Source organism: Pseudonocardia sp. Ae331_Ps2 (genome assembly GCF_001932405.1).
GTDB lineage: Bacteria > Actinomycetota > Actinomycetes > Mycobacteriales > Pseudonocardiaceae > Pseudonocardia.
This window is the reverse complement of record NZ_MCIM01000001.1, coordinates 1,570,249-1,683,199: the sequence shown is the minus strand read 5'-3', so window position 1 is coordinate 1,683,199 and position 112,951 is coordinate 1,570,249. Positions and strand designations below refer to the sequence as shown.

103 protein-coding genes and 3 riboswitches (2 of these 106 running past the window's edge) are annotated in these 112,951 nt (G+C 74.8%); of the genes, 53 read left to right on the top strand and 50 right to left on the bottom strand.

Annotated features, from left to right (window positions below; all coding sequences use genetic code 11):
• The 3 genes in view from Ae331Ps2_RS07940 to Ae331Ps2_RS07930 are tightly spaced (at most 5 nt apart) and all read left to right on the top strand, a layout consistent with a single transcriptional unit that may run on beyond the window.
• Window positions 1-150, top strand: the final stretch of a protein-coding gene (locus Ae331Ps2_RS07940; protein WP_020622882.1) for an LLM class flavin-dependent oxidoreductase. It extends 975 nt beyond the left edge of the window; only the last 150 of its 1,125 coding nucleotides appear in the window; the start codon falls outside the window, past its left edge; it ends in the stop codon at window positions 148-150.
• Window positions 150-761, top strand: a complete 612-nt coding sequence (locus Ae331Ps2_RS07935) for a CE1759 family FMN reductase (RefSeq protein ID WP_075309768.1) — start codon at window positions 150-152, stop codon at window positions 759-761. The genes Ae331Ps2_RS07940 and Ae331Ps2_RS07935 overlap by 1 nt, the downstream gene beginning before the upstream one ends.
• Window positions 762-766: 5 nt before the next feature.
• Complete coding sequence (locus Ae331Ps2_RS07930) at window positions 767-1,312, top strand: VOC family protein (RefSeq protein WP_020622880.1); 546 nt, start codon at window positions 767-769, stop codon at window positions 1,310-1,312.
• A gap of 45 nt (window positions 1,313-1,357) precedes the next feature.
• Here Ae331Ps2_RS07930 and Ae331Ps2_RS07925 read toward each other — a convergent pair whose 3' ends face one another.
• Window positions 1,358-1,942, bottom strand: a complete 585-nt coding sequence (locus tag Ae331Ps2_RS07925) for a hypothetical protein (protein ID WP_051050082.1) — start codon at window positions 1,940-1,942, stop codon at window positions 1,358-1,360.
• A gap of 108 nt (window positions 1,943-2,050) precedes the next feature.
• Here Ae331Ps2_RS07925 and Ae331Ps2_RS07920 point away from each other — a divergent pair, with 108 nt between their 5' ends.
• Entirely contained in the window at window positions 2,051-2,884 is an 834-nt protein-coding gene (locus tag Ae331Ps2_RS07920) for an alpha/beta fold hydrolase (protein ID WP_075309770.1), read from the top strand.
• Window positions 2,885-2,949: 65 nt separating this feature from the next.
• Here Ae331Ps2_RS07920 and Ae331Ps2_RS07915 read toward each other — a convergent pair whose 3' ends face one another.
• The 4 genes from Ae331Ps2_RS07915 to Ae331Ps2_RS07900 form a co-directional block, all read right to left on the bottom strand.
• A complete protein-coding gene (locus tag Ae331Ps2_RS07915) occupies window positions 2,950-4,116 on the bottom strand; it encodes a hypothetical protein (RefSeq protein ID WP_075309772.1) in 1,167 nt (388 codons plus the stop codon).
• Window positions 4,117-4,236: 120 nt separating this feature from the next.
• Window positions 4,237-5,211: an NAD(P)-dependent oxidoreductase gene (locus tag Ae331Ps2_RS07910; RefSeq protein ID WP_075309774.1), complete on the bottom strand. Its 975-nt coding sequence runs from the start codon at window positions 5,209-5,211 to the stop codon at window positions 4,237-4,239.
• Between the two features lie 17 nt (window positions 5,212-5,228).
• On the bottom strand, window positions 5,229-7,019 hold the full coding sequence (locus tag Ae331Ps2_RS07905; RefSeq protein WP_075309776.1) for a choline/carnitine O-acyltransferase: 1,791 nt from the start codon (window positions 7,017-7,019) through the stop codon (window positions 5,229-5,231).
• On the bottom strand, window positions 7,019-7,888 hold the full coding sequence (locus tag Ae331Ps2_RS07900) for an arpA protein (protein WP_075309778.1): 870 nt from the start codon (window positions 7,886-7,888) through the stop codon (window positions 7,019-7,021). Before Ae331Ps2_RS07900 ends, Ae331Ps2_RS07905 begins: the two co-directional genes overlap by 1 nt.
• A 204-nt stretch (window positions 7,889-8,092) precedes the next feature.
• Between Ae331Ps2_RS07900 and tatA the strand changes: the two genes are divergently transcribed.
• Window positions 8,093-8,368, top strand: coding sequence for a Sec-independent protein translocase subunit TatA (gene tatA / locus Ae331Ps2_RS07895; protein WP_233147675.1), 276 nt, complete (start codon window positions 8,093-8,095; stop codon window positions 8,366-8,368).
• 20 nt (window positions 8,369-8,388) lie between these two features.
• A complete protein-coding gene (locus tag Ae331Ps2_RS07890) occupies window positions 8,389-9,129 on the top strand; it encodes an SDR family oxidoreductase (RefSeq protein WP_075309782.1) in 741 nt (246 codons plus the stop codon).
• Between the two features lie 115 nt (window positions 9,130-9,244).
• Here Ae331Ps2_RS07890 and Ae331Ps2_RS07885 read toward each other — a convergent pair whose 3' ends face one another.
• Window positions 9,245-9,553 (bottom strand): hypothetical protein, encoded by a 309-nt coding sequence (locus Ae331Ps2_RS07885; RefSeq protein ID WP_139318902.1) that lies wholly within the window; start codon window positions 9,551-9,553, stop codon window positions 9,245-9,247.
• Between the two features lie 325 nt (window positions 9,554-9,878).
• On the opposite strand from Ae331Ps2_RS07885, the gene ectA reads away from it, so the two are divergent.
• From ectA to thpD, 4 genes are all read left to right on the top strand, one after another.
• Window positions 9,879-10,481, top strand: coding sequence for a diaminobutyrate acetyltransferase (gene ectA, locus Ae331Ps2_RS07880; RefSeq protein ID WP_083695334.1), 603 nt, complete (start codon window positions 9,879-9,881; stop codon window positions 10,479-10,481).
• The gene (ectB, locus tag Ae331Ps2_RS07875) at window positions 10,478-11,731 is read left to right on the top strand and encodes a diaminobutyrate--2-oxoglutarate transaminase (protein ID WP_020625167.1); all 1,254 of its coding nucleotides are present in this window, start codon (window positions 10,478-10,480) and stop codon (window positions 11,729-11,731) included. Before ectA ends, ectB begins: the two co-directional genes overlap by 4 nt.
• Before the next feature lie 7 nt (window positions 11,732-11,738).
• A complete protein-coding gene (locus tag Ae331Ps2_RS07870) occupies window positions 11,739-12,134 on the top strand; it encodes an ectoine synthase (protein WP_020625166.1) in 396 nt (131 codons plus the stop codon).
• A gap of 126 nt (window positions 12,135-12,260) precedes the next feature.
• The gene (gene thpD / locus Ae331Ps2_RS07865; protein ID WP_075309784.1) at window positions 12,261-13,184 is read left to right on the top strand and encodes an ectoine hydroxylase; all 924 of its coding nucleotides are present in this window, start codon (window positions 12,261-12,263) and stop codon (window positions 13,182-13,184) included.
• A 64-nt stretch (window positions 13,185-13,248) separates the two neighbouring features.
• On the opposite strand, the gene Ae331Ps2_RS07860 is transcribed toward thpD, so the two are convergent.
• Entirely contained in the window at window positions 13,249-14,049 is an 801-nt protein-coding gene (locus Ae331Ps2_RS07860) for an SGNH/GDSL hydrolase family protein (RefSeq protein WP_075329821.1), read from the bottom strand.
• A gap of 155 nt (window positions 14,050-14,204) precedes the next feature.
• Here Ae331Ps2_RS07860 and Ae331Ps2_RS07855 point away from each other — a divergent pair, with 155 nt between their 5' ends.
• Together Ae331Ps2_RS07855 and Ae331Ps2_RS07850 are read left to right on the top strand one after the other, a co-directional pair.
• The gene (locus tag Ae331Ps2_RS07855; protein ID WP_020625163.1) at window positions 14,205-14,873 is read left to right on the top strand and encodes a DUF3159 domain-containing protein; all 669 of its coding nucleotides are present in this window, start codon (window positions 14,205-14,207) and stop codon (window positions 14,871-14,873) included.
• Between the two features lie 440 nt (window positions 14,874-15,313).
• Complete coding sequence (locus Ae331Ps2_RS07850) at window positions 15,314-16,378, top strand: hypothetical protein (RefSeq protein ID WP_175582024.1); 1,065 nt, start codon at window positions 15,314-15,316, stop codon at window positions 16,376-16,378.
• A gap of 53 nt (window positions 16,379-16,431) precedes the next feature.
• Here Ae331Ps2_RS07850 and thiE read toward each other — a convergent pair whose 3' ends face one another.
• Window positions 16,432-17,124, bottom strand: coding sequence for a thiamine phosphate synthase (thiE, locus tag Ae331Ps2_RS07845; RefSeq protein WP_075309790.1), 693 nt, complete (start codon window positions 17,122-17,124; stop codon window positions 16,432-16,434).
• A gap of 39 nt (window positions 17,125-17,163) precedes the next feature.
• A riboswitch (TPP riboswitch) is annotated at window positions 17,164-17,273 on the top strand.
• Here thiE and thiO point away from each other — a divergent pair.
• The 3 genes from thiO to Ae331Ps2_RS07830 all read left to right on the top strand — a co-directional run bounded on the left by thiO (window position 17,270) and on the right by Ae331Ps2_RS07830 (window position 19,415).
• On the top strand, window positions 17,270-18,442 hold the full coding sequence (thiO, locus tag Ae331Ps2_RS07840; RefSeq protein ID WP_075309792.1) for a glycine oxidase ThiO: 1,173 nt from the start codon (window positions 17,270-17,272) through the stop codon (window positions 18,440-18,442). (Overlaps the previous riboswitch by 4 nt.)
• Window positions 18,442-18,642: a sulfur carrier protein ThiS gene (thiS, locus tag Ae331Ps2_RS07835; protein WP_075309794.1), complete on the top strand. Its 201-nt coding sequence runs from the start codon at window positions 18,442-18,444 to the stop codon at window positions 18,640-18,642. The genes thiO and thiS overlap by 1 nt, the downstream gene beginning before the upstream one ends.
• A gap of 2 nt (window positions 18,643-18,644) precedes the next feature.
• Window positions 18,645-19,415 carry a thiazole synthase gene (locus tag Ae331Ps2_RS07830; protein WP_043277356.1) on the top strand — a complete coding sequence of 257 codons (771 nt, stop codon included), beginning with the start codon at window positions 18,645-18,647 and terminating at the stop codon, window positions 19,413-19,415.
• 36 nt (window positions 19,416-19,451) lie between these two features.
• Here Ae331Ps2_RS07830 and Ae331Ps2_RS07825 read toward each other — a convergent pair whose 3' ends face one another.
• From Ae331Ps2_RS07825 to Ae331Ps2_RS07780, 10 genes are all read right to left on the bottom strand, one after another.
• Window positions 19,452-19,973: a gamma carbonic anhydrase family protein gene (locus Ae331Ps2_RS07825; RefSeq protein ID WP_075309798.1), complete on the bottom strand. Its 522-nt coding sequence runs from the start codon at window positions 19,971-19,973 to the stop codon at window positions 19,452-19,454.
• 194 nt (window positions 19,974-20,167) lie between these two features.
• Window positions 20,168-20,791, bottom strand: a complete 624-nt coding sequence (locus tag Ae331Ps2_RS07820; RefSeq protein ID WP_075309800.1) for a hypothetical protein — start codon at window positions 20,789-20,791, stop codon at window positions 20,168-20,170.
• Between the two features lie 453 nt (window positions 20,792-21,244).
• The gene (locus Ae331Ps2_RS33100) at window positions 21,245-22,180 is read right to left on the bottom strand and encodes an HNH endonuclease signature motif containing protein (protein ID WP_075309802.1); all 936 of its coding nucleotides are present in this window, start codon (window positions 22,178-22,180) and stop codon (window positions 21,245-21,247) included.
• Window positions 22,177-22,929 (bottom strand): DUF222 domain-containing protein, encoded by a 753-nt coding sequence (locus Ae331Ps2_RS07810; protein ID WP_075309804.1) that lies wholly within the window; start codon window positions 22,927-22,929, stop codon window positions 22,177-22,179. The genes Ae331Ps2_RS33100 and Ae331Ps2_RS07810 overlap by 4 nt, the downstream gene beginning before the upstream one ends.
• A 451-nt stretch (window positions 22,930-23,380) precedes the next feature.
• Window positions 23,381-24,010, bottom strand: a complete 630-nt coding sequence (locus tag Ae331Ps2_RS07805) for a response regulator transcription factor (protein WP_060715030.1) — start codon at window positions 24,008-24,010, stop codon at window positions 23,381-23,383.
• Between the two features lie 368 nt (window positions 24,011-24,378).
• Complete coding sequence (locus Ae331Ps2_RS07800; RefSeq protein WP_083695331.1) at window positions 24,379-25,797, bottom strand: GAF domain-containing sensor histidine kinase; 1,419 nt, start codon at window positions 25,795-25,797, stop codon at window positions 24,379-24,381.
• Between the two features lie 22 nt (window positions 25,798-25,819).
• Window positions 25,820-27,202, bottom strand: coding sequence for an iron-containing alcohol dehydrogenase (locus Ae331Ps2_RS07795; RefSeq protein WP_233147674.1), 1,383 nt, complete (start codon window positions 27,200-27,202; stop codon window positions 25,820-25,822).
• 125 nt (window positions 27,203-27,327) lie between these two features.
• Entirely contained in the window at window positions 27,328-28,443 is a 1,116-nt protein-coding gene (locus Ae331Ps2_RS07790) for an XdhC/CoxI family protein (RefSeq protein ID WP_020623613.1), read from the bottom strand.
• Entirely contained in the window at window positions 28,436-29,617 is a 1,182-nt protein-coding gene (locus tag Ae331Ps2_RS07785; protein ID WP_083695329.1) for a VWA domain-containing protein, read from the bottom strand. Before Ae331Ps2_RS07785 ends, Ae331Ps2_RS07790 begins: the two co-directional genes overlap by 8 nt.
• A 10-nt stretch (window positions 29,618-29,627) precedes the next feature.
• Window positions 29,628-30,521, bottom strand: a complete 894-nt coding sequence (locus tag Ae331Ps2_RS07780; protein WP_075309806.1) for a MoxR family ATPase — start codon at window positions 30,519-30,521, stop codon at window positions 29,628-29,630.
• A gap of 575 nt (window positions 30,522-31,096) precedes the next feature.
• Here Ae331Ps2_RS07780 and Ae331Ps2_RS07775 point away from each other — a divergent pair.
• Window positions 31,097-31,624 carry a transglycosylase family protein gene (locus Ae331Ps2_RS07775; protein WP_249265217.1) on the top strand — a complete coding sequence of 176 codons (528 nt, stop codon included), beginning with the start codon at window positions 31,097-31,099 and terminating at the stop codon, window positions 31,622-31,624.
• 175 nt (window positions 31,625-31,799) lie between these two features.
• Here the strand turns inward: Ae331Ps2_RS07775 and Ae331Ps2_RS07770 are convergent, their stop codons facing one another.
• Genes Ae331Ps2_RS07770 through moaC form a run of 3 tightly spaced genes read right to left on the bottom strand, consistent with a single transcriptional unit; the run spans window position 31,800 to window position 33,234 of the window.
• Window positions 31,800-32,249, bottom strand: coding sequence for a molybdenum cofactor biosynthesis protein MoaE (locus tag Ae331Ps2_RS07770; protein ID WP_020623617.1), 450 nt, complete (start codon window positions 32,247-32,249; stop codon window positions 31,800-31,802).
• Window positions 32,246-32,728 (bottom strand): molybdenum cofactor biosynthesis protein B, encoded by a 483-nt coding sequence (locus Ae331Ps2_RS07765; RefSeq protein WP_075309810.1) that lies wholly within the window; start codon window positions 32,726-32,728, stop codon window positions 32,246-32,248. Before Ae331Ps2_RS07765 ends, Ae331Ps2_RS07770 begins: the two co-directional genes overlap by 4 nt.
• Window positions 32,725-33,234, bottom strand: coding sequence for a cyclic pyranopterin monophosphate synthase MoaC (moaC, locus tag Ae331Ps2_RS07760; RefSeq protein ID WP_075309812.1), 510 nt, complete (start codon window positions 33,232-33,234; stop codon window positions 32,725-32,727). Before moaC ends, Ae331Ps2_RS07765 begins: the two co-directional genes overlap by 4 nt.
• Window positions 33,235-33,688: 454 nt before the next feature.
• Between moaC and Ae331Ps2_RS07755 the strand changes: the two genes are divergently transcribed.
• Window positions 33,689-34,294, top strand: a complete 606-nt coding sequence (locus Ae331Ps2_RS07755; protein ID WP_020623620.1) for a transglycosylase family protein — start codon at window positions 33,689-33,691, stop codon at window positions 34,292-34,294.
• A gap of 72 nt (window positions 34,295-34,366) precedes the next feature.
• Here Ae331Ps2_RS07755 and Ae331Ps2_RS07750 read toward each other — a convergent pair whose 3' ends face one another.
• Window positions 34,367-34,969 carry an NTP transferase domain-containing protein gene (locus Ae331Ps2_RS07750; protein WP_020623621.1) on the bottom strand — a complete coding sequence of 201 codons (603 nt, stop codon included), beginning with the start codon at window positions 34,967-34,969 and terminating at the stop codon, window positions 34,367-34,369.
• A 2-nt stretch (window positions 34,970-34,971) separates the two neighbouring features.
• The gene (locus tag Ae331Ps2_RS07745) at window positions 34,972-35,154 is read right to left on the bottom strand and encodes a hypothetical protein (protein WP_020623622.1); all 183 of its coding nucleotides are present in this window, start codon (window positions 35,152-35,154) and stop codon (window positions 34,972-34,974) included.
• Window positions 35,155-35,280: 126 nt separating this feature from the next.
• Between Ae331Ps2_RS07745 and Ae331Ps2_RS07740 the strand changes: the two genes are divergently transcribed.
• Window positions 35,281-37,611, top strand: coding sequence for a helicase-associated domain-containing protein (locus tag Ae331Ps2_RS07740; RefSeq protein ID WP_075309814.1), 2,331 nt, complete (start codon window positions 35,281-35,283; stop codon window positions 37,609-37,611).
• Between the two features lie 78 nt (window positions 37,612-37,689).
• Here Ae331Ps2_RS07740 and Ae331Ps2_RS07735 read toward each other — a convergent pair whose 3' ends face one another.
• The 4 genes from Ae331Ps2_RS07735 to Ae331Ps2_RS07720 all read right to left on the bottom strand — a co-directional run bounded on the left by Ae331Ps2_RS07735 (window position 37,690) and on the right by Ae331Ps2_RS07720 (window position 43,987).
• A complete protein-coding gene (locus tag Ae331Ps2_RS07735; protein ID WP_086002304.1) occupies window positions 37,690-38,259 on the bottom strand; it encodes an ATP/GTP-binding protein in 570 nt (189 codons plus the stop codon).
• 28 nt (window positions 38,260-38,287) lie between these two features.
• Window positions 38,288-38,992 carry a DUF742 domain-containing protein gene (locus Ae331Ps2_RS07730; RefSeq protein ID WP_198932229.1) on the bottom strand — a complete coding sequence of 235 codons (705 nt, stop codon included), beginning with the start codon at window positions 38,990-38,992 and terminating at the stop codon, window positions 38,288-38,290.
• A gap of 76 nt (window positions 38,993-39,068) precedes the next feature.
• Window positions 39,069-39,497, bottom strand: coding sequence for a roadblock/LC7 domain-containing protein (locus tag Ae331Ps2_RS07725; protein WP_020623626.1), 429 nt, complete (start codon window positions 39,495-39,497; stop codon window positions 39,069-39,071).
• A complete protein-coding gene (locus tag Ae331Ps2_RS07720) occupies window positions 39,494-43,987 on the bottom strand; it encodes a nitrate- and nitrite sensing domain-containing protein (protein WP_075309816.1) in 4,494 nt (1,497 codons plus the stop codon). Before Ae331Ps2_RS07720 ends, Ae331Ps2_RS07725 begins: the two co-directional genes overlap by 4 nt.
• A 404-nt stretch (window positions 43,988-44,391) precedes the next feature.
• Between Ae331Ps2_RS07720 and Ae331Ps2_RS07715 the strand changes: the two genes are divergently transcribed.
• The 3 genes from Ae331Ps2_RS07715 (at window position 44,392) to Ae331Ps2_RS33095 (ending at window position 47,113) form a co-directional block, all read left to right on the top strand.
• Window positions 44,392-46,053, top strand: coding sequence for a DNA repair helicase XPB (locus Ae331Ps2_RS07715; protein WP_075309818.1), 1,662 nt, complete (start codon window positions 44,392-44,394; stop codon window positions 46,051-46,053).
• An 83-nt stretch (window positions 46,054-46,136) separates the two neighbouring features.
• Window positions 46,137-46,355: a hypothetical protein gene (locus Ae331Ps2_RS07710; protein ID WP_075309820.1), complete on the top strand. Its 219-nt coding sequence runs from the start codon at window positions 46,137-46,139 to the stop codon at window positions 46,353-46,355.
• Between the two features lie 140 nt (window positions 46,356-46,495).
• Window positions 46,496-47,113: a PspC domain-containing protein gene (locus Ae331Ps2_RS33095; RefSeq protein ID WP_233147673.1), complete on the top strand. Its 618-nt coding sequence runs from the start codon at window positions 46,496-46,498 to the stop codon at window positions 47,111-47,113.
• A 47-nt stretch (window positions 47,114-47,160) separates the two neighbouring features.
• Here the strand turns inward: Ae331Ps2_RS33095 and Ae331Ps2_RS07700 are convergent, their stop codons facing one another.
• Window positions 47,161-47,778 (bottom strand): TIGR03086 family metal-binding protein, encoded by a 618-nt coding sequence (locus tag Ae331Ps2_RS07700; protein ID WP_075309822.1) that lies wholly within the window; start codon window positions 47,776-47,778, stop codon window positions 47,161-47,163.
• A gap of 63 nt (window positions 47,779-47,841) precedes the next feature.
• Here Ae331Ps2_RS07700 and Ae331Ps2_RS07695 point away from each other — a divergent pair, with 63 nt between their 5' ends.
• On the top strand, window positions 47,842-48,807 hold the full coding sequence (locus Ae331Ps2_RS07695; RefSeq protein ID WP_075309824.1) for a YafY family protein: 966 nt from the start codon (window positions 47,842-47,844) through the stop codon (window positions 48,805-48,807).
• A gap of 116 nt (window positions 48,808-48,923) precedes the next feature.
• Here the strand turns inward: Ae331Ps2_RS07695 and groL are convergent, their stop codons facing one another.
• Window positions 48,924-50,552 (bottom strand): chaperonin GroEL, encoded by a 1,629-nt coding sequence (groL, locus tag Ae331Ps2_RS07690; protein WP_075309826.1) that lies wholly within the window; start codon window positions 50,550-50,552, stop codon window positions 48,924-48,926.
• 217 nt (window positions 50,553-50,769) lie between these two features.
• On the opposite strand from groL, the gene glp reads away from it, so the two are divergent.
• From glp to Ae331Ps2_RS07670, 4 genes are all read left to right on the top strand, one after another.
• A complete protein-coding gene (gene glp / locus Ae331Ps2_RS07685; RefSeq protein ID WP_020622656.1) occupies window positions 50,770-52,011 on the top strand; it encodes a gephyrin-like molybdotransferase Glp in 1,242 nt (413 codons plus the stop codon).
• Window positions 52,012-52,614: 603 nt separating this feature from the next.
• Window positions 52,615-53,325, top strand: coding sequence for a phosphatidylserine decarboxylase (locus Ae331Ps2_RS07680; RefSeq protein ID WP_020622655.1), 711 nt, complete (start codon window positions 52,615-52,617; stop codon window positions 53,323-53,325).
• Between the two features lie 10 nt (window positions 53,326-53,335).
• Window positions 53,336-54,343, top strand: coding sequence for a CDP-diacylglycerol--serine O-phosphatidyltransferase (gene pssA / locus Ae331Ps2_RS07675; RefSeq protein WP_075309828.1), 1,008 nt, complete (start codon window positions 53,336-53,338; stop codon window positions 54,341-54,343).
• Window positions 54,344-54,367: 24 nt separating this feature from the next.
• Window positions 54,368-56,710 (top strand): AAA family ATPase, encoded by a 2,343-nt coding sequence (locus Ae331Ps2_RS07670; protein WP_075309830.1) that lies wholly within the window; start codon window positions 54,368-54,370, stop codon window positions 56,708-56,710.
• A gap of 162 nt (window positions 56,711-56,872) precedes the next feature.
• Here Ae331Ps2_RS07670 and Ae331Ps2_RS07665 read toward each other — a convergent pair whose 3' ends face one another.
• Entirely contained in the window at window positions 56,873-57,571 is a 699-nt protein-coding gene (locus Ae331Ps2_RS07665) for a LytR C-terminal domain-containing protein (RefSeq protein ID WP_075309832.1), read from the bottom strand.
• A gap of 16 nt (window positions 57,572-57,587) precedes the next feature.
• On the bottom strand, window positions 57,588-57,905 hold the full coding sequence (locus Ae331Ps2_RS07660; RefSeq protein WP_020622870.1) for a DUF3263 domain-containing protein: 318 nt from the start codon (window positions 57,903-57,905) through the stop codon (window positions 57,588-57,590).
• A 204-nt stretch (window positions 57,906-58,109) separates the two neighbouring features.
• On the opposite strand from Ae331Ps2_RS07660, the gene Ae331Ps2_RS07655 reads away from it, so the two are divergent.
• Together Ae331Ps2_RS07655 and Ae331Ps2_RS07650 are read left to right on the top strand one after the other, a co-directional pair.
• Window positions 58,110-58,691: a peptide deformylase gene (locus tag Ae331Ps2_RS07655; protein WP_075309834.1), complete on the top strand. Its 582-nt coding sequence runs from the start codon at window positions 58,110-58,112 to the stop codon at window positions 58,689-58,691.
• Window positions 58,692-58,798: 107 nt separating this feature from the next.
• On the top strand, window positions 58,799-59,074 hold the full coding sequence (locus Ae331Ps2_RS07650; protein WP_139318904.1) for a hypothetical protein: 276 nt from the start codon (window positions 58,799-58,801) through the stop codon (window positions 59,072-59,074).
• Window positions 59,075-59,080: 6 nt separating this feature from the next.
• On the opposite strand, the gene Ae331Ps2_RS07645 is transcribed toward Ae331Ps2_RS07650, so the two are convergent.
• Window positions 59,081-59,725, bottom strand: coding sequence for a response regulator transcription factor (locus tag Ae331Ps2_RS07645; protein ID WP_226361709.1), 645 nt, complete (start codon window positions 59,723-59,725; stop codon window positions 59,081-59,083).
• A complete protein-coding gene (locus tag Ae331Ps2_RS07640; RefSeq protein ID WP_158071542.1) occupies window positions 59,722-60,885 on the bottom strand; it encodes a sensor histidine kinase in 1,164 nt (387 codons plus the stop codon). The genes Ae331Ps2_RS07645 and Ae331Ps2_RS07640 overlap by 4 nt, the downstream gene beginning before the upstream one ends.
• A gap of 84 nt (window positions 60,886-60,969) precedes the next feature.
• On the opposite strand from Ae331Ps2_RS07640, the gene Ae331Ps2_RS07635 reads away from it, so the two are divergent.
• Together Ae331Ps2_RS07635 and Ae331Ps2_RS07630 are read left to right on the top strand one after the other, a co-directional pair.
• A complete protein-coding gene (locus Ae331Ps2_RS07635; protein WP_083695324.1) occupies window positions 60,970-61,818 on the top strand; it encodes an ABC transporter ATP-binding protein in 849 nt (282 codons plus the stop codon).
• The gene (locus Ae331Ps2_RS07630) at window positions 61,815-63,926 is read left to right on the top strand and encodes an FtsX-like permease family protein (RefSeq protein ID WP_075309839.1); all 2,112 of its coding nucleotides are present in this window, start codon (window positions 61,815-61,817) and stop codon (window positions 63,924-63,926) included. Before Ae331Ps2_RS07635 ends, Ae331Ps2_RS07630 begins: the two co-directional genes overlap by 4 nt.
• A 55-nt stretch (window positions 63,927-63,981) precedes the next feature.
• Here the strand turns inward: Ae331Ps2_RS07630 and Ae331Ps2_RS07625 are convergent, their stop codons facing one another.
• Entirely contained in the window at window positions 63,982-64,413 is a 432-nt protein-coding gene (locus tag Ae331Ps2_RS07625; protein ID WP_075309841.1) for a nitroreductase family deazaflavin-dependent oxidoreductase, read from the bottom strand.
• Between the two features lie 199 nt (window positions 64,414-64,612).
• Between Ae331Ps2_RS07625 and thiC the strand changes: the two genes are divergently transcribed.
• The 5 genes from thiC to Ae331Ps2_RS07600 all read left to right on the top strand — a co-directional run bounded on the left by thiC (window position 64,613) and on the right by Ae331Ps2_RS07600 (window position 71,111).
• Entirely contained in the window at window positions 64,613-66,250 is a 1,638-nt protein-coding gene (gene thiC / locus Ae331Ps2_RS07620; RefSeq protein ID WP_075309843.1) for a phosphomethylpyrimidine synthase ThiC, read from the top strand.
• Window positions 66,251-66,446: 196 nt separating this feature from the next.
• Window positions 66,447-67,298 carry a bifunctional hydroxymethylpyrimidine kinase/phosphomethylpyrimidine kinase gene (thiD, locus tag Ae331Ps2_RS07615; protein ID WP_139318905.1) on the top strand — a complete coding sequence of 284 codons (852 nt, stop codon included), beginning with the start codon at window positions 66,447-66,449 and terminating at the stop codon, window positions 67,296-67,298.
• A gap of 191 nt (window positions 67,299-67,489) precedes the next feature.
• A complete protein-coding gene (locus tag Ae331Ps2_RS07610; protein ID WP_075309847.1) occupies window positions 67,490-69,751 on the top strand; it encodes a xanthine dehydrogenase family protein molybdopterin-binding subunit in 2,262 nt (753 codons plus the stop codon).
• A complete protein-coding gene (locus Ae331Ps2_RS07605; protein WP_075309849.1) occupies window positions 69,748-70,296 on the top strand; it encodes a (2Fe-2S)-binding protein in 549 nt (182 codons plus the stop codon). Before Ae331Ps2_RS07610 ends, Ae331Ps2_RS07605 begins: the two co-directional genes overlap by 4 nt.
• Entirely contained in the window at window positions 70,293-71,111 is an 819-nt protein-coding gene (locus Ae331Ps2_RS07600; protein ID WP_075309851.1) for a xanthine dehydrogenase family protein subunit M, read from the top strand. Before Ae331Ps2_RS07605 ends, Ae331Ps2_RS07600 begins: the two co-directional genes overlap by 4 nt.
• A gap of 33 nt (window positions 71,112-71,144) precedes the next feature.
• Here Ae331Ps2_RS07600 and Ae331Ps2_RS07595 read toward each other — a convergent pair whose 3' ends face one another.
• Together Ae331Ps2_RS07595 and Ae331Ps2_RS07590 are read right to left on the bottom strand one after the other, a co-directional pair.
• Complete coding sequence (locus tag Ae331Ps2_RS07595; protein WP_075309853.1) at window positions 71,145-71,786, bottom strand: response regulator transcription factor; 642 nt, start codon at window positions 71,784-71,786, stop codon at window positions 71,145-71,147.
• The gene (locus Ae331Ps2_RS07590; protein ID WP_083695323.1) at window positions 71,783-73,018 is read right to left on the bottom strand and encodes a sensor histidine kinase; all 1,236 of its coding nucleotides are present in this window, start codon (window positions 73,016-73,018) and stop codon (window positions 71,783-71,785) included. The genes Ae331Ps2_RS07595 and Ae331Ps2_RS07590 overlap by 4 nt, the downstream gene beginning before the upstream one ends.
• A 110-nt stretch (window positions 73,019-73,128) precedes the next feature.
• Here Ae331Ps2_RS07590 and Ae331Ps2_RS07585 point away from each other — a divergent pair, with 110 nt between their 5' ends.
• The gene (locus Ae331Ps2_RS07585) at window positions 73,129-73,728 is read left to right on the top strand and encodes a hypothetical protein (protein WP_075309855.1); all 600 of its coding nucleotides are present in this window, start codon (window positions 73,129-73,131) and stop codon (window positions 73,726-73,728) included.
• Window positions 73,718-74,854: a DUF418 domain-containing protein gene (locus tag Ae331Ps2_RS07580; RefSeq protein ID WP_075309857.1), complete on the top strand. Its 1,137-nt coding sequence runs from the start codon at window positions 73,718-73,720 to the stop codon at window positions 74,852-74,854. Before Ae331Ps2_RS07585 ends, Ae331Ps2_RS07580 begins: the two co-directional genes overlap by 11 nt.
• On the opposite strand, the gene mftM is transcribed toward Ae331Ps2_RS07580, so the two are convergent.
• A complete protein-coding gene (gene mftM / locus Ae331Ps2_RS07575; protein ID WP_075309859.1) occupies window positions 74,808-75,518 on the bottom strand; it encodes a mycofactocin oligosaccharide methyltransferase MftM in 711 nt (236 codons plus the stop codon). The genes Ae331Ps2_RS07580 and mftM overlap by 47 nt on opposite strands.
• A 125-nt stretch (window positions 75,519-75,643) precedes the next feature.
• Window positions 75,644-76,246 (bottom strand): hypothetical protein, encoded by a 603-nt coding sequence (locus Ae331Ps2_RS07570; RefSeq protein ID WP_139318906.1) that lies wholly within the window; start codon window positions 76,244-76,246, stop codon window positions 75,644-75,646.
• 131 nt (window positions 76,247-76,377) lie between these two features.
• Here Ae331Ps2_RS07570 and Ae331Ps2_RS07565 point away from each other — a divergent pair, with 131 nt between their 5' ends.
• A complete protein-coding gene (locus Ae331Ps2_RS07565; protein WP_075309863.1) occupies window positions 76,378-77,373 on the top strand; it encodes a zinc-binding alcohol dehydrogenase family protein in 996 nt (331 codons plus the stop codon).
• 39 nt (window positions 77,374-77,412) lie between these two features.
• On the opposite strand, the gene Ae331Ps2_RS07560 is transcribed toward Ae331Ps2_RS07565, so the two are convergent.
• From Ae331Ps2_RS07560 to mdo, 3 genes are all read right to left on the bottom strand, one after another.
• A complete protein-coding gene (locus tag Ae331Ps2_RS07560) occupies window positions 77,413-78,954 on the bottom strand; it encodes a VWA domain-containing protein (protein WP_075309865.1) in 1,542 nt (513 codons plus the stop codon).
• Window positions 78,955-78,966: 12 nt separating this feature from the next.
• Window positions 78,967-80,244 (bottom strand): MoxR family ATPase, encoded by a 1,278-nt coding sequence (locus Ae331Ps2_RS07555; RefSeq protein WP_075309867.1) that lies wholly within the window; start codon window positions 80,242-80,244, stop codon window positions 78,967-78,969.
• A 136-nt stretch (window positions 80,245-80,380) separates the two neighbouring features.
• A complete protein-coding gene (mdo, locus tag Ae331Ps2_RS07550) occupies window positions 80,381-81,673 on the bottom strand; it encodes an NDMA-dependent methanol dehydrogenase (RefSeq protein ID WP_020626210.1) in 1,293 nt (430 codons plus the stop codon).
• 231 nt (window positions 81,674-81,904) lie between these two features.
• A riboswitch (cobalamin riboswitch) is annotated at window positions 81,905-82,114 on the top strand.
• Between the two features lie 126 nt (window positions 82,115-82,240).
• Here mdo and metE point away from each other — a divergent pair.
• From metE to Ae331Ps2_RS07530, 4 genes are all read left to right on the top strand, one after another.
• Complete coding sequence (metE, locus tag Ae331Ps2_RS07545; RefSeq protein WP_083695321.1) at window positions 82,241-84,541, top strand: 5-methyltetrahydropteroyltriglutamate--homocysteine S-methyltransferase; 2,301 nt, start codon at window positions 82,241-82,243, stop codon at window positions 84,539-84,541.
• A 166-nt stretch (window positions 84,542-84,707) separates the two neighbouring features.
• Complete coding sequence (locus Ae331Ps2_RS07540; protein ID WP_075309869.1) at window positions 84,708-86,234, top strand: ABC transporter substrate-binding protein; 1,527 nt, start codon at window positions 84,708-84,710, stop codon at window positions 86,232-86,234.
• Window positions 86,231-87,175, top strand: coding sequence for an ABC transporter permease (locus tag Ae331Ps2_RS07535; RefSeq protein ID WP_075309871.1), 945 nt, complete (start codon window positions 86,231-86,233; stop codon window positions 87,173-87,175). Before Ae331Ps2_RS07540 ends, Ae331Ps2_RS07535 begins: the two co-directional genes overlap by 4 nt.
• Window positions 87,172-87,990 (top strand): ABC transporter permease, encoded by an 819-nt coding sequence (locus Ae331Ps2_RS07530; RefSeq protein ID WP_075309873.1) that lies wholly within the window; start codon window positions 87,172-87,174, stop codon window positions 87,988-87,990. The genes Ae331Ps2_RS07535 and Ae331Ps2_RS07530 overlap by 4 nt, the downstream gene beginning before the upstream one ends.
• Before the next feature lie 2 nt (window positions 87,991-87,992).
• Here the strand turns inward: Ae331Ps2_RS07530 and Ae331Ps2_RS31850 are convergent, their stop codons facing one another.
• Window positions 87,993-88,130: a hypothetical protein gene (locus tag Ae331Ps2_RS31850; protein WP_020627609.1), complete on the bottom strand. Its 138-nt coding sequence runs from the start codon at window positions 88,128-88,130 to the stop codon at window positions 87,993-87,995.
• An 86-nt stretch (window positions 88,131-88,216) separates the two neighbouring features.
• Between Ae331Ps2_RS31850 and Ae331Ps2_RS07525 the strand changes: the two genes are divergently transcribed.
• A complete protein-coding gene (locus tag Ae331Ps2_RS07525) occupies window positions 88,217-89,236 on the top strand; it encodes a hypothetical protein (protein WP_075309875.1) in 1,020 nt (339 codons plus the stop codon).
• Window positions 89,237-89,242: 6 nt separating this feature from the next.
• On the opposite strand, the gene Ae331Ps2_RS07520 is transcribed toward Ae331Ps2_RS07525, so the two are convergent.
• Window positions 89,243-89,920, bottom strand: coding sequence for a TetR/AcrR family transcriptional regulator (locus tag Ae331Ps2_RS07520; RefSeq protein ID WP_020626904.1), 678 nt, complete (start codon window positions 89,918-89,920; stop codon window positions 89,243-89,245).
• Window positions 89,921-90,001: 81 nt separating this feature from the next.
• Between Ae331Ps2_RS07520 and Ae331Ps2_RS07515 the strand changes: the two genes are divergently transcribed.
• From Ae331Ps2_RS07515 to Ae331Ps2_RS07500, 4 genes are read left to right on the top strand one after another with little or no spacing between them, the layout of a single operon-like run.
• On the top strand, window positions 90,002-90,967 hold the full coding sequence (locus Ae331Ps2_RS07515) for an ABC transporter substrate-binding protein (RefSeq protein WP_075309876.1): 966 nt from the start codon (window positions 90,002-90,004) through the stop codon (window positions 90,965-90,967).
• Entirely contained in the window at window positions 90,964-92,763 is a 1,800-nt protein-coding gene (locus Ae331Ps2_RS07510) for an ABC transporter ATP-binding protein (RefSeq protein ID WP_075309877.1), read from the top strand. Before Ae331Ps2_RS07515 ends, Ae331Ps2_RS07510 begins: the two co-directional genes overlap by 4 nt.
• Complete coding sequence (locus Ae331Ps2_RS07505) at window positions 92,760-94,505, top strand: ABC transporter ATP-binding protein (protein WP_075309878.1); 1,746 nt, start codon at window positions 92,760-92,762, stop codon at window positions 94,503-94,505. Before Ae331Ps2_RS07510 ends, Ae331Ps2_RS07505 begins: the two co-directional genes overlap by 4 nt.
• A complete protein-coding gene (locus Ae331Ps2_RS07500; RefSeq protein WP_075309879.1) occupies window positions 94,502-95,359 on the top strand; it encodes a siderophore-interacting protein in 858 nt (285 codons plus the stop codon). Before Ae331Ps2_RS07505 ends, Ae331Ps2_RS07500 begins: the two co-directional genes overlap by 4 nt.
• Here the strand turns inward: Ae331Ps2_RS07500 and Ae331Ps2_RS07495 are convergent.
• The 4 genes from Ae331Ps2_RS07495 to Ae331Ps2_RS07480 form a co-directional block, all read right to left on the bottom strand.
• Complete coding sequence (locus Ae331Ps2_RS07495; protein ID WP_075312727.1) at window positions 95,349-96,497, bottom strand: HoxN/HupN/NixA family nickel/cobalt transporter; 1,149 nt, start codon at window positions 96,495-96,497, stop codon at window positions 95,349-95,351. The genes Ae331Ps2_RS07500 and Ae331Ps2_RS07495 overlap by 11 nt on opposite strands.
• 205 nt (window positions 96,498-96,702) lie before the next feature.
• Entirely contained in the window at window positions 96,703-97,791 is a 1,089-nt protein-coding gene (locus Ae331Ps2_RS07490; RefSeq protein ID WP_020624607.1) for a ribonucleotide-diphosphate reductase subunit beta, read from the bottom strand.
• Window positions 97,788-100,673, bottom strand: a complete 2,886-nt coding sequence (locus tag Ae331Ps2_RS07485) for a ribonucleoside-diphosphate reductase subunit alpha (protein WP_075309880.1) — start codon at window positions 100,671-100,673, stop codon at window positions 97,788-97,790. The genes Ae331Ps2_RS07490 and Ae331Ps2_RS07485 overlap by 4 nt, the downstream gene beginning before the upstream one ends.
• 130 nt (window positions 100,674-100,803) lie before the next feature.
• Window positions 100,804-101,007: riboswitch (cobalamin riboswitch) on the bottom strand.
• A gap of 75 nt (window positions 101,008-101,082) precedes the next feature.
• Complete coding sequence (locus Ae331Ps2_RS07480; protein ID WP_075309881.1) at window positions 101,083-101,469, bottom strand: hypothetical protein; 387 nt, start codon at window positions 101,467-101,469, stop codon at window positions 101,083-101,085.
• A gap of 170 nt (window positions 101,470-101,639) precedes the next feature.
• On the opposite strand from Ae331Ps2_RS07480, the gene Ae331Ps2_RS07475 reads away from it, so the two are divergent.
• Window positions 101,640-102,002, top strand: a complete 363-nt coding sequence (locus tag Ae331Ps2_RS07475; protein ID WP_075309882.1) for a hypothetical protein — start codon at window positions 101,640-101,642, stop codon at window positions 102,000-102,002.
• Window positions 102,003-102,094: 92 nt separating this feature from the next.
• On the opposite strand, the gene Ae331Ps2_RS07470 is transcribed toward Ae331Ps2_RS07475, so the two are convergent.
• Both Ae331Ps2_RS07470 and Ae331Ps2_RS07465 read right to left on the bottom strand, forming a co-directional pair.
• On the bottom strand, window positions 102,095-103,681 hold the full coding sequence (locus Ae331Ps2_RS07470) for an ABC transporter substrate-binding protein (protein ID WP_158071540.1): 1,587 nt from the start codon (window positions 103,679-103,681) through the stop codon (window positions 102,095-102,097).
• A gap of 99 nt (window positions 103,682-103,780) precedes the next feature.
• The gene (locus Ae331Ps2_RS07465; protein WP_075309884.1) at window positions 103,781-104,911 is read right to left on the bottom strand and encodes a GNAT family N-acetyltransferase; all 1,131 of its coding nucleotides are present in this window, start codon (window positions 104,909-104,911) and stop codon (window positions 103,781-103,783) included.
• Between the two features lie 158 nt (window positions 104,912-105,069).
• On the opposite strand from Ae331Ps2_RS07465, the gene mftA reads away from it, so the two are divergent.
• From mftA to mftE, 5 genes are all read left to right on the top strand, one after another.
• Window positions 105,070-105,156 carry a mycofactocin precursor MftA gene (gene mftA, locus Ae331Ps2_RS07460; RefSeq protein WP_060710386.1) on the top strand — a complete coding sequence of 29 codons (87 nt, stop codon included), beginning with the start codon at window positions 105,070-105,072 and terminating at the stop codon, window positions 105,154-105,156.
• Window positions 105,146-105,457: a mycofactocin biosynthesis chaperone MftB gene (mftB, locus tag Ae331Ps2_RS07455; protein WP_043280690.1), complete on the top strand. Its 312-nt coding sequence runs from the start codon at window positions 105,146-105,148 to the stop codon at window positions 105,455-105,457. Before mftA ends, mftB begins: the two co-directional genes overlap by 11 nt.
• Before the next feature lie 37 nt (window positions 105,458-105,494).
• Window positions 105,495-106,730 (top strand): mycofactocin radical SAM maturase, encoded by a 1,236-nt coding sequence (gene mftC / locus Ae331Ps2_RS07450; RefSeq protein ID WP_020626287.1) that lies wholly within the window; start codon window positions 105,495-105,497, stop codon window positions 106,728-106,730.
• An 8-nt stretch (window positions 106,731-106,738) separates the two neighbouring features.
• Entirely contained in the window at window positions 106,739-111,349 is a 4,611-nt protein-coding gene (locus Ae331Ps2_RS33090) for a mycofactocin system FadH/OYE family oxidoreductase 2 (protein ID WP_371335788.1), read from the top strand.
• 130 nt (window positions 111,350-111,479) lie between these two features.
• The gene (gene mftE, locus Ae331Ps2_RS07430; protein WP_075309885.1) at window positions 111,480-112,202 is read left to right on the top strand and encodes a mycofactocin biosynthesis peptidyl-dipeptidase MftE; all 723 of its coding nucleotides are present in this window, start codon (window positions 111,480-111,482) and stop codon (window positions 112,200-112,202) included.
• Window positions 112,203-112,265: 63 nt separating this feature from the next.
• On the opposite strand, the gene Ae331Ps2_RS07425 is transcribed toward mftE, so the two are convergent.
• Window positions 112,266-112,951, bottom strand: partial view of a LacI family DNA-binding transcriptional regulator gene (locus Ae331Ps2_RS07425; protein ID WP_075309887.1) — the 3' portion only. It continues 292 nt past the right edge of the window; the window shows 686 of its 978 coding nt (coding positions 293-978); the start codon falls outside the window, past its right edge; its stop codon occupies window positions 112,266-112,268.

Genomic DNA, 112,951 nt, shown 5'->3' with positions numbered 1-112,951 from the left:
GAGGTCGTGCCGGTGCTGCGCAAGGAGTTCGCCGCGCTGCGTGCGCCCGGGGTCCCGGACGCGCCGACCCACGCCTCGCTGGTCGCCGCCCGCGACGCCGCCGCCCGCACGCAGGAGAAGAGCACGCAGGAGAAGCAGGAGGTCGCGTGATGACCACACGCAGGATCGTCGTGCTCAGCGCCGGGTTGTCGACGCCGTCGTCGACCCGGCTGCTGGCCGACCGGCTCGCCGCCGCGGTCACGACCGCCCTGGCCGACCGGGGCGAGCAGACCGAGGTGCAGGTCGTGGAGCTGCGCGAGCACGCCCGCGACCTCGCCGACCACCTGGTCGCCGGCTTCCCGAACACCGCGCTGGCGCCGGTGCTGGAGTCCGTGGCCGCCGCGGACGCGGTCGTCGCCGTGACGCCGATCTTCTCGGCGTCCTACAGCGGCCTGTTCAAGACCTTCGTCGACGTGCTGGACCGCGACGCGCTCACCGGCACCCCGGTGCTGCTCGCCGCGACCGGCGGCACGGCGCGGCACTCGCTGGCACTCGAGCACGCGATGCGCCCGCTGTTCGCGTACCTGCGGGCGGCGACCGTGCCGACCGCGGTGTTCGCCGCGCCCGAGGACTGGGGTGCGACCGAGGTGGGCACCACACTGGAGAGCCGCGTCGAGCGGGCCGCCGGTGAGCTGGCGGCCGCCGTCGCGGCCCGGCCCGCCGCCACCCGCACCGACGTCTTCGACGACGTCCCCGACTTCACCGCACTGCTGAAGGGTTGACCACGATGACCGAGACCAGCACCTCCACCGACACCTCGACCCCGACCGGCACCCCGACCGGCACCGACACCGCGGCCCTCGACGCCGCACGCGACCGGATCCGCGCCGCCCACCTGAAGCCGGCGGGACAGCGGCCGACCTCGACCGCCCGCGGACTGCACCACACCGCCCTGGTCAGCTCGGACGTCGAGCGGACCGTGCGCTTCTACCAGGACGTGCTGGGCTTCCCGCTCACCGAGCTGATCGAGAACCGGGACTACCCCGGCTCCTCGCACTTCTTCTTCGACATCGGCAACGGGAACCTGCTCGCGTTCTTCGACTTCCCGGGCCTCGACGTCGGCCCCTACGCCGAGGTCCTCGGCGGGCTGCACCACATGGCGATCAGCGTCGAGCCGCAGCGCTGGGACGAGCTGGTCGCCCGGCTCACCGAGGCCGGGGTGGAGCACGAGGTGCACTCGGGCGTCTCGGTCTACTTCCGCGACCCCGACGGCGCCCGCATCGAACTCATCGCCGACCCGCTGGGGGAGATGTACGGCCAGCACGTGCTCTGACACCTGCTCCGACACCTGCTCAGTCGCGTGCGCGGGCGGGTCGCGTCACCGGCGCACGCTGACGTGGACGTGGTCGAAGTGCCCGCCGGTGGCGTCGGCGGGGTCGTAGACCCCGCCGCCGTCGTAGGGCCTGCCCCAGTTCTCCCGGCCCTCGCCGGAGTCCCCGGTGCCGCGGTACCAGATCCGGCCCTGCCAGATCACGTACCGGACCCGCAGCTCGGAGGCGTTCTCGCGCAGCCAGGTCGCGACCGCCCAGCCGTCCTCCAGGTCCTGCCCGGCGGGGAAGTCGCCGTAGCCGGCCGGGAACGCGTCGCACGCCCGTCCGGCGGGGTGGTCGCTCGACGGGTTCCACGCATGCTCCGACCAGCAGGTGATCGCCCGTACCGGTGCCGACGGGCCGGGCTCGCCGAACCGCTCGACGAGGGCGTCGTGCAGGCGCAGCGCGGACGGGGTGAGGCAGCCCGACGTCGTCGGGTCGGGTTGGTCGCACTGCTCCGGCGGGGGCGGGTCGACCAGGTCGCGCAGGTCGTCGGCGGTGAACCCGCGGCTCCCGGCGAACCACACGAGCCCGCCGACGAGCAGGGCCAGCACGAGGAGCACACCCAGAGCGGGGGCGATGCGGGTCTTCACAGGGGGTTTCGTCCGTTCCGTCGGAGTCGGTTCCAGCCTACGGCGGTGACACCGGCCCGTGCGGCGGCCAGGATCGGCGGGGCACGTCCACCGAGCAGGGGAGCCGCCATGTCGACCGCCGTCAGCACCGACCTGCTCGACCGGCCGGGTGCCCGCATCACCTTCGACGTGCGCGGCTCCGGCCCGCTGCTCGTCCTGGCCGGGTCGCCGATGGGCGCCGGACCGTTCGGGCCGCTGGCGTCGCTGTTCGCCGACGACCACACCGTCGTCACGTTCGATCCGCGCGGTACCGGTCGCAGCGTCGTCGAGGACCCGGACGCCGACTCCCCGGTGGCGGTGCGCGCCGCCGACCTCGCCGCGCTCGTCGAGCACCTCGGCGGAGGCCCGGCGACGGTGTTCGGGTCCAGCGGAGGGGCGGTCGTGGCACTCGCGCTCGCCCAGGAGCGCCCGGATCTCGTCGGGACCGTCGTCGCGCACGAACCGCCGCTGGAGGAGCTGCTGCCCGACGCCGACGAGCGCCGGACCGCCACCGACGAGATCGTCCGCACCTACCGGGAACACGGCCCTGCCGCGGCCTGGGGGCTCTTCCTGGCCTCCGCCGGACTGCCGGCCGTGGCACCCGAGGAGGTGCCCGAACGCACCGCCCTGCCCGCGGCGGGCGACGACGCGACCGCCCGGCAGACCGCCGACGAGCGGCACTTCTTCCTGCACGAGATGCGCGAGACCGTGCGGTGGGCCCCCGACCTGGACCGGCTGCGCCACGCCCGGATCGCCGTCGGGATCGGCGACGCCTCGGCCGGGCAGCTGTGCGACCTGACCTCGCGGGCCCTCGCGGCCGGGCTGGGCCGCCCACCGGAGACGTTCCCGGGCGGACACGTCGGGTTCGTCGAGGACGCGTCGGCGTTCGCGCGACGGCTGTGGGAGGTCCTGTCCCGCGCCTGACAGCGGCTACGTCGCTTGCACCGACCCCACCGCCGTCGACCCACGGTCGGGCACGACGGACGACCTCAGTTCCCGAACGGGGTGCCGCCCCCGAACAGCGGCGAGGTGCCCAGCGCCCCGCGGAGCTCCAGGAACGCCACGAGCCCGTAGACCGCACCGGCCAGGAACACCAGACAGGACAGCGACACCAGCACGTAGGTGACGACCCGCAGCACGGTGAGCGCGGTCCCGTCCCGGGCCACGGTCACCGGGGCCGGCACGGCCGCCGCGGTCGCCGGGCGGCGCGTCGTGGTGACCGGACCGGTCGCCTCGACGCCCGGTCCCGCCGGTGCGGCCGCCCGGGCCGGGGGACCGGTCCGCTCGGCGAGCCCGGCCCGGGCCGGGTCGGCGGTCCGGGCGGACGCGCCGAAGCGGGCCGCGGCGGCCTCGGCCACCGTCGCCGGACGACGCCCGCCGGACTCCGACGGGGACCGCGGCACCGGAACGGCCCCGGCCCCCGTCCCTGCCCCGGTCCCGACGGCGGTGCGCTCGGCGACCGCGGTGCCGCCCGTCTCCCCGTGGACGGGGCGCTCGTCCCCGCCGTACGCGGCGGCCGAGGCAGCGGTTGGCGCCGCGGTCGGCGCGGCGTCGTCCCAGTTCGTGTCGTCCCAGTTCGTGTCGTGCGGGCCCGCATCGTGGCGGTCCGCATCGTGCCGGGCGGTGTCGTCCTGCTCCGAGGCGGCCGGGTAGGGCGGGCCGCCGTCGATCGAGGTCCCGCCGCGGGACTCGGGGTCGCCGTACTCGCCGTAGGCGGCCCGGGCCGGGGTGGCCGGCTCCTCGGGCATGCGGTGCGCGGCCCGGGCGTACGCGTCGTACCCGCCGTCGTACCCGCCGTCATCGGGGCCGTCACCGCTCGTCTGCGACCCGCCGGCCTGCACGGGGGCGCCGTAGCCCTCGTAACGCATCGGTGCGGCGTACCCGCCGCGCCCGACGGTCGGCTGCGGCCCGGTCCCGCCGTACAGCTCGCCGAAGCCCTCCGGGTCGGTGGGTGTCGCCCGTTCCACCGGCCGCGAGGACCGCAGGTCCGGGTAGCCGCCGCCCTGGTAGGAGTCCTCCCGGTAGGAGTCCCCCTGGTAGGAGTCCTCGGGGAACTCGTGGTCGTCGAACCCGTGCCGCGGCCGCGGCGACGGCCGTGCGCGGTCGGCGTCGGCACCGCGTGGGCCGGGGCTGGGTCGGTGCTGCGGGCCGGTCATGGCAGGACCTCCGGGGTACGGCGTCACGGTCGGCGACACGTGCTGTGTCACGTCTACCGCCGGATGTACCCACGGCGTTAGCCCTGTCGACCTACAGTCACCCGGTCCGGCGAGGTGAAATCACCGGGTGTACACCCCGGTCGGGGAATCGTGGTATCCCTTCGCCCCGACGACGTCGGCCAGCGGACTGCGGGGCGGCCCGCCCTCTCGCACCCGCGCGACGACAGCGTCGACGTCCCAGATCGGGGTCCAGCCGAGCTCGGCGACCGCCCGGTCCGGGCAGTACACGCGGTCCACCGGCGGGACCGGCCGGCCGCGTTCGGCCAGCAGCGCGGCGAGCGCCGGGGCCCGCCGCTCCAGCACCGCGGCCGGGTCGTTGCCCAGCTCGGCGAGGTCGGACCGGCGGAACGGCGACGGCGCGCTGACCACGTAGCGGGCGAACCCGAGCTCGGGCGCCCGCCGGGCCGCGGCCAGGTGCGCGGACACGACGTCGGCGACGTCGACCCGCCGGTGGCAGAACTCCACCAGCTTGAGCGTGGTGTCGTCGTGGGCGGCGCGGACGTCGTCGCGGTCGTCGGCCTCGGGGAAGAACCGCGAGGTCCGCAGCACCACCACCGGCAGCCCCGGGTCCAGCGCGGCCAGCTCGCACAGGTCCTCGGCGGCGGTCTTGGTGGCTCCGTAGACGTTGCGGACCCGCGGCACCACGGTCTCGTCGATCCAGGTCGCGGGCCCGCCCGGTGCCGGGGCCAGCGCACGGCCGAACGCGCTGGTCGAGGACGTGAACACCACGCCCCGCACCCCCGCGGCGGCGGACTCCTCCAGCACCGCGAGGGTGCCCGACACGTTCGTGTCGACGAAGTCCTGCCTGCTGTGCGAGCCGACGTGCGGCTTGTGCAGCGTCGCGGTGTGCAGGACGTGGGTGACCCCCCGCAACGCCGACCGCAGGGCGTCGCGGTCGGTCAGCGACGCGACGACCGCGGTCCACGGCGAGGGCCGCCGGTCCAGGCCGACGACGGGCACCCCGTCACCGGTCAGGGTGCGGACCAGCGCCTCACCGAGGTGGCCGGAACTGCCGGTGACGAGAACACGTTCCACCCCACCAGTGAACCCGCTCAGGCAAGCAGGTTCCGCAGCTCGGTCACCGCCGCCCGCAGCTCCCTGGCGAACGCGTGCATCCCCTCGGCCTGGTCGGCCGGGGTGGACAGGTGCACGTGGAAGCGGTCGGGCAGCAGCACGTAGGCGACCCCGATGCAGCGCGAGCTGGTCGAGCCGAACCCGAAGTACCGGATGTTGTCCGACGGCGCCGAGCTGGTCGACAGCCAGTCGTCGCGCATGATCGTCCAGCCGGGGGAGTCGAACACCGCGAGCTGCTCGGTGACGCCCAGCTCCGCCCCGCGGCGACGCCGGATCCAGTCCAGCTCCCACAGGTGCTGCTCGGGTGCGTCGCCCTGCTGGCACTGCTTCGCGCGGGCCCCGTGGGCCGCGGCGGCGGCCCGGAAGGTCTCGACCTTGTCGGCGTCGGACGCCTGCGGGTCGCCCATCGTGTCGACGAACGCGACCATCTCGGGGGTGACGACCCGCATCGCCTCGGTGCGGCCGCGCCGGAACTGCCGGGTCGCGATCGACTCGTAGGTGGCGCCGGTGACGCCCTTGGCCCGCCGGTGCGCGACCTGGTAGCAGGCCTGCACGAAGGCGTCCGGGGAGCACTTGAGGGCCTTCGCGTCGTCCGCGCCGAAGTCGTCGAAGGCGACGAGCTCGGTGGCGGTGGCGTCGAGGAACGCGGCGAACTCGTCGTGCGCGCGGGAGACGGTGGCGCGCAGGTCGTCGTCGAGGACGAACCGCAGCTCGCCGTGCGGCGCAGTGCCCTGCGGGCGGGTCCCGATCCGCTCGGCGTGCACCTCGACCGGGTCGGCGAACATGGCGTCGACCAGGGTGAGCACGGTCGTGCCGTCGAGCTCGCAGTGCTCGATGTTGACCCCGGCGGTGCCGTCGGCGAGCACGACGATCGACAGCGCCTTGTCGAACCAGCGGTCGCCGGAGTCCCCCGCCAGCAGGGTCCGCGCGGCGGACTCCTCGTCGGCGGGGTCGGTCTCGTCCAGGCAGACCGCGAGCAGCGCCCGCTCCACCAGGTCGACGGCCTCGGCGTTGGCCGGGTCCAGCCCGGTCAGCCGGTCCCGCACCGCGGCCCACTCGGCCCGGGCCAGGGTGGTCAGCGCGCCGACCGCGTCGCCGGTGGCGGCCCGCTCGGGGTGGGCCTCGCGGATCTCCCGCAGCGCGTCCGCGATCTCCCCGGCGGTGTGCGCCGCCCCGTTCTCGCCGATCACGTCGAGGCGGTGGATCCGGCCGCGGTGCAGCACCACGACGTGCCGCTCGGTGGACGGACCCGGCCAGTCGTCGCTGTAGGGGGTGCGGACGGTGTCCTGCGGGTCGCCCGGGATGCGGGTGGTGGAGAAGATGTGGCGGCTCTGGTCCATCGACTGCGCCACGCCCCGGTTGACCAGCGGTGGGAACGTCCCGGCATCGAGGTCGGCCTTGTGTCCGAGGGCGGCCACGGTGAGCTGCGCGGCCCGCTCGCAGGGGTCGGTGGTGGTGCCCGGCCCGAACAGGAAGAAGAAGTTCGCGTTGAGCGCGATCCGGTCACGCCGGCCCAGGTAGCGCGACGGCCAGAACGCGTCCAGCCAGCTGTGGGCGCCGGCGTCGAAGCGTTCGAGGTCGGCCTGCAGCACCGACGCCGGGCCGCCCTCGACGAGCAGCTCGTGGGCGGCGGTCTCGGTGCGGGCGTACTCGTCCGGGGTGAGCAGCGGGGCGCACCACTCGAGGAAGCGTTCGGCCGAGGCGGACAGCGTCGGGAGCGGCACCTTCGGCAGGTCGTCGTCGGCCGCGAACGTGGTGGTCACGCCCATCAGTCCAGCAGCCCGTCGACGCGCACGGCGCGCGACCCCCCGTGTTCGGACAGTGTCCTCCCGAACAGCTGGCGGGTGCGGGCCGCGCTGCCGACCACCCCCGGGCGGGTGCTGTAGGAGAAGATCGCCGTGTGCCGGGCGGTCTCGCCGCGCACCTCGGTCACCCGGTGCAGTGAGTACCGGCCGCGGAACAGTTGCAGGTCACCGGGGCGCAGCACCAGCCGTCGGACCCGGGCGCCGCCCCTCCCGTGAAGGACTTCGGCGACGTCGGCGGTGTTCTCCGAGGTGGTGTCGCGGATGTCGGGGCAGTACTCGAAGACCCCGCCGGCCTCCGGCGCGCGGGTGAGCAGGCTGATCGCGATCTCGTTGGTGTCGAAGTGCCACGGGTGCGACCGGCCGTCGCCGACGACGTTGAGGCACAGCCCGGCCAGCGGGTCCGCCAGCTCGTGCAGCTCGGGCACGCCGGTGCAGGCGGCGAGGAACGCGCGGAACGCGGGCTGCGGGTAGAGGCGGTGGATCAGGGCGGCGGCCGGGATCCGGTCCCGCGCGACGAAGGCGTTGCCCCGCTCCATCCGCACCCGCGCCGGGTGGTCGGCGGGCAGTGTGGGGTCCGGGTCGGTGTTGTAGACGTTCACCACGGCGGTCTCGTGGTGCGCCAGCGGGGCGACCGCCTCGCCCTCGGTCCGCAGCCGGTCCCGCCACGACGCCCGGACGAACCCGGGGAGCACCGCGCAGCCGTCGGCGGCGAGCTGGGCACGGGCACGGCGGACCGCGTCCTCCCAGCCGGACGAGCCCGGTTCGTGCACCGGGTAGCGCGTCAGGTCGACCGGGTCGAGCTCCTGCGGGGCCGCGAGTGCGGACGGCTGCACGGATCAGCTCCTTCGTGCCCGGGCAGCACCGGTGCCGCCCGCGGTGTCACCGTCATCCAAACCCGATCGGTGTCGACGGATCAACGGTGAGTGACCGAATGATCAGATTCCGTGTGCCGTGGGAGGCTGTCCTTGCGAGAGGGAACCCCGGCGGAGGATGGTTCGTTGATTCCGTCGGCGAGCGAGGAGGCTGTCATGGGAGCTATGAGCCCCACCCACTGGTTGATCGTGCTGGTCGTGCTGGTCCTGCTGTTCGGCGCGAAGAAGCTCCCGGAGATGGCGCGGTCGGTCGGTCGGTCCAGCCGGATCCTGAAGAGCGAGATGCGCGGCCTGCGCGACGACGACGAGCGCCCGGGGGAGATCGGCCCCGGCGGCGCGACCCGGGCCGACACCGAGGTCCGTGACCCCGGCAACCGGCAGCCGGGGGCGGCGGAGGCCACCGCCCGTCCCGAGCCCGGCCCCGAGACCCACCGGGCCTGACGCCGCAGGACGGACGACGCATGACGGTGCTCGTGACGGGGGCCAGCCGGGGGGTCGGCGCGGCCACCGCCCGGCTGCTGGCCGCACGCGGCCAGGACGTCCTGGTCGGGCACCGGGCCTCGCCGGAGGACGCCGCGGCCGTCGTCGCGGAGTGCCGGGCGGCCGGGGTGAACGCTGCCGCGGTCGCCGCGGACGTCACCCGCACCGAGGGCGTCGAGCAGCTGTTCGACGCGGCGGCGGCCCTGCCGTCGCCGCTGACCGGGGTGGTCGCGAACGCCGGCGGTGCCCCCTCGCGGCAGCGCCTGGAGGACATGAGCGACGCCCGGATCGACGAGGTCGTCGCGCTGAACCTGCGCGCGGCACTGCTCTGCTCGCGCGAGGCGGTGCACCGCATGTCCACCCGCTACGGCGGGGCCGGCGGGGTGCTCGTGCACGTCACCTCCCGCGCGGCGGTGCTCGGCTCGCCCGGCGAGTGGAACGACTACGCGGCCGCGAAGGCCGGGGTCGAGGCGCTCGTCGTCGGGCTCGCGAAGGAGGTCGCCGCGGACGGGATCCGGGTGGCGGCCGTCCGGCCGGGCCTGCTCGACACCGACTTCCAGGCCAGGGCCGGCGAGCCGGGGCGGATCGAGCGCATGGCGCCGTCGATCCCGATGGGCCGGGCCGGTCACCCCGACGAGGTGGCGACGGCGATCGCCTGGCTCCTGTCCGACGAGGCCAGCTACGTCACCGGCGCGGTGCTGGACGTGTCCGGCGGGCGCTGACCGGCGGGCCGGGAACCCCGCGTCGGCCCGGCGTCGGCGGGTCCACCGGCGCGGGTCGGGGCCCGGCCGGCGGTAGGGGAACGGACCGGCTGTGGACGGCGGTCGGCGGCGGCGCTCAGGAGGCGGCGCGGGCCGAGCGCCCGAAGCCGATCCGTCCGCGGCGGCGGGCACGACGCCCGGCCCCGGAGGTCTCGGCGCACAGCAGGCATCCGTCCCCGGGCGGTGAGGCCAGCGACGCCGGCAGCACCACGTGCCCGCAGAGCGCGGTGCAGTGGCCGGTCCCGGCGGCGAGCGAGTCGGCCAGGACCGCCTGCGCCACGACGTGGCTGCGGCTGTCCCGGGCGCAGGTGACCGTGACGGTCTGCCTCTCGTCCGGTGCGGTCACCACGGCCACGGGGCGCGTACTGGCGGGTGTCACCGACACGACAGCTCCTCCGGGCACGGTTCGACGGAGTAGCCATCGTCACCCCACAGCGGTGCAGATGCAAGTGCATCCGCACGATTGGCCGAACGCGCGGCCGGGTGGTGGCGCAGCGTGGTGAGCGCCACGTCCGAGACCTCCGGCCGCCCCGGGCCGGGTCCCGAAACCGATCGGACGGACCGGTGATCACGGTGTCTTCCAGGGCGGACACCGGGTGTCGCGGCGTCAGCGCCCATTGTGGCACCGATCACGTGGATCACGGCTCCGGGGGTCGCCGCCCGTCGTCAGCGGCTGCATCGAGCGCCCGACGGCACTAACCTCGCCAGTCATGACCGCTCCCGAACAGGCTCCTCCTCGGGCGTCCACGGTTCCGGACGGAGACGCCGCGACCGGCGCATCCGGCCCGGCGGCCGACGCCGACGGTGACCATACGTACGAGATCGGCTCCCCGGTCCCGGCGGACGGGGTGGACATGTGGCGGCTGGCGGTGGAGTCGCGGACGCTGGACGTGAACTCCCGCTACGCCTACATCCTGTGGTGTCGCGACTTCGCGCGCACCTCGGTCATCGCCCGGCGCGACGACGGCCGTGCCGTCGGATACGTGACCGGCTACCTGCGCCCGGAGAACGGCGCCCTGTTCATCTGGCAGGTGTGCGTCGACCCGGTGGCACGCGGGGCGGGCCTCGCCGGTCGGATGCTGGACGCCGTCTGGGAGCAGGCGGTCGCCGTGGGCGGCACCGAGCGGATGGAGACCACCATCACGCCGGACAACGCCTCGTCGATCCGGCTGTTCACCAAGTTCGCCGAGCGCCACGACACCACCATCGAGCGGGAGGACCTGTTCGGTCCCGATCTGCTCGGTGACTCCCACGAGCCGGAGAACCTCTATCTCATCGGCCCGATCGCAGCAGACAAGGGTGAGAACACATGACCGTTTTCGAGGATCTCGAGTCCCAGGTCCGCAGCTACTGCCGCAACTGGCCCGTCGTCTTCGACACGGCGAAGGGGAGCCGTCTGACCGACGTCGACGGCAACTCCTACCTCGACTTCTTCGGCGGCGCGGGCGCGCTGAACTACGGGCACAACCCCGAGGTGCTGAAGAAGCCGCTCATCGAGTACCTGACGCGCGACGGCATCACCCACGGCCTGGACATGTACACCTCGGCCAAGGGCGAGTTCCTCACCACCTTCGAGGAGATCATCCTCAAGCCGCGGAACCTGCAGTACAAGGTGCAGTTCCCCGGCCCGACCGGCGCCAACGCCGTCGAGTCCGCGCTGAAGCTCGCCCGCAAGATCAGCGGTCGCGAGGCACTGATCAACTTCACCAACGCGTTCCACGGCATGACGCTGGGCGCGCTGTCGGTGACCGGCAACTCGATGAAGCGCGGTGGCGCGGGCATCCCGCTGGTCCACTCGACGCCGATGCCGTTCGACAACTACTTCGACGGCAAGATGCCCGACTTCCTGTGGTTCGAGAAGGTCCTCGACGACACGGGATCCAGCCTCAACGAGCCGGCCGCGGTCATCGTCGAGACCGTGCAGGGCGAGGGCGGGCTCAACCCGGCCCGTATCGAGTGGCTGCAGGGGCTGCGCGACCTGTGCACCCGCAAGGGCATCCTGATGATCGTCGACGACGTGCAGATGGGCTGCGGCCGGACCGGTCCGTTCTTCTCGTTCGAGATCGCCGGCATCCAGCCCGACATCGTCACGATCTCCAAGTCCATCTCCGGCTACGGCCTGCCGATGGCACTCGTGCTGATCAAGCCGGAGTACGACCAGTGGGGCCCCGGCGAGCACAACGGCACCTTCCGCGGCAACAACCCCGCGTTCGTCACCGCCACGCACACGCTGCGCAACTGGTGGACCGACGACACGCTGGAGAAGGAGACGCTGCGCAAGGGCGAGAAGGTCGAGGAGGCCTTCAACAAGATCATCGGTGACAACCAGGGCACCGAGATGTTCACCAAGGGCCGTGGGATGGCGCGGGGCATCCAGTTCGAGGGGGAGGGGCTCGCCGAGAAGGTGGCCTCGAAGGCCTTCGAGCACCGCCTGCTGCTGGAGACCGCCGGTCCGAACGACGAGGTCCTCAAGCTGCTGGCGCCGCTCACGACCACCGACGACGAGCTCGACGAGGGTCTTGCGATCATCGGCGAGTCCGTCCGCACCGTCATCGGGAGCTGATACCCACATGATCGTCCGCACCATCGACGAGATCACCGGAACCGATCGGGACGTCGAGTCCGAGAACGGCCAGTGGCGCAGCAAGCGGATCGTGCTGGCCAACGACAAGGTCGGTTTCTCGGTCCACGAGACCACCCTGCAGGCCGGGACGATCAACGACTTCTGGTACGCGAACCACATCGAGGCCGTCTTCATCACCGAGGGCGAGGGCGAGCTGTACGACAAGGACAACGACGTCACGTACCAGCTCAAGCCGGGCTCGATCTACGTGCTGAGCGGCCACGAGAAGCACCAGCTCCGTCCGAAGACCACCATCAAGTGCGTGTGCGTCTTCAACCCGCCGGTCACCGGCCGGGAGGTGCACGACGAGAACGGCGTGTACCCGCTGGTCACGGAGGACTGAACCTCCGTTCCGAGATCACACCGCGAGGGGTGTTTCCGCTGTGTTACAGCGGGAACGCCCCTCGCGGTCGTTCATACGACACCCGTTCGAAGGGAACCGAACCGACAGCGACTCACAGGAGGGTCCATGACCGCACTGGTCGGCAACGAACCGCGTCTCGTGCGCGCCGCGGGTGACCGCTACCCGACGCGCGTCTCGAACACACCGGTCTTCATCGACCGCGCCGAGCCCACCGTCTGGAGCGACCGGGCGAGCGCGGGCATGTTCGGCGCCCAGGAGCTGGAGGCGCACGAGCGCGACGGTTTCGTGCAGGTGCCGGGCCTGCTGACGGCCGAGGAGGTCGCGGAGTACCAGGCCGAGCTGGACCGGCTCGCCGCCGACCCACAGGTGCGCGCCGACGAGCGCTGCATCGTCGAGAAGTCCTCCGACGAGGTCCGCTCGATCTTCGAGGTCCACCGGATCTCGGAGGCGATCGGCCGGCTGGTGCGCGACGAGCGGGTGCTCTCGCGGGCCCGCCAGATCCTCGGCTCCGACGTCTACGTCCACCAGAGCCGGATCAACTACAAGCCCGGCTTCGGCGGCGGTGGGTTCTACTGGCACTCGGACTTCGAGACCTGGCACGCCGAGGACGGCATGCCGGGCCCGCGTGCGGTCAGCTGCTCGATCTCGCTGACCGACAATCACCCGTTCAACGGCTGCCTCATGATCATGCCCGGATCGCACCGGACCTTCGTGTCCTGCGTGGGCGAGACGCCGGAGGACTACTACCGGACGTCGCTGAAGGAGCAGAAGATCGGCACGCCCGACGCACGGTCGATCGCCAAGCTCGCCGAGCGGCACGGCATCACGATGATGACCGGCGACGCGGGCGGGGCGACGTTCTTCGACTCCAACTGCATGCACGGCTCCGGCGACAACATCACGCCGTACCCGCGGTCGAACATCTTCCTGGTGTTCAACAGCGTCGAGAACGCGTGCGTCGCGCCGTTCTCGGCACCGCGGCCGCGGCCGTCCTACATCGCGGCCCGGGACCACACCCCGGTCCGCTGAGCGGCCCACCGCGCACCGCGACGTCGTCGTCCCGCGGGAGCACCGCGGGACGACGACGTACGGCTCAGGCGTCCTGCAGCGGAGCCAGCTGAGGACGCTTGGCGTGGTAGTCGTCCCAGGTGCTGGTGCCGCGCAGGCGCCGGCGCAGGAACGGCATCACGTGCTGGGTGACCCACCGCAGGTCCTCGGCCTGCCGGGCGGTCCACGGCGCGGGCTCGACGGCCGGCTCCGGCCACGGGCCGCGCCAGTCCGGCGCGTCCTCGCCGAGCGTCTCCAGCACCCGCCAGGCGACCCGCTCGTGCGCGTGCGGCACCAGGTGCAGCCGGTCCGGGCCCCAGGCCCGCGGGTCGGCGAGGCAGTCCATGGCCCACAGGTCGACGACGCGGCAGCCGTGCCGCTCGGCGGCGGCCCGCATGTCCTCGTTGTAGCAGGCGATCCGGCCCCGCAGCCTGCGGATGAGCGGGTGCATCCGGCGTAGGTCGAAGCCGGTGAAGATGAGCACCTCGGCCCCGGTGGCGACCAGCCTGCCGAGCGCGGCGTCGAAGCGGGCGGCGAGGTCGTCGACGTCGCAGCTCCAGCCGATGATGTCGTTGCCGCCGGCGCAGAAGGTGATCAGGTCGGGGCGCATCGCCGCGGCGCCCGGGATCTGCTCGTCGACGATCTGGTCCAGCACCTTCCCGCGCACCGCCAGGTTGGCGTAGCCGAAGCCGGGGCGGCGCTCGGCGAGGATCTCGGCGACGCGGTCGGCCCAGCCGCGTGCCCTGCCGTCCGGGGTCAGGTCGTCGAGGCCCTCGGTGAAGCTGTCCCCGATCGCGACGAAGCTCCGGTGCCGTGCGCGCCCCTGATCGTGTCGCTGCGTGGCCATCGACACCGCCCCCTCCCGGTTCCGTGATCCTGATCCGTGCCCATCTGTTGTTCACCGCAACGACGTGCGGCGTTACAGCGATGATCACCCTCTCCGGGCCCGTACGCCAATCGGATCCGTCGACCTGCGGCCCGAGATAGGGCACCCTTAGTCAGGTGACACCCGATCCCGCTTCCCGCACCGCGCCCCGGGAGGACCCGCGGCTGGCCGAGCTGCTCGGCGGCCGGGCCGGTGCCGTCGACGCCTCGGTCCCGGTCGTCGCGTTCGTGCTCGCCTGGGTGGCGGCGAACGCCGCGGGGTCGCTGTTCCCGATCAACTGGGGCGCCGGCGCGGCGATCGTCGCCGGGGCCGGGGTGGCCGCATGGCGGCTGTACCGGGGGCGGCGGCCGCGCGCGGTGCTGTTCGGGCTGGCCGGGGTCGTCGTCGCGGCCGCGATCGCGCTGATCACCGGGCGCGCGTCGGACTTCTTCCTGGTCCAGATCGTGTCCAACGTCGGCAGCGCCCTGGCCTGGGCGATCTCGATCGTGGTGCGCTGGCCGCTGCTGGGGGTGGTGGTCGGCGGACTGCTGGGGCAGCGGACCCGGTGGCGGCGCGACCCGGACCTGCTGCGCGGGTACCAGCGGGCGTCCTGGGCGTGGGTGGCGCAGTACGTCGTGCGGCTGTCGGTGTTCCTCCCGTTGTGGGCGGCCGACCAGGTGGTGCTGCTGGGCGTCGCGCGGACGGTGCTGAGCCCGCTGCTGGTCGGGCTGAGCGTGCTCGTGTCGTGGCCGTTGCTGCGTACGGCGCTGCCGGCCGATCACCCGGGCATTCGTCACCCCCGGTGACGCTGTCCGACAACCGGTGACGGTAGAATCGTGATCTTCCCGTGATCTTTGCGCGATCGTGTGAAGGTCACCACATCGGGTGATCGTCCGGCGCAGTCGCTGCGTCCCCGGACGTTCCCCCGGCGGCGATCCGCCTGCACCGACGATCACTGCAAGGAGCCATGCCACACCAGCGCCCCCCGGAGCCCGGCTCCGGCGACGCCCCCCGTGGCGTCCCCGGCCCGGCCCGTCCCCCCGCCCAGTCGTCCGCTCCCCGACCCGGCACCGGTCGTCCGGTGGCCTCTCCCGACGCCCCGCGGCTGCCCCGGCAGCGCACGGCGCACCCGTCCCGTACGCACGGTGGACGGGGCCCGCAGCCGCCGTCGGACATCACCCGCGGCCGGACCACGCAGACCCCGCCCGGCGCCCGTCCGGTGAGCCCGGTCGTGCCAGGGCCGGGCGTGCCTGTCGGGACGCCGCCCGGCGGGCGTCCGCGCACCCGGGTGCTGCCGCCCGCGTCGGACACGACCCGCGCGGCCGGTCCCGGCGGTCCGGTGGGGCCGGTCGGGGGCGGACCGAACGGTCCCGGTGGGTCCGGGGGCTCCGGCGGGTCCGGTGACGGCTCCGGGGACGCTTCGTCGGACACCACGAAGGCGAGCGGGCTCAAGGCCGACCTCAGCCCGACGAAGATCGCGGCCGGCGCCGGGGCTGCGATCGTCACGGCAGTGCTCGGCTCGTTCCTCGGCGCGGTCGGCACGGTGATCGGCGCGGCGCTCGGCTCGATCATCTCGACGCTGGCCACCACGCTGTTCACGCGCTCGCTCGAGGTCAGCAAGGACAAGGCCCTCGAGCTGAAGGAGAAGGCGACCCGGCGGGGCAAGGGCGTCGCCGAGGGCACCGCGGCCGCCGCGCAGGACGGCGCCGGCCGCAGCATCGCCGGGCCCACCGGCGAGGAGACGGTGCTCCTGGACCCGTGGCAGACGCCCGGCGGCACCACCCGCGCCGCCGGAACGGGCCACGGCCGGTTCCGCCGGGTGCGGGTCACCCGCAAGACGGTCGTCGTGTCCGCGGTGCTCGGCGTCGTCACCTTCGCCGTGTCGATGTTCCTGATCTCCGGCATCGAGTTCGTGAAGGGCTCGTCGCTGTCCGGCTCCTCCGGCACCTCGGTGAGCAACGTCGTCCGCGGCGGTGCGCCTCCGGCCCAGCAGGAGAACGACCGGGGCGAGGGCTCCGGGGGCGACTCGTCGACGTCGTCGTCGAGCTCGACCTCCACCGAGGAGTCGGGGACCAGCACGTCGGAGTCGACGACCAGCACCCGCGACCGGGACTCCGGTCAGGACGGCTCGGGCTCGTCGAACCCGCTGCAGGACGGGCTGAACCGGGTCCTGCCGACCCAGCAGCCGGGCTCCGGGCAGGATTCCGGCGGCCAGAACTCCGGCGGCCAGAACTCCGGCGGCCAGAACTCCGGCGGCCAGAACTCCGGCGGCCAGAACTCGGGCGACCAGGGCTCGGGCACGCAGAACTGACCGGCGTCCCGCGGCGCCGTCAGCCGGCGTCGCGGGATCGACGCGGTCGGGCCTCAGACCAGCCGGGCCCGCAGCGCCGCCGCGGCCGCACGCGGGTCCTCGGCCTCGGTGATCGCCCGGACCACGACGATCCGGTCGGCGCCGGCGTCGAGGACCTCGTCCAGTCGGTCGCCGTCGATGCCCCCGATCGCGAACCACGGCCGCGCCGGGGCGCGCCCGGCGACCGTGCGGACCAGGTCCAGGCCGGGCGCCGGGCGTCCCGGCTTGGTCGGGGTGGGCCAGCAGGGACCGACGCAGAAGTAGTCCACGCCGTCCTCGTCGGCGGCGGTCAGGGTCTCCTCGGGGCTGTGCGAGGACCGGCCGACGAGCACGTCGTCGCCGACGACCCGGCGTGCCCACGGCACCGGCAGGTCGTCCTGGCCGAGGTGGAGCACGTCGGCGCCCGCGGCGAGCGCGACGTCGGCGCGGTCGTTCACCGCGAGCAGCGCGCCGTGCCGGCGGCAGGCGTCGGCGAGCACCTCCAGGGCGGCGAGCTCGGCGCGTGCCTCCAGCGGTCCGTCGGGCCCGCCCTTGTCCCGCAGCTGGACGATGTCGACCCCGCCGGCGAGCGCGGCGTCGGCGAACTCCGCCAGGTCACCACGCGCAGTGCGGGCGTCGGTGCACAGGTAGAGGCGGGCGTCGGTGAGGGCGTCGAGCCGGGCGCGACGGGTGTCGCGGGTGCCGGGGCGGGTATCAGTGTCGGACACGGCTCGCAGGCTACGGCGTAGCCTGTGCCCCGGACGACGACGAACCACGGGAGCCCGGGCAGCGGGCTGAGAGGGGACCCGCGACGCGGTCCCGACCGTCGAACCTGATCCGGGTCATGCCGGCGCAGGGAGTGAGGTGGATCCGATGAGCGCGAGTGCCGGACGGCTGGTCGTCGCGGGGGCGGGCGCGGTCGGCCTGTCCCTCGCCCGCGCGGCGGCCCGCGACGGCTGGTCGGTGACCGTGTTCGACCCGGCCCCCGGTCGCGGCGCGTCCTGGGTGGCCGGCGGGATGCTCGCCCCGGTCACCGAGGCCTGGCCCGGTGAGGAGGACCTGCTCGCCCTCGGGCTGGACTCGGTCGCCCGCTGGCCGGAGTTCGCCGCGGCCCTGTCCGCCGACGCCGGCACCGACGCCGGGCTGCACCCGGAGGGCACCGTCGTCGCCGCGACCGGGTCGGGCGACCGCGCCGAGCTGACCGCGCTCGCGGACTACCTGGAGTCCCTCGGCCGCGACGTGCGCCGGCTGACCGGCCGCGAGCTGCGCCGGCTCGAACCCGCGCTGGGCCCCGAGGTCCGCGGCGGCCTGTCGGTGCCCGACGACCCCTCGGTGGACAACCGGCGGTTGCTCGCCGCACTGGCGACCGCGGCGGAGCGGGCCGGGGTCGTGGTCTCCGACCGGGGGGTCGCGCGCGTGCTCGACGACGGCGCCCGCGTCACCGGCGTGCGCCTCGCGGACGGGGCCACGGTCGCGGCGGACGCGGTCGTCGTCGCCGCGGGGGCGCACTCGTCGTCGCTGCACCCGGTGCTCGACGGGCTGGTGCGCCCGGTGAAGGGCGAGATCCTGCGGCTGACCCGGCGCGCCGGGGCGCTGCCGCCGCCGTCGCGGACGGTGCGGGCGCTCGTCGACGGGCGGGCGGTCTACGCCGTGCCGCGGACGCTGCCCGGGTACGGCGACCTCGTCGTCGGCGCGACGACGGCGGAGAACGGCTTCGACACCGACGTCACCGTCGGCGGGGTGCGCGACCTGCTGCGCGACGCCGAGCGGATCCTGCCCGGGATCGCCGAGTACGCGCTCACCGAGACCGCCGCCGGGCTGCGGCCCGGCAGCCGGGACAACCTGCCGCTGATCGGGCGGACCGGGCCCGACGGGCTGATCGTCGCCACCGGGCACGGCCGCAACGGGATGCTGCTGGTGCCGGTGACCGCGGTGGCCGTGGCGGCGCTGCTGCGCGGCGACGACGTGCCCGAAGCGGTCCGCGCCGCGGACCCGCGACGGTTCGTCCCGGCCGCCGCCGGGGTGCGCGAGGAGGGGAACCACTGATGTTGATCGTGCTGAACGGCGAGCACCGCGAGGTCGACGCCGACGCCGACCTCGCCCGGATCCTGGCCGAGGCCGGGCTGCCGGAGCGGGGGATCGCCGTCGCCGTCGACGGGGAGGTCGTGCCGCGCACGTCGTGGGCCGGGCACCGTCCCGGCGTCGGCGCGCGCGTGGAGGTCCTGACCGCGGTGCAAGGAGGATGAGCATGGCTGTGCAGACCGACAAGCTCGCCTTCGGCGACCACCTCTTCGACTCGCGGCTGGTGATGGGCACCGGCGGGGCGGCGAACCTGGAGATCCTGGAGCGGGCGCTGGTCGCGTCCGGCACCGAGCTGACCACGGTGGCGCTGCGCCGGGTCGACGTCGCGGGCGGGACCGGGCTGCTGGACCTGCTGCGCCGCCTCGGGATCGCGGTGCTGCCGAACACCGCGGGCTGCCGCACCGCGGCCGAGGCGGTGCTCACGGCGCGGATGGCCCGCGAGGCGCTGGAGACCGACCTGGTGAAGCTGGAGGTCGTCGCGGACGACACGACCCTGCTGCCCGACCCGGTCGAGCTCCTCGACGCCGCCGAGCAGCTCGTCGACGACGGCTTCACCGTGCTGCCCTACACCAACGACGACCCGATCCTCGCCCGTCGCCTGGAGCAGGTCGGGTGCGCCGCGGTGATGCCGCTCGGCTCCCCGATCGGCACCGGGCTCGGCATCCGCAACCCGCACAACATCGAGATGATCGTGGCCGCCGCGGGCGTGCCGGTCGTGCTCGACGCCGGGATCGGCACCGCCTCGGAGGCCGCGCTGGCGATGGAGCTGGGCTGCGACGCCGTCCTGCTCGCCACCGCCGTCACCCGCGCCGCCGACCCGGAGCGGATGGCGCGCGCGATGCGACGGGGCGTGGAGGCGGGGTGGGACGCCCGGCACGCCGGCCGGATCCCGCGCCGCTACCGGGCCCAGGCGAGCTCGCCCGACGTCGAGGGCTGAGGGCCCGGAGCGTTCCGCGGAACGCGCGGGGGCGGCTCAGGCGGGGGTGACGCCGTCGGCGTGCCGCCGGGCCAGGGCGCGGTAGAAGTCCGGGTTGGTCCGCACCCACCAGCGGGCCTGCTCGGTCAGCTCGCCGCGCTCCTTCGCCGCGGAGCCGAGCATCAGCCGGTCGGCGGGCAGCTCGGAGTTCGGCGTGACCGTCGACCCGGCGGCGACCATCGCACCCTCGCCGATCCGGGCACCGTCCTGCACGGTGCTGCCGTTCCCGACGACCGCCCGCGCCCCGATCACGGCACCGTGCACCACGCACAGGTGCCCGATCGTGGCGCCCTCGCCGATCTCGGTGACCGGGTCGTCGCCGCCGTGGAGCACCGACCCGTCCTGCACGTTGGCGCCGGCACGCACGACGATGGGCCCCAGGTCGGCGCGCAGCACGGCGTTGTACCAGATCGAGGCACCCTCCTCGACGCGCACGTCCCCGACGAGCGTCGCGGTCGGGGCGACGAAGGCGTCCGGGTGCACGGTGGGGGAGAGGCCCTCCAGGGCGAACAGCGGCATGGTCGACAGCGTCGCACCCCGCTCCGTGGTTCTCCCGGCGCCGCGGCCGGCACCGCAGCCGTGTCGCCGCCCTGCCGTGTCGCCCGCCGTCCTGCCGCCTCGACACGGCCGGTCTCGCCACGCCGCCGTCTCGTCACGCTGCCGTCGATCTGCCGGCGTGTCGCCAGCTCTGTCCCCGCTTCTTCAGCCGCCGGTCATCGCCCTGTCGTCGGCCGGTCGTGGACGCGGGTGTGCAGGCCGAGGTCGGACAGTTCCAGCGCGGCCAACGCCGCCACGACGGCGGGGTCCCCGGACCGCCACGCAGCCGCCGGGTCCGGCGCGACCCGGACCAGCCGCGACACCGGCACCCGCGACAGCGCCCGCAGGGCCAGTAGATCCGGGGCGGCGGCGCGCGCGGCGACGGCGGCGCCGGCCCGCCGGGCGTAGCGCAGTCGCAGCGGGAGCCAGCCGAGCAGCACCGGCAGCAGCATCACCAGCGGGACGACGACCAGCGCCCCGGTCGCGAGAGCGTCGACGGCGCCCCCGAACTGCCGCCCCGCGGCGACGAGCTCTGTGCCCGCCCCCGCGGCCGGATCCAGCGCGCGGGCCAGGTCGGACCCGATGAACGGGACCGCACCGACCGCTCCGGCGACCCCGGTGAAGGCGTCGGAGACCCGACCGCCCGCGACGACCAGCGAGTCACCGGGCCCACGCAGCGCGGACAACCCGTCGTGCACGGCCACGCCGGCGGTGACGGCGAGGACCGTCCACAGCACGGCGACGAGGTCGGCGACGACCTGTCGGGCGATCCGGTCGGGGCGTTCGGCGTACCAGCGCATCGGTCCTGTCTACCGGTCCTGCCCGCCGGCCCTGTCCCCCGAGGCCGGAAACCGGTCGTCGTCGCGGCCTGCCCGTGCGCCGCCGGGCCGGTGGACCGCTCGCTCGCCCTCGGCCGCGCCTCCTGGGACGACGTGCCCCGCTGCACGCCCGGAGCCCCGACGCCCCCGACCGCGACCGTGACCGTGACCCCCGAGTGGAACCACGGCCTCGGCGAGATCGTCACCGCGCTCCTCGACCGGGCGTGGCTTCCGGCGCCGCGTTCCGCGGAACGCGGTCCGGCGACAACTTTGTGCGGCCGCCGTCCAGCCCCTCGCACATGCGGCTTCCGCGCCCTCGCGCGCCGGTGTCTGCACCGGGCTCCCGCAGGCTCGGTGCGCCGCGGTCCGGGTCGGCTCCCCGGCCGTACCTGTGTCTGTATTCCTCTCCGGTTGTCCGGCGGAGTGCCTGCGGGTTCAGGCCACGGCGGTGGCCGTCGTGCCGGGCGGGAGCAGGGCGTCGAGGATCGGCTCGGGGTCGAGGCGATCGCCGTACCAGTCAGGGGTGAGGGTGCTGCGATCGATCCGCAGTCGGGCCCGCGTGTTCCGTTCGACGAGGGACTCGGCGCTGCCGTCCAGCGGTCTGCCCGTCGCCTCGACAGGGCTGCCGTCGGGCCGGTGGAACAACCAGCCCTCACCGGGCGGGCGCAGGACCAGGTACCCGTCGTCGTGCACGAGACGGTGGTGGAACGAGCAGAGCAGGACCAGGTTGTCGACGTCCGTCGGCCCGCCCCGCAGCCAGTGACGGACGTGGTGAGCATGGAGGTGACGGGTGTGGTGGCACCCCGGGAACCGGCAGGAGCCGCCACCGTCGGCGGTCAGGGCGGCGATCTGTGCCGGGCTCGCCAGTCGCCTGCTCCGACCGAGGTACATCCGGTTCCCGGTGCGATCGCTCAGCAGCACCTGGGCCCGGGCGTCGCAGGCAAGGCGCTCGGCGGTGCTCGCGGCGATCTCAGGCCCACCGGCGAGGCGTGCGGTGCCGGTCCCTGCGTCGACGACGACCGTCACCCGCGCCGAGCCCCGCTCCACCACCGCGGCGCCGGCCGCGCCGGGCCCGCGGACGACCAGGTCCACCAGAGCGTCGGCCCGCCGGGCCGCCAGCGAGTCGACGACCGCGCCCGGTGCCTGCTCTTCCGTGCGGCGGGCCTGTTCGTGGGGATCGACCCCGCCCCATCCCGCCCGCCGCCCCTCGCGTGCGGCCGGATCGTCGCTGTCGCTGTCGGTCGGGCCGGCGGGAGTCGGGAGCGCTGCGGCGACCCCGGCCTCGATCGCGGCGATCAGGAGGGCGCCGTTCTCGGGAGTGAGCCGGGCTCGTACGACCAGGGATCCGTCGACGTCGTGGTGCCAGCTCACCCGCGCCGGGCGGCGACGTCGCTCGGCGGCGCGCAGCGTCGACGCACCGCGCGGACGACGGTCTCGACATGGCTCGCGGTCCCGCCCAGGGCGAGGTCCAGGAGCACCTGCTCGGCGTCGGGCCCGGCCGCGGCACCGAGAAGGGCGACAGCCCCGGCGTCACCCTGCGGCTCCGGAGCGACAACGACGACCGCCGCTTCGCTCGCCGTGTCGTCGTGCGTAACCGTGTCGCCGCTGTCGGCGGGCGGCGTGGTGGTCTCCTCCGCCCTCTCGGCGTCCGGCACGCCGGAGCCGGCATGCACTCCCGGGTCGGCGTCGGCGTCGGGGTCGCTGCCGGGGTCCCGGAGCGGCTCTGTGGCGGGACCCATCGGGGACGGGGCGGTGACGCGGTCGAGGACCGCGTCCTCCGCGCCGACGAGGCGGGTGACGGCCCGGACCTTGGAGTAGGAGATCCGGCCGGCCGCGAACGCCTCGGTGATCCGGGGCAGCCGGGTCAGCGCGTGCGCGACGCGCAGGTGCTCGGTCGCGGTGCGCAGGCTCATCCCTGCCCGCCAGGTCAGCCAGTGGGCGCAGGACCGGACGCCGACCCCGCACCAGCCGCCGCGGTCGTCGAACTCGGCGAGCAGTCGCAGGAAGCGGCACTCGGCGGCGGCGATGTGGCCGGCGAGACCGAGGAGCTCGGACTCGAGGTCCGGCAGGCTCAGCTCACCGGCCGGCGTGGTCGTGGTCGTCGAGGCGGGCAGGGGCACGACACTCTCCTTCGTCGAACGTGTGTTCGAGACGAGTGTGCCGGGTGGGTCCGACAGTTTCGAGCCCGGCGGAGGACGGGGCCTGGGACGATCGCGTTCCGCGGAACGCGGCTGCTGGTCGGGATGCCGAGAGGTCGACGAAGCGGAACGGGACCCGTCGGCCCTGCCGACCCAACGGTCGACCAGGGCCAGGGCCAGGGCCAGGGCCAGGACCAGGACCGCGTTCCGCGGAACGCGATCGGGGCGGTGGTCGACCGGTCCGACCGGCGCTCCGATCTTGACCGATCGCGCTGCCGACCGCCCCGTGACGGCCGTCGAAAAGTCAGACCGCGTTCCGCGGAACGCACATCCTCGCGCCGTGCCGCCGTGCCGCCGTGCCGCCGTGCCGCCGTGCCGCCGTGCCGCCGTGCCGCGGTGTCGGGCGAGGGGCGGCGGCGGGGGGTGGGTGGTGTCAGAGGAGGCCGAGCTTGGTGGCTGCGTAGACCGCCTCGGCGCGGCGCGACACCATCAGCTTGCGCATCAGGTTGCCGACGTGGAACTTGACCGTCGTCTCGGAGATGAACAGCTCGGCGCCGATCGCGCGGTTGGACAGCCCCCGAGCCAGCAGGCGCAGCACGTCGAGCTCGCGGTCGGTCAGTCGTTCCCGGTCGGGCATCCCGCCGGAGAGCGACCGCACCATCGCCGATGCCGACCGGGCGTCGAACGCGCTCTCCCCGCGGGACACCGCGCGGATGGCGCGGACGAGTTCGGTGGTGTCGACGTCCTTCACCACGTAGCCGCGGGCACCCGCCTGCACCGACTCGACGACGAGACGGTCCTCGGCGAAGGTCGTCAGCACCAGCACCCCGATGCCGGGGTGGTCGGCGCACAGCCTGCGGCAGACCTCGAGACCGTCGGTCTGCGGGCCGGACGCCAGCTTGAGGTCGAGCAGCACCACCTGAGGCCGGCCGGCCGCGACGGCGGCGAACGCCTCCGGAGCGCTGCCGGCTTCGCCGACGATGCGCAGGTCGTCCTCGCGCTCCAGAACCGCGCGCAGCCCCTGCCGCATGATCGAGTGGTCATCGACCAGCACGATCCGGATCGGCGGTGCCGCGACGCTCGTGGAGCCGGAGCCGGAGCCGGAGCCGGGACCAGGGCCGGTGCGGGTCGCGGCGGTCCCGCCGGCCCCGTGCACCCCACCACCCGGCGGATTCCCAGCGCCCTGTCCGGATCCGCCCTGCCCGGGCGCGACAGCGCTGCCGACGGAGCCGCCCTGCCCGGGCACGACAGCGCTACCCGCGGAGCCGCCCTGCCCGGAGCGGCCGAGTCCGGAACCGCCTTGCCCGGGGCCAGGAGGCACACCGTCGTGGCCGGGGCCGCGACGGGTGCCGAGTCCCGCCCTGCCGTCGGCGGGCGCGGTGGGTGCCGGTGCGGCCCCGGGGCCTCCCGGGGCGGTCCGTGTGCCGCTGCTCATCCGAGCTCCTCCTGCCCCGGCGTCCCGATCGGGACGTCCACCTGCACCTGCAGCCCACCGATCCGCGAGCGGCGGAACCGCAGGGTCCCACCCATCTCGCGGGCGCGGGCGTCCATGTTCACGAGGCCGCGGTGCTCCCCGGAGGGGCCGCGGACCGACGCCGCACGCAGCGTGCGGCGGATCTGCTCGGGGGAGGCGCCGCCGTCGTCGGAGATCAACAGGCGGACGCGACCGCCGGCGTAGGCCAGCCGCACCACCGCCCGCGACGCCGAGGCGTGCATCGCCGTGTTGAACAGCGCCTCGCCGGCGATCCGGAACAGCGACTGCTCGTGCTCGTGCGGCAGCGGCACCGGGGCCCCGCCGATCGTCACCTCCACCCGCAGCTCGTCGGGCATGTGCACGGTGGACAGCTGGCGCAGCATCGACGGCAGGTCCTTGTCGGCGTGGTCGTCGTCGTTGAGCGCGTAGATCGCCGACCGCAGCTGCTCGACGGCCCGCCGGGTCAGGTCCTTGGCGGTGTCGAGGTGCTGGAGCAGGTCCGGATCGGTGATCTCCGACCGGCACAGCTCGATGTGCATCCCGGCCGACAGCGCGTACTGGGTGACGCTGTCGTGCAGCTCGCGGGCGATGCGGTGCCGCTCGTTGTCGAGGACCTCCCGCTGGCGTGCCGCGCCGAGCGCCTGCTGGGTGAGCATCAGCTCGTCGTTGCGGACACGCAGGTCCTCGGCCTGGGCCGCGGTGCGCGCGTGCAGTCGCTCGGCCCGCTCCAGCAGCGCGCAGTTCTGCAGCGCCGACGCCGTCTGACCGGCCAGGATGCGCAGCACCGAATGGTCGGTGTCGTCGATGTGGCGTTCCGGCGGCGTCCACGCGACGAACCCGCCCACGGTGCGGCCGTCGAGCCGGATCGGGACGTGCAGGTGCCGGGGGCGCTGGTCGTCGTGATGCCGGTCGTCGTGGTGCTGGTGCTGGTGGTCGTCGTGGTCGTGGTGGCCGTCGCCGGCGTGCAGCCGTTCCACGTGCCGGCGCACGCGCTCGGGCACCGACGCCAGGTCGGCCCACTCGACGCCGTCCGGCCCGAGGACGACGTGCCGCGGCGCGGCGTCGGGCAGCTCGCCGTCGACGAGCCCGAGCACCACCCAGTCCGCGGACAGGTGGTCGGCCGCCGCGTCGGCGACCGCGCGGACCAGCGCCTCGGAGCCCTCCATAGTGCGGACCAGCGCGGCGGAGATCCGGTCCAGCGCGACGATGACCCGGCGCAGCCGTTCGGCCCCCTCGCGGTACTCCGAGTAGAACGACGGCTTGCCCGTCCGCAGGCCGGTGAGCTGGTCGAGGTCGGGCCGGGCCCGACCCGCGGCGGCCGGCGACGAGGACGGGGCGGGTGTGCGGCGGCGCGGGAAGCGGGCGGCGGCGGTCACCGCGTGGGCCTCCGCGACGGCGTCACAGCGCCTCCCGGAACAGGTCCTCGATCTGCTCCACGCTCGCCGTGCGCGGGTTGGTGGTCAGACAGGCGTCGCCGAGGGTGAGCCGGGACAGTCGCGGGACGTCGGCCTCGCGCACCCCGATGGCGGCGAGCCCGGTCGGGACGCCGACCTCGTCGGCCAGCTTGCGGACCTCGGTCGCGACCATGTCCACGGCCTCGTCGCCGGGCATCCCGGGCCGGGCGGGCAGCCCCATGGCCTGGGCGATCGGGACGAAGCGCGCCGCGTCGGCGTCGGAGGCCGAGCCGTTGAACCGGATCACGTGCGGCAGCAGCACGCCGTTGATCAGGCCGTGCGGCAGGTCGAGCATGCCGCCGACCTGATGGCTCATGGCGTGCGTGGCGCCGAGGATCGCGTTCGTGAACGCCAGGCCCGCCTCGAGCGCGGCCTGCGCCATCGCGGAGCGGGGGCCGTCGTCGTGGCGGCGGATCATCGTGGTCGGCAGGTTGGCGTGGACGAGTGCGACGGCGTGCAGCGCGTGGGTGTCGGTCAGCGGGCCGTGGGCCAGCGACACGAACGCCTCGATGCCGTGGGTCAGCGCGTCCAGGCCGGTCGCGGCGTTGAGCCAGTCCGGCATGGTGACGAGCAGCCGCGGGTCGATCACCGAGACGTCCGGGACCAGGGCGCGGCCCATGATCGTGATCTTGGTGAGGCGCTCGGTGTCGGTGATGATGCAGAACTGGGAGACGTCGGCGCCGGTGCCCGAGGTCGACGGCACCATCACCAGTGGAGGGATCGGGTTGGCGATGCGGTCGATGCCCTCGTAGTCGAGGATCGTGCCGCCGTTGGCCGCGAGCAGGGCGACGCCCTTCGCGGCGTCGATCACCGAGCCCCCGCCGATGCCGATCACCACGTCACAGCCGGAACTCTCGTAGCGCTCGAACCCGGCCTGGATCTCGTGGTCCTTCGGGTTCGGGGTGATCTCGTTCCACAGCTGGGGCCGCAGACCGGCGGCGCGCAGGTGGCGCAGGAGCTCGGCGGGCCACCCGGCCTCGGTCACCCCCGGGTCGGTGACGACGAACGGGCGCCGCGCCCCGAGACGCAGCGCGGCGTGGGCGGTCTCGGGCAGCGAGTCGGGCCCGAACACGATCTCCGGCGCGTGGAACTTCGACAGCCGCGGTCGCGGCTCCCGCGGGCACTGCGCCGCGCGGACCGTGTACCCCTCCTCGGCACCGGCGCCGCCGGTCTCGCCGTCGAGCACCAGCACCGTCTCCCGCGGCACGGCGCGGTCCGCCCCGTGCCCGGGGACGACGGTGCCTGCCTGACCGGTGAGGACCACGCTGCCCTCCTCCTGCTCCGTGATGGTCGACGGCCCGCCCCGGACGGCGGGCGGCTCGGTCACGAGCGTGTGTCCCACGGTACAGGGACACCCCTCTTTCCCGGCCTCTCGATCGGCGGGCGGCGCGCGGAGCCGCAGGTCGGCGGCGAGCACGTCACGCCGCGGACCTGGCCGAAAGCGGGGGGATGTCAGGAGGCGTGGATGGGCCCCTCGCGCTCGGCCAGCCGGATGCCCTCGCCGCCCCAGTGCTGGGCGATCATCTCCGCGGCGATCGACACCGCGGTCTCCTCCGGGGTGCGGGCGCCCAGATCCAGCCCGATCGGCGACGACATCTTCGCGATCTCGGCCTCGGTCACGCCCCGCTCGCGCAGGCGCTCGAGCCGGTCGTCGTGGGTGCGTCGCGAGCCCATCGCCCCGATGTAGCCGACCTCGGGCAGCCGCAGCGCCACCTCCAGCAGCGGCACGTCGAACTTCGGGTCGTGGGTGAGCACGCACAGTGCGGTGCGCTGGTCGATCCGGCCCGCGTCCGCCTCGGTCTGCAGGTAGCGGTGCGGCCACTCGACGACGACCTCGTTGGCCCCCGGGAAGCGGCTCGCGGTCGCGAACACCGGCCGGGCGTCGCAGACGGTCACCCGGAAGCCGAGGAAGCTGCCCATCCGCGCCACCGCGGCGGCGAAGTCGATCGCCCCGAACACGATCATGCGGGGCGGCGGCGCGAACGACTCGACGAAGATCTGCAGCCCCTCCCCACGACGCTCGCCGTGGACGCCGTAGGTCAGCGTCGCGTTGCGGCCGGAGTCGAGCAGGCCGCGGACGTCGTCGCGCACCGCGTCGTCGATCCGGTCCGATCCGGTGCCGCCCTCGGTCTTGTCCGGCCAGACGATCAGCCGCTTGCCGAGCAGCTCCGAGGGGCCCGCGACGACCGTGGCCACCGCGACCGGGTCCTCGTCGCGGATCGCCTCGGCGATGCGGCCGAGCTGCTCGTAGGTCTCCGGGGTCACCTTCTCAACGAAGATGTCGAGGATGCCGCCGCAGGTCAGGCCGACGGCGAACGCGTCGTCGTCCGAGACGCCGTAGCGCTGCAGGACCGGTCGTTCCTCGGACAGCACCTGCTGCCCGAGCTCGTAGACCGCGCCCTCGACGCAGCCGCCCGAGACCGAGCCGACGGCCTCGCCCGCCGGGCCGACGAGCATCGAGGCCCCCGGCTGGCGCGGTGCGGACCGGAAGGTCCCGACCACCGTCGCGAGCGCGGCCGGCTCACCCTTGCGCCACCAGCCTTCGAGCTGGTCGATCACGTCACGCATTGCGCACCACCTCGAGCAGTTTCTCCAGCGTGTCCAGGCTGTGCCCGGCCAGCAGGTCGTCCAAGTGCGGAAGGGCCGCGACTATTCCCCCCTGGACCGGGGCGTAGCCGTCCTTGCCCGCGTGCGGGTTGACCCAGACGAGCCGATGGGCCAGCCGGGACAGCTGCTCGGCCTGGGTGCCGAGCAGCTCGGTGCCACCGCGCTCCCAGCCGTCGGAGAACACGACCACGACCGCCCGGCGGGCCGCCCCGCGGCGTCCCCAGCGGTCGACGAAGGCCTGCAGCACCTCGCCCAGCCGGGTGCCGCCCGACCAGTCCGGGATGGCTCTTCCCGCGGCGCGCAGTGCGTGCTCGGGGTCGCGCAGCCGCAGCTCACGGGTGATCCGGGTGAGCCGGGTGCCCAGGGTGAACGCCTCGACCGAGCGCGGCGAACGACGGACGACGACGTGGGCGAAGCGCACGAGCGCGTCCGCGTAGGGCTCCATCGAGCCGGACACGTCGATCAGCAGCACGACCTTGCGCGGCCGGCGCGAGGTGTCGCGCCGGGCGAGCCGGAAGATCTCGCCCTGGTTGCGCAGCGCCGCGCGCAACGTGCGCTGCGGGTCGGCCTCACCGTGCCGGTTCCGTCTGCGCCGCCGCGACGCCCGGGTCGGCGGCTCCGGTCTGAGCAGGGTCATCAGCCGGCGCAGGTGCTCGCGTTCGGCGGGGGAGAGCTCCCCGACGTCGCGGTTGCGCAGGATCTCCGCACCGGTCGCGGCGGCCTTGATCTGCGGGCCGTCGGCGTCGTCGGAGTCGTCCTCCCCGCCCTCGCGGCCCGGCAGCAGTGCGGCCAGCTTCGGCGGTGCGGGCGGGCGGTCGTCGCGGTTGCTCGACGGACGGTTGCTGGTCGGCTCGAACCAGGACGGGAACGCCAGGTCGTACCGGACGATGTCGTCGGGGTCGGCGCACAGCGTCAGCCGGCCGGCCCAGTACGCCTGGTCCCGGTCGGTCACGTCCAGGGTGTCGAGCGCCTCCAGGTAGGCGGTCACCCGGTCCTGGGTGACCGGCACCCCGGCCGCGCGCAGGACCTCGGTGAACCCGACGAATCCGGTCAGCAGCTCGTCGGTGGTGCCGGTGGGCTCCGCCGCGGGCGGCCGGGGCGGGGCCGCCGGGGACGGGCTCGGGGGAACGGTCATCGCGGCCGGGTCAGGACGCCAGCAGGGTGTCGAGCTGCTTGTGGACCTGGTCGGCGTCCTCCCGGTACTTGAGGACGGCGCCGAGGGTGCGCGCCGCCGACTCCGGGTCCAGGTGCCGGGCGCCGATCAGCTGCAGCGCCCGCGCCCAGTCCAGGGTCTCCGCGACGCCCGGCGGCTTGATCAGGTCGGTGTGGCGCAGCTTCTGCACCGCCCGCGCGACCGACGCGGCGAGCCGCTCGGGCACCTCGGGCAGCCTGCTGTGCAGGATCTCGATCTCGCGTTCGATGTTCGGGTGCTCCAGCCAGAGGTAGAGGCAGCGGCGCTTGAGCGCGTCGTGCACCTCCCGGGTCCGGTTCGAGGTGAGGACGACGACCGGCGGTGTCGCGGCGCGCACCTCCCCGAGCTCCGGGATGGTCACCGCGTGCTCGGTGAGGACCTCCAGCAGGAAGGCCTCGAACTCGTCGTCGGCGCGGTCGATCTCGTCGATGAGCAGCACCGACGGGCTGGTGCGCAGCGCCTGCAGGATCGGGCGGGCCAGCAGGAAGCGCTCGTCGTAGAGACCTGCCTCCACCGTGTCGGGGTCGAACCCGTCGCGGCCGCTCGCGGCCTCCAGGGTGCGCAGGTGCAGCAGCTGACGGGGGAAGTCCCAGTCGTAGAGGGCCTGACCGGAGTCGATGCCGTCGTGGCACTGCAGACGGATGAGCGGTGCGTTCAGCGTGGCGGCCAGTGCCTGGGCCAGCGCGGTCTTACCGGTCCCCGGCTCGCCCTCGCAGAAGAGCGGACGGTTCATGCGCAGGGCGAGGAAGGCCGCCGTCGCGAGACCGTCGTCGGCGAGATAGCCGGTCGCGCGCAACGCGTCGGCGAGCTCGGCCGGGCTCCCGGGGCCGGGTGCGGTGTCGTTCACCGAACCAGCATGCAGGACGAGCGGTGAACGAGGCCACAGCAGGAGGGCCCTCCTCCCCGCGCGGGCGGGTCGAGCACCTCGCCCTGAGGACGAACGAGCGGCCCGGAAGGTTCGAGTTGCTTCCGAATCAGAAATGTTCATGACCGCGTGATAGGTCCGTGATGTGACGTCGTTGACCAGTGCGTTTAGGGAGAATCTGATAATTACACGCTTGTTGCAGTGATTCCGCTCACGGGCCCCTTCGTTGACGAATTCTTTCCGCCCATTCACCTTTCTGTCGGTCGGTCCACCGGATCGGCCACCTGAACGAGCAACACATCCGGACCCGCCGCGCCGAACCACCCCCGTCCCGCGGCTGTCCGGTCCGTCGAGGAACGGAACGGGACGGGGACGAGAGAGACCACCTCCGCGGACGTCATGGACGTCGCTCCCCGGTCCCGATCGACGCACCCGCGACGACACGGCGGGCACACCTGTGCCCAGGGGACCTCCTGTGCGGAGTGTGTGTGTCCTCGGGCCGGCGCGGTGGGAGCGAAACGATGACCAAGGGACCCAAGGGCCGAAGTCTCCTGCGCATGGCTGCGGCGGGTGTCGTCGCGGTCGGTGCGACGGCTGCGATCGCCGGCACCGCCAACGCTGCCCCGGACAGCGTCTGGGACCAGCTCGCCCAGTGCGAGAGCGGCGGCAACTGGTCGATCAACACGGGCAACGGGTACCACGGCGGGCTGCAGTTCTCCCCGTCCACCTGGGCCGCCTTCGGTGGTTCGGGTTCGGCGGCCAACGCCAGCCGCGCCGAGCAGATCGCGGTCGCCGAGCGGGTGCTGGCCGCGCAGGGCTGGGGCGCCTGGCCGTCCTGCTCGAAGAAGCTGGGCATCACCGGCTACTCGGCCGACACGAGCAAGCGCGTGAAGGCGTCGGCCCCCGCCGCGTCCGCGCCGAAGAAGGCCGCCGCCCCGGCCGCCGGTGGGTACACTGTCAAGGCTGGCGACACGCTGAGCCGGATCGCGGCCGCGCACGGCACCTCGGTGGCGAAGCTGGCCGCCGCGAACGGCATCGGCAACGTGAACGTGATCAGCGTCGGTCAGGTCCTGAACCTCGGCTGATCCCGCCGACCGTCCCCGGACCGCCATCCGGGACGGACGGCACGGGGCGCGCGGTGTCCCCAGCACCCGCCCCGGCGGACGACGGCCCGGGGTCCCCTTCCCCTCGTGGGGAGGCGGACCCGGGCCGTTCCGTCGTTCCGGGGGTGCGCCGTTGTTCCGGGGCGCGCAGCCGGGCTCAGGTGGAGTTGACCCACTCGTCGGAACCGTCGGCGAACCGCTGGTGCTTCCAGACCGGCAGCAGGCGCTTCACCTCGTCGACGAGCTCGGCGCAGGCGGTGAACGCCTCCCGGCGGTGCTCGGCGGCGACGGCGCAGGCGAGGGCCACCTCGCCGATGTCGAGCGGGCCGACGCGATGGCTCACCGCGAGCGCCCGGACGCCGGGGGAGTGCGCGGCCACCTGCTCGGCGACCTCGGCGACGATCCGGGCGGCCGTCGGGTGCGCGCTGTACTCCAGCCCGTGCACCGACTTCCCGCCGTCGTGGTCGCGGACGACACCGGCGAAGGTGACGACCGCGCCGGCGGCGGCGTGCTCGACCAGGCGGGCGTGCTCCTCGACGTCGAGCGGCTCCTCGCCGACGGCCGCACGCAGGACCGTCGCGGTCCGCGTGGTCGCGGGATCGGTCATCGGTGGTCTCCTCCGTGCAGCTGGTCGACCGCGTGGTCGAGGACCCCGGCGAGCACGCCGAGGCCGTCCTTCACCCCGCCCGGGGAGCCGGGCAGGTTGACGATCAGGGTGCGGCCCGCGACCCCGGCCAGGCCACGGGAGAGCACGGCGGTGGGGACCTTCTCCTCCCCGGCGCGGCGGATCGCGTCGGCCAGGCCCGGGATCTCGTGGTCGAGCACGGCCCGGGTGACCTCGGGGGTGGCGTCGGTGGGGGAGATGCCGGTGCCCCCGGTCGTGACGACGACCGCGACGCCGTCGGCGACGGCGGCCCGCAGCGCCTGCCCGACCGGCTCCCCGTCCGGTACGACGACCGGGTCCGGGGTGTCGTAGCCGCGTTCGCGCAGCCAGGCGACGATCGGTGGCCCGCCGCGGTCGGTGTAGACGCCCGCCGCGGCGCGGTTGGAGGCGGTGACCACCCGGGCGGCGCGTGCGGCGGTCATGCCCCGCGCTCCCACGGGCCGGTCTTGCCGCCCTCCTTGCGTTCGACGCGCACGGCGTCGAGCACGGCGCCCGGGTCCACGGCCTTGATCATGTCGTGCAGGGTGAGCCCGGCGACGGCGACCGCGGTCAGGGCCTCCATCTCCACCCCGGTGCGGTCGGTGGTGCGGACCTCGGCGCGGATGGCGACCCGGCCGGCGTCGCCGTCGGTGGCCGGCGCCAGGTCCAGTGTCACCCCGCTGATCGCGATGGGGTGGCAGAGCGGCACGAGGTCCGGGGTGCGCTTGGCTCCCATGATCCCGGCGATGCGGGCGGTGGCGAGTGCGTCGCCCTTGGGGAGGCCGTCGGTCTCCAGCAGGCGCACGACCTCGGCCGTGGTGTGCACCGTCCCGGTGGCGACGGCGGCGCGGCGGCCGGGCTGCTTGTCCGACACGTCGACCATCCGGGCCGCCCCGGCGTCGTCGACGTGGCTGAGCGCGGGGTCGGGCCGGCGGTGCTCGGTGGTCACGCCCCGACAGTACGGGGGTCTCGGCGGGGTGGCCCTCGCCACTCCGCGTGCCCGAGGAGGGGCCTCCGGATGGAGCAATGGATGTGATCTGTATCACGTTTGTGGAACTGATCGAACCGTTTGTGCGAACGTTTCCGGTTCGTGATCGGGGCTTGTCACCTGCGCAAACGCGAGACCTGGCCATCGGGTGTCCGGTACGTCCGACGCCACGCCGTGTCGCCGTCGACTTTCGCGTCGCTCTGACGTGACCTACCTTCGGTCCCGGCTCGGCCGACTCCCCCATGCGGCCGGGCTCCGGTGCCGCAACGCTCCCTGTCCGGCGGTCACCGGCCCCCGAGGTATCGGTGTGGGACAGGGCCGATCGTCAGACGGATCGGTGGCCGCTCCCCCGGCTGCCGGTACGGGCACCCACTCCCCGGGTGCGGTTCGGGTGGCGTCACGCGGGAGACCTGCCATGCCTCGTTACCGTGGGAAACACCGTAAACCGAGCACCGCCGGCCGCACGATCGTCCGGACCGCCGTCGCCGGTGCCGTCCTCGGCGCCCCGATGCTGACCGTCGTGGGCACCGCGAACGCCGCCTCCGACTCCACCTGGGACTCGCTCGCGCACTGCGAGAGCACCGGGAACTGGGCCGCGAACACCGGCAACGGCTACTACGGCGGCCTGCAGTTCAGCCCGAGCACCTGGAAGGCCTACGGCGGTGGCGAGTACGCCGCGTCGGCGCACCAGGCCACCCGGGCCGAGCAGATCGCCGTCGCCGAGAAGGTCCTGGCCGCCCAGGGCTGGAACGCCTGGCCGTCCTGCTCGTCCAAGACCGGCGCATCCGGGTCCGCCACGCCGCGGACCCTGGAGACCGACGCCGGCACCCGGGCCCCGGAGCGGGTGAAGGCCAGCGCCCCCGCGGCGTCGTCCGGCGGCACCTACACGGTGAAGTCCGGCGACACCCTGGGCAAGATCGCGGCCGCGCACGGCATCGCGAACTGGAAGAACCTGCTGTCCAAGAACCCGGGCCTCGGTGCCGGGCACCTGATCACCCCCGGCCAGGTCATCAACATCTGACCCCGGCACGACGATGCCCCGGCCCCTCGCGGAGGGACCGGGGCACGGGTGTGTCGGGGCCGGTGCGGCGGCTCAGGTCCCGGCGAGGCGGCGCAGCTGCCCCGGGGTGTCGACGTCGTCGGGGACGGCGACGTCGCCGCACTCGACCAGCTCCACATCGGAGCGGCCGGCCAGGTAGTCGCGGGCGCCGGAGTCCCCGGAGGACAGTGCGACGACGCCCGACCAGTGGTCCCGGCCGATCAGGACGGGATGTCCGGGGACGCCGTCGAACGCGGCCCGCCGCAGCGACGACGGTCCCGCACCCTCGGCGACCCGGCGGATCGCCTCCGGCCCGATGCCCGGCAGGTCGACCAGGTGCACCAGCGCCGCGCCGGTGCCGGGCAGGTGGGTCAGCGACCCCAGCCCGCGCCGCAGCGACGCGCCCATGCCCTCGTCCCAGTCCTCGGCGACCACGACACCGACGTCACTGCCGTCGGTGCCCAGGCCCGCGCTGCGCAGCACGTCGGTGACGTCGTCGGCTCGGGCGCCGAGCACGACGGTGACCGGGCCGCACCCACCCGCCTGCAGCGCCTTGACCGCCCGCACCGCGAGCGGCTCGCCGTGCAGACGGACCAGCGCCTTCGGGGTGCCCATGCGGCGTCCGGCGCCGCCCGCGAGCAACAGACCGGCGACCACGGTCAGCGGTTGATCTCGGTGACCGGGTGCTCGTAGGGCACGCTGGCGACCGGGAACTCGATGTCACCGAACGGCGACATGTTTCCCTGGACGCTGCCCAGGAGCTCGGTGACCGGGTGGTCGCCGTCCTCGGAGTGCGGCCACTCCGGGTGGATCCGGTCCTGCTTCGCGGGCTTGGCGGCCATCGCGTCCTCCAGCGTCGTCGTCCGGTCCCGAGCGGGACCGCGGCAGTGTCCTGTGTCCAGTATCGCGGACGCGGGCGCGGCTGTCCGCCCCGGTGCGCCCGCGATCGTCCGACTACCCTGGCGACGATGCAGACGTCCCTGGTCGAGTGGTTGCGCGGGCAGGACGACGGGTTCCTCGCCGCGCTGCTGCGCGCACGTCCGGACCTCGCCGTCCCACCTCCCGGCGACCTCACCGTGCTCGCGACCCGCGCCTCGATCCGGGCGTCGGTGCAGCGCGCCTGCGAGGACCTCGGCACCGTGGCGCTGACCGTGCTGGACGCGCTGGTGCTGGCGACGGCGTGGCGGACCCCGGTCGACGCGACGACCCCCGGCGCCGGCCTGCGCGGCTGGCTCGGCCCCGACGTGGACGAGGCCACCGTCGCCGAGGGACTCACCGCGCTGCGCGACCGCGCGCTGGCCTGGGGCCCGGACGACGCGGTGTCGCTGGTCCCCGCGGCCGCCGACGTCGTCGGGCCGTGGCCCGCCGGGCTCGGCGCCCCCGCCACCGGTCCGGCCGCGAGCTCGGAGCTCGACACCCTGCTCGCCGGGGTGGGCGAGGACGAACGCAAGGTCCTCGACGTCCTCGCCCAGGGCCCGCCGGTCGGCCGCTCCCGCAACGCGAACGGCTCCACCGGACCGGTCGGGTCGCTCCTCGACAAGGGGCTGCTCGTGCGCCGCGACGCCGACACCGTCGAGCTGCCCCGCCAGGTCGCGCTGGCCCTGCGCGGCGACCGTCCGATGGGGCCGCTGGACCTGTCCCGGCCGGACGTCCCGCTGCGCGCCAGGGAGACCTCGGTGGTCGACGGCACCGGCGCCGGGGCCGCACTGGAGTTCCTGCGCCGCACCGACCTGCTCCTGGAGTGGCTGGCGCGGGAGTCGGTGCCGGTGCTGCGGTCGGGCGGGTTCGGCGTCCGCGAGCTCAAGCGGGCGGCGAAGGCGGCCGACACCGACGAGCCGACCGCGGCGCTGATTCTGGAGGTCCTGTACGCCGCGGACCTCGTCGGGGCGACCGAGTCGGTGACCCCGGAGTGGCTGCCGACCACCACCTGGGACGTCTGGGGCACCGGCCCGGAGGAGTCCCGCTGGGCGGTGCTGGCCCAGGCCTGGCTGGAGCTGCCGCGGCTGCCCGGGCTGGTGGGGCGCCGCGACGAGACCGGCAAGCCGATCACCGCCCTGTCCGACGGGCCGCGCCGTCCCCCCGCCGCGCGGGACCGCCGTCGCGTCCTGGACGCGCTCGCCGATCTCGCACCCGGCACCTCGGTCGGGTCACCGGAGGACCTGGCGCGGCTGCTGGCCTGGCACGCCCCGCGCCGCGGCGGCCGGCTGCGCGACGAGACGGTCGGCTGGACCGTCGCCGAGGCCACCGCGATCGGCGTGGTCGCCCTCGACGCGCTCACCACGGCCGGACGGGTGCTGCTCGACCCGGCCCTGCGCCCGGACCCGGCGCACCCCACCCGGCACCCCACCGAGCTGGCCGCCGCACTGCACGCGGCGCTGCCCGCCCCGGTGGAGGAGATCCTGCTGCAGGCCGACCTGACCGCCGTCGCACCCGGGCGGCTGTCGGCGAACCTCGCGCACGAGCTCGCGATCCTGGCCGAGGTCGAGTCCGCGGGCGGCGCCACGGTGTACCGCTTCACCGAGCGCAGCCTGCGCCGGGCACTGGACACCGGCCGTACCGCCGACGACGTCCGCGCGATCCTCGAGGCCCGCTCCCGCACCCCGGTCCCGCAGACCCTGACCTATCTGGTGGACGACGTCGCCCGCCGGCACGGCAGGCTGCGCGGCGGGGCGGTCAGCTGCTTCCTGCGCTCGGACGACGAGGTGCTCCTGTCCGAGGTGCTCGCGCACTCCGCGGCCGAGGAGTTGGGGCTGCGCCGGATCGCCCCGACCGTCATGGTCAGCTCGCTGCCGCTGGCCGAGGTGCTCGACGGGCTGCGGGCCGCCGGGTTCAGCCCGGCCGCCGAGGACGCGGGCGGTGCCGTCGTCGACCTCGGGCCGAAGGGGCGGCGCACCGAGCCGCGGCTGCGGCGCGGCACCCGCGACGCCGGCCGGGTCGTCGACCGGTCCCCGACGAACCGGGCCGAGGAGCTGGTCGAGCGACTGCGGGCGGGGGACCGCCTGGCCGGGGTGCGCGACAGCGTCGCCGGGCGGCGTGAGCTCACCGGCGCGACCGGGAACCTGGCGTCGTTGCAGGAGGCCGTGCGCGAGGGCCGGACCGTGTGGATCGGCTACGTCGACGCCCACGGGGTCGCCGGGGACCGGGTGCTCGCGCCGGTCTCGGTCGGCGGCGGCTACGTCGAGGGCCGCGACGCGCTCGACGGCGAGCTGCGCCGGATCCAGCTGCACCGCATCACCTCGATCGCCCCGGTCGACGCCGGGGCGGAGCAGCCGGCCGGGCGCGACCAGGCCCGGGGCTGAACGGGTCCCCTCGCGGGAGGGACGCGCTACCGCGACGGCGCCGGCACGGGATGTGCCGGCGCCGCCGTCGGGTACGGGTCAGCGGGCGCCGGCGGCCATCCGCTGGTGCATCGCGTGCTGCACCAGCGCGATCAGGGTCTCCTTGGTCGACTGCCGGTGCCGGGCGTCGCACACGACCATCGGGACGGCCGGGTCGATCGACATCGCCTCGCGCACGTCGTCGAGGCTGTGCTGCAGCTGCCCGTCGAAGGCGTTGACACCCACGACGTAGGGCAGTCCGCGGTCCTCGAAGAAGTCGATCGCGGCGAAGGAGTCGGCCAGGCGCCGGGTGTCGACGAGGACGACGGCGCCGATCGCGCCGCGGACCAGGTCGTCCCACATGAACCAGAACCGCTGCTGGCCGGGCGTGCCGAACAGGTAGAGCACCAGGTCGGCGTCCAGCGAGACACGACCGAAGTCCATCGCGACGGTCGTCGACCGCTTGTTGGGGGTGGCGGAGAGGTCGTCGTGCGACGCACTCGCCTCGGTCATCACCGCCTCGGTGGTCAGCGGCATGATCTCCGAGACCGACCCGACGAAGGTGGTCTTCCCGACGCCGAACCCACCGGCCACCACGATCTTGGCCGACATCGTCGCGGCACGGGCCATCCCGGCCGCGGGCTGGGGCGGCTGTGGCCTAGAGCCGACGGAGTCCACTCAACACCCTTTCCATCAGCGCGAGGTCCGGCGCGTTGCCGGGGGTGCTCGCGGTCTGGTGAACGGTCACCGTGCCGTTCGAGGCCATGTCCCCGAGCAGCACCCGGGCCACGCCCAGGGGGAGCGACAACAGCGCCGCGACCTCGGCCACCGAGCGGGTCTGCTCGAGCAGCAGGTCGGCGACGGAGCGGTGCTCCATCGGCAGCCGTTCCAGCTGGCTGCGGGCCCGGTTGCTGACCGAGACCAGGGTCTCGATGGCCAGCTCGTAGCCCGACTTGGTCCGTCCCCGCGTCCAGGCGTAGGGCCGGACGAAGGCGGCACCACCCGCGGACGGGGGCACCGGCGGCGGCGCTGCCACTGGGTCGTACGTGGGGTTCTGCCCCGTGTTCTGGGCCGGTTGCGGCGCCGGCCGGTCCGGCCGGTCACCGCCCCGCTGGGCCTCCAGCTCGGCCGGGGTGGGCGGCAGCCCGTAGGCCGCCGACCCGCCGATGGGGCCGGTCACCTCGCCCGGGTTCGGCGGCGGGACCCGGCGCGCGGGGGCGGCACCCTCCGGCTCGACGTCGTCCTCCGGACGGTTGCGCCCCCATCGGCGCTTCTTGGGCGTGCGCTTGGAGTCCAGGCTGAACCCGTTCATGACGTCGGCGAACGTCGGCTCGGGGCCGTGTCCGCCCGGGTCCTGGGTCATCGGATCTCACCCGCTCTGGTCGATCCTCGGATGGGGTGCATGACGGTAACGCGTCCTCGGGTCCGGAGTCGTGGCCTCAGGGCCCGAACGAGCCCTGCAGCTCGGCGCGCAGCTCCGGGGTGAGCAGCTGGCCGACCCGGTCGACCAGCAGCGTCATCTCGTAGCCGACGAGGCCGATGTCGCAGCTCGGCGAGGCGAGCACGGCCAGGCAGGACCCGTCGCTGATCGACATCAGCAGCACGATCCCGCGGTCCATCTCGACGACGGTCTGCACGACGCCACCGGCGTCGAAGCAGCGCGCGGCGCCCTGGGTCAGGCTGACCAGACCGGATGCGACGGCGGCGAGCTGGTCGGCCCGGTCGCGCGGCAGCCGGTCGGAGGCGGTCAGCAGCAGTCCGTCGGTCGACACCACGATGGCGTGCGCGACACCCGGGACGCGCTCCGCGAAGTTGGTGACCAGCCAGCCGAAACGGCTCTGGCTCGGCTGTGCCTGCGGTGCCCTCACTGGTTCTCCTCGGGGTCGGACGAGTTCGGTCGGTCCGCGGCGGGCTCGGGGGTGCCGGTCGCGGTGGTGTCCTGCGGGGCCCGGGGGCCCTGCCGGTCGTGCTGGTCCTGCGGGTCGTGCTGGTCCTGCGGATCGGAGTCGCCGTCGACCGTCTCGGTCGTGCCGGTGAGTGCGTTGCGACGGACACCGGAAGCGCTCTCCCGGCCCTGACGCACGCCCTGCTGGTAGCTGGCGAGACGGCCACGGACGCTCTCGGCGTCCCTCGGCTCCGCCGGAGCGGGGCTGAGCACGGTCGATCCTGCCGCACTGCCCGGGAGCAGTCGCGCCCGCGGGCGTCGCTTGGGCAGTCCGGCGGTCGTCAGCTCGTCACCGGCGGTCTCCGACTCGTCGCCGTCGGTGGCCTCGCGGGCCTGCCGCCAGACGTCGTCGTCGGGGGAGGCGAAGGCCGCCGGGGGCGCCGGGGCGTCGGCCGTGGCAGGGGCCGGGGCACCGGCCGGGGCGCCACCGTTCGGGCCGGCGGCGTCCTGCCAGCGGACCGGCACCGACCGGTTCGAGCGGAACCAGGCCGAGGCGATGTCGTCGAAGATCGGGGTGGTCTGACCCATGTCGAACCCGGTCTGGGCCCGGGCCGACTCGACCGCCCCGGGGCGCCGGAGCTGACCCCGATCGCCCTCGACGGCCACCTTCGGCGCGAACAGCTCGTCCTGCGAGGAGCCGGCGGAGGCCGCGGCGAGGCTCGCCGGACCGCCGGCCCGGCCACCCTCGCGCTTCGGCAGCGGTGCGGGCTCCTGCCGGCCCGTCGCCGGCTGGACCTGCTGACCCGGACGCGCCTGCTGCTGGACCGGCTGAGCCTGCTGGGGTGCGGGCTGCTGCGGGCCGCGGGCCGGTGCCGGGGGCGGGCCCTGGCGGCCCGGACCGCGGGTGGGCAGCGCCGGCCCGGCGCCGCGGACCGGCATGACCGGGCGGCGCGACGGCGAGGGGCGGGTCCCGTTGGTGCGGGCCGGGAGCGGTCCGCCCATCGGCGTGCGGCCGGACGTGCGGACCGTCGGGAATCCCGCGGTCTCGGGGTCGCTGCGCGTCGGGCCGGTGTCCCCGGTCCTGCCATCGCCGGTGCTGCTGTCCCCGGTGCCGCTGTCTCCGGGCCCGGTGCTCCGGGCGGCGCCGTCCTCGGCTGCGGTGTCCGCGGGGCGGGCGCCGTCGGCACCGGTTCCGGGAGTGTCCGTCGAGCCGGCGGCACCGGCGGCACCGGTGGCGTCGTCCTCGGCGAGGTCGGGCCCGGTGTGGCCCGCCTCGACCTCGGCGACCCCGGAGGTGTCGGCGTGGTCGGTGTCGCCGGACGGGGCGCTCACCTCGGTGTCGGCAGTGTCCGCGGCGCCGGCCTTGTCCTGGGCGTCACCGTCGGTGCCGGGGACGTCCGCGCGGTCGGCGGGGGCCGGGGGGAACGGCGCGATGCCGTTCGTGCGGGCCGCGACCGGGGTCTCCTGCGGGGTGGTCCCGTCGGTGGAGTCCTCGGCGGCGCCGTCGGTGTCCCGGTCGGCGACCGTGCCGGTGATCCGGTGGTCCGGGGTCCCGTCGGTGCCCGGGGCGGCACGGTCCTGATCGGCACTGTCCTGACCGGCCCCGTCCCGGTCGTCGGATCCGGCGTCGGTCGCCTCGGAGCGCTCGTCGTCGGCCGGGGCCTGCCGGTGGTCCTCGGGACCGTCGCCGATCGCCCGGTCCAGGACGACGGTGTCGTCCATGTCGCGGTCACCGCGTGCCCGGGCCGCGGTGGCCGCCGCAGCGGCGCCCACCAGCCCGAGTGCGGCCGCCGCCGACGGGGCAGCGGTGCCGCCGGAGCGGTCCGCCTCGGTGCCGGCGCGTTCGGTGCTGTCGGCCTTGTCGGTGCCGTCGGTGCTGTCGGTGCCGTCGGCCAGGGCCGCGGTCGACTCGGTGCCCTCGGTGCCGTCCTCTGTGTCGGCGAGGGCCTCGGCGCCGGGGCCGGCGTCGCCGGACGGGCGGTCGTCGGCGCCGTGCGGCGCGGGGCCGGTGCCCCGGAACGCCTCGGCGCCGCGCGGGGAGTCGCCGTCGGCGGGACCAGGGCCTGCCTCGTCGGCCGGGGTGAAGACGTCGGCCGGGGTACGCGCGTCGCGCCCCCCGTCCTGCGACGGCGCGAAGGCCGACAGACCCTGCGGGGCGGACCCGTTCAGGGTCGGGGCCGGTCCGTCGGCGGTCTGCCCACCGGCGTCGCCGGGGGCCGCGTTCTTCGTCAGCGACGACCCCGGACGGCGCGTCGGCAGGCTCGAGCCCGAGCCGTTGCGCGGCGTCGTGGACGAGGACGCACCGGCCTCGAAGGTCGGGGTCATCGGGCCGTCGGAGCCCGCGACCATCGATGGCAGCGGACCACCGCGACCGTTCCCGTTCACCGCGGTCGGGGCGGCCGACGGGGGCCCGTCGGGTGCTCCGCCACCGGTCAGCGCCGGGGCGGGCACCTGCGGGGCGTGCTGGTCGCCACCCTGGGGCGGCACGCCGCCCCAGCCGCCCGGATCGCCGTCGCGGCGCTGCTCGGGCAGCTGCGCCGAGGGCACCAGCTGCGGCGGCACGGTCACCGAGGCGCTCAGCCCACCGGAGCCGCCGCCGACGGCGGCCGAGGCGAGCCGGACGCCGACGCGGTGCCGGGCGGCCAGCCGACCGACCACGAACAGACCCATCCGCCGCGCCGCCGACACGTCGACCTCGGCCGGGCCGGACAGACGCTGGTTGGCGTCGACCAGCTCGGAGTCGGTCATGCCGACGCCGCGGTCGGAGATCTCGATCAGCAGCGACTCGTCGGCGGTGCGGGTCGTCGTCATGACGACCTGCGAGTCCGGCGGCGAGAAGTTCGTCGCGTTGTCCAGCAGCTCGGCCAGCAGGTGCACGAGGTCGTTCGCGGCACGACCGGCGATCGTCGCGTTCGGCGGGGTCTGCACGACGACCCGCTGGTACTGCTCGACCTCCGACACCGCGGCCCGCAGGACGTCCACGACCTGCACCGGCGCCACGTTCCGCTTCGCCAGGTCGGTGCCCGCGAGGACCAGCAGGTTCTCGCTGTTGCGGCGCATACGGGTCGCGAGGTGGTCCAGCTGGAACAGGTTCGACAGCTGGTCCGGGTCCTGCTCGTTGCTCTCCAGCTGCTCGATCAGCTGCAGCTGGCGCTCGACCAGTGCCTGCGACCGGCGGGAGAGGTTGACGAACATCGAGTTGACGTTCTGCTGCAGCGCGGCCTGGTCGGCGGCGAGGCGGATGGCCTGGCCGTGCACGGCGTCGAAGGCCCGCGCCACCTGGCCGATCTCGTCGCGGCTGTCCAGCGGGACCGGCTCGACGAGCGCGTTCGGTGCCTGACCGGAGCGCATGCCCTGAACCGCCGCGGGCAGCTTCTGCTCCGCGACCTCGAGCGCCGAGCTGCGCAGCAGGCGCAGCGAACGGACCATCTGCCGGCCCAGCAGCAGGATGATCCCCGCGGTCAGCAGGATCGTGAGCATCAGCAGCACGGAGTTGAGGCCCGCGGTGTTGCCCGCCTGTTCGGCGGCCCTGGCCCGGCCGTCGACGAACGCCTGCTGGGCGGCCGCCGTGGACTGGTCGACCGCGGCGACCGACCGGTCGACGGCGGTGTTCCACGCGTTCGGGTCGACCGGCGGTGCGACGCCCGGCGGGACCGACAGCGCCTGGTCGCGCAGGGCGTTGCGCTCGGCGTTCGCCTGGCCCGCGGCGAAGTTCCCGAAGGACTGGGCCTGCTCCGGCGTCAGCGACGACTGGAAGTCACCGGCCGCGGCCTGGAACGAGGCCTCGGCGCCGGTGGCCTGTGCGCGCTGCTGCTCCTCCAGCGTCCCCGCGGCGAGCGCGCCACCGATCACGGTGCGCTCGAGCTGCAGGGCCTCGCGGGCGCTCGCCCCGGCGGTGATCGCCGTGGTCAGACCCGCGGTGTCGGCGGTCTGCAGCCGCCCCACCAGGGCCCGGTCGAGTCCCAGCGTGCGCTGGACGACCGCGGTGTAGCGGCCGGTGAGGTCGGCGGCCGGGGTCGGGCCCTCGGCGACCTGCGACCGGATGACCGGCAGCTGGCCCAGTGTGGTGTCCGCCTGCCGGCGGGCCGTGGCCAGGTCGGGGGCCTGCTGCTCGGCGGTGTCGAGCCCTGCCGTCGTGGCCTGCAGCGCCTGGTCGGTCGTGGCCTGCGCCCGTTCGACGACGGCCCGGTCACCGAGCCGGTTGCCCGCCACGAAGCGGACCGCGGCGTCGCGCTCGTTCTGCAGCGCGCCGGTCAGCGTCTCGATCTGGCGGTGCACGTCGACCAGTCCGCTGCCGCGGCTGAGCTCCTCGGCCACGTTGGCCTGGTCGACGACGCGGATGGCGCCGATGGACAGGGCGAGGACCGTGGGGACCAGGCCGACGACCGCCAGCTTGGCGACCAGGCTCCAGTTCCGCGGGTCGAGTCGCTCCGACCACGTGCTCGGGCGTTCCGTGCTGGTCACGGTGGTCACGGCGAGATCTCCCTGTCGGTCTCCGGTCCGGGGACGGGCGGCGCGGCGGGCACGAGGTCGGGGAGCATCAGCTGGTCCGGTGCGCCTTTCGGGGTCACGACGGGACCGCTCGACCGCATCGCGACCGACACGGGGCGGCGGTTGCCGCGTCCCGGGGGAGTCGGACGGATAGGATCGTGTCGGGTCCCGTCTGTGCGTGACGGACGGCTGCCGAGTCTAGCCCCCGGAACCCTCGTCTCCCGAGTGGCGTATGGCCGGTTGCTTCGTCGTCACGTGACGTGACACACGCCGACCGTTCGTCTCCGCTCGGCGTCCGGCGGACCCGCCACGCCGACCGTTCGTCTCCGCTCGGCGTCCGGCGGACCCGCCACGCCCCGTTCTCCGGCCTCGAGAGGATTCGTTCCGTGACCGACGGCCCCCTGATCGTGCAGTCCGACAAGACGCTGTTGCTCGAGGTCGACCACCCCGACTCCGCGGCGGCCCGTGCGGCCATCGCGCCCTTCGCCGAGCTGGAGCGGGCACCCGAGCACGTCCACACCTACCGCGTCACCCCGTTGGCCCTGTGGAACGCGCGTGCCGCCGGGCACGACGCCGAGCAGGTCGTCGACGCGCTGGTCCGCTGGGCCCGCTACCCGGTCCCCCAGCCGCTGCTGGTCGACGTCGTCGACACGATGGGGCGCTACGGGCGGCTGCAGCTGTCCAACCACCCCGCGCACGGCCTCGTCCTCACCGCGCTGGACCGTGCCGTGCTGGAGGAGATCCTCCGGCAGAAGAAGATCAGCCCGATGCTGGGCGCCCGGGTGGACGACGACACCGTCGTGGTCCACCCGTCCGAGCGGGGGCACCTGAAGCAGGCGCTGCTCAAGGTCGGCTGGCCCGCCGAGGACCTCGCGGGCTACGTCGACGGCGAGGCCCACCCGATCGCCCTGGAGCAGGACGGCTGGACGCTGCGCGACTACCAGCGCCACGCCGTCGACGGGTTCTGGGAGGGCGGCTCGGGCGTGGTCGTGCTGCCCTGCGGCGCGGGCAAGACCCTGGTCGGTGCGGCCGCGATGGCCAAGGCCGGCGCGACCACCCTGATCCTGGTCACCAACACCGTGTCCGGGCGGCAGTGGAAGCGCGAACTCGTCGCGCGGACGTCGCTGACCGAGGAGGAGATCGGCGAGTACTCGGGCGAGAAGAAGGAGATCCGCCCGGTCACCATCGCCACCTACCAGGTCGTCACCCGCAAGACCAAGGGCGAGTACAAGCACCTGGAGCTGTTCGACTCCCGCGACTGGGGCCTGGTCGTCTACGACGAGGTGCACCTCCTGCCGGCCCCGGTCTTCCGGATGACGGCGGACCTGCAGTCCCGTCGCAGGCTCGGCCTCACCGCGACCCTGGTCCGCGAGGACGGCCGTGAGGGCGACGTGTTCTCCCTGATCGGCCCCAAGCGCTACGGCGCCCCGTGGCGCGACATCGAGGCCCAGGGCTGGATCGCGCCGGCCGAGTGCATCGAGGTGCGGGTCACGCTGACCGAGGCCGAGCGCATGTCGTACGCGACGGCCGACGCCGAGGAGCGCTACCGGACGGCGTCGACGGCGGACACCAAGCTCAACGTCGTGCAGGCGATCCTGGACCGGCACAAGGGGGAGCAGACGCTGGTCATCGGGGCCTACCTGGAGCAGCTCGACGCGCTGGGGGAGAAGCTCGGCGCCCCGGTCATCCAGGGCTCCACCCGCAACCGGGAGCGCGAGAAGCTGTTCGACGCCTTCCGCCGCGGCGAGATCACGACCCTGGTCGTCTCCAAGGTCGCGAACTTCTCCATCGACCTGCCGGAGGCGACGATCGCGGTGCAGGTCAGCGGGACGTTCGGGTCCCGGCAGGAGGAGGCCCAGCGGCTCGGCCGGCTGCTGCGCCCGAAGAACGACGGTCGCCAGGCGCACTTCTACTCGGTGGTGTCCCGCGACACCGTGGACACCGACTACGCCGCGCACCGGCAGCGGTTCCTCGCCGAGCAGGGCTACGCCTACCGGATCGTCGACGCCGACGACCTCCTCGGGCCCGCCCTGCCCGACGCCGGCTGAGCACGCTCACCCGGACGCGCGACCTCCGCGCGTCGCTGATCAGGGGCACACTGAGTCGAGTCCACGACGCCGGAGGAGGGCGCATGCCGACCGCCCTCTGGGTCCTCGTCGGTGTCGCGGCGTGGCTGGTCGTGTCGGTCGTCGTCGCGCTGGTGCTCGGGCGCGTGCTGCGCATGCGGGACCGGCAGGTGCCCGAGCCGCCGCCCCGGCCGGGTCCGCCGTCCGCGGTGCCGCCGGTGCGGCGTCGTCCGGTCGAGCCGCCGCCGTGCGGCCGTCCGCAGAGGCCCCGCCCGCCCGGCTGAGCGCCGCCGTGACCCCGGGCCGGGCGGTGCCGGGCCCTGAGACAGGCGGTGCCGGGCCCTGAGACGGGGCGGTGCGGTTCCGGGTCGGTCTCCGGGCTCGTCCCGAGTCCCGGCGGGCGCCCGGGCGACACCGTGGAGCCATGGAGAACAACACGAGCACGACCGGTACCGCGTCGACCGGGACCGACGCCTTCGAGAGCGCCGAGCGCGGCACCGGGATCATCGAGAACGGCACCGAGATCAGCACCGAGAGCAACACCGAGATCACGGGGATCACCGGGTTCGACGAGCAGCCGACCGCCCGGATCGCCGCGGATCCCGACGCCGGAGGTACCGGACGCACCGAGACCGATCCGGTCACCGACCGGGTGCCGATGGTCGAGGAGAGCGCGACCCCTGCCCCCGCTCCCACCGCCGCTCCCGCCGCCTCCGGCCCCGACGCGGCCGGGCCCGGCCCGTTCGGGGACCTCGGGGCCGGCGCTCCCGGGCCGTCCGCGCACCCCGGCACGCCTGCCGGAGGCCCCTCCGGCGCCGGGCCCCGGCCCGCGACGCCCGGGATCGGCGACCGCGTCGCCGCGTTCCGGCTCCGGCGCAGCAGCACCGACCGGATGCTCGGCGGTGTCTGCGGTGGTCTCGCCGCCGACCTGGGTGTGGATCCCGCGCTGCTGCGCATCGCGGTCCTCGTCCTCACCCTGTTCACCGGCGGCGCGGCAGCGCTGGTGTACCTCGCCGTCTGGCTGATCGCGCCCGCCGCCTGAGCCAGTGCCGGGAGCTCAGTCCCTCCGTCGGCCCGCCCGGCCCGTCGTCACCCGGCCGTCGTCACCCAGCCCGTCGACACCCGGCCCGACCAGTTGGCCAGCCGTTCGGTCGGTCCCGCCTCCGGACGGTGCTCCACGACCGGCCCGAACGGCACCGGGCCGCCACGCGGCTCGGCGGGCAGGAACGCGCGGGCGGTGGCGAGCGCCGTCGTCGCCAGGTCCGGGTCGGCCTCCGGGTCCTGCCCGGTCGCGACGGCCAGGTCCCAGCCGTGCACGAGCGTCTCGTTCAGGAACACGGTCAGCGCGGTCCGCGCCGGGACCTCGCCGAACGCCAGCCGCGCGACCCGATCGAGCAGCGCCTCGCCCTCGGGGCCTGCCCAGACGGCCTTCAGCGCCGCCGCCTCGGCGACGTAGGCGGTCGCCGGGTCGTCGAGCACGTCCTCGCTGACCACCGGATGGGCCAGCGGGTCGGTCCCGGCGGCGATCGACGCCGGTCGGCGCAGCGTCGTGACCAGGTGCGCGAGCAGGGTGCGGACGTCGAAGCCGTCGCAGGGGGTGGGGTCGGCCATCCGGTCCGCGGGGACGGCCCTCGCGAGGTCGGCGACCCAGTCGAGGGCGGCCAGGTAGGCGGGACGGGGGTCGGTGGTGAGCGTCGCGTTCGTCATGGGCGTCAGCGTGCCCGCGATACCTGACATCTCCTGTCATGATTCCGTGGCACTCTCCGGGACGTGCGCGCCGACCGGCTCCTGTCCCTCGTGCTCCTGCTGCGTCACCGCGGCCGGGCGACCGCCGCCGTGCTCGCCCGCGAGCTGGAGGTCTCCGAGCGCACCGTGCTGCGCGACGTCGAGGCCCTGTCCGCCGCGGGCATCCCCGTCTACGCCGAACGCGGCAGGCACGGCGGCTTCGCGCTGCTGCCGGGCTTTACCACCGACCTCACCGGCCTGACCCCGGCGGAGGCGGTCGCGCTGCTCGGCTCCGGCGCGACGTCGACGCCCGGCGCGCTCGGGCTGGGCACGGAGTTCGCCTCGGCCATGCGCAAGATCGTCGCCGCGCTGCCGGACGCGGCCCGGGAGCAGGCCACCGACGCCGCCGGACGGGTACTCGTCCGGCGCGGTGGCTGGCTGCGCGACACCGACGACGGCGCGACCACCGACGTGCTCACCGCCGTCCAGCGCGCGGTGTTCGGCGGGGTCCGGCTCCGCATCCGCTACCGGGCCGGGACCCGGCCGGGGGCGGAGCCCGGGCCCGCCGCCGAGCGCGTCGTCGACCCGGTCGGGCTCGTCCAGGCGGCGGGGCGCTGGTACCTGCTGGCGCTGCGCGACGGGGAGGACCGCACCTACCGGGTGTCGCGGATCGAGGAGGCCGAGCCGCTGGCCGAGGCCGCGCACCGGCCCGAGGGCGTCGACCTGGAGGAGCTGTGGCTGCGCCGTCGCGAAAACTTCCGGGCGCGGCGGCCCGGGCTCCGGGTCCGGCTCGCGCTGCCCGCCGACCGCCGGGAGGCGCTGTCCGCCGTCACGGTCGAGGAGGAGCGGACCCGGGACGGGACGACCGAGGTGGTCGCCGCGTTCGGGGACCTCGCCCACGCCGGACGGGCGCTGTGGCCGCTCCTGCCGGACGTGCGGGTGCTGGACCCGCCGGAGCTGCTGACGGCGTTGCGGGAGCGGGCCCGCGCGGCCGTCGCCGCGCTGGGGTGACCGCGACCCCCGACCGCGACCCCCGACGGGCGCCCCCCGGACGCGTCGCGGGGCGGCACCGGCGAACCGGTACCGCCCCGCGGGGTGGTGCTGTGTGCCTGGTGAGGCAGGACCGATCAGAAGTCCATGCCGCCCATGCCACCGGTCGGGTCGGCGGGGGCGCCGCCGCCCTTCTCCGGCTTGTCGGCGATGACCGCCTCGGTGGTGAGGAACAGGGCCGCGATGGAGGCCGCGTTCTGCAGCGCCGAGCGGGTCACCTTGGCGGGGTCGATGATCCCGGCCTTGATGAGGTCCTTGTACTCGCCGGTGGCGGCGTCGAGGCCCTCACCGGTGGGCAGGTTGCGGACCTTCTCCGCGACGACGCCGCCCTCGAGGCCGGCGTTGACCGCGATCTGCTTGAGCGGGGCCTCCAGCGCGACCTTGACGATGTTCGCGCCGGTGGCCTCGTCACCGTCCAGGCCGAGGCCCTCGAACAGGCCGGCACCGGCCTGGATGAGCGCCACGCCGCCGCCGGCGACGATGCCCTCCTCGACGGCCGCCTTCGCGTTGCGGACGGCGTCCTCGATGCGGTGCTTGCGCTCCTTGAGCTCGACCTCGGTCGCCGCGCCGGCCTTGATGACGGCGACGCCGCCGGCCAGCTTGGCGAGGCGCTCCTGGAGCTTCTCGCGGTCGTAGTCGGAGTCGGTGCGGTCGATCTCGGCGCGGATCTGGTTGACCCGGCCGGCGATCTGGTCGGCGTCACCGGCGCCGTCGACGATGGTCGTCTCGTCCTTGGTCACGACGACCTTGCGGGCGGTGCCCAGCAGGGACAGGTCGGCGGTGTCGAGCTTGAGACCGACCTTCTCCGAGATGACCTCGCCACCGGTCAGGATGGCCATGTCGGCGAGCATCGCCTCGCGGCGGTCACCGAAGCCCGGGGCCTTGACGGCGACGGACTTGAAGGTGCCACGGATCTTGTTGACGACCAGGGTGGCCAGGGCCTCGCCCTCGACGTCCTCGGCGATGATGGCCAGCGGCTTGCCCGACTGCATGACCTTCTCCAGCAGCGGGAGCAGGTCCTTGACGGTCGAGATCTTGGAGGAGACGAGGAGGACGTACGGGTCCTCGAGCTCGACCTCCATGCGCTCGGCGTCGGTCACGAAGTAGGGCGAGATGTAGCCCTTGTCGAAGCGCATGCCCTCGGTGAGCTCGAGCCCGAGCCCGAAGGTCTGCGACTCCTCGACCGTGATGACGCCTTCCTTGCCGACCTTGTCCATCGCCTCGGCGATGAGCTCGCCGATCTGCGGGTCGGCGGCCGAGATGGAGGCCGTGGCAGCGATCTGCTCCTTGGTCTCGATCTCCTTGGCCGACTTCAGCAGCGCCTGGGAGACGGCCTCGGTGGCCTTCTCGATCCCGCGCTTGAGCGACATCGGGTTCGCGCCGGCGGCCACGTTGCGCAGGCCCTCACGGACCAGCGCCTGGGCCAGCACGGTGGCGGTGGTGGTGCCGTCACCGGCGATGTCGTCGGTCTTCTTGGCGACCTCCTTCACCAGCTCGGCGCCGATCTTCTCCCAGGAGTCCTCGAGCTCGATCTCCTTGGCGATCGACACACCATCGTTGGTGATGGTCGGCGCGCCCCACTTCTTCTCGAGCACGACGTTGCGGCCCTTCGGGCCCAGCGTCACCTTGACGGCGTCGGCGAGGGTGTTCATGCCCCGCTCGAGGCCGCGACGGGCCTCCTCGTCGAACGCGATCTGCTTCGCCATGGGGGTGTTGCCCTCCGATAGAGGTGAGTCGAGTGATCGGATGCGGTGCCCGCGACGGACGCCCGGCAACCCTGCGCCGGACTCACCGACCCGACCTTGGCACTCCACGGACACGAGTGCCAGTGGATGCTGAGCCCGTTTCTAGCACTCGCCCGTGGAGAGTGCAAGCGGGCCCGCCCGGCTGCGGGCCTCGCGCGGGGGCGGGCAGGATGGGGTCATGAGCACCTGGTCGCAGGCCGGTCCGCGCACCGTCTCCGAGCATGCCGCGGCGGTCGCGGCCCTGCTCCCGCCGACCGGGACCGAGCAGGTCGCGCTGGCCGAGGCGAGCGGCCGGGTGCTGGCCGAGGACCTGACGGCGGGCGTCGCGCTGCCGCCCTTCGACAACTCCGCGATGGACGGCTACGCGGTGCGCGCCGCCGAGCTGGCCGGCGCGTCCCCCGGGGCGCCGCTGGAGTTCGCGGTGTCGACCGACATCCCGGCCGGGCGCACCGACGTCCCCGCGCTGGCGCCGGGCACGGTCGCCCGGATCATGACGGGCGCCCCGGTGCCCGCGGGTGCCGACGCGATCGTGCCGGTGGAGCGGACCGACGCCGGCGTCGAGCGGGTCCGGATCACCGAGGCCCCCGAGGTGGGCGCGTTCGTGCGCCGGGCGGGGGAGGACGCGGCGGCCGGCGCCGTCGTGCTGCGGGCCGGGACCGTGCTGGCCGCCCCCCAGATCGGGCTCGCCGCCGCCGTCGGCCGGGCTGAGCTGCCGGTGCGCCGCCGCCCGCACGTGCTGGTGCTGTCCACCGGCTCGGAGCTCGTCGCCCCGGGCGGCGCGCTGGAGCCGGGGCAGATCTACGAGTCCAACGGCACGATGCTCGCCGTCGCGGTCCGGGAGGCCGGCGGGACCGCCGAGCAGCTGTCCTTCGTCCCCGACGACGTCGAGCGGTTCCGGGCGGTGCTCGCGGAGCGGGTCGGCGAGGGCGTGGACCTGGTCCTCACCTCCGGCGGGGTGAGCGCGGGCGCCTACGAGGTCGTCAAGGACGCCATGACCGGCCACGGCGTGGAGTTCGGCAAGGTCGCGATGCAGCCCGGCGGCCCGCAGGGCTGCGGACGGCTGGAGCTGGGCGGGGTCGAGGTCGCCACGGTCACCCTGCCCGGGAACCCGGTGAGCTCGCAGGTGTCGTTCGAGGTGTTCGTCCGGCCCGCGCTCCGGGCGGCGGTCGGCCATCCCGCGCCGGCGCGGCCGGTGGTGACCGCGCGGCTGTCCGGGGCGCTCTCCTCGCCCGCCGGGCGCCGCCAGTTCCGGCGCGGCCTGCTCGACGCCGCAGCCGGGACCGTGTCGGAGGTGGGATCCACCGGGTCGCACCTGATCGCGGCGCTCGCCAGGGCCGACTGCCTGATCGACCTGCCCGCCGACACGACCGCCGTCGCCGACGGCGAGCAGGTCGCGGTCTGGCTGCTCGACGCCCCGTGACCCGACGTCGGTGGTCGTGCGTGTGCCGCGCCGAACGGTGACCTGCGGAGCCGAGCGGGCCGGCATGGCGTCCGGGTGTCGCCAGCAGGACTGCGCTGTGCAACGGGCCTGCCACTCACGCGGATGTGCGGCTGCGCCGAAAGTGTGAGCTGTTTCATGGGCAGCCGGGGCAACGATCTCACCGCGCGCGACGTCGTGGAGGGTGTCCGTTCGGCCGAAAGAGGTAGATCACGGCGGACATCCGTCGTGATCTGGACTGCCGGTCGTCGGAGAGGAATACTTTCCGCTGTGGAGGGGTAGACCCTTTACAGCACAAGACCCACCGCCCGTCGCTGGGGAGCGGACGAGCGGTTCCACGGCCGGGGTCGTCGTCTCGGGGGACGACGGCCCCGGCCCTTTTTGTGCCGTCGACCGGGCCCGCGGGATCGCGCACCGCATGCGGACGGCGTCGGGCACGAACGGCCGATCGTTCCACCGGTCGCACCCCGGCACGGGGACCCCCGGATCCTCGGCGTGTCCCGGTCGTCCCGCCGGACGGGCGTCCGTGGTGCCCGCGTAGCGTTGGTGATCCCCTACCGGAGCATCAGGAGCCGACGACCCACCATGGCCGAAGGAACCGGGACCTCCCCGACCCACATCGCCCGGCTGGTCCGGGACGCGATCCCCCCGATGCACCCGGGTGGCCGTCCGATCGTCGCCGGTGTGGCGCTCGCCGCGGCGGGAGTGCGCGCCCTCACCGGCCGCGGCACCCTGCCGGGCCTGCTCGCCACCGCGGCCACCGCGCTGTTCTTCCGCGACCCCGTCCGCACCCCGCCGCTGCGCACCGACGCCGTGCTGGCCCCCGCCGACGGCACGGTCGCCACCGTGACCGAGACGGTCCCGCCCGCCGAGCTCGACCTGCCGCGCGTCCCGCACACCCGGGTCTCGATCTTCCTGACCGTGCTGGACGTGCACGTCCAGTGGGTGCCGGTGCACGGCCGCGTCGCGCGGGTCCAGTACACGCCCGGCACGTTCCTGTCGGCGGACCTGGACAAGGCCAGCGAGGACAACGAGCGCAACGCGATCACCGTGGTCCGCGCCGACGGTGTCGGGGTCGGGGTCGTGCAGATCGCCGGCCTGCTGGCCCGCCGGATCGTCTGCGCCCTGCGCGACGGCGACGAGGTCGCCGCGGGCGAGCGGTTCGGTCTCATCCGGTTCGGGTCGCGGGTGGACACCTACCTCCCGCCAGGGACGACCGCGCTGGTCCGCCCCGGCCAGCGGACCGTGGGCGGGGAGACCGTGCTCGGCCTGGTGGCCGAGGCGGCGGAGCGCTGAGGTCGTGGGGATGTCCCGCCCCGCCGGCGGATACCCGGCCGGCGTGCGGCTGCTGCCCAACGCGGTCACCGTCCTCAACCTCTGCGCGGGCCTGACCGCGGTCTACTTCGCGCTCCAGTCGCGCTTCGACTTCGCGATCGTCGCCATCCTCGTGGCCGCGCTCTGCGACGCCCTCGACGGTGGCCTGGCCCGGCTGCTCGACGCGTCCAGCCGGATCGGCGCCGAGCTCGACTCGCTGGCCGACCTGGTGTCCTTCGGCGTCGCCCCCGCCCTGGTCATCTACATCTGGGCGTTCGAGGGGACCCGGGCCGGCTGGATCGTGGCCCTGGTGTTCGCGGTGTGCATGGCGCTGCGCCTGGCACGTTTCAACACCCTGATCGACGACGACAGCGCCCCGCCGTTCGCCCGCGAGTTCTTCGTCGGCGTCCCGGCCCCCGCGGCCGCGCTGACCGCGGGCATCCCGCTCTACCTCTGGCTGCACTTCGGCCAGGGCTGGTGGTCGGAGCGGCCGCTGGTCGGGGTCTGGGCGCTGGTCACGGCCGGGCTCATGGTCAGCCGCATCCCGACGCTGTCGCTCAAGACGGTCCGGGTCTCGCCCCGCGCCACCCGCTGGCTGCTGGTCGGCGTGGCCGCGGTCGTCGCGATCCTGATCACGATCCCGTTCCTCGGCATCGCCGTCGCCGGGGTCGCCTATCTGCTGCTCCTGCCCTGGACGGCCTACCGCTACCGCTGGCTCTCGCGCCACCCCGAGGCGTGGGACGTGCCGACCCGCCAGCGCCGCGCCGTCGCCCGCGCGGCCCGGTCCGCCCGTCGGCTCGGTCTGCGACCGCCGCTGCGCCGCCGGGTCGCCGGCCGGGCCGGGGCGGTGGCCAGGGGTGTCCGGCGACGGCTCGACCCGGAGGGCGAGGCCCGCCGCGACGGCCTGCGCGACACCCGCGCCGTCCGGGACCCGCGCGGTCCGGGCGTCGCCGCCGCGCCCCGCGGTTCCGGCCGCCGCCTCGGCCTGCGCCGTCGCTGACCCCGACCCTCCGGAGGACCGCCCGTGCTGGAGCTCGTCGCCCGACTGGCCCCCGCGGCCGCCGACGCCCGCCGTGGTGTCGTCCGGCTGCACCCCGAGGTGCTCGCCGCGCTCGGCCTGCGCTCCTGGGACGCGGTGACCCTCACCGGGGCCCGGGTCACCGCGGCGCTCGCCGTCGCCGGTGCGCCGGGCGACCCGCACGGGCAGGCCCGGCTCGACGACGTCACCCTCTCCAACGCCGGGCTGACCGACGGTGCGACCGTCGTCGTCGCGCCGGCGCCGGTCACCGCGGCCCGGGAGGTGCGCCTGGTCGGGTCCGCGCTGACCACCGCCACGGTCGCCCCGGCGACGCTGCGACTCGCCCTGATGGGGAAGGTCCTGGTACGCGGTGACGCCGTGTCCCTGCTCCCGCAGGACATCGCCCCGGCGGCCGGGTCCGACGTCCGCTCGGTGCGTCGTGCGCTGGCCGCGGCCGTCGGCGGGACGTGGACCTCTGAGCTGCTGACCGTCGCCGTCGCCGATCCGGCCGGACCGGTGGTGGTGACGCCGTCGACGGTGGTGGGCTGGCAGGGCGGTCGGGACACCGGGGACACGGGGGATTCCGGGGACACCGGCGGCACCGCCCCGGCTGCGCTCGGGGGCCCCGGCCCTGGCGGGCCCGTCAGGTCCCCTGCGTCCCTGGCCACCGCCACAGCCTCGGCCGCTGCCGCGGGAGCCGCTCCGGGGGCCGTGGAGGGGCCCGGTGGGCCCGCCGGATCCACCGAGCCGGTGGTGCCGCTGGAGGACCTCGCCGCGAACGAGGCCGTCGCGCGCCGGCTGCTGGACTGGTTCGAGCTCATGTTCCGCCGCCCGGAGCTGCTGACCCGGCTCGGCGGCGACGCCCGGCTCGGCGTGCTCGTCTCCGGGCCGGAGGGCGCGGGCAAGGCGACCCTGGTGCGCAGCGCGGCCGCGGCGGCGGGCGCGCGCTGCGTGGAGCTCGTCGCCCCGGCCGTCGCCGCCGTCGAGCCGGCCGCCGCGGCCGAGCGGGTCCGGGCGGCGATCGCCCGGGCCCGCACCGGTGGGTCCGGCGCGACGGGTGCCGACGGCCCCGCGGTGCTGCTGGTGCACGACGCGCACGCCCTGCTCCCCGCCGCCGACCCGCCGCCGCTGGCCACCCTGGTCCTCGACGAGCTGCGCGCGGCGACCGCGCCCGGCGGGCCGGCGCTCGTGGTCACCAGCGCCGAGCCGGAGGCGCTGGACCCGCGGCTGCGGGCCCCCGACCTGGTGGACCGCGAGCTGTCGGTCGGCCTGCCCGACACCGCGACCCGGCGTGCGCTGCTGGAGCGGCTGCTGGCCGACGTCCCCCGTGCCGACGACGTCGACCTGGGCGCGGTCGCCGCCCGCACCCCCGGCTTCGTCGTCGCGGACCTGGCCGCGGTCCGCCGGGAGGCCGCGGTGAGCGCGGCGCTGCGCGGCAGCGGCGCCGAGCCCACCGAACAGGTCCACCAGTCCGACCTGCTCGACGCCGTCGGCTCGGTCCGCCCGATCTCGCTGTCCGGTGGTGGCACCCTCGGCAGCGGCGGGCTCACCCTCGACGACGTCGGCGACATGACCGAGGTCAAGGCGGCCCTGACCGAGGCGGTGCTGTGGCCGCTGCGCCACCCGGACTCGTTCGCCCGGCTCGGGGTCGACGCCCCGCGCGGGGTGCTGCTCTACGGCCCGCCGGGCGGCGGCAAGACGTTCCTGCTGCGTGCGCTCGCCGGCTCCGGTGACCTCAACGTGTTCGCGGTGAAGGGCGCCGAGCTGCTCGACAAGTACGTCGGCGAGTCCGAGCGGGCGGTCCGCGAGCTGTTCCGCCGCGCGGCCGAGGCCGCTCCGGCACTGATCTTCCTCGACGAGGTCGACGCGCTCGCCCCGCGCCGCGGGGGCTCCACCGACGCCGGGGTGGCCGACCGCGTCGTCGCCGCGCTGCTGACCGAGCTGGACGGGGCCACACCGCTGCGCGAGGTCGTCGTGGTCGGGGCGACCAACCGGCCCGAGCTGATCGACCCGGCGATGCTGCGCCCGGGCCGGCTGGAGCGGCTGGTGTTCGTCCCGCCGCCGGATGCCGACGCGCGGGCGGACATCCTGCGCGCGGCGGGCCGCGACGTGCCGCTGGCCGACGACGTCGACCTCGACGCGCTCGCCTCCGAACTGGACGGTTACTCGGCGGCGGACTGTGCGGCGCTGCTGCGTGAGGCGGCACTGACCGCGATGCGGGAGTCCCTCGACGCGGGCGAGGTGACTGCGGCGCACCTGGCGACGGCACGTCGCACCGTGCGGGCGTCGCTGGACCCGGCGCAGGTCGCCGAGCTGGAGGCCTACGCCCGCCGCCGCAGCGACGGCTGAGTCGCCGCGGCCCGGGGCGGCGCAGCGCCCCTGGAACGGCGCAGCACCCCGGGAACGGCGCTGCGCCCCGGATCGACGCAGCACCCTCGGAACAGCACAGCGGGCCCCTGAACAGCGCAGCGGCCCCGGACGGATCGTCCGGGGCCGCTGCGGTCGGTCGGGTCAGGCGGCGGAGAAGTCCCGCGTCACGATGACGATGACGCCGGGCGTCGCGTCCTGGATGCCGTCGAAGCGGGGCTCAGAACGGATGCCGAACTTCTTCGCGATCTCCTCGGCCGCGGCCTTCTCGGTGGTGCCCTGCCGGTAGTAGACGGTCGTGGTCGGGATGACGCCCTGGGAGTAGTTCTGCACCTGGGACACGGTCCAACCGTTGGTACGGAACTCCCCGGCCGCCTTCTCGGCGAGACCGCGGATGGTCGAGTTGTTGTAGATCCGCACGACCGGACGGGCCACGACCGCGGACCCCTCTCCGGCGGCGGAGCCGGAGCCGCCCTGGCCCGCGGAGCCGGGGCCGGAGCCCGCGGCGGGCGGCGGCGCGGCGACGGCCGGGCCGGCGCCCTCGTACCCGGGGGAGCCCGGCGTGCCGGGCGCTCCGGGGGTGAACGGTGAGGTCTCCCCGGGCGTGCCCGGGGCGGGGGTGGCGCCGGTGCCGGGCACGGCGCCGTCGCCGGTGCCGTCCCCCGGAGCGGGGGCCGGGGCGGGCTCGGCCGACGCCGACGGAGGCGCGGCCTGGTTGCCGCCGTCCTCACCGCCGCCGGTGAGGCCGATCAGGCCGACGACAGCGGCGACCACACCGACGCCGACCAGCGCGATACCGGCGATCTTCAGCGGTGACTGCCCACCGGACGCGGGTGCGGTCATCGTGACCTCCTGGCTGTCAGGGCTCGAGGCCGAGGCGACGGGCGGCGCGGGTGCGCTGCCTGCTGGAGCGCAGCCGGCGCAGGCGCTTGACCAGCAGCGGGTCCACCGCCAGCGCCTCCGGCTTGTCGACCAGGGCGTTCAGCACCTGGTAGTAGCGGGTGGCCGACATGTCGAACAGCTCGCGGATCGCCTGCTCCTTGGCACCCGCGTACTTCCACCACTGGGCCTCGAACGCGAGGATCTCGCGTTCGCGGCGGTCGAGCTCGCGGGAGGACACGGCAGCGGTGCGCCGGTGCGCTCCGCGGCGTTCCGGCAGGGACCCGGCGGACTCCATCACGCTCCTCGAGCGGACGACGATCTCGTACTGCGGCGGCCCCGCCCGGGCACCGCGACGACGAACGACACGTCTGTCATTCGCGGTGCGGATTCAACCACAGGGGACCGACGGTCCCCGGCCGCGACGCGCCTGGAGAGCGGGTCGGTCCACAACGAAACCGCCCGGCCGGGTCACCTCCGGCGGCGACCGTAGGCTGCTCCGGTGACGGTTCTGCGCATCCGCATGGTCGGCGACCCCGTGCTCCACACCCCCACCCGCCCCGTCGTCACGGTCGACGACTCGGTCCGGACGCTGGTCGAGGACATGTTCGAGACGATGGCGGCCGCGAACGGCGTCGGCCTCGCGGCCAACCAGGTGGGCGTGGACCTGCGGCTGTTCGTCTTCGACTGCCCCGACGAGGAGACCCGCACCATGCGCCGCGGGCTCGTCGTCAACCCGGTGCTGGAGACCTCGGAGATCCCGGAGATCATGCCGGACCCGGACGACGACCAGGAGGGCTGCCTGTCGGTGCCCGGCGAGAACTTCGCGACCGGCCGGGCGGAGTGGGCCCGGGTGACCGGCACCGATCTCGACGGCGAGCCCGTGTCGTACGAGGGGCGCGGCTTCTTCGCCCGCTGCATGCAGCACGAGACCGACCACCTCGACGGGCGTCTGTACCTGGACCGGCTGATGGGCCGCCACCAGCGCGCGGCGAAGAAGATGCTCAAGCGCAACGGCTGGGGCTCGCCGTCGGACTCCTGGGACCCGTCGGCCGTCGAGGCGGAGGACGTCCCCCGGGGATGACCCCGGGGTCGACCCCGGGAGTCATACCCCGGTACTAGGGGTCGACCTGGGAGAACCGGCCCCACGACCGATGTGGCGGGGTGCTCCCCGGGGGCATCGTGGACGCCATGGTGCTCACGATCCTCGCAGTCCTCCCCGTCCTCGCCGTGCTGCTCGTCATGGCCGCGCAGCCGCTGTTCGAGCTGTGGGACGCCCGCGCGTCCGAGCGCGGCGCCGCCCAGCTCGGTGCGCAGGTCCCGCTGCCCGACGACGACGTGCCCGCGCTGCTGTCGGCCGCGCCCACCGCGTACCCGGAGGCGCTCGGCGACGTCGTCGCCCCGCTGCGGATCCCGGCGCAGCGCCGCCCGCTCACCCCGGTCGGCCGGAACGCCGCCCGGGTCTGAACGGCGCTACTCGACCAGACGGTTCTCCCAGGCCCACGCCGCGATCTCCACCCGGTTGCGGGCGTCGAGCTTGGACCCGATGTTGGCGATGTGGGTCTTCACCGTCGACAGCGACACGAACAGGTCCCCGGCGATCTCGGAATTCGTCCGGCCGCGGGCGACCGCCTTCACGACCTCCAGCTCGCGCGGTGAGAGCGTGGCGTGGACGTCGGCGCGGGCCGGCTCCGGCTCGGTCAGCCGCTCCAGCAGCCGCACGGTGACCGACGGCGACACCAGCGCGTCGCCCGCCGCGGCGGCGCGGACCGACTCGACGAGCAGCCGCGGGCCCGCCGTCTTCAGCAGGAACCCGCAGGCGCCCGAGCGCAGCGCACCGTAGACGTACTCGTCCAGGTCGAACGTCGTGACCACCACGATCCGCGGCGGGTCCGGGTCCGCGGTCAGCGCGCGGGTCGCGGCGATCCCGTCCATCCCCGGCATCCGGACGTCCATGAGCACGACGTCCGGGCGCAGCTCGCGGGCCATGGCGACGGCGTCGGTGCCGGTGGCGGCCTCCCCGACGACCTCGATGCCGTCCTCGGCGGACAGGATCAGCCCGAACCCGGTGCGCACCATCTCCTGGTCGTCGGCGAGCAGGACCCGGATCGCGTTCACCGGCCGTCCCCGGCCGGCACCTCGGCGACGACGATCCACCGGCCGGGGCCGTCCGCCCCGGCGTGCAGCGACCCGCCGAGGGCCTCCACCCGCTCCCGCATCCCCGCCAGCCCGTACCCGCCCGGGTCGCGCAGCGGGTTCTCCGTCCCGGTCCCGTCGTTGTGCACCACGGTCACCAGCCTGCCCGCCTGCAGATGGAGGCCGACCGACACCCTGCTCGCGCCGGGCGCGTGCCGGTGCACGTTGGTCAGTGCCTCGCGCACCACCCGGAACGCGGTCGCCGCGACGGCCGGGCCGAGCCGGGCCGTCCGCACCTCGGGTGCGATCTCCAGCCGGGCCCGGCCGCCGTCGGGGTCGAAGCGGGCGACGACGTCCTCGATGTCGTCGAGGCCGTGTCCGGGGGTGCGCACGGCCCCGTCCCCGGTGTCGTCCCCGGCGCCCGAGCGCAGCACGCCGACCATGCGGCGCATCCCGTCGAGGGCCTCGGCACCGGCCCGCTCGATCGCCTCCAGGGCCCGGCCGGCCTCCTCCGGGCGGCTGCCCGCGACCACCACGCCGGCCTGCGCCGCCACCACGATCGCGGTGACGTGGTGGGCGACGGTGTCGTGCAGCTCGCGGGCCAGCTCGAGCCGCTCCTCGTTGCGGGTCTGGGCGAGCCGGGCCGAGCGGCGCTGCCACAGCTCGCGCGCCGCGGTCGCGACGACCATCGTGCCGGCCCAGCCGACCACGGTCAGGCTGGCGAACACCTCGCGGTCGATGCCCGGCACGCGCAGCAGCGGCATGCTCACGATGACGCACAGCGACACCGCCGCCGTCACGATCACCGCCCGGACCGGTGCGGTCCGCACCGTCGACACCGTGACCACGGCCAGTGCGAACAGCTCGGTCAGCGACAGGAACGGGATCCCGCCGGTCAGCAGGGCCCCGACCGAGCCGCACACGGACAGCCCGAACGCGATCGCCGCGACGGGGAGCGGGCGGGTGCCCGTCCGGTACCGGAGGAGCACGACGCCCGCCACGAGCAGGCCGTACACCGCGCCGCTCGGTACCTGGACGCCCGAGCTCAGGCCCAGGGCGGCGTCGCACAGCGCCCAGAACAGGTAGGCGAGCAGCTCGAGCCCGACCAGGATGTTCCGGCCGCGGCGTGTTCCGGCGTTCATGGTGATCACGGTAGGGCGCGCCGTGGCCCGTCGCCCTCGGTCGGAAGTACGACGACCCCTCGGTGAACTCCGTACCACGGGCTGATGCCCCGGCGCCCTCCCGACGGCACCGTGAGCGCCATGATCCATGGTTCGAGGAATCCGGCCGACGTGCCCGAGCGGATCGCCGCCGCGACGGTGAACCTGGTCCGCACCTACGGGAGCGGCCGGGCCGCGGTCCGCGCGCTGGACGGGGTCACGCTGTGGCTGCCCGCGGGCCGGTTCACCGCGGTGATGGGGCCGAGCGGCTCGGGCAAGTCCACGCTGCTGCACTGCCTGGCCGGTCTGGACCGGCCGACGTCGGGGCAGGTGCTGCTGGGCGAGACCGACCTGGGGGCCCTGAACGAGTCCGCGCTGACCCGCGTCCGGCGTGACCGGATGGGATTCGTCTTCCAGGACGGCAACCTGCTGCCACACCTGACCGCGGGCGAGAACATCGACCTCGCGGCCTCGCTGGCCGGGCGCCGGCCGAACCACGCGTGGCGGGCCGAGCTCGTCGAGCGGCTGGGCATCGGTGACCGGCTCACCCACCTGCCCTCGGAGCTGTCCGGCGGGCAGCGCCAGCGCGTCGCGGTGGCCAGGGCGCTGCTGGGCCGCCCGGAGATCGTCGTCGCCGACGAGCCGACCGGCGCACTCGACACCCGTTCCGGGCGTGAGCTGCTGGGCCTGCTGCGGGCCTGCGTGGACGACTACGGCCAGACCGTCGTCATGGTCACCCACGACCCGCTGGCGGCCGCGGCGTCGGACCAGGTGCTGCTGCTGCGCGACGGTCGTGCCGCGGGCCGGCTGGACCGGCCCACCCCGGACCGGGTGCTGTCCGCGATGGGCGCGCTCACCGGCACCGGCGCCCCCGCGATCGCCGACGCCACGATCACCGGTCCGGTGGCCCGGTGAACCCGGCGACCCGCGCGGCCGTCGCCGGGGCCCGGCGCAGCCCGCGTCAGCTGCTGCTGACCGGGCTCGCCGTGCTGGTGGCGACGGTGTTCGCCGCCGCGGCGGTGCTGCTGACGGCGAGCCTGCGCGCCGACCTCCTGGGGAACACGTCGTCGGTGCCCGCGGGCGCGACGTTCGCCCTGGAGACCGACACCTCGTCGGGGGCCGCCACGACGGAGCTGGAGGGCCGGCTGCGCGCGCTGTCGGGGGTGACCGCGGTGTCGACCTCCCGGTCGGGTGCGGTCGCCGTCGTCGCGGGCGGCGCGAGCGGCACCTGGTTGCTGAGCACCGACCCGATGACCGGGCCGCTGCAGGGGCTGGAGCCGCTGACGGCCGGTCGCCTGCCCGCCGGCCCGGGGGAGGCGCTGGTCGGGGCGAGCACCGCGGAGCGCACCGGGCTCGCCCCCGGCGCCACGGTCGGCCTCGGCGACCGCACGCTGACGGTCACCGGGGTGGTGCCGGTCCGTTCCGAGGGCATCGACTCGCTCGTCGTCCGCGACGACGACCCGGCCGCCGCCGGGCTGTCCGCCTACCGCACCGCGGTTGCCGGGAAGCCGGACCCGACCGCGCTCGCCGCCGTCCCGGGCGTCACCGGGGTCCGGACCGCCGACGACCAGCGCACCGAGGACCTGGCGTCGGCCTCGGCGTCGGCGGACGCGCTGCTGGCCGGGCTGTCGGTGTTCGTCGGGCTGGCGCTGGTCGCCGCGGCCGTGGTGGTCGCCTCGACGTTCCGGATCGTGCTGGCCCGCCGCACCCGTGAGCTGGCGCTGCTGCGCTGCGTCGGTGCGGGCCGCGGGCAGGTGGTGCGGTCGGTGCTGGCCGAGGCGGCGCTCACCGGGCTGGTCGCGGGGGTCGCCGGGGCAGCCGTCGCCGTCGCGGGCGGGTGGGTCGCCCTGGCGGCGGCGGGCGCGGCCGGGATGAACGCCCCGGCGCTCGTGGTGCCGTGGGGGCGGATCGCGGGATGCGTGCTGCTCGCCGTCGTCGTGACGGTGCTGGCAGCGCTGGCCCCGGCGCTCGCCGCCGGCCGGACCCCGCCGGTGGTGGCGCTCGGCGCGGCGGACGCGAGCGGTGCACGCGCGCCGCGGGCCCGGGTGCGGCTGTCGCTCGCCGCGGTCTCGCTCGTCCTGGCGGTGCTGCTCGCCGTCGCCGGCGTCGCCATGGGGAGCCCGCTGGGCGGGCTGGTGCTGGCTGCGCTGTCCGGGATGCTGGTGTTCGCGGCGCTCGTGGCGACCGGGCCGTTCGTGGTGTCCGGCGCCGCGGCGCTGGTGGCGCCGGTCGTCGCGCGGTGGGCGCCGGGGCGGATCGCGGTGGGCAACGCGCGACGGATGTCGCGGCGTACCGCGGCGATGACGACGGTGCTGTCGCTGGGCGTGGGGCTGACCGCAGCGATGCTCGTCGCCGTGGCAGGCGCCTCGGCGGACGTCACGGCGTCCCTCGAACGGGACTACCCGGCCGACATCGTCGTGTACGCCGACGCCGGCGAGGCCGCGTCGCTCGCGGCCCGGCTCGACGCCGTGCCCGAGCTGACCGCCCGGGAGGCCGACAGCCTCGTGCTCGTCGACCCGGCGCCGGGGGTCGACCCGGTGGCCGTGCGGACCGCGGTGGTGCGGGCCGCGGGCGACGCACCGGTCGCGTTCACCGCGGAGCTGCGCGAACAGGCCGAGACCACGGTCGGCGCCGTCCGCGGGGTCGGACTGGGCCTGGTCGGAGTGACGCTGCTGGTGGCGGTCGTCGGGATCGGGGTGACCCTGGCGCTGTCGGTCAGCGAACGGACCCGGGAGATCGCGTTGCTGCGCACGCTCGGGCTGTCGCGGGCCGCGTCACGGCGCGCGGTCGCGATCGAGGCGGCGCTCGCCGGCGCGGTCGCGGCGGTGCTCGGCGTCGTGCTGGGAGGTGTTTACGGCCTGCTGGCGCTGACGGCGTCCGGCCTCGGATCGCTCACGGTGCCGCCGCTGGGGCAGCTCGCCGGGCTGGCGGTCGCGGTGGTCGCGGTCGCGGTGCTCGCGTCGGTGGGGCCGTTGCGCCGCGCCGGGCGGATCGAGCCCGCGCACGGCGTCGTCGCGGCGTGAGCGCGTACCCGCGCGCCCGGACCGGGGGGTCGGGCGCGCGGGTGGCCCCGGTGGGTCAGTTCGCGGGCTCCAGCACGAACACCGGGATGACCCGGGAGGTCTTCTCCTGGTACTCGGCGTAGGGCGGGTAGGCCTCGACGGAGCGGTCCCACCACTCCTGGCGCTCGTCGCCGGTGACCTCGCGGGCCACGAACGTGCCGGTCTGCGTGCCGTCCTGGACCTGGACCTGCGGGTTCGCGACCACGTTGTGGTACCAGGCCGGGTGCTCCGGGGTGCCGCCCTTGGAGGCGATCATCGCGTACGAACCGTCGTGCTCGACGCGCATCACCGGCACGTAGCGCTTCTTGCCGGACTTCGCGCCGGTGGTCGTGACCAGCACGATCGGGCGGTCCATGACGGTGACGCCCTCGGTGGTGCCGTTCTCGAGGATCTTCTCGGTCTGCTCGCGGACCCAGTCGGTCGGGGAGAGCTCAGCGTTCTGCGTCATACCGGTGGAGAACCCGATACCACCGGTGGTCATTCCTCGCAGCCGGGTGAGGGGCTGGTGTTCGTCGCCGGACGGTGCCTACGGTGCCGGTGCACGACCAACTGAACACGCGGGAGCTCCGTCGCGCGGGGCTGAGAGGGCGACTCGCCGGTCGCCGACCGCAGAACCGGCCGGGTAATGCCGGCCAGGGAGGACCGTCATGACAACGGCACCAGTGCGTCCGCAGCAGGTCACCACCGGCCCGATCCAGGGCTCGGCCAAGGCCTGGATCGAGGGCCCGGACGGCATCACCGTCCCGGTCCGGCGGATCTCGCTCTCCAACGGCGAGCACCACGACGTCTACGACACCTCCGGCCCGTACACCGACTCCGACGCGACCGTCGACCTGCACGCCGGGCTGCCCCGGCTGCGGGAGCCGTGGGTCGGGTCGCGGGAGCCGGGGACCCAGATGTCCTGGGCACGGGCCGGGATCGTCACCCCCGAGATGGCCTACATCGCCGTCCGTGAGCGGTGCGACGCGGAGCTCGTCCGCGCCGAGGTCGCCCGCGGCCGCGCGGTGATCCCGGCCAACCGCAACCACCCCGAGTGCGAGCCGATGATCATCGGCAAGCGGTTCCTCACCAAGGTCAACGCCAACATCGGCAACTCCGCGGTGAGCTCCTCGATCGCCGAGGAGGTGGAGAAGATGGTGTGGGCGACCCGGTGGGGCGCCGACACCGTGATGGACCTGTCCACCGGCAAGGACATCCACGAGACGCGCGAGTGGATCCTGCGCAACTCCCCGGTCCCGATCGGCACCGTGCCGATCTACCAGGCCCTGGAGAAGTGCAACGGGGACCCGGCCGCGCTGAGCTGGGAGATCTACCGCGACACCGTGCTCGAGCAGTGCGAGCAGGGCGTGGACTACATGACCGTGCACGCCGGGGTGCTGCTGCGGCACGTCCCGCTGACCGCCAAGCGGGTCACCGGGATCGTCTCCCGCGGCGGCTCGATCATGGCGGCGTGGTGCCTGGCGCACCACACCGAGTCGTTCCTGTACACCCACTTCGCCGAGCTGTGCGAGATCCTCCGCCGCTACGACGTCACGTTCTCCCTCGGCGACGGCCTGCGCCCCGGCTCGATCGCCGACGCCAACGACGAGGCCCAGCTCGCCGAGCTCGCCACCCTCGGCGAGCTGACGCGGATCGCGCGCGGGTACGACGTGCAGGTCATGATCGAGGGCCCCGGCCACGTCCCGATGGACAAGATCGTCGAGAACGTGCGGCTGGAGGAGGAGTGGTGCGACGAGGCGCCGTTCTACACCCTCGGCCCGCTGGCCACCGACATCGCGCCCGGCTACGACCACATCACCTCCGCGATCGGCGCCGCCCGCATCGCCGAGGCCGGGACCGCGATGCTCTGCTACGTCACGCCCAAGGAACACCTGGGGCTGCCGAACCGCGACGACGTCAAGGTCGGGGTGATCAGCTACAAGATCGCCGCGCACGCCGCGGACCTGGCCAAGGGCCACCCGCACGCCCAGGCCCGCGACGACGCGCTGTCGGCGGCGCGGTTCGAGTTCCGCTGGCGCGACCAGTTCGCGCTCTCGCTCGACCCGGACACCGCGACCGCCTACCACGACGAGACGCTGCCGGCCGAGCCCGCGAAGACGGCGCACTTCTGCTCGATGTGCGGGCCGAAGTTCTGCTCGATGCGGATCACCCAGGACGTCCGCGACTACGCCGAGGCGCACGGGCTGACCAGCGTCGAGGCGATCGAGGCCGGGATGGCGGAGAAGTCCGGGGAGTTCCGCGACGAGGGCGGCCGGGTGTACCTGCCGATCGCCACCGCGGACTGAGGCACCGGACCGGGGCGTGCCCCGCCGGGGCCGCGGGATCCCACCCGCGGCCCCGGCACCGTCTACCGTCGTCGGCGACCACGCACGACGCGGGAGCTCGCGGAACAGGCGGGCTGAGAGGGCGGCCGGGTCCCACCGGGACCGGCGTCGCCGACCGCGTACCGGCCGGGTAATGCCGGCCAGGGAGGACACGTCCATGGAGCCCACCGTCGGCACCACCCCGCCCCGGGTCATGACGATCGCGGGCACCGACTCGGGCGGTGGCGCGGGCATCGCCGCGGACCTGCGCACCTTCGCCGCCTGCGGGGTGCACGGCTGCCTCGCCGTCTGTGCGGTGACCGTGCAGAACTCGGTCGGGGTCACCGGCGTGCACACCGTCCCGGTCGAGACGATCGCCGGGCAGATCGCCACGGTCGCCTCCGACATCGGGCTGCAGGCCGCGAAGACCGGGATGCTCGCGAACGCCGAGATCATCGAGACCGTCGCGCGGGCCTGCGACGGATGCGACATCGGCGCCGGTCGGGCCACGCCGCTGGTCGTCGACCCGGTCGCGGCCTCGATGCACGGGGACCCGCTGCTGGCCGCCGAGGCGCTGGACGCCTACCGGCACACGCTGTTCCCGCGGGCCACGCTGGTCACACCGAACCTCGACGAGATCCGGCTGCTCGTCGAGCACGACGTCCACGACCGCGCGGGCCAGTACGCCGCGGCGAAGGCGCTGCACGCGCTCGGCCCGCGCGCGGTCCTGGTGAAGGGCGGCCACCTCGCCGAGGACACCGACGGCTGCCTGGACCTCCTCTACGACGGCGACACGGTCGTCGAGCTGCCCGGCCCGCGTTTCGACACCGGCCACACCCACGGCGGCGGGGACTCCCTGGCCGCCGCGATCGCGTCCGGGCTCGCCCGCGGGATGGAGCTGGAGGCGGCGGTGCGCTTCGGGAAGCGCTACATCGTCGAGGCGGTCCGGCACGCCTACCCGCTGGGCGCCGGGCACGGCCCGGTGTCCCCGCTGTGGGCCGTGCGGCCGTGGTGGGAGGAGGACGACTGACCCTGCGCACCCCCTTGGATGCGAGATGGATGCGATCTCAACAAATCCGAGGTCGGGAACGACCGGGCCCCGGCGGGCCGCAGATGCGGATCCCGACTCGCGCGTCGCTCCGCGAAGGGTGCCCTGACCTGGGGATCGGTCGCTGTGGTCTGCATCGCACTTGCCGGTGGAGGTGTATACGCTTCCGCGCGATGAGCATCTTGGGCACCCGCGTCGTCCGCACCGAGGATCCGGTCTTCCTCACGCGCGGCGCGACCTACACCGACGACCTGACCGAGGAGCGGCTGACCGGGGCGTTGCACCTGACGCTCGTCCGCTCCCCGCTGGCCCACGCGACGATCACCTCGATCGACACCTCGGCGGCGCTCGCGTCGCCCGGCGTCGTCGCCGTCGTCACCGGGGCCGACCTCGACATCGCCCCGGCGCTGCTGTTCCCGGGCGCCAACAAGGCCATGACCCGCCCGTTCCTCGCCACCGACCGCGTGCGGTTCGTCGGCGAGCCGGTCGCGGCGGTCCTCACCGAGGAGTTCTACCAGGGTGAGGACGCGGCCGAGCTGGTCGACGTCGAGTACGAGCCCCTCGACGTCGTGATCGACCCGCTGGCCGCGGTCCGTGACGAGACCCTGCTGTTCCCCGAGGCCGGGACCAACACCGCGGCCGCCTACGGGCACGACGAGGAGCAGGACGCCACGTTCTTCGACGGCTGCGAGGTCGTCGTCTCCCGGGACCTGGTGAACCAGCGGCTGGCCGCGGCCCCGCTGGAGACCCGCGCCGCCAGTGCCGTCTGGGACGGCGACCACGTCACCGTCTACATGTCCAACCAGAACGCCCAGGGCGGCCGCGACGAGATCGCCGGCTGGCTGGGCCTGGACAAGGACAAGGTGCGGGTCGTGCTCCCCGACGTCGGCGGCGGCTTCGGCGCGAAGATCGGCTCGGACCCGGAGTTCGGTCTCGTCGCCTGGCTCGCACGCCGGCAGGGCCGCCCGGTCCGCTGGAACGAGTCCCGCTCGGAGAACATGACCGGCATGGTGCAGGGCCGCGCCCAGCGCCAGACCGTCACGATCGGCGGCACCCGTGAGGGCCGGGTCACCCACTACCGGATCGACGTCGTGCAGGACCTGGGCGCCTACCCGCGCCTCGGGACCTTCCTGCCGATGTTCACCCGCATGATGGCGCCCGGCACCTACGACATCGCGAACGTCGACTCCCGCGCGCGCACCGTCGTCACCAACACGACCTCGATCGCCGCCTACCGCGGCGCCGGGCGACCGGAGGCGACCGCGGCGATCGAGCGGGCGATGGACCTGTTCGCCGCCGAGATCGGCAAGGACCCGGCGGAGGTCCGCAAGCTGAACGTGGTCGCCCCGGACAAGTTCCCGTTCCAGACCAAGGGCGGGGTCGAGTACGACTCCGGCGAGTACGCCAAGGCCATCGACCTGGCCCTGGAGAAGTCCGGCTACGCCGGGCTGCGCGCCGAGCAGAAGGCCCGCCGGGAGTCCGGCGACGCCCGCCAGCTCGGCATCGGCGTCTCCTCCTACGTCGAGATCACCGGTGGCGGTGCGTTCGCCGAGGACGCGTCGGTGGAGGTGCACCCGGACGGCTCGGTGACCGTGCTGACCGGCACGTCCCCGCACGGGCAGGGCCACGCCACGGCGTGGGCGATGCTCGCGTCCGACCAGCTCGGCGTCCCGATCGAGAAGATCACCGTCAAGCACGGCGACACCGACCTCGTCCCGCGCGGCGGCGGCACCATGGGGTCGCGCTCGCTGCAGACCGGTGGCGTCGCGGTGCACCAGGCCTCGGCCGAGCTGGTCGACCTGGCCAAGCAGCGCGCCGCGGAGCTGCTCGAGGCGGGCGTGGACGACCTGGAGCTCGACCCCGAGCACGCCGCGATCACCGTCAGGGGCGTCCCCGGCGCGAAGTCGGTGACCCTGGCCGAGCTGGCCGCCTCCGAGCAGCTCAAGGTCGACACGACCTGGGACGGCAAGAAGCCGACCTTCCCGTTCGGCGCGCACGTCTGCGTCGTCGAGGTGGACACCGAGTCCGGCAAGGTGACGGTCGAGAAGATCGTCGCCGTCGACGACGCCGGACCCATCCTCAACCCGCTGCTCTGCGACGGTCAGCGGCACGGCGGGATCGCCCAGGGCATCGCGCAGGCGCTGCTCGAGGAGGTCATCTACGACGAGGAGGGGCAGCCGCTCACCGGCACCTTCGCCGACTACGGCATCCCGTCGGCCGCCGAGCTGCCCAGCTTCGACCTGGTCGAGATGACGACCCCGACGCCGGTCAACCCGATGGGCTACAAGGGCATCGGCGAGGCCGGGACGATCGGCTCCACCCCCGCCACCCAGAGCGCGGTCATCGACGCCCTGTCCCACCTCGGCGTCACGCACATCGACATGCCCCTGACCCCGATGCGGGTCTGGGAAGCCATCCAGGAGGCCTCCAAGTGAAGGTCGAGATCACCGTCAACGGTGAGCCCACCAGTGCCGACGTGGAGCCCCGTCAGCTGCTCGCGCACTACCTGCGGGAGACCGTCGGGCTGAAGGCCACCAACATCGGCTGCGACACCACGTCGTGCGGCGCGTGCACCGTGCTGCTCGACGGGGACGCGGTCAAGTCGTGCACCGTGCTGTCGGTGCAGGCCGACCAGCAGTCGGTCACCACCATGGAGGGGCTCGACGGCGCCGCCGAGGGCCGCCCCGAGCACCCGGTCACCGCGGCGTTCCGGTCCGAGCACGGGCTGCAGTGCGGCTTCTGCACCCCGGGCATGGTCATGTCCGCGGTGTCGCTGATCAGCCACGACGACGACCTGGACGAGCGGAAGGTCCGCGAGGGCCTGGAGGGCAACCTCTGCCGCTGCACGGGCTACCACAACATCGTGCGCGCGGTGCTCGTCGCCGCGGGGAAGGACCCGGACGCCGCGCAGAAGGCCGAGGCCGAGTCCGACGCGCTGCGTACCGCGCCCGGCTTCTCCCGCGGGGAGGCCGGCGCATGATCCCCCTCGCGTTCGACTACGCCCGCCCGGACACCCTCGACGACGCCATCGCGCTGCTCGCCGAGAAGGGCGAGGACGCCAGCGTCCTGGCCGGCGGCCACTCGCTGATCCCGGTCATGAAGGTGCGCCTCGGCGCGCCGGAGTTCCTGATCGACATCGGCAGGCTCCCGGAGCTGTCCTACATCCGTGTCGAGGGCGACGAGCTCGCCGTCGGTGCGGGCACCAAGCACCGCGACGTGGTCGACTCCGCCGAGGTCGCGGCCGAGGTGCCGCTGCTCGGAGCGGTCGCCCGCACCGTCGGTGACCCGCAGATCCGGGCCCGCGGCACGCTCGGCGGCACCGTCGCGCACGCCGACCCGGCCGCGGACCTGCCCGCCGCGCTGCTCGCGCTGGACGCCACCGTCGTCCTGCAGGGGCCGCGCGGGAAGCGCTCGGTGCCGATCGGCGAGTTCTACACCGGCGTGTTCACCACTGTCCGCGAGCCCGACGAGCTGATCGTCGAGATCCGGATCCCGCGCTGCGGTGACCAGGGCTGGGCGTACGAGAAGTTCACCCGGCGCAGCAACGACTGGGCCATCGTCGCCGTCGCGGTGTCCGGTGACCGGATAGGCCTGGTCAACATGGGGTCGACCGCGCTGCGGGCGTCCGCGACCGAGCAGGCCCTCGCCGACGGGCGCTCGGTCGCCGAGGCGGCCGCGCTGGCCGCCGAGGGCACCGAGCCGCCGGCCGACACCCACGGGTCGGTCGCGTACCGCACCCACCTGGTGCAGGTGCTGACCCGGCGCGCGCTCGAGACGGCGCGCGGCCAGGGCTGAGCCACCCCGCCGACCGAGCACCGGGGGCCGGGCTCACACGAGCCCGGCCTCCTGGGCGGCGATCGCGGCCTGGGTGCGGGAGCGCAGGCCCAGCTTCGCCAGGACTCGGGACACGTGCGTCTTCGTCGTCCCCTCCGAGATGACCAGCTCCGCGGACAGCTCGGCGTTGGACAGCCCGCGGCCCAGCCCGGCGAGCACGTCGGTCTCGCGCGCGGTGAGCGTCTCCAGCCCCGGTACCGACGACGGCCGCGGCGCCCCCGCGTAGCGGCGGATCACCCGCCGGGTCACCTCCGGTGCCAGCACTCCCTCGCCGCGGGCCACGGCCCGCACGCCGTCGGTCAGCCGGGTCGCGTCGACCGACTTCAGCAGGAACCCGGCAGCCCCGGCCGCGAGCGCGCCGTCGACGAGCTCGTCGAGGTCGAACGTGGTCAGCACCAGGACCTGGGTCGGCCCGCCCCCGGCGAGGATCCGCCGCGTCGCCTCGATGCCGTCGATGCCGGGCATCCGGATGTCCATCAGCACCACGTCGGGCCGGTGCTCCGCGGCCGCCCGCACGGCCGAGAGCCCGTCGGCCACTTCGGCGACGACGTCGATGTCCGGGGCCGAGCCCAGGATCAGCACCAGCCCCGTGCGGACCGCCTCCTGGTCGTCGGCGACGACCACCCGCACGGTCATCGCGCCACCACGTCGGTGTCCGGGGCGACGGCGGCCAGTGGCAGATCGGCCCGGACCAGCCAGCCGTCGCCGTCGGGGCCAGCGTGCAGGGTCCCTCCGACGGCACGGGCGCGCTCGCGCAGGCCGTCGAGGCCGGTGCCGCCGTGCAGCCCCGGAGCCGCCGCGGGGCGCCGCCCGGGGCCGTTGCGGACCTCAACGAGCAGCCGGCCCGGGGCATCGGAGTGGAGGCTCAGGCGCACCGTCACCTGCGAGCCGGGTGCGTGCTTCGCGGCGTTGGTCAGCGACTCCTGCACGATGCGGTACCCGGCGAGGTCGACCGGGGCGGGCAGCGGGTCCGCGCCGCGCTCGTCGTGCAGGACGGGGGACAGGCCGGCGGCGCGGGCCTCGTCGAGCAGCGCGTCGACCTCGGACAGCCGGGCGGGCGCCCCGGGCGGGTCGGCCGTGTCGCCGTCGCGCAGCAGCCCGATCATCGTGCGCATCTCCCCGAGCGCGGCGACACCGGAGGACCGCACCGTCCCCAGCACCTGCCGGACCAACGCCGGGTCGGCGCCGGGCTGCAGCGCCGCCTCGGACTGCAGCGCGATCGCCGACAGCCGACCGGCGACGACGTCGTGCAGGTCGCGGGCCATCCGGGCCCGCTCCGCGGCGACGGCGGCGTCCCGCTCCCGGGCCGCTGTCTGCTCCACCGCGGCGGCCCGCTCCCGCTCGACGGCCGCCAGGTCCCGGAACCGGCGCACCTCCAGCCCCCAGACCAGTGGGAGCCCGACGACGAGCGTCAGGTTGAGCACCGCGTAGGTGCCGGTGCGCATGCCCGTGGTCAGCAGTGCCACGACGCCCAGGACGGTGGCGACCCCACCGGCAGCGACGGCGACCGCCCGTGCGGTGCGCCACGGCGGGAACACCACGGCGCAGTAGAGCAGGTCGGTGAACACGAGCACGGTCCCGATCTCGGTCCGGCCTTCCAGGACGGGGCCCGCGACCACGGCCGCCGTGCCGACCAGCAGCCCGGCGGGCACCGCGATCCGGCGCAGCACCGACGCGGCGCAGCCCACCCCCATGAACAGCAGCGACGCCGGTGTCGCCCCTCCTGACCCCGCGCCGGACCAGGCGATCCCCGCGTCGGGCAGCGCCCAGATCAGCAGCAGCCCGACCACGAACCACACGACGCCCGTCCCGGCGTCGCGGAGCACCGAGGGTGCGCCGCCGTCGCGGTTCACCAGGTACGTGATCACACCTCATCCCAGCACGCCCGGCGCCCGCGCCGCGTCCGTCGAAGGTGGTACGCGCGGATCGGTCGCACGCCGGACGCGCCACCGCGGGCGGGGCGGCACGATCGCCGGCCATGGGGGAGTCGTTGTTCGCCGAGCCGCTGCTGTGGCTGATCGTCGGCGCCGAGATCGGGTTCTGGGTGTTCCTGCTGGCCGGGCTGGGGGCGCGCTACGTGCTGCGTCGCCGGGGCCTGGGTGCGGTGTTGCTGCTGGGGGTGCCGCTGATGGACCTCGTGCTGGTCACCGCCTCGCCGGTGGACCTGGCGACCGGCGGCGAACCGTCGCGGGTGCACGGGCTGGCCGCGCTCTACCTCGGGATCACCGTCGCGTTCGGACACTCGCTGGTGCGCTGGGCCGACGTCCGGTTCGCCCACCGCTTCGCGGGCGGCCCGGCACCGGTACGCCCGCCCCGGGGCGGGGCCGCCCGGATGCGGTACGAGTGGCGCGAGTACGGCAAGGTCGTCGCCGCCTGGGTGATCACGGCGGCGGTGCTGGTGCTGCTGTCGGTGGTCGGCGGCCGCGCGGTCCCGGCGCCGGGTGCCTGGTCGGGGGACCCGATGTGGTCCTGGCTGGCGACGGCGTCGCTGATCGCCGGGATCTGGTTCGTCGCGGGGCCGCTGTGGGCGACGGTGTTCCCCGGTACCGACGACCGGGAGCGCTCCGGTGCCCGGTGACCGCCTCGCCGCGCCGGACGTGCTGCGCGGCCTCGCGATCGCCGGGACCTTCGCGACGAACGTCTGGGTGTTCGCCGACCCGCGCGGGCCGGGTGCGGTGTTCGCCGGGTTCTCCGCGGGGTGGTGGCTCGACACCGCGCTCCGCGCCGTCGCGAACGGCAAGTTCCTCGCACTTCTCACCCTGCTGTTCGGCATCGGGATGGAGCTGCAGTACCGCTCCGCGGTGCGCCGCGGGCTGCGGTGGCCCGGCCGCTACCTCGCCCGGGCCGGGATCCTGTTCACCGAGGGACTGCTGCACTACGTGCTGGTCTTCGAGTTCGACGTGCTGATGGGCTACGCGATCGCCTCGGTGCTGGTCGCGTGGCTGGTGGGCCGGTCGGCGCGGGTGCGGACGGCGGCGGCCTGCGTCGCCGGGGCGGTCACGGTGCTGCTCGTGGTCGGCGCGTCCGTCGCGACGGCCGGCAGCACCGGGGCCGACGTGCCGCTCCCGCCGTACCCGGCGACCTGGACCGGACAGGTCGCCGCCCGGCTGACCGACCCGCTGCTCTACCGGGTCGAGCTCGTGCTGATCGTCCCGTCGGCGGTGGCGCTGTTCCTGGCCGGGTCGGCCCTGCTGCGCGCCGGCCTGTTCGACACCGCCGCCGTCACCCTGCGCCGGCGGCTGATCGGCACCGGGGCCGTCGGGGTGGTGCTCACCCTGCTCACCACGCTCGGCGGCGCCCCGTGGTTCCTCGTCGAGCGCTACCTGGTGGCACCGCTGGTCGCGCTGGGGCTGCTCGGCCTGGTGCCGGAGGTCCTGGCGCGACTGCGTGGTCCGGCCGGCCCGGTGCGGCGCGGGCTCACCGCGCTCGGCCGGACCGCGATGACCTGCTACGTCGGCCAGAACGTCGTGGCCGCGGTCCTGTTCGGCGCCTGGGGGCTCGGCCTGGCCGGGGCGCTCGTCGGCGTGCCGGCGCCGCTGCGGACCGGGGTGGTCGTCGCGGTGTGGGCCCTCGTCGTCGCCGGCTCGGCCGCGGCGGCGGGGTGGTGGTTGCGCGGCCACGACCGCGGCCCGCTGGAGGCGCTCACCCACGCCCTGCTCAGAGGTCGATCACCAGCCAGCCGCCGTGGTGCTCGGACACCGTGAACGACCGGCCGGTGCGCTCCCCGATCCGGGTCAGGACGCGCTCGTCGAAGACCCGGACGTGACCCCAGGCGGGGTTCGGCTCGTCCTCGAACGGGACGGCGACGACCACCCGTCGCCGGGCGAGGCGCAGCATCTCGGCGACGACCTCGTCGCCGTCGGACTCGGACAGGTGCTCGACGAGGTGCACGGCGAACACGGTGTCCGCGCACCCGTCGGGCAGCGCGACGGCACGCGCGTCGGCGACGTGGGTCTCCAGGTCGGCGCCGAGCTGCGGCGCCATCCGGGTCAGCAGCTCGACGGTGCCGCCGGTGAGGTCGGTGGCGGTGACGCGGTGGCCGTCGCGGGCCAGCTGGAGCGACAGGAAGCCGAAGCAGCAGCCGAGCTCCAGCACCTCCTCGCCCAGCACGAGGGACCGGGCGCGGGCGTGCACCGGCGCCATCTCGGCGTTGGTGCCGCCCGGCTCGGGCTCTCCGACCAGCGCGTCGAGGGTGTTGCGGTAGAAGGCGAGCCACGCGTCGTCCGGGAGCTCGGGGTCCTTCGCGGCGCTCGCGACGCAGGCGACGAACGCCTCCTCGAAGCGCTCGGCCGGCAGGATCCCGGGCTGCACCAGGGTGCGGTCCAGCCAGCCGGCGAGGTCGTTGGAGAGCCGGTCGGTTCCGATCATGGATCGCTCCTGTGCGTGCGGGGGACCCACGCCACGCTAGGCGGTCACCGGTACGCCGCACCACGTCCGACGGCCCGGTCCCTCCCCGTCCGGACGGTGGGGGGCGAGTGCCGGCGTCCGGGGGCTCAGACCGTCTGCGCGGCGAGCAGCCGGGCCTTCAGCGCGGTGTCCTTGTTGACCGGGTCGTGGGCGCCGTCCGGGACGGTCCCCGCGGCGACCGCGATCGCGTTCATGGTGCCGACCATCCGGCACAGGTGGGCGATGCGGCGCTCGTCGGCGTCGACGGGCGGGGCGCCGTCCAGCAGGGCCAGGGTCCGGTCCACCCAGATCACCTCGGCGTGCATCCCGGCCTGTTCGAGCACACCGCGCAACCGCAGCCCGATCTCGCGGCGGGACAGCCCGTTCCAGCTCTCCAGGGTGCGGGCGTCGAGCGGGAACAACCGGCCCCGGTCGCGCAGGTGGATCAGCTCCAGGGCGTGCGCGCGGCCGTAGGCGCAGTACGTGCACCCGTTCACCAGGGAGATCGTGAGCCCGGCCAGGTGGGTGCGGACGGGGCCCAGCACACGCAGGGTGACCAGGAAACGCGGGAAGTTCGCGGCGAACCAGCGCAGCGCGGGACCGCTGCCCATCGTGGCGACCATCGCAGGGATCACCCCGGGCGTGTAGCCCCACAGCGCCGTGCACACCCGCCCGACGGCCCGGACGACCAGCCCACCCTCACCCACCACACGGCCCGCCTTCCGAAGGGACCCCCGATGATACGTGGGGCGGCCGCCGCGCGGTCCGAAATGGGCCGAACGGCCCATCCCGGGGGCCGGCGCGGTGCGCGGCCGGACGCTCGCGCGGTTAGCGTTCGGTCATGGCTCTCGTCCCCGCCGTCGTCGCACCCCGCCCGCTGCCGATCGAGGATCCCGGGGCCCTGGTGGACTCGGAGATCGAGGTCGGCGACCCCGGACCGTACGACCTGCTCGTCGACGTCCGCGCCGTCTCGGTGAACCCGGTCGACCGCAAGGTCCGTGCCTCCTTCGACCCGGCCGACGGGCCGAAGGTCCTCGGGTACGACGCGGCGGGCGTCGTCGTCGGGGTGGGGGCGTCGGTGCAGGGGTACACCCCCGGCGACGAGGTCTACTACGCCGGCGCGATCGACCGGCCCGGCAGCAACGCCCACCGTCAGCTCGTCGACTCGCGCATCGTCGGCCGCAAGCCCTCGAGCCTGGACTTCGCCGCCGCTGCCGCGCTGCCGCTGACCTCGCTCACGGCCTGGGAGTGCCTGCACGACCACCTGCGGGTCACCGCCGAGTCCACCGGCACCCTGCTCGTGGTGTCCGCCGCGGGCGGCGTCGGCTCGATGGTCCTGCAGCTCGGCCGCCGCACCGGGCTGACCCTGGTCGGCACCGCGTCGCGGGCGGAGTCCGCGGACTGGGCCCGCGCGATGGGCGCGCACGCGATCGCCGACCACCACGACCTCGTCACGACCGTCCGTGCGGCCGCTCCGGACGGCGTCCAGTACGTGTTCTCACCGGTCTCGGAGGGCAACGTCGAGGCCTACGCCGAGCTCATGACCCCGCGCGGCATCGTCGTCGCCATCGACGAGCCGGAGGGGCTGGACACCCTGCCGCTGAAGACGAAGTCGCAGGCCTGGCACTGGGAGCTGATGTTCACCCGGCCGCTGTCCGAGCTGACCTCGACGGTGCAGCGGGAGATCCTGGACGAGGTCGCCCGCCTGGTCGACGCCGGCGAGCTGCGCAGCACCGAGACGCGGCGGCTGCAGGGACTGACCGCCGAGTCGGTCCGCGAGGCGCACCGGCTCATCGAGTCCGGCAGCACCGTCGGGAAGATCGTCGTCGAGCGCTGACCCCGGGGGTTCGTGCGCCATCGGGGGACGGGGCCGGGGTCAGCGGCCGATCAGCTCGCCGGCCATCTCGTTGGTCGTGGCCTCGAAGCCGGACAGGTCCCGGACCACGCGGACGCGGTCGCAGTACTCGGCGTAGGCGGGCAGGTCGCAGCGACCCAGCCCCCAGGAGTACCGCGGTTCCGGGGTCAGCCAGATCGTCTCCCTGGCCCGCCGGGTGATCTCGACGAACGCCTCCATGTTGGGATCGTTGCCGTTGCCCCGGCCGTCGCCGAGCACCAGCACCGTGGTGCGCCGGGTGACCGCCGAGCCGTGGTCCTCCAGGAACTGGCCGAAGGCCAGGCCGTAGTGGGAGTTCGCGTCGACGTCGAGCTGGTCGCCGCCGAAGATCAGCCCGAGGGCGTGCTCGACGGGGTGGTCGGCGAACAGGTCGGTCACCTCGACCAGGTCGGCGACGAACGCGAACGAGCGCACCTGGCCGAACAGGTCCTGCAGACCGTGCACCAGGTGCAGGGTGAACCGTGCGGTGGCCCGGACCGACAGCGAGACGTCGGTCAGCACCACCAAGCGCGGCTTGTCCTCCTGGCGCTGCACGGTGACCGGGGAGAAGGGGACGCCGTCGTAGCGCATGTTCCTGCGCATGGTCCGGGCCGAGTCGATCCGGCCCCGCGGCGAGACCCTTCTGCGGTGGGTGAGCGCGCCGTGCAGTGACTTCGCGAGCCGCCGCAGCGACTCCTCCAGCTGCATGCGCTCGGACTCGTTCGCCCGGTCGACCTCGGCGACGCGTTCGGCGTCGTCGTGGCCCTCGACGATCCGCTGCTCGATCGCGAGCAGCTTCTCCAGGTGGGCCTTGAGCAGCTCGGGGAGGTTGTCGAGCACCCCGGTGAGACGCCGGCGCAGGGCGGCCGCGTCGTCCTCGGTCCCCTGCTCGGACTCCGAGAGCCGGTCCTCCTCGGAGTTCAGCCAGCCCAGCAGCGCGTCCTGCTGGGCGACCGACAGGTCGGCGTCGACCTTCGTGCCCTGCTGCTGGGAGATGTCACCGGGCCGGCCACCGCCGGAGAACCGGTCGGTCTCGATCTGGACGCGCTGGCCGTCGGCGACGTCGCCTGCCTGCTCCTTGGAGAGCACGATCTCGTCCGTCATCGAGGCCATGTCGATCTTGTTGGCCTCCTGGTGCAGGTTGTACTGCTCGGCCAGGTCCTCCGGGTCGAAGAACTCCTTGATGTCGACCGGGGAGCCGTGGTCGTGGCCCTCCTGGGGGGTCTCCGACGGTTCCTCGGACAGCGTGAAGTTCTCCAGCGGGGTGTCGTCGGACATGTCGCCGTGCCCGTGCCCGTGGCCGTGACCCGTTTCGGCCTCGCCCACCCTGACCAGGGAGAAGAACAGGTCGAAGACCTCGTCGAAGGTCGCCTCGTCGCGGCGGTCCTTGATCAGCGCGATGCGCAGCGCCTCCTTCAGCACCGACCTGTCGGACAGCACTCCCGGCTGGGCGGCACAGGCCATCGCGTCGAGCGCCTCGGAGACCGAGATGCGCACCGACCGGATCCGCAGGAGCCGGACGAAGCGGTGGATGCTCGCTTCCATGCCGACGCCCGATCAGACCGGGCGCTTGCGGGAGCCGCCGAAGGAGCGGGTGCCCTGGCCGGGCGAGACCTTCCGGATCGCCGACGGCGGCGGGGCCACGCCGCCCGGGAGGCCGCCGTAGATGCCGCCGTGCCGGCCCGCCTGGTCCTTCGCCGCGCGCTTGGCGCGGCCGTCGACGTCGCCGTCGTCCGGGTCGTCGCCACGGGCGCCCGCGGTGCGCGCCGGCGGGGCGGCGGGCTCGTCGTGGTCGTGGTCGCCGTCGTGGCCGTGTCCATGCCCATGGCCGTGCCCGTGTCCGTGGCCGTGCTCGGCGACGACCGCGTTCGGGTCGACCAGCCGCGGCAGCGCGTCCAGGGCCTTCGTGACGTCCTTGTCGTACTTGACCACGACCGAGACGGTGTCGGAGAGGACCTGCGAGCTCAGCTCGCCGACGCCCAGGACGGCCAGCGTGCGGGCCCAGTCGATGGTCTCCGAGATCGACGGCGACTTGCGCAGCTCCAGCTCGCGCAGTCCGCGCACGACGTTGACGAGCTCCTCGGCCAGCTGGTCCGACAGCCCGGTCTTCTTCGACTTCACGATCTCCAGCTCGCGGGAGGCCGACGGGTAGTCGAGGAACAGGTGCAGGCAGCGACGCTTGAGCGCGGCGGCGAGGTCCCGGGTGTTGTTCGAGGTCAGCAGCACGTACGGGCGCTGCGTCGCGACGAAGGTCCCGATCTCGGGGACGGAGATCTGGAACTCGCCCAGGGTCTCCAGCAGTACGGCCTCCAGCGCCTCGTCGGCGCGGTCGACCTCGTCGATCAGCAGCACGACGGGCTGCTCGGAGCGGATGGCCTCCAGCAGCGGACGCGGCGCGAGGAAGCGTTCGGAGAAGAACACGCTCTCCTGGGACCCGATGCGGTCGACCGCGGAGGCGAGGTCCGGGGCGTCGGAGACGAGCTGCCCGATCTTCTCGCGGAGGATCTGGGTGTACATCAGCTGCTTGCCGTAGTCCCACTCGTACAGGGCCTTGGTCTCGTCCTGGCCCTCGTAGCACTGCAGACGCAGCAGTCGGCGCCCGGTGGCGACGGCGAGCATCTTGGCCAGCTCGGTCTTGCCGACCCCGGCGGGTCCCTCCAGCAGCAGCGGCTTGTCCAGGCGGGTCAGCAGGAACACCGTCGTCGCCAGGCGGGTGTCGGCGATGTAGCCCTGCTCCCGCAGGGTCTCGACCACCTGGTCGACGGACTCGAAGGGGCCGGTCGAGGCGACGGCCTCCGCCGCCTCGGTCACCGTGGGGACGACAGCCTCGGACACTCGGGTATCTCCTTCGCGGACCGCACCGGCTCTGGTGCGGGGACGAGCGGGGCCGCGGCCGGCGGGCCCACCCACCCGAGTATCGCCTCGGACGGCTGGGCCCGCCGGTGCGACGGTGGACCTCCTGACCTGCGGATCAGGTCAGCAGGTCGTCCAGGTCACCGTTGATGGAGTGGTCGACGACCGGGCGGACGGTCTCGAACGTGCACTCCTTCGGGTTGCCCGGGGTGCAGGCGTCGCCGAGGACGTGGTTGGTGATCCGGTCGACGTCGGCCGCGTCGCCGATGATGGTGGGCGCGTTCTCGTAGAACTTGGTCGGGCCGACCCCGAGCCGGTTCTTCGAGTAGGTGTCCTGCTTGACGTCGGCGAACTTCTCCGGGATGCCCACGTCGCGCAGCAGCCGGATGGACGCGGCGAGCGCCGCGTCGGCGGCCTGCGGCTTGGTCATGCCGCGGGTGTCGACACCCATGGCCTCGGCGATGTCGGCGAAGCGCTCGTAGACCACCGGCATGTTGAACGCCCACACGCGGGGCAGCGCGATGGCGTTGTTCAGGCCGTGGTGGGTGTCGTAGAACGCCGACACAGCGTGGCTGATCGAGTGGATGATGCCGAGACCACCGGAGTTGAACGCCTGGGCGGCGATGTACTGCGCGTACATCATGCCCTCGCGGCCGGAGAGCTCCTGGCCGTTCCAGACGGCCTTGCGCAGGTTCTGGGAGGTCAGCTTGATGGCGTGCAGGGCGTTGCCCAGCGACGGCTGGAAGTCCAGCCGCGAGACGTAGGGCTCCGAGGCGTGGGCGAGCACGTCGAACCCGCACTGCGCGGTGTAGTCGATCGGGCAGTCGTAGTAGAGCACCGGGTCGTCGATCGCGAGGGTGGTGACCGACGCGTCGTCGAAGGCGACGTACTTGTGCGGGTTGTCGGGGTCGGTCGTGGTGTCGGTGATGACGTAGGCCCACGAGGTCTCCGAGCCGGTACCGGCCGTGGTGGAGACCGCGATGTGCGGCGGGTTGGCCGGGTTCTCGGACTTGTTGAAGCCCTCGAACTCGTTGACGTTGCGACCGTCGTGGGCGACCGAGACGCGCGCGCCCTTGCAGGCGTCGTGCGAGGAGCCGCCGCCGATGGAGACGAAGGAGTCGCAGTTGTTCTGCTGGTAGAGGCCCACAGCGTCCATGACGTTGTAGTCCTTGGGGTTCGACTCGACCTTGTCGTACAGCACGACCTCGAGGCCGTGGTACTTCATCGACTCGACGATCTTGTGGACGATGTCGGTGCCGCGCAGGCCCGACGTCATCACCAGGGTCTTCTTGAAGCCCAGCTTGAGCGCCTCGGGGCCGATCAGCTCGTGCGACCCCGGGCCCATGAGCGCGCGAGGGAACGGGTGGAACTCCTTGATGGGGAACGGCTTGAGCAGCTCGTCTACCTGCATGTCAGCCCTTTCTGAGGCAGGCGGATGGGGTCGGGGCCGAACGCTAGGACCCCTGTGGCCGCGCGCACAGGGGTGATCGGCATTACCCCTCGGGAGACCGGGCAGGAAACCCCTCCGAACGGAGGGGGGGCAGGGTGAGGTCGCCCGTCGATCCGTGTGGAGAGGGCTGAGTACTGCAAACATATTGCAACAGGGAGAGTTCGGCAACAGTTCGCCGGGCTCGTCCTGGGTTAGGGTCGGTCCGCCGACGGTTCGTGTCATCCCGGGAACGGGGCGTCACGAGGCAAGAGGGAACCCGGTGGGAATCCGGGACTGCCCCGCAGCGGTGAACGGGAACGACCGCCGTCAACAGCACTGGGAGTGATCCCGGGAAGCGACGGCCAGTAGGTGTGAGCAGTGCGCCCGTGAGTCCGAAGACCTGCCGCCGGTGCGTGCGCCGTCCGGCGTGCGCGGATCCGTGGCCTCGCGGGAGGGCCGGGCGGACGACCGGGCACCGTCGTGCCCGGCGGTCGCGGGCGCCCCCTGCCGGCGACGGGTCCTCCACCGCACTCGCGAGGAGAGAGGGCCGTGAGCATTCCTTCCAGCAGCACCATCGGCAGCACCGTCCTGGGGTACCCCCGGATCGGGCCGGACCGGGAGCTCAAGCGGGCGACCGAGGCGTACTGGGCCGGGCGGAGCGACGCGTCGGCACTGCACGACGTCGCCGCCGGACTGCGCCGCGACACCTGGACCGGGTTGCGCGACGCCGGGCTCGGCTCGGTGCCGGGCAACACGTTCTCGTTCTACGACCACGTCGGAGACACCGCGCTGGCGGTCGGGGCGGTGCCGGAGCGCTTCGCCGGCATCACCGACCCGCTGGAGCGGCTGTTCGCGATGGCGCGCGGCCGCACCGGTGCCCCGGCCTGCGAGATGACCAAGTGGTTCGACACGAACTACCACTACCTGGTCCCCGAGGTCGGCCCGGCCACCCGGCTCGCGCCGGGCAGCCGCAAGGCCCTCGACGAGTTCCGAGAGGCCCTGCGCATCGGGATCACCACCCGCCCGGTGCTGGTCGGACCGGTGACCTTCCTGCTGCTGTCGAAACCGGCCGACGGCGCACCGGAGGGCTTCCGTCCGCTGGACCTGCTCGGGCCGCTCGTCGAGGTCTACCGCGACCTGCTCGCCGAGCTCGCCGAGGCGGGCGCGGAATGGGTGCAGCTCGACGAGCCCGCCTTCGCCGCCGACCGGACGCCGGAGGAGATCGCGGCGCTGCGCCGGGCCTACGACCGGCTCGCCTCGGCGACCCGGCGGCCGAAGATCCTCGTCGCGTCGTACTTCGGGGAGCTGGGCCCGGCGCTGCCCGCGCTCGCCGCCACGGCCGTCGAGGGGCTGGCGCTCGACCTCGTCGCGGGGGGTGCCGACCTCGATGCCCTCGACCCGGCGGTCCCCGGGCTGGACCGGAAGGTGGTGCTGGCCGGCGTCGTCGACGGGCGCAACGTGTGGCGCACCGACCTGGACCGGGCGCTGGCGACGGCGCAGCGGCTGGTCGGCGTCGCGGGGCGGGTCGAGGTCTCCACGTCGTGCTCGCTGCTGCACGTTCCCTACGACCTGACCGTCGAGACGGCCCTGCCCGGCGACGTCGTCGACATGCTGGCGTTCGCCCGGCAGAAGGTCGAGGAGGTCGTGCTCCTCAGGCGCGCCCTGCACGAGGGCCCGGACGCGGTCGCGGCGGAGTTCGACGCCGCACGAGCCACCAGAGAGCGGGTCGCGGCCACCGCGCGCCGCGACGAGCGGGTGCGCTCCCGGCTCGCCGCTCTCGGCCCCGACCACTACCGGCGCAGCCACGGCGACGTGCGGGCGAAGGTCCAGCGCGAGGCGCTCGGCCTGCCCGTCGTCCCCACGACGACGATCGGCTCCTTCCCGCAGACCGCGCAGATCCGGCGCGACCGGGCCGCGCACCGCTCCGGCGTGATCGACACCGGCACCTACACCGAGCGGATGCGCCAGGAGATCGTCCGGGTGGTGCGGCTGCAGGAGGACATCGGGCTCGACGTCCTGGTGCACGGCGAGCCCGAGCGCAACGACATGGTCCAGTACTTCGCCGAGAACCTCGACGGCTTCGCCACCACCGACCACGGCTGGGTGCAGTCCTACGGCTCGCGCTGCGTGCGCCCGCCGATCCTGCACTCCGACGTGTCCCGGCCCCGGCCGATCACCGTCGGCTGGGCGGAGTTCGCGCAGTCGCTGTCCGAGGCGCCGGTGAAGGGGATGCTCACCGGGCCGGTCACCATCCTCGCCTGGTCGTTCGTGCGCGACGACCAGCCGCTGGGCGACACCGCCCGGCAGGTCGGGCTGGCCCTGCGCGACGAGGTCGTCGACCTGGAGGCGGCCGGGATCCGGATCGTCCAGGTCGACGAGCCCGCGCTGCGCGAGCTGCTGCCGCTGCACGAGCGCGACCGGGCCGCCTACCTGGACTGGGCGGTGGACGCGTTCCGGCTGGCCGTCGGTGCCGTCGCCGACACCACCCAGATCCACACCCACCTCTGCTACTCCGAGTTCGGCGAGGTGGTGGGGGCGATCGACGGGCTCGACGCCGACGTCACCACGGTCGAGGCGGCCCGGTCGCGGATGGAGGTGCTGGCCGACCTCGGCCCGGGGGTCCCGCGTGGGCTCGGCCCGGGCGTCTACGACGTCCACTCGCCCGAGGTCCCCGCCACCGACGAGCTGGTCGACCAGCTCCGCGCGGCCCTGCGCCACATCGGCCCGGACCGGCTGTGGGCCAACCCGGACTGCGGGCTCAAGACCCGCGCGGAACCCGAGACGGTCGCGGCGCTGACCAACCTGGTCGCCGCGGCCCGTCGCGTCCGTGAGGCGACCGCGACCGGCTGAGCCCGGTCCGCGCCGGCCACCCGTCGCGGGTGACGAGCGGGCCGTCCGTACGGAGGTTCGGTACGGACGGCCCGCCCGTGCGGGGACTCGTGCCGGGAGTCGTGCGGGACGAGGGCGTTGCTCACGCCGCATTGATTGAATAGGTGCTCAGATGTAGGCATACGGGGTGATCGCACGACAGATGGCCGCACTGCTCGCGGCCGCCGCCCTGCTGCTCGCCGGATGCGGCGCCGGCGGGGGCGGCGGTACCGCGACCCCGGACCCGTCCGGCGAGCTGACCGTGGCCCTGCAGTTCCCGCCGCGCTCCGACTACGCCTTCGACGCCGACGACGGCGCCCGGCTGCAGTCCCTCGGCGTCGCGGAGACCCTGACCACCGTCGACGCCGACGCCCGGTCGGCGCCGATGCTCGCGACCGCGTGGCAGCAGCAGGGCAACGCCTGGCGGTTCACCCTGCGCCAGGGCGTGCGGTTCCACGACGGCTCCCCGCTCACCCCGGACGCCGTCGTCACCGCGCTGCGCTACGTCGCGGGCGTCGAGGCCCCGCCGCGGGCGATCCGCGGCATCGGCTTCGCCGTCGCCCCCGACGGCCCGGACGCCGTGCGCATCACCACCACCGAGCCCGACCCGGTCATGCCGCTGCGTCTGTCCAGCGGCAACCTCGGCATCCTCGCGCCCGCCGCGTACACCGGCGGCGGGGCGCCGGAGTACCTGCGCACCGCGACCGGTCCCTTCGTGCTGGAGTCCGTCAGCGGCACCGACTCCGCGCAGCTGGTCCGCAACGACGACTACTGGGGCGAGCCGGCGGGCGCCGCCCGGGTCACCGTCCGCTACGTCGAGGACCCGCAGGCCAGGGCGCTCGCGATCCAGTCCGGTGACGTCCAGTTCGCCGAGGGCCTGCCGCAGGCCCAGCTCGACCAGGTCCGCTCGGCCGGGGCCGAGGTCGTCGAGTACCCGAACGCGCGCACCGTGCCGCTGCAGCTCAACCAGTCCGCCAAGCCGTTCGACGACCTGCGGGTGCGCCAGGCCGTCACCGCGGCGATCGACCGCCCGGTGCTGGCCCGGCAGGTGCTCGCCGGTGGGGCCGCGCCCGCGGCCGACCTGTTCGGCGGGGCCGTCCCCTGGGGCGAGACAGCTCCGCCGCCGGGCGCCGACGTCGCCCGGGCCCGGCAGCTGCTCGCCGAGGCCGGCTACACCGAGCAGAACCCGCTGACCGTGCGGCTGTGGACCTTCCCGAACCGGCCCGAGCTGCCCGCGCTGGCGAACGCGATCCAGGCGATGCTCGCCTCCGCCGGGGTGCGCGTCGAGATCACCGTCGGGAACTACGACGCCCAGGAGCCGAAGGTCCTCGCCGGTGACTACGACATGTTCCTCAACTCGCGCAGCTACCTGTCCGACTTCCCGGACGCGGCGAGCACGCTGACCTCGGACTACACCTGCGACGGCAGCTACGCGATCGACCAGTACTGCAGCCCCTCCTACGACGCGCTGGTCGACCGGCTCAACTCCACCGTCGACCCGGCGGCCCGCCAGCAGATGTTCCGCGAGGCCGCGGCGATGCTGACCCGCGACGCCGTCGGCGTCATGGTCGTGCACCCGCTCAACACCGCCGTGCTGCGCGGGGCGACCGGCTTCGTCCCCGACCCGCTGCAGATCCGCCCGGTGCTGCCGCAGCTCACCCCGACCACGGGGTGATCGGGCTCCTGCTGCGCCGGCTCCTGGTCGTCGGGCCGGTGCTGCTGGCCGCGTCGGTGCTGGTGTTCGCGCTGCCGCGGCTGGTCGGCGTCGACCCGGCGCGGGCGGTCCTGCGGGCCCGCAGCGCCGAGGCCGTGCCGGACCCGGCGACCGAGGCGCGGCTGCGGTCCTCGCTCGGGCTGGACGCACCGGTCACCGAGCAGTACCTGCGCTGGCTGGGCGGGGTGCTGCGCGGCGACCTCGGCTACGGCTACGTCGCGCGGACCCCGGTCGCCGACCAGATCGCCGACGCCGCGACTGTCTCCGGGCTGCTCGCCGTGCTCGCCCTCGCCCTGGCGGCGGTCGTCGGCATCCCCGCCGGGGTGTACGCTGCGCGCCGTCCCGGCGGGGCGCTCGACCGGTTCCTCGGGCTGGGCACCGTCGCCGGGGTCGCGGTGCCGGAGTTCGTGCTCGCCCCCTGGCTGGTGCTGGTGTTCGCGGTGTGGGCCGGGGCGCTGCCCGCGCTCGGCTGGGGCGACCCCGCCCACCTGGTCCTGCCGGTGCTGACCCTGGCCGCCTACCCGGGGGCGCTCGCCGCCCAGCTCGTCCGCGCCGAGACCGCCGGGGTGCTGAGCCGGCCGCACGTGCTCGTCGCGCGGGCCAAGGGGCTCGGTGAGCACCGGGTCCTGTGGCGGCACGGCGCCCGGCTCGCGACGACCTCGGTGACCGCGCTGGCCGGGATGTTCGTCGCCGGGCTGCTGGGCGGCTCGGTGGTGGTCGAGGTCGTGTTCGGGATCCCGGGGCTGGGCCGCTTGCTGCACCGGGCCGTCGTCGCGCAGGACCTGCCGGTGGTGCAGGCGGGCACGCTGCTCGTCGTCGCGGTCGCGGTGGTCGCGGGGGTGCTGGTGGAGGTGCTGGCGACGGCGCTGGACCCGGTGCTGCGCTCGGCGGGGTCGCGGTGAGGGCCCGGGCGCGGACCGCGTGGTGGGTCGCGGCCGGGGTGGCCGCCCTGCTCGTGGTGGGGCCGGTGCCGATGCTCGTTCCGGCAGGCCTGCTCTGGGTGCCGCTGCCCGACCCGGACGCCGTCGACTTCGCCGGGATGCTCGCCGGCCCGTCCGCGGCCCACCCGCTGGGCACCGACCAGCTGGGCCGGGACCTGCTCGCGCGCACCGTCCACGGCGGACGGCTGACGGTCGGGCTGGCGCTGTCCGCGGTGCTGGTCACCGGGGTGGTCGGGGTCGCCGTCGGGGCGCTCGCCGCGGTCGCGGGCCCGGTCGGGCGGGCGGTGATGCGGGTGGTCGACGTCCTGGCCGCGATCCCGGTGGTGCTGTTCGGGCTGCTCGCCGCGGTCGCGCTGGGTCCGGGCGTCGGATCCCTGCTGGTGGCGGTCACGGTGATCGCCTGGACGCCGTTCGCCCGGCAGACCTACCTGCTCGCCCTCGCCGAGCGCCAGCGGGAGTACGTGACGGCGGCGGTCGCCCTCGGCGCCGGGCCCGGGCGGGTCCTGACCCGGCACGTCGCCCGGAACCTCGTCCCGCCGCTGGCCGCGCACGCCTGCGTCCGGTTCGCGAGCACCCTGCTCACCGTCTCCGGGCTGTCGTTCCTCGGGCTCGGCGTGCAGCCGCCGACCGCGGAGTGGGGCGCGATGGTGGCCGAGGGCCGCGAGTACCTGTTCGGCGCGCCGCAGGTGGTGCTCGTGCCCTCGCTGGCGGTCGTGCTGACGGCCGGGACGGCCCTGTGGTGGGGACGCCGATGGGAACGGGTGGGCGCCCGGTGAGCTCAGGCCGCGTGACCCTGGCCGCGCCCGCCCGCCGGGTCGAGGGGCCTGCCCAGCTCGGGGAACCACCGGAACGCCTCCGGTCTGCCCTCCCAGTCGCAGCCGGCGCACTCCTGGCCGTCGTGCGGGTGCTCGTCCACGATGCCTCCCTATCGTTGTTGCCATCACTGTGCGACAGACCGTGTCGGGGTGTGAACCCTCCCGTCGGAGGGGCAGGGTGAGAGGCGTGGACGTGGACGACGTGGCCGGGGACGCTGTGGTCGGGGACACCGTGGCCGGGCTGCTGGGTGCGTACCTGGCCGACCCGTACGCGGGCTGGAGCATGGGTGCGCCCGGCGCGATCGCCGAGTTCGTCCGGACCCCCGACGAGGCCGTCGTGCCGTCCGGGCCGGGTGCGGTCGTCACCGCCCGCGGCGGGATCCGGATTGCGGCGCACCCGGCGACCCGGCCGCTGGCCTACCGGACGCCGGTCGGCCCGCACGAGCACTGGAACCACGCGGTCGCGTTCTGCCTGCCCGCGGCCGCGGCACGCAGGGCCGCGCGGACCTCGGTCACCGTGCTCGGTCCCGACCGCTGCGCGCTGCGACCGGCCGACCGCGACGCCGTGCTCGTCGACCTCGGGCTCGGTACGGCCACCGTGGACGCCTGCGTGCGCACGGCCGATCCCGACCTGCTCGGGCTGCTGCGCCGCGCCGAGGGTAGCCCGCTCGACGGCGCGCTGACCGCCGCCCTGGTCGCGGCGGGCCCGCACCGGGTGTTCACCACCGCGCTCGGCCGGGTCGAGGTGTACGCCGCGATCCCGCCGCCGGAGGGCCGCTCCCCGGACGGGCCGCACACCCACCTGCTCCCGCACGTGCTGCGCGAGGGCCGCACGCACGCGGCGACCGTTCCCGTGCCCGCCGGTCACCTGCCCTGCGCGCACCTCTACCCGGCACACCCGCTCACCGACCTGACCGGGCGGCCGATCCCGTTCGACCCGACCCGCGCGGCCTGCTTCGACCGGCTGCTGGAGCGCTTCGGCGACCCGGAGCAGCAGGCGGTCACGGCCGAGGTCGTCCGCTCGGTCGCCGCTGGTGAGCCGCCGGGCCCCCGCCCCGCGACGGCGCCGGCGCGCGCTGCGCAGGCCGTCGCGCTGCGGGTGCTGGCCGTCGCCGGCGGGGCCGACGCGGCCGTGCTCGACGCCTGGCGCGGCCGGACCTCGGCCCGGGACCTGCTCGACCCGGAGGGCGACCGCAACGGCGGGTGAGGCCGCTCAGCCGGCCCCGCCGTACCCGGGCCGCCCGGCGGCCCGGCGCAGCTCGACGCCGTCGAGGACCAGGGCGACCTTGTCCAGCACGTGCTCGTGCGGGTCGGCCATGATCGCCTCCAGGCTCGGGCGGATCCCCTCCGTGACCGACCCGAGGTAGGCCCGCGCGGCCTCGGACAGGTCGCCGGGGCCGCCGTCCGGGCCGCGCACCCAGCGGGTCTGGGTCGCCCCGTCGGCGACGATGTCGAGCACGGCGTCGGCGATCCGCACCGCGGCCGCGGTGTCGAAGCCGCCGGTGTCCCGCAGCGTGCCGACGATCCGGTCCAGCCGGTCGCCGGCGACCGCGCCGAGGTCGGCCCCCACGTCCTGGGCGAGTGCGGCGTAGCGCAGCAGCAGGTCGAACGCGAGTGCGGCCTCGGCCTCGAGGAACGCCCGCCAGCCGGCCGACGCGTCGGGCAGCGGGGTGCGGGCGAGCACCAGGGCCAGTGCCGCGCCGGCGATCTCTTCCAGGCCGTCGACGTAGCGGTAGAGGGTGCCGGCCGCGACGCCGAGCCGGTCGGCCACGGCGGCGACGGTCAGCCGGTCGACGCCGACCTCGACGGCCGCCTCGACGATCTCCTCGCGGGTCAGGCGTGGCTTGGGGCCCGGACGGTTGCCCGCCCGTGCGCCGGTGGTGGGGCTCACCCCGGGACCGTACGTCGGAGGGGATTGCGAACGCGATTCAGAGATAGCTAAGGTTCGCCTAATCATCATAGAGGAGGTGGCGTGCGGATCCCATGGTCGGTGCTGGTCCTGGCCGGGTTGGTCGCGCTGTCCGGGTGCGCGCCCGGGGTCACCGGAACGAGTGACCCGGCCGGGCCCGCGGGTGCGGCGTTCCCGGTGACGGTCCCGCACGGGCAGGGGGAGGCCGTGGTGCCCGCGCCCCCGCAGCGGGTCGTCGTCCTGGGGGCGGGCGACGCGCAGATCGCGAGCGCGCTGGGTGCCCCGGTCGTCGGGGCGGTGCGCAACCCCGCCGCGCCGGACGGGTCCTGGCGCGGGGTCGACCCGCCGCTGCCGGCCGGGGTGTCGACACTCGATCCCCTCGCGCCCGACATCGAGGCCGTCGCGGCGCTGCGGCCGGACCTCATCCTGATGACGACCGCGCAGCCGGGCTACGCGGCGGCCTATCCGCGGCTGGCGACGATCGCCCCGACGGTGTCGTACCGTCACGCGCTGCTGCAGGACGCCGGCGAGGACCTCACGCGGATGATCGGTGCCGCACTCGGCCGTGCCGACGCCGCCGAGGCGCTGATCGCCCGGTCCGACGCCGCCCTCGCCCGGTTCCGAGCGGAGCTGGGACCGGACCGGCGCTACGTCTTCGGCCAGTACGCGGCCGGGACCACCTATCTGGTGACCGCCCCGGACGGCCCGTCGGTCCGGTTCTTCGAGCGGATCGGCCTCACCGTCCCACCGGCGGTGGCCGCGCTGCCGCCGTGGCAGGCCGGCATCGTGCAGCTCCCCGACGAGCAGCTCGGCCTGCTCGACGACGCCGACGTCGTGCTGATCGGCGTGCCCACCGACGGCGAGGGCCGGGAGTTCACCACCCGACCGCTGGTGGCGCGCGGCCCGCTGGTCCGCGAGGGCCGCCTGCACCTGCTGTCCGTCGCCGACTCCGCACTGCTGCTGACGCCGAACCCGGCGTCCACCCCCGCCCTGATCGAGACCCTGCGACCGCTGCTGGAGACGTCGTGACGGCAACAACCGACCAGGTCGCCGCGCCGGCGGCCGAACCCGACGCCCCGCCGTCGCGGCAGCGGGCCGAGGCCGCCGCGCTGACCGAGCTGTTGCGACCCGTCGCCGGCCGGATCCGGGTCGCGCAGGTGCTCGGCGCACTCGGCGCCGCAGCCGGGCTCGTCCCTTTCGTGGCTCTGGCCGGGCTCGCCGACGCGCTGCTCGCACCCGGCCCGGTGGACCGGTCCGCCGTCGAGGCCGCGGTGTGGCTGGTCCTCGCCGGGCTCGGCGCCCGGGCCGGGCTGACCGGGCTGGCGCTCGCGATCACCCACGTCGCCGACGTCCGGCTGCAGGCGGTGCTGCGCCGCCGGATGACCGCCCACCTGGGGCGGGTGCCGCTGGGCTGGTTCTCCGAGCGCTCCTCGGGACTGGTGCGCAAGGCGGCCCAGGACGACGTGCACGACCTGCACCAGGTCGTCGCCCACCATCCCGTCGAGTGGGTCGCGGCCTGGGTCCTGCCGCTCGCCGGGGTCGGCTACCTCGCCTGGCTGGACTGGCGTCTCGCACTGCTCGCGCTGGTCACGGTGCCGTTCTACGCGGCCGCCTACGCCTGGATGATGCGCGGCTACGCCGCGAAGGTCGACCAGATGGCCGCCGGGAACGCCCGGATCAGCAGCGCGGTCGTCGAGTTCGTGTCCGGCATCGCGGTCGTCAAGACCTTCGGCCAGGCCCGGCGCGCGCACCGCGGCTACGCCGAGGCCGCCCGCGACTTCGGCCGCTTCTACGCCGAGTGGGTCGGGCCGATGCTGCGGGTCGAGGCGTTCGCCGCGATGGCGCTCTCCGCCCCGGTGGTGCTGCTCGTGTCCTGCGCGGGCGTGCTGTGGTTCGTCGACGCCGGCTGGGTCACCCCGGTCGAGGCGATGACCGGGATCCTGGTGTCGCTCGTCGTCCCGACCACGATCACCGCGCTCGGCTTCGGGGCGTCGAACCGGCGCACCGCCGCCGCGGCCGCGCGCCGCATCCACGAGCTGCTCGACACCCCGGTGCTGCCGGTCCCCGACGCGCCGCGGGTGTCGTCCGGGCACCGGGTCGAGTTCGACGGGGTGCGGTTCGCCTACCCCGGCGGCGGCGAGGTGCTGCGCGGGATCGACCTGGACTGTCCGGAGGGGACGGTGACCGCACTGGTCGGGCCGTCCGGGGCGGGCAAGTCGACGCTGGCCACCCTGGTCGCCCGGTTCCACGACGTCACCGGCGGCGCGGTCCGGATCGGCGGCGTCGACGTCCGGGAGATCGCGCCCGAGGTGCTCTACCGCCACGTCGGCTTCGTCCTGCAGGACGTGCAGCTCGTGCACGGGAGCATCGCGGACAACGTGCGGCTGGGCCGACCCGACGCCCCCGACGAGGAGCTGCACGCCGCCTGCCGGGCCGCCCGGATCCACGAGCGGGTCCTGGCGCTGCCCCACGGCTACGACTCCGTCGTCGGCGAGGACGCGCTGCTCTCCGGTGGCGAGGCACAGCGCGTGTCGATCGCCAGGGCCCTGCTCGCCGACACCCCGGTCCTGGTCCTCGACGAGGCGACCGCGTTCGCCGACCCGGAGTCCGAGGCCGACATCCAGGACGCGCTGTCGGAGCTGGCCCGCGGGCGGACGGTGATCGTCGTCGCGCACCGGCTCTCGACGGTCACCGGGGCCGACCGGATCGCCGTCGTCGACGGCGGGGTCGTGCGCGAGACCGGCACGCACACCGAGCTGCTGGCCCGCGGCGGCCGCTACGCCGCGATGTGGACCGCCCACCGGGTGGGGGAGGAGCTGTCGTGATCGGCGACCTGTTGCTGATCCTGGGGCCGGAACACCGGCGCAGGCTCTACGCCTACCTGGGGTGGGTGAGCGCGTTCGGTGTCCTCCAGGGCGTCGCGACGGTCCTGCTCGTGCCGTTCCTGGAGGCGCTGTTCGCCGGGGACACCGGTGCCGCCCTGACCTGGGTGGGGGTGCTGGCGGTGGCCGTCGTGGCCGCCTGCGTCCTCTACTACGTGCAGGCGATGGCGGGCTTCGGCGTCGCCCTGGTCGTGCTGACGACGCTGCACGAACGGCTCGGGGACCACGTGTCCGCGCTGCCGCTGGGCTGGTTCTCCTCGGAGCGGGTCGGCCGGCTGTCGCGGATCGCCACCGGCGGCACCACGATGATCGCGGGGCTGTTCGCGCACCTGCTGACACCGCTGGTCGTCGCGGTGGTGACGCCGGCGACGATCGTGCTGGCGATGCTGCTGTTCGACGTGCGGCTCGCGCTGGCCGCCCTGGTGTGCGTGCCGGTGCTCTGGCTGGCGTTCCGGGCGTCGGCGTCCTGGGTGGGGCGCGGCGACGCGCTCGACGACGCCGCCGCGGTGGCCGCGGGCAACCGGGTCGTGGAGTTCGCCCGGACCCAGCGGGTGCTGCGGGCGTTCGGCCGCGGTGCCGCCGGGCACCGGCCGTTGGAGGACGCGATCGACGCCCAGTACCGCGCGGGGCGGCGCTCGATGTGGCTGGCGACGGCGGGCATCGTGACCGGGGGGTTCGCGGTGCAGCTGACGTTCAGCGCGATCCTGCTGACCGGCGTGTACCTGGTGCTCGGCGGCACGCTCGACGCCCTCCGGATGGTGGCGCTGCTCGCGCTGGCCGCCCGGTTCACCGGCCCGCTGGCCGAGGTCGGCGACTACGCCGGCGTCGTCCGGATCGCCCGCAACGACCTGGGCCGGCTGGTGGCGGTGCTGGGCGAGGAGCCGCTGCCCGAGCCGCACTGGTCGGCGGAGCGGCACGATCCCGGGGCCGTCGAGCTCGACGGGGTCGGGTTCGGCTACGAGCCGTCGACGCCGGTGCTGCGCGACGTCACGCTGCGGATCGCGCCGCGCGAGACGGTCGCGCTGGTCGGCGCGTCCGGGTCGGGCAAGACCACGGTGACCCGGCTGGTCGCGCGCTTCTGGGACGTCGACACCGGCACCGTGCGGGTGGGCGGTGCCGACGTCCGGGACCAGACCACCGAGGACCTGATGGCCCAGCTGGCGCTGGTCTTCCAGGACGTCTACCTGTTCGACGGGACGCTGGAGGCCAACGTCCGTCTCGGCCGCCCGGCCGCCACCGACGCCGAGGTCGCCGAGGCCGCCCGGCTGGCCGGGGTGACCGAGATCGTCGAGCGGCTCCCCGACGGCTGGGACACCCGGGTCGGGGAGGGCGGCACGTCGCTGTCGGGCGGGGAGCGCCAGCGGGTGTCGGTCGCCCGCGCGCTGCTCAAGAACGCCGACATCGTGCTGCTCGACGAGGCCACCGCCGCGCTCGACCCGGAGAACGAGCGGTTCTTCACGGAGTCGATGCGGGTCCTGGCGCAGCGCAGCACCGTCCTGGTGATCGCCCACCGGCTGCCCACGGTGGTCGGCGCGGACCGGATCGTCGTGCTCGACGACGGCCGGGTCGCCGAGGTCGGCACGCACGCCGAGCTGCGGGCCCAGCAGGGCCGGTACGCCGCCTTCTGGAACTCCCGCCGCCGCGCCCGCGGCTGGCGGCTCGTCGGAACCGGGGAGCCCTCATGACCGCACCACTGCCGTCCTGCGCGATCGCCCGGGTGAGCGGCATCGAGCCGCTGACCCCGCGGATGCGCCGGATCACCCTCGACTCCGACGACCTTGTCGGCGTCGAGCAGATCGCCCCCGACCAGCAGGTGAAGCTGTTCTTCGCCCGCGACGGCGGCGTCCCCGAGATCCCGCCGGCCCCCGACGACGGCAGTGTCGCCGGCTGGTACGCCCGCTACCTGGCCGTGCCCGAACAGCGACGGCCGTGGATGCGTTCCTACACCGTGCGCGCCCTGGACCCCGACGCCGGCCGGATGGTCGTCGACTTCGTGCTGCACGGGGAGGGGGAGCCGGGGGGCGGGCACGCCGGCCCGGCGAGCCGCTGGGCGGCGCGGGCCGCCATCGGCGACCCGGTCGGGGTGCTGGGCCCGGCCGTCGCGGGGTACCGCAGCCCGGACGGCGAGCCGGTGCGGCTGCTGGTCGGCGACGAGACCGCGCTGCCCGCGATCGGGGCGATCGTGGAGCAGCTCCCGGCCGGGACCCGGGCGGTCGCGGTCGTCGAGGTCGCCGGACCGGAGGAGGAGCAGGAGCTCCCCGGCGCCGACGTGCACTGGGTGCACCGCGGCGCGGGAACCCTGCTCGACGCGGTGCGCGCGGTGGAGCTCCCGGCGACCCCGGCGGAGCCGGTGTTCGCCTGGGTCGCCGGGGAGGCGTCCGCGGTGCGGGCGGTCCGCCGCCACCTGGTCGGCGAGCGCGGGCTCGACAAGGCCCGGGTCGCGTTCACCGGGTACTGGCGGCGCGACCTGACCCAGGACGACGCGCCGACCGAGCAGGACATGGCGGACGTGGCCGAGCAGATGCCCGTCACCTCCTGACGGCCTCCGTCGGGCCCTCCGTGGGCGCGGCGGCCCACCGCTGCTCGACCCGGCCGAACCGCCAGACCGCGAGCGCCACCAGCCAGGCGACGACGAAGAGGCCGACGATGCCGTAGCCGGCGTCGTCGAGCGGGATGCCGGCGACCGCGACCAGCGGCGCGGAGGTGGTTCCGGTCTCCTGCACCAGCACGCTCACGAGCTCGATGGTGCCGATGACCAGCGCGACGGCGACGGACAGCGCCGTGATGGTGATGTTGTAGTAGACCTTGCGCACCGGCCGGGCGAAGGCCCAGCCGTAGGCGACGTTCATGAAGACGCCGTCGACGGTGTCGAGCAGGCTCATCCCGGCCGCGAACAGCACCGGCAGCACGAGGATCGCGTAGAACGGCAGGGCGAACGCGGCGGCACCGCCGGCCAGCACGAGCAGCGTCACCTCGGTCGCGGTGTCGAAGCCGAGTCCGAACAGGAAGCCGATCGGGTAGATGTGCCATGGCTTGCGCACCGACCGGGCCAGCCCACCGAGGAAGCGGTTCATCAGGCCCCGCTTGGCGAGGTGCTCCTCCAGCTCGGCCTCGCTGTACTCGCCGCGCCGCATCCGCCGGAACACCCCGACGATCCCGACCAGCACGACCAGGTTGAGCAGCCCGATGATCCACAGGAACACCCCGGACACCGACGACCCGATGATCCCGGTGACGGCGTGCAGGGTGGAGTCGTCGTCGCCGACCTGCCCGGCGAGTGCCCGGACCCCGAGCCCGAGCAGGAAGGTCAGGGCGAACACCACCGTCGAGTGGCCGAGGGAGAACCAGAACCCGACCGACAGCGGTCGGCGGCCGCCGTCGGCGAGCAGCTTGCGGGTGGTGTTGTCGATCGCGGCGATGTGGTCGGCGTCGAAGGCGTGCCGCAGGCCGAGGGTGTAGGCGAGCACACCGATCCCGATGCCGAACACCCCGGAGGAGCCGAGGTCGTAGTGCGCCGGCGCGACGAGGACGACGAGCACGCCGAACCCCAGGACGTGCAGCAGCGCGATGAACCCGAACATGCCGGCGAGCGACCGGCGGTCGTGGCGGTCGAGGGCGGCACGCCACCGGCGGGCGGGGGAGGGGGCCCCGGTGGGGACGGGCTGGGGGGCGGACATCGACGGACTCCCGGCGTCGGGGCCGCCCGGAGCGGGCGGCGCGATCGCGGCCACCGTGCGCCCACCGCAGCCGCGGTGTCATGGCTGCTGCCGGTGATTGGCGACGCTGCTGCGGCGGTGCCCGGAAGATCCCTCACCTTTCGGGTAGGTCGGCCTGAACGCATGAGCGGACGGACCGACGTCGGCCGGCCCGTCCGCTCCGCCGTCAGTCCCAGTCCAGCGAGCCCCCGGTGCGGTACTCGGTCACCCGCGTCTCGAAGAAGTTCTTCTCCTTGCGCAGGTCCATCGCCTCGCTCATCCACGGGAACGGGTTCTCCGGTTCTCCGAACAGCGGGGCGAGCCCGATCTGCTCGGCGCGCCGGTCGGTGATGAACCGCAGGTACCGCTCGCAGGACTCGGCGGTGAGCCCGAGCATCCCGCGGGGCATGGTGTCGCGGGCGTAGGCGACCTCCAGCTCGCACGCCTCCCGCAGCATCGTCCGGATCTCCGCGACGAACCCCGCGGTCCACAGGTGCGGGTTCTCGATCTTGATCTGGTTGATGCAGTCGATGCCGAAGTTCAGGTGGATCGACTCGTCGCGCAGGATGTACTGGTACTGCTCGGCGATGCCCACCATCTTGTTGCGCCGGCCGAGCGCGAGGATCTGGGCGAACCCGGTGTAGAACCACATGCCCTCGAACACCACGTAGAAGGCGACCAGGTCGCGCAGGAACGCGCGGTCGTTCTCCGGGGTGCCGGTGCGGAAGTCCGGGTCGGACAGCGCCTGGGTGTAGCGCAGCGCCCAGGCGTCCTTCTCGGTGATCGACGGGACGGTCCGGTAGGCGTTGAACAGCTCGCCCTCGTCGAGCCCGAGGGACTCGCACACGTACTGGAACGTGTGGGTGTGCACCGCCTCCTCGAACGACTGCCGCAGCAGGTACTGCCGGCACTCGGGGTTGGTGAGGTGGCGGTAGACGGCGAGCACGATGTTGTTCGCGACCAGCGACTCGGCGGTGGCGAAGAAGCCGAGGTTGCGGGTGAGCATCAGGCGCTCGTCGTCGGTGAGGCCGCCGGGGGAGCGCCACAGCGCGATGTCGGCCTGCATGGCGACCTCGGTCGGCATCCAGTGGTTGGCGCAGCCGGCCAGGTACTTCTCCCAGGCCCAGGTGTACTTGAGCGGCAGGAGCTGGTTGACGTCGGCCCGCGCGTTGATCATGCGCTTGTCGTCGGCGTCGATCGGGGCGGCGCCGCGGGCGATCTCGCCGAGCCCGCTGGTGTCGGCGCCCGTGTGGCGGTCGGTGGTCGGGGTGCTCACTGGCAGGCCTCGCAGTCGGGGTCGTCGACCGAGCAGGCGGCGCCCGGGTCGAGATCGGGGGCGGTGACGGGGACCGCGGGCACGGTCGCCGCGGGCGACGGCGCCGGGGCCGCCGGGGCCGGGGCGGCCGCGGGGGTGCTGGGCACGCCGGTCAGTCGGCCGTCGGTGCCGGTGAGGGTGGACTTCTCGACGGCCGTCGCCGCGCGGGTGCGCAGGTAGTAGGTGGTCTTGAGGCCCGAACGCCAGGCCAGGCGGTAGAGCTCGTCCAGGGCACGGCCGCTGGGGGAGGCCAGGTAGAGGTTCAACGACTGGGCCTGGTCGAGCCACTTCTGCCGGCGCGACGCCGCGGCCACGAGCCGGCTCGGCTCGATCTCGAACGCGGTCGCGTAGAGCTCCTTCAGGTCGGCGGGGACCCGGTCGATCTCGGCCAGCGACCCGTCGAAGTACTTCAGGTCGGCGACCATCACCTCGTCCCACAGCCCGCGCTCCTTGAGGTCGCGGACCAGGTGCGGGTTGATCACGGTGAAGTCGCCGGACATGTTGGACTTCACGTACAGGTTGAGGTGGATCGGCTCGATCGACTGCCCGACCCCGCAGATGTTCGAGATCGTCGCCGTCGGGGCGATCGCGAGCACGTTGGAGTTGCGCATCCCCTGGGTGCGGACCTTCTCCCGCAGTGTGTCCCAGTCCAGCGTGGACGACCGGTCGATCTCGAGCTCGCCGTCGCCGCGGGCCGCGGCCAGCAGGTCGAGCGAGTCCAGCGGCAGGATCCCGCGGCTCCACAGCGACCCGTCGAAGCTGGCGTAGCGGCCGCGCTCGACCGCCAGGTCCGACGACGCGGTGATCGCGTGGAAGCTCAGGAGCTCGGCCGAGGTGTCGGCGAACTCGACGGCCGCGTCGCTCGCGGGGGCGATGCGCTGGACGAACAGCGCGTCGGAGAAGCCCATCATGCCCAGGCCGACCGGGCGGTGGCGCAGGTTGGACCGGCGGGCCTCGGGGATCGTGTAGAAGTTGATGTCCACGACGTTGTCGAGCATCCGCACCGCGGTCGTCACCGTGCGACGGAGCTTGTCCGCGTCGAGCCCGTCGCGCGTGACGTGCGCGGCGAGGTTCACCGAGCCGAGGTTGCAGACCGCGACCTCGCCCTCGTCGCCGGCGCGGGTGTTCAGGGTGATCTCGGTGCACAGGTTCGACGAGTGCACCACCCCCGCGTGCTGCTGCGGGCTGCGCAGGTTGCACGGGTCCTTGAACGTGATCCACGGGTGCCCGGTCTCGAACAGCATGGTCAGCATCCGCCGCCACAGCTCGACCGCGCGCACCGTGCGGTGCACCCGGATCTCGCCGCGCGCCGCGGCCGCCTCGTACTCGCGGTACCGCTGGGCGAACGCGGTGCCGTAGAGGTCGTGCAGGTCGGGCACCTCGTCCGGGGAGAACAGTGTCCACTCGGCGTCGGCCTGCACGCGGCGCAGGAACTCGTCGGGCACCCAGTTCGCGGTGTTCATGTCGTGGGTCCGGCGGCGGTCGTCGCCGGTGTTCTTGCGCAGGTCGAGGAACTCCTCGATGTCGACGTGCCAGGTCTCCAGGTAGGCGCACGCCGCGCCCTTGCGCTTGCCGCCCTGGTTCACCGCGACGGCCGTGTCCCCGGCGATCTTGAGGAACGGCACCACCCCCTGGGAGACGCCGTTGGTGCCGCGGATGTGCGCGCCGAGGCCGCGGACCGGGGTCCAGTCGTTGCCGAGCCCACCGGAGTACTTGGCCAGCAGCGCGTTGTTCCGGTACCCGCCGAAGATCGACTCCAGGTCGTCGTCGACGGTGGTGAGGAAGCACGACGACAGCTGCGGCCGGGTGGTGCCGGAGTTGAACAGCGTCGGGGTCGAGGCCATGAAGTCGAAGCTGGACAGGACCTCGTAGAACTCGATCGCCCGGGCCTCGCGGTCGATCTCGCGCACCGCCAGCCCCATCGCGACCCGCAGGAAGAACGCCTGCGGCAGCTCGAAGCGCACGCCGCGCTCGTGCAGGAAGTAGCGGTCGTAGAGGGTCTGCAGGCCGAGGAAGCCGATCTGCAGGTCACGGTCCGGGCGGAGGGCGGCGGTGACCCGGTCCAGGTCGAAGGTCGCGAGCTCGGGGTCGACCAGGCCGATCGCGATGGCGTGGCGCAGGTAGTCCTTCGTGTAGGACGCGTACCGCTCGGTCATCGTCGCGTGGTCCGGGGTCTCCCGGGTGCCCGCCAGGTGCGAGACGGCCTCGGCGCGGAGCCGGTCCAGCAGCAGTCGGGACGCCACCAGGGAGTAGGCGGGCTCGCGCTCCACCAGGGTGCGGGCGGCCAGGACCAGGGCCTGGGCCAGCTCGTCGGCGGTGATGCCGTCGTAGACGGTGCGGTCCAGCTCGGCGAGCACCGGCTCCGGCGCGACGTCGTCGATGCCGTCGCACGCCTCGCCGAGCACCGCGGCGACCCGGTCACGGTCCAGTGGGGTCCGGCTGCCGTCGGGCCCGGTGACGTGCACGACCGGTGCGTCCGACACGCTGTCCCCGCCGTCGCGTTCCCGGGCCCGTGCCTGCTGCTCGCGGTAGAGCACGTAGGAACGGGCGACCTTGTGGTGGCCGCCGCGCATCAGGGCGAGCTCGACCTGGTCCTGGATCTGCTCGACGTGCACGGCGTGCGCCGGGTGCCGGGTCAGCGCCGCGACGACCTGGTCGGTCAGCCCGGCCACGAGGTGGTGCAGCCGCGACGACGTCGCGCCCGAGTCCCCCTCGACCGCCAGGAACGCCTTGGTCGTCGCCACCGAGATCTTCGTGGCGTCGAACCCGGTCTCGGAGCCGTCGCGCCGGATGACGCGCAGGGCCGGGGGTGCTGTTGCCGGTGCAGCGGTGGAAGCCGTCACGGGCTCTCTCCTCGCGAGTCGCCGTCGCCTCCGGGGGCGGGCGCGGTGCGAGGAGGCGGCGGGTCCCGTGCCGTCGGCGGCCCACCGCACCCTGGCGCCGTCCCACGAGGCCCCGGAGCAGCGCGCACCGGTCGGTACGCGCACCGGTGGCAGGTCTTCGGACTCACGGGCGCACTGCTCACACCTACTGGCCGTCGCTTCCCGGGATCACTCCCAGTGCTGTTGACGGCGGTCGTTCCCGTTCACCGCTGCGGGGCAGTCCCGGATTCCCACCGGGTTCCCTCTTGCCTCACCGGCCCGGGCGGGCCGGTGAACCACCAGTAATCCGGACACTACATCTTGTGGGCAGAGCTACTCCATCCCCCCATCGGTGCGGATGCGACCCCCCTCGGTGACCGGCGGTCCGGGGTCAGCCCGCCGCCCGTCCCTCGGCCGTCGCCCGGGGGCCGGGGGCGAACACGTGCCCCGCGAGTGCGGGCGGGACGGCGGCGAGGCCCGGCCCGCCGGCGCGCACCCAGGCCGCGACCGCGTCCGTGGTCGCGGCGTCCAGGACCGCACGGAGCCAGACCGGGCGGGCGCCCGCCCGGCGGGCCCCGGGCGCCGGGGCGACCACCAGGACGTCGGAGTCCGCGCACGGGCCCAGGCACTCGCTGGTGCGCAGCCGGGCGTGCCCGGCCAGGCCGTCGGTCAGCCGGTCGAGCAGCCGGTCGTGGTGGTCGCGGTCGAGGCCGGGGTGCTTGCGGCCGGAGCCGCAGCAGCACCCCCGGCAGGCGGTGACGGCGGGGAGGGCGGACACGCCCCGACCCTACGTGACACCTGACGAACTGTTCAGGTGATCACGGCGACGACGGGTGTCCGGCGGCACCGGCCCGGCGGACGGTCGTGGTCGACGAGGCGCGGCGGGTAGGCAGGGCCCGCCGTGGGGTACTCCGCCGCCGACCGTTCCACCATCGACAGGGAGATCCCGTGAGCCACCACGTCCTGGACGCCGCCGGCGTCACCACCCCGGCCGTCGTCGTCGAGAAGCTGCACGACGCCGCCCGCGCGAGCACCGCCTGCGCCTCGGCGATGGTCGCCTCCGGCGGGATGGAGACCGAGGTCCTGCTGGCGCTCGACGCCGCCGACCTCTGCACCGCCGCCGCGGCCGTGCTCGGCCGCCGCACCGGGGACAAGGCCGTCGGCGAGGCCGCCGCCTCGGCCGCCGCGCTGGCCTGCGAGGCGTCCGCCGCGGCCTGCGGCGCCCACGCCGACCACCACGAGCACTGTCGGCTGCACGCCGAGGTCACCCGCGAGACGGCGGCGCTGCTGCGCGAGCACGCCGGCGCCTGAGGCCCGGCGGGGCGTGCGCGGCCGGGCCCCTGGCCCGGCTGCGCACGCCCGTCCTGCGGCCGGGAGCGGTTCCGAGCCCCGCCCGCAGCGGGTCACCCCATCCGCAGCCGGTGGAACCGGGCCCAGGTGGCGGTGTCGGGCCGGGCGGGCTCGACGCCGGTCAGGTCGGCGGAGACGCCGACGTGCTCGTCGCCCGAGGACCAGACGGTCGAGCGGTCGCGCAGCAGGAGCTGGGCGCGTCGCAGGGCCTCGACCCGGCGCGCCTCGTCGGGCACCCCGCGCGCGGTGGCGAGCAGGGCACGCACGTCGGCCCGTCCCGCCGCGGCCGGTGCGGCCGGCGCGCCGTCGTCGCCCGCGGTCGCGGCGGGCGGGGCGTCGTCGGCGGGGTCCGGGCCCGCGGTCGCGCGCAGGTACAGCGGGAGCGGGGTCGCCGCGGCCCGGCGGAACCGGATGCCCGGGGTCGGGACGGCGTCGGGCGGGTCCGGCTCGCGCGGCGTGCAGGTCAGCCCGATCTCGGCGAGCTGTTCCACGACGGTGTCGGCGGCCGGGCGCGACATCGGGTCGAACGGGTCGAACAGCAGCGGCACCTCCAGCCGGTCCGCGCCCGCCGCCGCGACGAGCTCCCGCGCGCGGGCGACGTCGCGCTCCACCGGCGCGAACCCGGCCGGGTGATACGCCAGGCCCGGGCCGAACAGGTCGTCGCCCGGCTCGGCGAGGTCGAGCAGCACCTCGCGGACGAGCTCGGTCCGGTCGATGCCGAGCCGGACCGCCTCGGCCAGCCGGGGATCGCCGAGCACGTCGCCGGACGCCCCGGCGGTCGTGCCGCCCGCCGTACCGGTGCCGGGGGCCGACCCGGCCGGGCCGACGTCGAGGAAGCGGGTCGCCGAGCCCGGCGCGGACACCACCGTCGTGCCGACCCGCCCGAGCAGCCGGCGCGCGCTGTGCGGGAACAGGTCGTGCGCCCAGTGCACGTGACCGTCCACGAGGGACTGGTAGCGGTTCTCCTCGTCGTCGTCCACCACGAACTCCACGGCGGGCGAGCGCGCCGCGCCCAGCCAGTGGCCGTCGTGCCGGTAGAGCGCGTCCGGGGACCCGGGCAGCCAGCGGAACGCTCCGGTGCCCACCGGCGGGGTGCCGCGGCCGTCGCGCACGATGCCGGTGCCCGGCGAGCCCAGGACGAGGCCGAACAGGAAGTCCGGGGCGCCGAGCACCAGCTCCACCTCCGACGCCGAGACCGCCCGGCTGGCGGCGAGGTCGAGCCCGGCCAGCAACGGTGCCGCCGTCGCCCCGGTGGCGGGATCGGTGATCCGGCGCAGCGACGCCAGCACGTCGGCCGAGGTCAGCGGGCGCCCGTCGTGGGCGGGGGCGTCGCGCAGCCGGATCCGCCATCTCGTCCCCGTCCGGTCCGGCGCCGCCGACGCGGCCAGGTGCGGCCGTGGGGTCATGTCCTGGTCCCAGACCAGCAGCGTGTCCGCGACGGCCGCCGCCCGCGCCCGGTCCACCGGCCGCCACACCACGTGCGGGTCCGGGACGCCGAGCGGGCCGTCACCGGCGAACGCGGCCACCAGCCGAGGGGCGGTGGTGTCGGCCGGGGCCCCGCACGCGGCCAGCGCCGGAATCCCCGCCAGCGCCGCGGTCGCACCGGCGGCCCGCAGGAACGATCGACGGCTCAACTGCACGACCACAGGGTGCCCGGTGCGGTCACGGCCGAGGCGGCGGGGAGGGACCTCCGCGGGTGCCGGGCGGGCTCAGGACAGGGCGTGCCCGACCCGGAGAGATCACCGGCGCGGGCCGGCGGCCTCGAGGTGGGTGCCGACCGGCGTGAACCCGCTGCGCCGGTACCAGTCCCGTGGCCAGTCGTCGACGCCGGCGCCCAGTGCGAGCAGGTCGCAGCCGTGCTCGGCGGCGAGCTCGCGGGAGCGGGCCAGCAGCGCCCGGCCGTGCCCCCGGCCGCGGTGGGCCCGGTCGGTCTCCAGGGCGTCGAGCCAGGCCGTCGCACCGTCGCGGCGCAGCGTCGCGGCCGCCACCACCCGGTCGTCGACGACGACGGCGAGGCGGTGCAGGGCCAGCACCCGGTCGTCGCCGGTGTCGCGGTCGACCAGCTGGCCGAGGTCCTCGGGTCCGGTGCCGGGCAGGTCCCGGGCCCAGGAGGCGCGCCGGAACCCGCGGAGCTCGTGGTGGTCCAGCTCGGTGACCGTCGCCGTGTCCGGGGTCGCGCCGGTCGTGGTGGGGGCGGTCATGGCCTCGTTCGCCGCGACCGACCACCCGGCGGCGCGCAGGCCGTCGGCCAGCTCGTCCGCGCCCGGTCCCCACAGCAGCGCGTTCGGGTGCAGGCCGTGCGCGGTGAGCGCCCGGTCGGCCTCGGCGAGCACGGTGGCCGGATCGGTCCGGTCAGGACGGTCGAGCAGCAGCCGGTTGTGCATCCGCGACACCGGCCAGGCGTCGGTCCGGACCGCGACGCCGCCGGTCACGGGCTCCTCCGCGCTCGCGCCGCGGCGCAGCATCGACGGCTCGAACCCCATCGCCCGCGCCGCTGCGCCGGGTTCGGGGACCTCCGGGGCGGCGAAGCCGTCCGGGCCGGGTCGGTAGGGCAGCACCATCAGCACCGCCGACGCCGGCACCGCCCCGTAGGCGTGCGGGAACCGCATCGACGCCGGGTCGGTCGGCACGCCCGGCTCCCACCGGACGTCGATCCCGGCGCCGTCGATCCGGGCCGGGTCGAGGACGAGCAGGACCAGGTCCGACCGGCCGGCGAACAGGCGCTGCGCGGGCAGGGCGACCTGGTCGGGCGTCGACAGGTGCACGAACCCGACCTCGTCGAGGGAGGGGGGAGCCACGGCTCCGGTGTCGAGCCACCTCCGCCACTCACCCGGGGTGCAGAGGTGCAGCAGGACCGTCCCGACCGTCATGGGAGACAGCCTGCCCGCCCGTCCGAACGGACGGGCGTGGATGTCGAGTATTGATTTCCGGCACCGGGTGCCAATAGCGTCCGATCCGCTGCCACCGCCGGCCGGCGGGGCGGTTCACCACCTCTCTCGCCGAGAGTCGGATCCAGCGGAGGTTGCGCATGAGTGAGCACCAGAACGAGGACGCCCTGACCGAGGAGACCCTCGTCGAGGAGGTCTCCATCGACGGCATGTGCGGTGTCTACTAAGCCCCTCGACACCACGGTTCCGGACGGTGCCGCGGGGGCTTTCGACCCCGCGGCACCGTACCGGCTCAGCGAGAGCGTCTCGCTGCGTCCGGAGCCCTTCGGCGCCCTGGTGTACGACTTCGTGACCCGCAAGCTGTCCTTCCTCAAGACGCCCCAGCTGGTCTCGGTCGTGCGCGACCTGGAGAACCAGCCGGACGCCCGGTCGGCCGTCGTGGCCGCCGACGTCCCCGAGGCCCAGCACGACGCCTACCTGCGTGCCCTCGCCGGACTGCTGAAGTCCCGCACGATCGTCGCCCGCTAGTCCCGCCCGCCCCGCCGACCACCACAGTGAGGTGCCCGTGAAGCTGGTCGACCACTTCCAGTACGGCCTGAACTCGCCCATCTGCCTGACCTGGGAGCTCACCTACGCGTGCAACCTCGCGTGCGTGCACTGCCTGTCCAGCTCGGGGCGGCGCGACCCGCGCGAGCTGAGCACCGCCGAGGCCAAGGCCGTCATCGACGAGCTGCAGCGCATGCAGGTCTTCTACATCAACATCGGTGGCGGCGAGCCGACCGTGCGCCCGGACTTCTGGGAGCTGCTGGACTACGCCATCGCCCACGACGTCGGCGTCAAGTTCTCCACCAACGGCGTCAAGCTCGACAAGGCCCGTGCCGCGCAGCTCGCCGCGACCGACTACGTCGACATCCAGATCTCGATGGACGGCGCGACGGCCGAGGTCAACGACTACGTGCGGGGCCCCGGCTCGTTCGACACCGCGATCACCGCGCTGGAGAACCTCGCCGAGGCGGGCTTCAAGCACCCCAAGATCTCGGTCGTGATGACCCGGGAGAACGTCGACCAGCTCGACGAGTTCAAGGCCATCGCCGACAAGTACGGCGCCCAGCTGCGCATCACCCGTCTCCGCCCGTCCGGCCGCGGCGCCGACGTCTGGGACGAGCTGCACCCGACCCAGGCCCAGCAGAAGCAGCTCTACGACTGGCTGGTCGCGAACGGCGACCAGGTCCTGACCGGTGACTCGTTCTTCCACCTGTCGGCCTACGGCGAGGCCCTGCCCGGGCTGAACCTGTGCGGCGCGGGCCGCGTGGTCTGCCTGATCGACCCGGTGGGCGACGTCTACGCCTGCCCGTTCGCGATCCACGAGAACTTCCTGGCGGGCAACGTCCGCGACGAGGGCGGCTTCAAGGAGGTGTGGGAGCACTCCGAGCTGTTCACCGAGCTGCGCCAGCCGCAGACCGGCGGGGCCTGCGCCTCGTGCTCGCACTACGACTCCTGCCAGGGCGGCTGCATGGCGGCGAAGTTCTTCACCGGCCTGCCGCTCGACGGCCCGGACCCGGAGTGCGTGCAGGGCTACGGCGAGGCGATGCTGGCCGCGCGCTCCTCCGACGCGGTGATCCCGAAGTCCGACGTGGACCACTCGCGCTCCGCGCCGCGCAACTCCCGTGCGCCGAAGCAGCCGACGATGCTCTCGCTCGCCCCGCCGCCGCGCCGGCCGGACCGGGCGTGCGACGAGAACCCGCTCGCCGGGTTCGCGCCGGACGCCGTGCCCGCGGCGCAGCCGGTCGCGACCCGCTGACCACGGACCTGCTGCTGACGGGGCCCGTCGACCTGCGTGGTCGGCGGGCCCCCTCGCGTGTGCTGTTCGGGCCGCACGAGACCAACCTCGGGAACGCGGCCCGGGAGATCACCGACCGGCACGTCGCCTACTACGCCGCCCGGGCCGCGGGGGGCGCCGGGATCGTCGTGACCGAGCCGGCGTCGGTGCACGCCTCGGACCATCCCTACGCCTACGCCCCCGCCGCCTTCCCTGCCGCCTTCCCCACCGCCGCGCCGCAGGGCCCTGCTGAACCGCGTGGCCAAGCTGCACGGCCCGACCCTGCTGCACGGCCCGGCCCTGCCGCACGGCCCGGCCCTGCCGCGGCGGCGCGCGTCGAGATGCAGCTCAGCGGGAACTGTGGATCTTTCGGGCCCGCTGAGCTGCATCTCGGTGACCGGGACGGTGACCGGGACGGTGCGCGGGTGCCCGCCGCGGCCGGGTGGGCGGCGGTCGTCGCGGCGTGCCGGCCGTACGGGACGCTCGTGCTGGCCGGGCTCGCGCACGCCGGTGGGCAGGGCAGCTCCGCGCACTCCGGGCACCCGCTGTGGGCGCCCTCGTCGGTGCCCGACGTCGTGTCCCGTGAGGTCCCGGTCGCGATGGGGGCCGCGGAGATCGACGCGGTGGTCCGCGGCTTCGCCGACGCGGCCCGCGCGGCTGTGGACAGCGGTGTGGACGGTGTGGAGATCTCCGCCGGACAGCACTCGCTGCTGCGCCAGTTCTGCTCCGGCCTGACCAACCACCGCGACGACGCGTACGGCCGCGACCGTGCCCTGCTGCTGCGCGAGGTCCTCGACGCCGTGCGGGCCGCGATCGGACCGGACCCCCTGCTGGCGGTGCGCCTGTGTGTGGATGAGCTCGCACCCTGGGCCGGTGTCACCGGTGACGACGGCCTCGCCATCGCCCGGGCCGTCGCCGACCGGGTGGACCTGCTCGTCCCTGTCGTCGGGAGCGCGTTGTCGGTCGCCGCGACCCGGCCGGACCTGCACACGCCCGAGGCGTTCCTCCGGGGCCGGTGCGGCGGCCTGCGGCGCGCCATCGCCGGTGCGACGACGGTCGTCCTGGCCGGCAGCGTCGCCACCCACGCCCTCGCCGAGGGGGCGCTGACCAGCGGCGACGCCGATATCGTCGAGATGACGAGAGCGCAGATCACGGACCCGCGGCTCGTCGCGCTGGCCCGGGCCGGGACACCGGAGCGGATCCGGCCGTGCCTGCTCACCAACTCCCTCGCCGCGGCTCGGGACCCGCGCAACCCGGTGGTCGGCGACGAGCTGGAGCCCCGGTCGGGGCACGAACGGACCGACCCGGACCCGGAGCCGCACACGGTCCCGTCGCGTTCCGCGGAACGCGCTCCTGAGGGTGTCGCCGGTCCTCGGGCGCGTTCCGCGGAACGCGGTTCGGAAGGGGACACCGGGCTGCCGGAGCGTTCCGCTGAACGCGGTCCGGAGGGCGTCGCCGGTCAACGGGTGCGTTCCGCGGAACGCGGTTCGGACACCGTCGAGGGTCCGGTGGACCGTTCCGCGGAACGGGGTCCGGATGCCCCGGGGGAACAGCGCGGGGACACGGCCGCGGGCGGTGAGCCGCGTTCCGCGGAACGCGGCGTGGCGCCTCGGCGGGCGGTGCTCGTCGTCGGGGGAGGGCCCGCGGGGCTCGAAGCGGCCCGGACGCTGGCACTGCGCGGACATCCGGTCACGCTGCACGAGCGCGCCGACCGGCTCGGCGGCCTGCTGCCCGCGGCGGCGGTACTGCCCGGCCGGGACCGGCTCGCGCTCGCTGCACCGTGGTGGGCCGCGGAGCTCGACCGGCTCGGCGTCGACGTTCGGCTGGGGTCCGAGGTGGACGCCGCGACGCTCGCCGCCGCCCGGGAGCGGGGTGTGGCGGTGGTGCTCGCGACCGGGTCCCGGCCTCCGCCACCGGTGGTCGACGCGGACGTCCCGGTGCTCGCCGCGGCGGAGCTCTGCGCGGGGGTGGCGCGATCAGTCGGTGTCGTCGCGGTGCTCGCCTCCGCGCGCGTTCCGCGGAACGCACCGGTGCTCGTCGTCGACCCGCTCGGGGACTGGACCGGGCCGGGGGTCGCGGAGCTGCTCGCCGGGGCCGGGTACCGGGTGGTGCTGTCCACCCCGGACGTCGTCGCCGGGCACCAGCTCGGCCGCTGCGGGGACATGGCCGCGGCGAACGTGCGGCTGGAACGGGCCGGTGTCCGGCGGGCGCTGTTCACCCGGCCGGGAGCGGTGCGAGGCGGGGTCGCGGAGCTGGTGGACGTCCACACCGCTGCGGTGACGACCGTGCCGTGCGCGGCCGTCGTCGACTGCGGACCGCGGCTCCCGCAGAACGCGCTCCCGGCGCTGCCCGGCTGTCACCCCGCGGGGGACCGGGTCGCGCCGCGGACGCTCGCCGAGGCGGTGCGGGAGGGGCGGCGGGCCGCGTTCGCTCTCGCGGAGGCGGAGGCGGAGGCGGAGGCGGAGGCGGAGGCAGACGCAGAGGCAGACGCGACGGCGGGCGGCACGACCCGCGCCGGGGCACGTGACACGACCGGGGCCGGTGGGGCCGCGCCGCCGGAGTCCGCGGACGGGGAGCTCCCGCGGCCCCGGCTCGGCGACCCCCTGCGCCTCGGCCGCACCACAATGCGCAACCGGATCGTCTTCACCGCCCACCTCACCGGCTTCGCCGAGGGCGGCATGCCGACCGACCGGCACACCGCCTACTACGCGGCCCGAGCCGCGGGCGGCGCCGGACTGGTGATCACCGAGGAGCACGCCGTCCACCCGTCGGACCGGCCGTACGAGCGGCTGATCCGCGGTCACGACCCGGCCGTGCTGCCCGGCTACCGCGCCCTCACCGACGCGGTGCACGCCCATGGCGCGCGCGTGCTCGCCCAGCTCAACCACAACGGTGCGCAAGGGTCGGGGATGTACTCGCGTGCGGCCGTCGTCGGGCCGTCGGCGCTGCCCGACCCGATGTTCCGGGAGGTCCCCGCCGAGCTCGACGCCGCCGGGATCGGGGAGATCGTCGCCGCGTTCGCCGACGTCGCCGCGCGCTGCGTCGCCGGCGGGTTCGACGGCGTCGAGCTCCAGTGCTCGCACGCCTCGCTGCTGCGGCTGTTCCTCTCCCCGGCCACCAACCACCGCACCGACGCCTGGGGCCGCGACCGGGCGAAGCTGGTGCTCGACATCGTCGCCGCCGTCCGTGCCGCGATCGGCCCGGACCCGGTGCTGGGTCTGCGGATCGGTGTCGACGAGCGCATCGAGGGCGGCATCACCCCCGCCGACGGCGCCGACCTCGCCCGCCGGCTCGCCGCGACCGGGCAGGTCGACCACCTCAACACCTCGATCGGGGTCGCCACCTCGACGCTGCACCTCATCGAGCCCTCCATGCACACCCCGCCGGGCTACGCCGGGCACCTCGCCGCGACCCTGCGCCGCACCGTCCGGGCAGCCGGGGCAGACCTCCCGGTGATCGGGGTCGGCCGGTTCACCACACCCGAGCAGGCCGCCGCGGCCCTCGCGCGCGGCGAGTGCGACCTCGTCGGCGTCGCCCGCGGGCAGATCGCCGACCCCGGCTTCGCGACCAAGGCCCTCACCGGACGCCCGGTGCGCCGCTGCGTCGGATGCAACCAGGACTGCATCGGCCGGGTCGGGCTGAACCTGCCGCTGGGCTGCGCGGTCAACCCGGCCGCGGGACGCGAGCGGCTCGTCCCGCTCGCCCGGTCCGCCGACCCCGCGCCGGGGCGGGTGCTCGTCGTCGGGGCCGGGCCCGCCGGGCTCGCCGCGGCCGCGTCCCTCGCCGGACGCGGGCACCGGGTGCTGCTCGCCGAACGCGCGGGCACCCCCGGTGGGCGGCTCGCCCTCGCGGCGACCGCGCCCGGGCGGGCCGAACTCGGCCACGTCGTCGCCGACCTGCTGCGCGAGGTGCACACGGCCGGGGTCGAGGTCCGGTACGGCACGACCGTCGACCGCGGTCTCGTCGACGAGCTGGACCCCGCGGCGGTCGTCGTCGCCACCGGGTCGGTGCCCGCCACCCCGCCGTGGGACCCCGAGCGGCTGACCGTCGCCGTGGACGACGTGCTGGCCGGGGTGCGCCTGCCCGCGGGCCCGGTGCTCGTCGTCGACGAACTCGGGTTCCACCAGGCCACCTCGGTCGCCGAGCTGCTCGCCGCCCGCGGGCACGCCGTCGAGATCGTCACACCGGCGCTGGTCGTCGGGCAGGACCTCGGACTCACCCTGGACCGCGAGGGGTTCCGCCGCCGCGCGCACGCCGCCGGGATCCGCTGCAGCACCGACCGGGCCGTGCTCGGGGTGCTGCGCAGGGGCGAGCGCGGGGGTGAGCAGAGCGCAGGGGGGCCGGGCTGCGCAGGAGGACCGGGCTGCACGGTGGAGCTGCTGCACCACCCGACCGGTCGCGCCGAGCGTCGCGAGGTCGGCGCCGTCGTCGCCGCGACGGCCACCGTGCCCGCCACCCGCCTCTGGACCGCACTGGCCGACGGGCCGTGGCCGGTGCACCGCATCGGCGACGCCCTGGCCCCGCGCCGGTTCGACGCCGCGATCCGCGAGGGGACGCTGCTCGACCTGCGTCCGGCCCCGGTCCCTGCTGTCGCGCCGTGACCACCGCCCCGGGCGCGCCGGCCCACCGGCCTCCGTGCTGCGGGGTGGCGTCGTCGCTGCCGGGTGGCGTCGTCGTCCCCGCGGTGACCGCGCCGCGCCGGACCGGGACCCGACCGGGCAGGCTGGGACCGTGCTGCTCGCGGATCTCACCTGGCCCGACCTCGACCCGGCCGCGGTGTACACGCTGCTCGTGCCGGTCGGCTCCACCGAGCAGCACGGCCCGCACCTGCCGCTGGGCACCGACACCGCCGTCGCCTCGGCGGTCGCCGCGGCGCTGCACGACGCCGACCCGGGACTGGTCCTCGCCCCCGCGCTGCCCTACGGCGCCGCGGGCGAGCACGAGGGCTTCCCCGGCACCGTGTCGATCGGGGAGGACGCACTGCGCACCGTGCTCGTCGAGTACGGCCGCTCGGCGTGCCGGTGGGCGTCGAGGCTGGTGCTGCTCAACGGGCACGGCGGCAACGTCGCCGCGCTGCGGTCCGCGGTGACCCTGCTGCGCCACGAGGGCCGCGACGCCGGCTGGCTGTCCTGCGTCGCCGACGTCCCCGGCGTACCGCTGGACGCCCACGCCGGGCGCTACGAGACCTCGCTGCTCACCCACCTGCACCCCGGGGCGGTTCGCGCCGACCGCGCCGAGATGGGCGACACCCGGCCGCTGCGCGAGGTCATCGCGGAGCTGCGGGCCGGGGGGATCGCCGCGGTCAGCCCGAACGGCGTGCTCGGCGACCCGGCCGGGGCGTCGGCCGAGGAGGGCCGGCGCCTGCTCGCGGCGATCACGGCGACGGCGTCGGCGGCGGTCACCGCCTGGGACCCCGACCCCGGCACCGGGCGTCTCCGCCCGCCGGCGGCGTAGCGCGGGGTCACGCCGCCCGGTGAGCCGGCGCCGGCGCTCCGCACACCACCCGGCGCCCGGTGCTCAGTGGGGCGGGCCGGTACTGCGGCCGGGCACGAGGTCCGTGCCGATCCGGGTGACGCCGGGCGGGGCGTGCGGCACCGCGGCCAGTGCGGCCGCGGCGGCCCGGCCGAGCTCCTCCAGTGGCACCCGGAGCGCGGTCAACAGCGGGTCCGAGCCGTCGTCGCCCCCAACCGCGGCCAGGTGGTCGACCGCTGCGACGCTCATCCGGCCCGGGACGTCGACACCCTGCTCGCGCAGCCCGATCAGCAGCCCGAGCGCGATGTAGCTCGAGTAGGCCACGACCGCGGTGACCTCGTCGGCAAACGGCCACCGGGCGGCCAGGCGGAGGCCGGTGTCCAGATCAGGGCTCTCCGAGCCGACCACGTCGAGCCGCCCGCCGACCGTCCGTACCCGGCGGGTCGCGGCGGCTACCCGCAGCCGGTCCAGCGACGAGCCGTGCGGGCCGCCGACGTAGCCGATGCGCCGGTGTCCGAGCCCGAGCAGGTGCTCGGTCAGCCGGCCGACCCCGCGTGGGGTGTCGGCGAGGAACGCGGGCAGTCCACGGACGGGTCGGTCGATCACGGCGAGCGGGATCCGGGACGCGAGCTCGCGCAGCCCGTCCTCGGGGGCGCGGGGGGCGACCAGCAGTACACCGTCGGCGTGCCCGAGGAGTCCGCCCGCCAGCTCGATCTCCTGGTCACCGTCGA

Coding starts and splice junctions, on each gene's coding strand:
- Ae331Ps2_RS07935 (WP_075309768.1), top strand. CDS start 150: ATGACCACACGCAGGATCGTCGTGCTCAGCGCCGGGTTGTCGACGCCG.
- Ae331Ps2_RS07930 (WP_020622880.1), top strand. CDS start 767: ATGACCGAGACCAGCACCTCCACCGACACCTCGACCCCGACCGGCACC.
- Ae331Ps2_RS07920 (WP_075309770.1), top strand. CDS start 2,051: ATGTCGACCGCCGTCAGCACCGACCTGCTCGACCGGCCGGGTGCCCGC.
- Ae331Ps2_RS07915 (WP_075309772.1), bottom strand. CDS start 4,116: ATGACCGGCCCGCAGCACCGACCCAGCCCCGGCCCACGCGGTGCCGAC.
- Ae331Ps2_RS07905 (WP_075309776.1), bottom strand. CDS start 7,019: ATGGGCGTGACCACCACGTTCGCGGCCGACGACGACCTGCCGAAGGTG.
- tatA (WP_233147675.1), top strand. CDS start 8,093: ATGAGCCCCACCCACTGGTTGATCGTGCTGGTCGTGCTGGTCCTGCTG.
- Ae331Ps2_RS07890 (WP_075309782.1), top strand. CDS start 8,389: ATGACGGTGCTCGTGACGGGGGCCAGCCGGGGGGTCGGCGCGGCCACC.
- ectA (WP_083695334.1), top strand. CDS start 9,879: ATGACCGCTCCCGAACAGGCTCCTCCTCGGGCGTCCACGGTTCCGGAC.
- ectB (WP_020625167.1), top strand. CDS start 10,478: ATGACCGTTTTCGAGGATCTCGAGTCCCAGGTCCGCAGCTACTGCCGC.
- Ae331Ps2_RS07870 (WP_020625166.1), top strand. CDS start 11,739: ATGATCGTCCGCACCATCGACGAGATCACCGGAACCGATCGGGACGTC.
- thpD (WP_075309784.1), top strand. CDS start 12,261: ATGACCGCACTGGTCGGCAACGAACCGCGTCTCGTGCGCGCCGCGGGT.
- Ae331Ps2_RS07860 (WP_075329821.1), bottom strand. CDS start 14,049: ATGGCCACGCAGCGACACGATCAGGGGCGCGCACGGCACCGGAGCTTC.
- thiO (WP_075309792.1), top strand. CDS start 17,270: ATGAGCGCGAGTGCCGGACGGCTGGTCGTCGCGGGGGCGGGCGCGGTC.
- thiS (WP_075309794.1), top strand. CDS start 18,442: ATGTTGATCGTGCTGAACGGCGAGCACCGCGAGGTCGACGCCGACGCC.
- Ae331Ps2_RS07830 (WP_043277356.1), top strand. CDS start 18,645: ATGGCTGTGCAGACCGACAAGCTCGCCTTCGGCGACCACCTCTTCGAC.
- Ae331Ps2_RS07825 (WP_075309798.1), bottom strand. CDS start 19,973: ATGCCGCTGTTCGCCCTGGAGGGCCTCTCCCCCACCGTGCACCCGGAC.
- Ae331Ps2_RS07820 (WP_075309800.1), bottom strand. CDS start 20,791: ATGCGCTGGTACGCCGAACGCCCCGACCGGATCGCCCGACAGGTCGTC.
- Ae331Ps2_RS07790 (WP_020623613.1), bottom strand. CDS start 28,443: ATGCGTGACGTGATCGACCAGCTCGAAGGCTGGTGGCGCAAGGGTGAG.
- Ae331Ps2_RS07785 (WP_083695329.1), bottom strand. CDS start 29,617: ATGACCGTTCCCCCGAGCCCGTCCCCGGCGGCCCCGCCCCGGCCGCCC.
- Ae331Ps2_RS07775 (WP_249265217.1), top strand. CDS start 31,097: ATGGCTGCGGCGGGTGTCGTCGCGGTCGGTGCGACGGCTGCGATCGCC.
- Ae331Ps2_RS07770 (WP_020623617.1), bottom strand. CDS start 32,249: ATGACCGATCCCGCGACCACGCGGACCGCGACGGTCCTGCGTGCGGCC.
- Ae331Ps2_RS07765 (WP_075309810.1), bottom strand. CDS start 32,728: ATGACCGCCGCACGCGCCGCCCGGGTGGTCACCGCCTCCAACCGCGCC.
- Ae331Ps2_RS07755 (WP_020623620.1), top strand. CDS start 33,689: ATGCCTCGTTACCGTGGGAAACACCGTAAACCGAGCACCGCCGGCCGC.
- Ae331Ps2_RS07745 (WP_020623622.1), bottom strand. CDS start 35,154: ATGGCCGCCAAGCCCGCGAAGCAGGACCGGATCCACCCGGAGTGGCCG.
- Ae331Ps2_RS07740 (WP_075309814.1), top strand. CDS start 35,281: ATGCAGACGTCCCTGGTCGAGTGGTTGCGCGGGCAGGACGACGGGTTC.
- Ae331Ps2_RS07735 (WP_086002304.1), bottom strand. CDS start 38,259: ATGGCCCGTGCCGCGACGATGTCGGCCAAGATCGTGGTGGCCGGTGGG.
- Ae331Ps2_RS07730 (WP_198932229.1), bottom strand. CDS start 38,992: ATGACCCAGGACCCGGGCGGACACGGCCCCGAGCCGACGTTCGCCGAC.
- Ae331Ps2_RS07710 (WP_075309820.1), top strand. CDS start 46,137: ATGCCGACCGCCCTCTGGGTCCTCGTCGGTGTCGCGGCGTGGCTGGTC.
- Ae331Ps2_RS33095 (WP_233147673.1), top strand. CDS start 46,496: ATGGAGAACAACACGAGCACGACCGGTACCGCGTCGACCGGGACCGAC.
- Ae331Ps2_RS07700 (WP_075309822.1), bottom strand. CDS start 47,778: ATGACGAACGCGACGCTCACCACCGACCCCCGTCCCGCCTACCTGGCC.
- groL (WP_075309826.1), bottom strand. CDS start 50,552: ATGGCGAAGCAGATCGCGTTCGACGAGGAGGCCCGTCGCGGCCTCGAG.
- glp (WP_020622656.1), top strand. CDS start 50,770: ATGAGCACCTGGTCGCAGGCCGGTCCGCGCACCGTCTCCGAGCATGCC.
- Ae331Ps2_RS07680 (WP_020622655.1), top strand. CDS start 52,615: ATGGCCGAAGGAACCGGGACCTCCCCGACCCACATCGCCCGGCTGGTC.
- pssA (WP_075309828.1), top strand. CDS start 53,336: ATGTCCCGCCCCGCCGGCGGATACCCGGCCGGCGTGCGGCTGCTGCCC.
- Ae331Ps2_RS07665 (WP_075309832.1), bottom strand. CDS start 57,571: ATGACCGCACCCGCGTCCGGTGGGCAGTCACCGCTGAAGATCGCCGGT.
- Ae331Ps2_RS07660 (WP_020622870.1), bottom strand. CDS start 57,905: ATGGAGTCCGCCGGGTCCCTGCCGGAACGCCGCGGAGCGCACCGGCGC.
- Ae331Ps2_RS07650 (WP_139318904.1), top strand. CDS start 58,799: ATGGTGCTCACGATCCTCGCAGTCCTCCCCGTCCTCGCCGTGCTGCTC.
- Ae331Ps2_RS07640 (WP_158071542.1), bottom strand. CDS start 60,885: ATGAACGCCGGAACACGCCGCGGCCGGAACATCCTGGTCGGGCTCGAG.
- Ae331Ps2_RS07635 (WP_083695324.1), top strand. CDS start 60,970: ATGCCCCGGCGCCCTCCCGACGGCACCGTGAGCGCCATGATCCATGGT.
- Ae331Ps2_RS07625 (WP_075309841.1), bottom strand. CDS start 64,413: ATGACGCAGAACGCTGAGCTCTCCCCGACCGACTGGGTCCGCGAGCAG.
- thiC (WP_075309843.1), top strand. CDS start 64,613: ATGACAACGGCACCAGTGCGTCCGCAGCAGGTCACCACCGGCCCGATC.
- thiD (WP_139318905.1), top strand. CDS start 66,447: ATGGAGCCCACCGTCGGCACCACCCCGCCCCGGGTCATGACGATCGCG.
- Ae331Ps2_RS07610 (WP_075309847.1), top strand. CDS start 67,490: ATGAGCATCTTGGGCACCCGCGTCGTCCGCACCGAGGATCCGGTCTTC.
- Ae331Ps2_RS07600 (WP_075309851.1), top strand. CDS start 70,293: ATGATCCCCCTCGCGTTCGACTACGCCCGCCCGGACACCCTCGACGAC.
- Ae331Ps2_RS07595 (WP_075309853.1), bottom strand. CDS start 71,786: ATGACCGTGCGGGTGGTCGTCGCCGACGACCAGGAGGCGGTCCGCACG.
- Ae331Ps2_RS07585 (WP_075309855.1), top strand. CDS start 73,129: ATGGGGGAGTCGTTGTTCGCCGAGCCGCTGCTGTGGCTGATCGTCGGC.
- mftM (WP_075309859.1), bottom strand. CDS start 75,518: ATGATCGGAACCGACCGGCTCTCCAACGACCTCGCCGGCTGGCTGGAC.
- Ae331Ps2_RS07565 (WP_075309863.1), top strand. CDS start 76,378: ATGGCTCTCGTCCCCGCCGTCGTCGCACCCCGCCCGCTGCCGATCGAG.
- Ae331Ps2_RS07560 (WP_075309865.1), bottom strand. CDS start 78,954: ATGGAAGCGAGCATCCACCGCTTCGTCCGGCTCCTGCGGATCCGGTCG.
- mdo (WP_020626210.1), bottom strand. CDS start 81,673: ATGCAGGTAGACGAGCTGCTCAAGCCGTTCCCCATCAAGGAGTTCCAC.
- Ae331Ps2_RS07500 (WP_075309879.1), top strand. CDS start 94,502: ATGACCGCACCACTGCCGTCCTGCGCGATCGCCCGGGTGAGCGGCATC.
- Ae331Ps2_RS07495 (WP_075312727.1), bottom strand. CDS start 96,497: ATGTCCGCCCCCCAGCCCGTCCCCACCGGGGCCCCCTCCCCCGCCCGC.
- Ae331Ps2_RS07465 (WP_075309884.1), bottom strand. CDS start 104,911: ATGACGGTCGGGACGGTCCTGCTGCACCTCTGCACCCCGGGTGAGTGG.
- mftA (WP_060710386.1), top strand. CDS start 105,070: ATGAGTGAGCACCAGAACGAGGACGCCCTGACCGAGGAGACCCTCGTC.